Raw genomic sequence first — 115,343 nt, 5'->3', positions numbered from 1 at the left:
TTCAGTTTTTCCAGCTGCTCCCATATCAGTTTCTTATCTGTACCTGCCTGTTGCAACCGCAGTTTCTCTGTTTCAAAATAAGCAGCAAAAGGTGAGGCCAGGCAACGTGTTTCATGCCCGGGCGCTGTTTCCAGCAATATGGTTTCCTGGTGCTGCATTGCCTGTTGCTGAAACTGTTCCAGTATAGCACCGGTAGCCACCGCTTCTTCTGTATACAAGTAAGCCGTGCCCATTAACACACCCACCTTTACACCCCGTGCAGCCAATGGAGCCGCCATTACTGCAATGCAGGCAGCAGATAAAGCGTCGTGTATGCCACCGGCAAACAACACACTAAAAGCTGTTGCATTCTCTTCCTGCAATAAACGATGTATCTGTTTCTCCCAAAGCACCAGGCTGGATAAAGGCCCTACATGTCCGCCACACTCCCTGCCTTCAAACACAAAGCGTTTACCGCCATCTTTAATAAACATATCCAGCAAAGCAGCAGAAGGTACATGTAAGAATGTTTTGATCCCTATCTCTTCCAGCGGTTTTGCCTGTGAGGGTCTGCCACCTGCTATTAACACCACAGGCGGTTTTTCTTCTTTAATATAAGCCAGCTGCTCCTCACGCAGTTCGGGTGGCGCAAAACCCAGTATACCTACCCCCCAGGTATGATGGCCCGCCAGTTGTTTGGTTTCCCGTATCAACGCATGCGCTTTCTCGCCTTTCAATAGCGATAAGGCCACAAAAGGCAAAGCTCCTGCCTGCGCCACTGCCGCCGCAAAAGCAGGCACATCACTTACACGCGTCATAGGCCCCTGTGCAATAGGAAAAGTAATATTCAAATCTTTACAAAACGCATTTCCCGCAGTCACCACTTCCAATGCACGGGCCTGCTTCAAATGCCCGCGCACGGCTTCATGTATGGCATATATAAACCGGCTTAGCTGTTGGTATTGTGTAAACACATCTATAGCAATGGCCACATCCTGCCCCAGTGGCAGCAAGCCGGCTTGTAACGAAAGCGTATCCAGGTATGGCTCCAGCGCAGCCTGTGTGGCATCTTCTGCTATAGCAGGCGAGTCGGGACGCACCAATACTCTAAAGCCATCTACCACACGTGTTTCGCTACCCGCCAGCTTTTCACAGGCCTGTTTAATTTCTTTGGGCGCACTGCACTCAGCAAACAGTACCAGCTGACTATCCGCTACCACACCGGTAGCGCCGCCCGCTGCCAGGGCTGCAGAAGTATGCACTCCCACCCCGCCCTGTACCCATAGTTCAATATTTTTTATTTCTTTTACTGCCTGCTGTAACAGTATAAAAGAAGAAGTATCACTTACTTTACCACCCGCTTCATTTCCTTTCAATACCAGACCACCGGCACCATCCGCCACAGCTGCCTTTGCCTGCGCTATACTACCTACCTGGTAATACACCTGCACACCCGGCCACTTTTGCGCCCGGCATCCATAAGGCAACACTACTAGCTGCACCTGCTCAGGCAAGGGCATATCACATAAATCATCCGTAGCAAAGCAAACACCAAAGCCTGCCGTGCAACGCTGGCTCATTTGCCGCAGTGCCTCCTGCGCCTGTTGCCTGTTACGGCCCATATGAATGACGGAAAATGCACCGGCAGCTTGTAAAGCCAGCGCTAAGCGCACATCAGGCTTCTCAAAAGGGGTAATGCCAACGACTTTAATTGTGTTCATGGGGTGTTACTTGAATAGATTAAAAAAGCAAATAGTTTAGCAAGCAGTCGCTAGTATTAGAAAAAATTAACAAGTAGTAATTTTTAGTAAAAAAAGAGAATTTCAGGCACTCCAGCCTGTTCATTTTGTTCATTATAGTCTGTTCTATGAACAAAAACATTCCGTTAAGCCAATGTTACCACATAAAAGAAGTGTATATGGTAACAGATATAACACATCTGCTACCATATACACTTATAACAAAGTTTAATATGTTTTAAAGGGGCAACAACCATCCACCAGCAGTAACTTTAATGCCTAAACTCCGTTCCTGCTATGGCGGTACCCAATAAATCTCCGCATATCCTTAATACCAGCACTAACCTGCTGGGGTTTTGCTTAATTGTACTTACCTCTATTAAGGTAGCACGCTTTAACCATGCCACATTAATAGATGACAGTACCGGAGTAGCCTCTTTGCTATTAATGGCCAGCTGCCTGTTGTCTTTTTTATCTATGCGTTCTGAAAAAGAGAAGAAAAGTAAAACCCTGGAGTCTGTGGCAGACTATTGTTTTTTGCTTGCATTGATATGCGTAAGCATTACTATTATACTGGTGTCGTTTAACCTGCTGAAGTAGTGCGGTTGTTAACGATTTTTTCTATCCATACCACCAGCAATATGCCCAGGGTGTAGGCCAGTATATCGCTCCAGGCAAAAGCCGTTCCTATAATAATGCGGGCCATGCTGTTATTTTCCAGCCCCAACACTTTTACAATGTTCAGGTATTGCAGCACTTCTACTACATAAGAAAATAACAGCACGCCCACAGCCAATGGTTTCACAGGCATTTGTATAAAACTCTGCACCAGGCAGTATAATAATATCACTACTAAAAAGTCGCCCACATAAGGCCGCACAAAAGCATCATGTACATATTTACCAATGTACACTTCTGTTAAAAATAACAGCACTGTTAATAACAGGTATGTTTTAGATAACCGGAATCTGCTTTTCAGCTTTTGCTGCATGTGCTAAAACTTCGTCTTTAGTTCCGGTAAAGGGTCCGGAGGTGGCTATGTTAATGCTGGCCATAGAAGCGGCAAACTCACCGGCTTCCTGTATAGTGGCCCCTTTGGCGCGTTTGTATAAATAACCCGCCATATACGTATCACCGCAACCTGTGGCATCAATTACAGCCGTAGGTACATAAGCGGGAATAATATGATAAGTAGTACCGTCGTACACCACCGAGCCCTGGCTTCCTAATGTAATCACCACTTCTTTCACACCCCAGTCAAACAGTTTCTGAGCCCCTTCCTTCACATCGGTGCAACCGGTCAATACCGCCATTTCGTGGTCGTTGGCTTTTAAAATAGATACATATTTCAGGCCTTCCTGTTTCTCGGCCCAGTCTACTGCCAGTACTTCTTCATTCTCCACTTTACGCAGGTAGCCCTGCGCATCCAGCGACACCTTTCCTTTGGCCGCCAGCGCCTTAATTACGTCAATAGAAATATCATCTGCCAGTAAAACGCCCAGGTGAAAAATACCCGCATCTACCGAGGTAACCTGCTCAGCCGTAAAAGGATCGGCTTTTTGCAGTACCCGCTGTGTGCGATGGTCCTGGTTTTCGGAATATTTGTTCTCGAAATAAACGGTGTGGGTGCTGGGAAATACTTTTACCTCAATACCATTTCCCCGTAAAATCTCCACTTCTTTCATCTGCGCCTCGGCCAGCGCAGTTACCAAAGAATACTTTACATCCATGTTCCTGATAGCGTTGGAGAAATAAAAAGAGGTTCCCCCCGCCATATGAACTACTGATTTAACCGTAACTACCTTGTCTAATGTAATATGTCCAATACAACAAATCTCGTACATGCCCCTGATTTAAGGCCCGAAATTACGCATAATACCTTTATTCGTACTTCCGTACCAGGTCAAAAATCATCTTCCTGTTTTCGTCCGAAATAACCGCTGTGGAGTCGGCAGGGGCAAAATGCAGCTTAAAAGCACGCACCGCAGCCACGCTATCCTTCACATTATACCCTATAATACGCAGTGCCTGCAAGGCATTGAAGCTTTCCGGCACCTGCACGGCAGTGGTATCATACCAGTAACCGTAACCGTTTTGAGCCAGTTGCTGCCAGGGAAATAATCCGCTGGGATCTACTTTCCGGCCCGGCGCAATATCGGCGTGCCCAATAAAATGAGCGGTAGGAATATTGTAATCCCGCTTTAAACGCCCCAGCAAACGCAGCAAACTATTTATCTGGGCCACCGTAAAGCTGTCTTTTCCGTTATTGTCAATCTCAATCCCCACACTGCTGCTGTTTATATCTGTATTGCCACCCCATTGCGCCACACCGGCATGCCAGGCCCGCAAATAATCGTCCAGCATATGATGCACCATGCCATCTTTACAAATCACATAATGGGCGCTCACCTGGCTTTTAGCCAGGGTAAAGGTTTGTAACGTTTTCTCGCACGACTCCTGGGCGGTGTGATGTATAATTACATAATTAGGCTTGCGCAGATTAAAGTTAACAGTGCCCACCCAGTAAGCAGGTGGCTGTGCCGAATCCGGCGCAGGTGTGTCACGTACAGTAGCGGTTAGCGCCTTCACCTGGGTTTTATAATTGCTGTTAGTGGCTGCATAAGGATTGTGCGAACAGCCCCAGTGTAACATTCCGGCAAAAGCAACAATAACCCATTGAAAGCGAGCATGTAATTTCATTGTAACAGTAGAATTGATTTCGTGAAAATACAGGGTTAAATACATTTGATAGTGTTTTCCATAGCAACTTATTACAAAAGTTATTCCCTTTATATTCAGAGCCTGCTCTATACACTGTACACGTTGCCAACACTTCCACACCTATACAGGCCACCAAAAACTTTTATCACATTTCTTTAACTTATTTAACTTCTTTTTATACATTTGCGCCCGTAACTCAATCAAAAGTGCGTAACAGCTTCACATATCAATCAGCGTTTCATGCAGCTACTACCATCCGGGCAGTAATTGCAAGCACCTGCATTGTCTTTATTCAAGACGGGGAGGCAAACAGCTTCCTCTTCAGAAGAGGTTACTAATACTATAGTATACACTGAAAATTATTCAGCTACCTCTTCCCTGTGAAGAGGTTTTTTATTTGTCTCCCCGCCTAACCGCATCACTACTTTATTATTTATTACATCTTAACACCTACCGCAAAATGGCACTGGTACTAAAAACAATTTTAAAAGTATTTACACGGCATGTCCGGTAATGTTAGTGCATAGTGCCCATAGCAGTAAGCCTTTCGTTACCCGACGAAAGGCTTTTTTATTACTTATAAAAAATCAATTATGAAACGTTTATCCTCTGTTAGAAATATAGGAATCATGGCTCACGTAGATGCAGGTAAAACCACCGTTACCGAACGCATGCTGTACTACACCGGCATTACCCACAAACTGGGCAGTGTAGATGAAGGCAACACGGTAATGGATAGCGATCCGCAGGAAGAAAAGCGCGGCATCACTATTTCGTCTGCCGCTATTACTACCTATTGGCAACAGGCTGGCGACACTTACCAGGTAAATATTATAGACACTCCCGGCCACGTCGATTTCACTGCCGAAGTAGAACGTTCGTTACGTGTGCTGGATGGCGCTGTAGCTGTATTCTGCGCTAAGTCGGGCGTGCAGCCACAGTCAGAAACAGTATGGCACCAGGCCAACCGCTACCAGGTGCCCCGTATTGTGATGATCAATAAAATGGACCGGCAGGGTGCGGATTTTCACCGTGTGGTGCAGGAAATAAAACAGGTATTGCAAGCCAATGCTTTACCTATTCAACTGCCTATAGGTGCAGAAGACGACTTCACCGGCGTGGTTGATCTTATTCACATGCAGGCGATGATATGGACGGGGGATGATGGTAAGCAATACACTATCACTTCCATTCCGGAACAAATGCAAGCTGCTGCAATGGAAGCCCGCACGTTGTTGCTGGACGAGCTTTGTGTATATGACGAAACGTTGTTCGAAGCCTGGACCAGTAACCCGGAAGCCATCACCGCATCGCTTATACAGCAGGCATTGCGCAAGGCAACGCTTCAAATGCAGGTAGTGCCCGTGTTAGCAGGTGCAGCTTATAAAAACAAAGGCGTGCAACCCTTACTGGATGCAGCCGTGCTATATCTTCCTTCCCCTGCCGATATCACACAGGTGAGCGGAACAGATATAGCCACTGAGCAGGTGGTTCAGATAGCTACTACCGAACAAGCAGCGTTGGCAGCATTGGCGTTTAAAATAACCGTGGATGACTATGCCGGTAAGCTTACTATGGTGCGCGTATATGCAGGCACACTGCAAACAGGTGATATGGTATGGAACAGTCGTACCAGTAAAAAGGTACGCATCAGCCGCCTGCTGCGTATTATGTCTAACAAACAGGTAGCTACCGACCAGATTGCGGCAGGTGACATAGGTGCGATAGTAGGTATGAAAGAGGTACGCACAGGCGATACCTTATCAGGCGCTGAACATCCGGTGTTGCTGGAAAAGATCAGCTTCCCCGAACCTATGATCGGGTATGCCATTGAAGCAGCTACTGCAAAAGAAGCAGGTAAACTGGGGGAAGCCTTAGCCAGACTGACTGAGGAAGATCCTACCCTGCGTGTAGAAGCGGATACCGCATCGGGTCAAACCATACTCAAAGGCATGGGCGAGCTGCACCTGGAAGTTGTATTGGAAAAACTGGCTACACAATACCAGCTATCCATACGCAAGGGCGCTCCGCAAATTGCCTATAAGGAAACGTTTACCCAGGCAGTAGCGCATAAAGAGGTGTACAAAAAGCAGAATGGCGGTTCCGGCAATTTTGCCGACATCAGCTTTGAGCTGTCACCACGGGAAGATGAACAGCCGGGGCTTGAGTTTGTGAATGAAATCAAAGGTGGCGCTATCCCTAAAGAATTCATTCCTTCTGTAAAGAAAGGATTTGAAGAAGCCATGCAGTCAGGTGTACTGGCAGGATATCCGTTGCAAAGCATGCGTGTGCGCTTACTGGATGGCAGCATTCACGACAACGACTCACATGCGCTTGATTTTGAACAGGCCGCTATACTGGGCTTCCGCCATGCAGCCGCCAAAGCAGCCCCCAGGTTGCTGGAACCTTGCATGAGCGTGGAAGTGAACACTCCGGAAGAGTATACAGGTACTCTCACCGGTGATCTTAACAGGCGCAGGGGCATTATCAAAGGCATGGAAGCTAAAAACAACATGCAGATCATAAAAGCCACCGTTCCGCTTAGCGAGTTGTTTGGTTATGTTACCACACTTCGCACGCTGTCCAGCGGCCGGGCTTCCGCATCTATTACCTTCCTGTGCTACCAGCCGGTTCCGGCTGCTATTGCAGCCAAAGCAACCACGGCTGGCGCCTTATAAACACAACCGTCTCATATAACATGAGACGGTTTTTTATTGCCCATAGCAGCGCAACACCCTTAACCGTTTTCCATTTAAAACGTAGTATTGTGCTGTAAAAAGGCAGTACATGAAACTATACCAACAAGCCATTCGCCTGCAGGAAAGAAAACGCGGATTTCACTTGATTACACAGGAAGTAGTGCAGGCATTACCACAATTACGGGAATTAAAGGAAGGCATGTGCCAGGTATTTATTCAGCATACCTCTGCAGCGCTCACCATCAATGAAAATGCCGATCCTACGGTAAGAAAAGATTTTGAAATGTTCTTCAACAAAACGGTGCGAGAAAACGACCCGCAATACCTGCACACCGATGAAGGGCCGGATGATATGCCTGCGCATTTAAAAGCCGCCCTGTTGGGCAGCGCTGTTACCATTCCGGTGCGCAATGGCAGGTTAGCACTGGGCACCTGGCAAGGCATTTATTTATGCGAACACCGCAATGAGGGCGGAGAAAGAAATCTTGTGATTACGGCATGGGGGCAATAAATGCCCCAACTGCTTAAAACTCAATAGCAGCTATAATTTCTTCCAGGTATTGCTGGTCGGTAGTATCAAAATGATCCAGCTGTTCGCTGTCTACATCCAACACACCTATCACGTCACCGTTGCGGATAATGGGCACCACTATTTCCGACCGCGAAAGACTGCTACAGGCAATATGTCCCGGAAATTTTTCTACATCCGGCACAATCAGCGTTTTAGCTTCTTTCCATGCCGCACCACACACACCACGTCCAAAAGCAATACGTGTACACGCAATAGGCCCCTGAAAGGGTGCCAGAACCAGCTCCTTATCTTTTACCAGGTAAAATCCTACCCAAAACCATTTAAACTGCTCTTTTAAAGCGGCCACTACATTCGCCAGGTTGGCCACCAGGTCAGGCTCGCCGGTTATCACGCCCTTAATCTGTGGTATCAGTTCGCGATACTGTTCCGCTTTCTCTCCTGTAGCTACTTTTAAATCTTCTGCCATACGGTAAAATTACTATTCTCCTGCACAACAGAAAAACGGCAGGTCCTGCGCTGCCGTCATTTTTCTAAACACCCGGCAGTATGCGGGGATAAGCGGTAAGCCCCCACCCAAACATTACCGGTAACTTAGTATCTCCATTCTAAGCCACAAATTCTCCCCGTTATGGACACAATAAAAAAAACTGCAGAAGCGCCTGTAAAACAGGACGAACCGGATAGCTTTTCCCGCTTTTTATGGTGGCTGGCCACCGTAGACACAGACACGATAAAAGAGTGTGGCCCCGAAAAAGAACGTTACCGTATCATAGGTGTATCGGTGCTGGTAACCTGGCTGTTTGCCACCCTGGCATGGGGCTATTTTTTCTCTACCGTTATCAGTGACGACTGGCTGATAGCCTTGCTGTCTCTGTTTTTCGGTTTTGCCGTACTGGCCATTGACCGTAACCTCATTGCCGCTATGGGTAAAAACGGGCAACGCACGGGTTGGCTACCCGTAGTGTTTCGCCTGGCGCTGGCCATCACCATTGGCATGTTTCTATCGCAGCCTATTATATTAATGTTGTTCAAAAAAGATATTAATACACAAATAGCCCTGAATAAAGAAAAGAAGCTACAGACTTACCGTCAAAAACTAACCGAACTCAATGCCCCCTTGGTAGCCCGCTACCAGGCTGAGATCACCAACATACAAAAAAGACTACAGGCCAGTGAAGAGCAGGTACAGTATTATAAGGATAGCTATATTAAAGAAACCGATGGCACCGGCGGCTCGGGCAAAATAGGAGAAGCAGCTGTAGCACGTGTGAAAAGGAATGAGTATGAGAAAACAGCAGCCGGCTTTAACCAACTGCAGCAGGAGCTAAAGCCACAGCTATCTGCTGCACAGGATTCACTGCGGTCTATCACCACCGAAAACCAACGGAAAGAAACAGAGTATGCAGCCACACTTACTGATGGTTTTTTGACACAGGTAGAAGCCCTGAACGATTTAATCAGCGAACATCCGCCACTGCAAACACGTTACCGGTTGGTGATATTGATCATTACCTTAATTGAGGTAATGCCGGTACTCAGCAAGCTATTATTACCTAAAGGAGAATATGAAGAAAGGATAGCACAGCAAACCGCATTGGGCATGTATAAAGCCGAACTGGCAGCCGAACGCGAAAAAGCTTTACAACAACATTATGCAACCAGCGCCACCGAAGCCGATAAGGCTTCTATTGATCAGTTCTTTGCCGCATCACGCACCACTAAAGAAGCAACCGGGCAGCATACCATCGACAACAACCACCACCAAAGCTATACACAGCTATGGAAGCAGTTTAAAAACAAAGTGTTCACGAAAAAAGAACTATGATCAGTTCAAATGCAATACAGATATCATTTGCTCTTCTGCCAGCCGGGTAACATACAGCTTGTCAATCAGCTGCTGAATCAGCAAAGTATCCTTCTCCTCCACCGGAAGCGATACCTGGTATAAAAGGCTGGGCAAATCGTTTTCGTCGTAGCTGCCAAATTGCAGGTACTGCCAGGTGCCTTCTTTTTCTTTAATAGTAGAAAAAGCCTGGCAATGCAGCATACGGTTTACTTTATGGGTAACCAGCTTGGTTTTAAACAGCCCGTAATCGTGCTGGTAAGTGAGTACACGGGTATTTACCGTAACCAGCTCCCGGCCAAAAAAATTCCATAAAGTATATTTCAGCAGCACCATTTCCAGCAACAACGCCACCAGGCCAACAATGGCCACTCCCATCACACATACGGTTATAATAGCACCCAGCGCCAGCGCATTACAGAGCAATAAGAATATCTTAGGCAGCAGGGCATTTCTAACCTCAATAACGAGGTAAATACATATTCCATCGGAGTGAACGGTAACGTGGTTAGGGGTCATAATTATACTAACAATATAGAGAAATGTATTTACAAAATACTGCGATTCGACGCAAAAAATTACGTTACACATATACTCAATTCTCACCTCATCGTAATAAACAGGATATATCCTTACCTTAAGGGCCTAAAAATGCAACATCCGTAACAGGATACTGCTAAAATATACACATTGATATGAAGCGTTTAACTTATTTACCCGCTATTGTATTTATGACAGTAGCCAGCTCGTGCGGCGGTGGCACGTCTACTGCCAATGGCAGCAGCGATAGCACCGCAACCGGCAATCCATTTTATACAGCCAGCAAACTGCCTTTTGGTACACCCGATTTCAGCAAAATCAAAGACAGCGATTTTAAACCGGCCCTGGAAGAAGGCATTAAACAACAGCTGGCCGAAGTGCAGCAGATAGCCGATAACACGGCCGCCCCCGATTTTGAAAACACCCTGGTGGCATTAGAAAAAAGCGGGCAGCTGCTAAGCCGGGTAAACCATGTATTCAACCTGCTTACCGGTGCCAACACCAACCCGTTGCTGCAACAGTTACAGGAAGACATAGCCCCTAAACTGGCCGCCAGCGCAGATGCTATTTACCTCAACACCAAATTATTTAACCGCGTTGCCGCTATTTATGCTAAACGCGATTCGCTGCAACTGGATGCTGAATCAAAAAGACTGGTAGAATATTACTATCAGAAGTTTGAACTGGCCGGCGCTAAACTGGCCGAAGCCGACAAAGAAAAGCTGAAGGCATTTAACCAGGAAGAAGCCACCTTAGCCGCTAAGTTCACCAACCAGTTAATGGCTGCAGCCAAAGATGGCAGTCTGGTAGTAAGCAATAAAGAAGAACTGGCCGGCCTGCCACAAGGCACACTGGACGCCGCTAAAGACACCGCCCATAAAGGTGCCGACAAATGGGTGCTTTCTTTACAAAACACCACCCAGCAGCCCAACCTGCAGTTTTTAACCAACCGTGCCACCCGCCAGAAGTTATTCGAAGCATCCTGGAACAGGGCCGAGAAAAGCGACTCTAACGATACCCGCAAGGTGATCATTCGCCTGGCCGAAATACGCGCACAACAGGCCAAACTGTTAGGCTTTGCCACGTATGCCGATTGGAAACTGAACGACCAGATGGCACAAACGCCCAAAGCAGTCACTGCTTTCTTAGCCAATCTTACTACTGCCGCCACTGCCAAATCCAAACAGGAAGCAGCAGAAATACAGGCCGTTATAGATCAGCAAAAAGGCGGCTTCACACTGGCTCCGTGGGATTGGGACTACTATGCAGAACAGGTACGTAAAGCCAAGTACGACCTGGATGAAAATGAAATCAAGCCTTATTTTGAATTAGATAAAGTACTGCAAAACGGCGTATTCTATGCCGCCAGCGAATTGTATGGCCTTAGCTTTAAAGAGCGTAAAGACCTGCCTGTTTACCAGGAAGATGTACGCGTATTTGATGTATTGGACAAAGACGGCAGCCAGATAGGTTTGTTCTACTGCGATTACTTTAAACGCGACAACAAAAACGGCGGCGCCTGGATGAGCAACCTGGTAGAGCAATCGCACCTGATGGGCAGCAAACCCGTTATTTACAACGTGTGCAACTTTACCAAACCCGCAGCAGGACAGCCAGCCCTCATCAGCTTTGATGATGTAACCACTATGTTCCATGAGTTTGGTCACGCCCTGCACGGCTTCTTTGCCAACCAGAAATATGTAAGCCTGAGTGGTACCAGTGTAGCTCGTGACTATGTTGAGTTCCCTTCGCAGTTTAACGAGCATTGGGCATCTGATCCTAAAGTATTCAACCACTATGCAGTGCATTATCAAACAGGCGCGGCTATGCCACAGCCTTTAAAAGATAAGATTAAAAAGGCCGCCGGCTTTAACCAGGGTTATGCTTTAACCGAAGCTCTGGCCGCAGCAGAACTGGATATGCAATGGCATACTATCACTGCCGGCACTGCAGTTACAGATGTAGACAAATTTGAAGCAACCGCGCTGGATAAAACCAACCTGCACTTACCACAGGTTCCTCCACGCTACCGTTCTTCCTACTTCCTGCACATCTGGAGCAATGGCTACGCAGCCGGTTACTACGCCTACTCCTGGACCTCCATGCTGGAACACGATGCCTATTCCTGGTTTGAAGAACACGGTGGTTTAACCCGCGAAAACGGTCAACGCTTCCGTGATATGATCCTGTCTAAAGGCAATACGGAGAACTATGGTGTAATGTTCCGCAATTTCCGCGGCCATGATCCCAATGTACAACCCATGTTGAAAAACAGGGGTTTAATTCCGTAACAGCTAGTATCTACCATATACCAGAAAGCCATCTTCATTATATTTGAGGATGGCTTTTTTATAACCCAATAACCTGTTATGACAACCCACGACTTAATCGGCAAAACCATCACTAACATATATGGCATACACGCCATTACTCAACTCGAATATTTTGGATTAGATACTGCTACTATTTTCGTAGAGCTGAACGGCGATACTGTTATTCACTTCCCTCACACACATAGGAGCCAGTTACATAAAACACACCTGCCAGCAAAAGCAGAAGCTGTCATTTACGACATCACCGATGAAATGATACAACCTGTAAAAGCGCCAAACCATCAGCCCGTTCAAAAATCAACATTCCTGCACGTCCTCTGGCACAAGCTTTTCCCCGCTAAAACCGCCCCACCTCTTCCTACTCCTGTCATTACATTCGACAAACCACGCCGATACATCAAAAACAGGAAAATAACAGACATCATATGGTATCCACGGGTTAGCCACGGCGACACTTTCCTTCAATTGGATAACGGCTGCATTATAGGTGAAACCCAGGCAGCCCCGAGCGGAACCGGGCTTGCAGGACTCAATTACTATTACGACTTAAAAAGCCTGGCATTACGTAAGGGATTAGACTACGAAACACTTATGAATAAATAATATATAAGCAAACTAACCCGGCAGGTATTGTAAAAACCAACAGGAATGAGTATTTTGTAGTTCCCCAGATCAATAACGATTGTAACCAATTACATACCTCTTAATTAGTTTGCTATGAAAACAGGAATTTACATTCCGGGTCTGGGCGAGTCTTTACGCCAGGAATCCGTGATTAAGTATGCTACACGCCTGATGAATGAAATGAACTTTAATGCACCCGATCCGGCGCTCAGGTTCTTTACCAAAGTAGAAAACATCGAATACCAGAAAGGTTGCCGGTCCACCAAGGTCACCATTCATTCCGGCACACCCGAAAACGCTAAACCGGAATATGTGATGTACGATTTCCAGTATTCCAACCTGCTTACCGAAAACTTTACCAACAGTAACGTACTCAAAAAATCGTGGCTGGTATTTTTAACCGTAATCAATGTACTGCCTACAACCCTGGTGCGTGTTTTTGTACCGGGCGAAATGCGCAATTACAACCTGCGGCTGCGCATCCAATCCCTCTATGCCTTTTGCATTTTCCTGCTTATTTCTGTGTTTGGCCTGTCACTGATCCCTGCCTGCGTAAGCATGCTTACCGAAGCCGCCAAACTACAAAAAGGCAATTCATTCGCGCACCTGCTGGATATACCCACCTGGCTAACCCGCGTATCAGCCGTTATTATATCTGCTTCTACTTTTGTGTTTACGCTCGCACCTAACTACCGCACTTTAATGACGGCATTGGCCACTGAATTTGTTTGTGCCAACTACTACCTGCGCATTGGCGAAAAACGGCAAAAGATAACCGGTGCGCTGGATTGCCTTATAGAATACATAGCCGAAACAGATGCCGATAGCGAAATTCATTTACACACTTACAGCTTTGGTACTATAGTAGGAATGGACATATTGTTCCCTTATGGCTCTACTGTTAGCAGACGCATACAGCAAAAAGTAAAACTACTGGTAACTATAGGCTGCCCATTTGAGTTTTTAAGCAACTACTACACCCAGTATTTTAAAGATCGCGACGAAACCATGACGCAGGTATTGCAAAAGTGGTATAACATCTATTCCAATTCCGACTCCATGTCGTCCAACTTCCGGCATGGCAACACCAAAGGGCCCGCAGAGTATACTTTTCTCAACAACAAAAACCTTCTTCCTGCTAACATCTATTACGAGCTGGCCAATGTAAGCCGCTTTTCGTGGGTAGATTATGTAACGCTGTATTCCTTAAAAGCACACCAACTGTATTGGGATACGGATGCCAGCGGTGCCAGCTGCTTACTGTCCCTGTATAACAAAATGGCTATTGACGAGTTTATACCCGCTTACCTGGAAGAAGAACAACCTGCCCCGGTAATATAAAATATACTAAAAGGCCTGCCAGCACAGCAGGCCTTTTACATGCCCTTTAGCGGGACAGCACAGGACACTTACTGGCCGGGGATTGGTATTTTAGCGCTATTATTCAACATTTCGCCATATGAAAAAATGCTTAGTACTGTTATTGTTACTGCTTCCGGCCCTGACCAATTTGTATGCCTTACCGGCTGGCGCCTGGAACCCCTTACTGGCCCCGGGAAGCTTATCCGAAACTTCTGCCACACTGCTATGGAACAAACAGTCTCCTCAAAGCAACAGCACCTACCAGGTACTATTAAATGGTAAAGTACAAGGCACCACACAGGCCAGCAACTACACCTTTACCAACCTGCAACCCAACACTTCCTATACAGTGGAGATAAAGCTTACCACACCCGGCAGCAACAAACCTTCCGGCAACACGCTGCGCTTTACAACAGCTGCCAAAGGCAAAGTATATAACATACTGGATTATGGCGCTAAAGACGATACAGCCATAACCAACACCCGCGCTATACAGGCAGCGATAGACGCCTGCACAACAGGTGGCACGGTGTATATACCCAAAGGTGTTTTTATTTCCGGGGCCTTGCATTTAAAAAGCAATATGACCCTGTATATAGAAAAAGACGGCGTATTAAAAGGCAGCGGCAACATAGAGGAATACCTGCCCATGATTTTAAACCGCTTTGAAGGATGGGAGTTAAAAACCTATGCCAGCCTTATTAACGCGGGCACGCTTAACCGCGATGGCAGCTATAATGCAAAAAACATACGCATTACCGGTGGTGGCACTATTATGGGAGGTGGTCAACGCCTGGGCAATGCCATGACCAAAGCCAGCGGCAACAGAAGCAGAGGACGGCTAATATGCCTGATCAACTGCCAGGATGTAAGCATTTCTAACCTTACTATCACCGAGCCACCCAGCTGGACCATTCACTACATCTACAGTAACAACATCAGCACACACAACCTCAACATCATCACCAAAGGCATTCACAACGGAGATGGCATTGATCCGGATTCATCTACCGACTGCTATATCTTCAATTGCACCTTTGATACAGGAGATGATTGCATCGCTATTAAATCCGGTAAAAATCCCGAAGGCTTTATAGTGGGCAAGCCTACCAAAAATGTAAGAGTTACCAACTGTAACTTTAAAAGAGGACACGGTATTTCTATTGGCAGCGAAATGTCGGGTGGTGTAAGTGATGTGCTGGTAGAAGATTGTCAGGCCGGTGCGTTATTACACGGCATGCAGATTAAAGGCACAAAAGACCGCGGCGGTTATGTAAAAAACGTAACAGTGAATAACTGTCAGCTATTAAAGATCACCGTGTTTTCGGCAGTGAACTATAACAACGATGGCGAGCCTGCACCTGAAACGCCTACCTACTCCAATTTTACATTTGAAAACATTGACCTGTCAGCCGCATCCGAAAAAGAAGCCGCTATTAATATCAATGGCTTTAAAGATCCTGCTCACCGCCTTAAAAACGTTTACTTTAATAACATTAAACTTTCCGAAAACGCTACCATCCTTGTCAAGGATGCAGAAAAAGTAACCTTTACCAACATACAGGCAGCCAACAATGGCAAACCACAATACACCGTTAACAACAGCATAGAAGTTACGCACTAAACATACCAATGCCCCCAATAAGCACTTCATCTTTTTGGGGCATTATACCTTTTGAAGAACATTTCACTCACCTTCTCCCTCCGCGCCCATTAACACTGCTATTTGTAAAGCATTTATAAAGAAGGAATAGTAAGCACTGCCGGTGTCAACCCTTTACCACTGGCCTTTAATTGAATATTACCTGCCGGGCCGGCAGCCTGAATAATCACCTGTGCAGCGCCATTAAACAGTTTTCGTTTCCAGGACACCGCGTAACGCAACACCTGCACCACTCCTGCATCTGTATTTACTACATCCCAATCGTGCAGCTTAGCAATAGGTTTACCAGTGATCAACACTTCATTCATTCCCGGCTTTATTACACTCTTGTTCAGCAAAAACACATTACCCGCTGCATTCAGGGCAATATCCTTTGCCAGCACAACACCATTCACAGTAACACTTTGTATACTGCCAATGCTTTTATAAAAGAAAGTAATATCCGTACTATCTAATACCGCAGGCAACATAAACTGCCCTTTATACACAAACTCTTTTTTATCCTCCGTATTTTTTCGCTCCACCTGCTGCACTGGCAGATTGGTAATCTCATCCAGGAATTGTTCTTTTTCCAGCGAAGTAGGATTGCCATTACCCACGCCTATTATCCTTCCGGGGCCACTAAGTGCAAATGTGATATCATTATCAGCCATAGGCACCACATGTCCCTGCGCATCTGTAACACCCACCGTTACCACTGCCACATCACTGCCGTTAGCAACAACAGCAGGCTTATGCGCTGCCAGCGTAATCACTGCCGGCGCCTGGGCTGTTATTCGTTTTTCCCAAAGCACCGCCTTACCATTTTTATACCCTACCGCTTCCAGCACACCCGGTACATAAGGTACTTTCCATTCCAGATGGCCGTTACGTGTCATCCTCTTTTTGCCCTGACTTTTCCTGTTTACCAACAACTCTACTTCATCACAATTGCTATATGCCCACACATCTATCAACTGCCCTTCTTTACCTGCCCAGTTCCAATGGGGTAGCAGGTGTAACACCGGCTTATTGCTCCACCAGCTTTGCAAATAGTAATAATCATCCTTTGGAAAACCACATATATCCATCATACCGAAATAGGAGTTCACAGAAGGCCAGCCAAACGGTGTTGGCTCTCCGCGATAGTCAAAGCCTGTCCATATAAACAAGCCTGCCAGGTAAGGCCGGTCTGCATAAAAACGCCAACCTTCTTCAATACTGTAAAAAGAAGGGCGGGGCTTTCTATCATAGGCAGCCATGTATTGCCTGGCTGTATCATTCACATATACTCCCCTGGTAGCAAAGGTAGAACCCTCTTCGGTGCCCATACCCGGCTGTTGCGGAAAACGTTTGTGATGCGCTTCTATATCACCATTGCCCAGATAGTTATACCCCATCACTTCCAGCACATCACTGATACCGCTGGCAAAACCTCCGCTAATACCGGCCGTAGTATACCGGGTACTATCCAGGCTTTTAGCATAGGCCTGTAACGTAGTGGCCATCCGCGCACCGGTTTCTCCGTTTTCAATACGCCATTCTTCATTACCTACCGACCAGCAGAATATACTAGGGTGATTCCTGTCGCGCACTATCATCCGCTTCAAATCCTGCAAAGGTTGTCCGGAAGTTCCCATCAGGCGGGTTTCATCAATCACCAGCATACCCAGTCTATCACAGGCATCTAACAACTCCGGGGCAGGCGGATGATGTGAGCAACGGTAAGCATTCGCTCCCATATCCTTCAAAGCCTGTATACGGTAATCCACCAGGGCATCGGGTATAGCGGTACCCACACCCGCATGATCCTGGTGATTATTGGTTCCTTTCAGTTTTACGGGTTTGTCATTTAAGAAAAACCCTGTAGCGGCATCAAAGCGAATAGTACGAATACCAAACGAAGTGGTGGTTACATCAGTTTCTTTTCCTTCCGCTAAAACAGTAGTCACCAGCTTATATAAATAAGGATTATCCAGCTCCCAAAGTCTGGCATCTGTTACACGCAACGCTAATGCTATTTCTTTATGCTGTAAGGCTGCCACCTCCACCCCTTCTTTCCAGGCAGTTGCCACCGTTTTACCTGCGGCATCTACCACCGCCACCTTTACGGCACACATCTTACCCTGCAAAGCATCATTTTGTATAGTTACGCCGGCCTGCACCTGTGCTGCATTGTTCTCCAAAGTCGTATTTACCACTACCCCATTCGCAGCCACATGCAGGGGCGCTGTTTTTACCAGCCACACATGCCGGTATATACCAGCCCCTTCATAAAACCAGCCCTCTTCCATAGTGGCATCTACCCGCACTGCCAGCACATTGTTGCCGCCATAGTTAATATAATCTGTGATATCATATTCAAAACTGCTGTAGCCACTCGACTCTACTCCCAGAAAATGCCCGTTGATCCAAACCGTTGCATTCCGGAACACGCCATCAAACGCCACCGTTATCCGGCGGCCCAGTTCTGCTGACGTTACATGAAAAGCCTTACGATACCAGCCGATAGACTTATCCGGAAAATGACGCCCCACCTGTTTAAATCCATGACTAAAACTACCCTGTGGGCTAAAATCCTGTTCAGCTGCCCAGTCATGCGGCAGGCTCAGCTTACGCCAGGCACGATCGTCAAACGCCGCATCAGCCGGCCCGTCTGCATATCCTGCCTTGGCCAGGTACGAGAAATAACCTGTGGCATGTCCAAAGTCTTTATCGGTATTGTAGGGGTGCCCAAAAGCAAAACGCCAGCCGCTATCCAGCAACAGGCGTTCTCTTATCGATACAACAGTTGTATTTGTTTGAGCCAGTACCGGTAATGCCGATATACACAACACCACCAGCCATATATTTCTTACAGTAGCAATCATCAGAACAGCGGTTTTTGGCAGAAAAATCAACATTTTTTACGAGCATACAGCATGCCTGTCAAAATATCATTAGCATTGGCTAAATTACTACCAATCACCACAAAAGCTACTGCTGTTTCAGCAACTCTATCAAATGGCCTACCGTAGGCAAAATGCCGTCATTAGGCAACGCATTTAACTCCTCATAAGTATGCGTACCATTCGCTACTCCCAACGCCAGTTTCACCCCGGCACTTTTGCCCGATAATAAATCGGAAGGCGTATCACCAATGTTGATCACTTCAGATGCCTGAGTAATGTTCAGCTTTTTCATTGCCAGGAAAATCATATCCGGTGCGGGGCGGCCTTCTGCCACATCCGAACTGCTTACCGAGCAATCAATGATCGCATCCGCACTTTCCGCCAGGTAATCAGCATTCAACCCCTGCATCCAGCCTAAACGCTCCAGTATAATATCTGTTACCTTACGGTAAAAGCCGGTAGTCAGCGCCACCTTTATACCGTTTTGCTTACAAAAAGCAAACAACTCCAATGCACCCACTGTAGGTGCCAGGTCTGCTGTCCGGTAATGATGTTCCAGCAACTCCGTAAACACCTGGTACGATTCGTTTACCTTTTCTGCAAAAGCCGGATGACGTTCGCCCAATGCTTTAGCCCACAAGGTTTGAAACACTTTTATTTTACTCCAACCCATCATTGCATTCACCTCTTTTTCATCCGCATGCAGGCCTGTGTTTTTAATCGCATTTAAAAACACCATTTCCACTTCGCGATCATCACGTACCGAAGTACCCGCCATATCGCAAACAATTAATTTAACTGATAACATATAGTACTTTTTTTGAGGAATTGACAAAAAGGATAATCACCGACGATAAAAAAGCCAGCAACGCTACTGCTATAAACACCATGGCAGCATTACCGGTAACATCAATAATTTTACCCATTACCGGCTCGCCTAACGCCGCAAACAGGTACGCGCTCATATTCATTATACCTACACCGGTTCCTGTAAATTCAGCGCCCAGCAACTCAGGACTTAACGGCCAGAAATTAGCCTGCGGGCCATAGGCAAAAAAGCCCGCCATAAACATCAGCAGGCCGGTAATTACACCATGCTGGCCTGGAAAAAAATAAATAAGCAAAGCCACCAATGCACAACTGAACATACCTGTGGAAATAGCATAAGGCTTATTACCCGAAAATAATTTGTCAGAGATATGTCCAAAGGAATAAGCGCCTATAGCCATGCCTGCCGGTAACAAAAGGCTCACCCACATTTGTTCCGGATGCGATTTATATTCTTTTCCCAGAAAATATACAGGCACCCAGAATATCAGGGTATAACGCGCCATGCTTTCAAATCCCATCGATAAACAGGCCAGCAAAAAACGACGATTACCAAACACGGTTTGATACCGCTGCCGCCAGCTGATGCCATTTTCTTTGGCCCTCGCAGGTATGCTATCTTCAAAGCCCATATCAGAAGGCTTATTGCGTACCACAAAATAAAAGACAATCAATGCGGCCAGTAAAAACAACACCGGCAACCTGAACAGCAAACGCCAATGCTGGTTTTGCTGCACCAGCATAATAGAAAGCAGGTAGGTGAACGTGGACGAGCTGGATGCCGCCATGGTATAAAAGCTAAAAGCCTTTTGCCGCTCGTGCTGACCAAACCAGTTGGTTAAAATGCGGCTGCCCGGCGCCCAGGCCATCGACTGAAAATAACCATTCAAAGCCCATAACACCAGCACCAGGTTAAAACTATCGGCTACACTGATAGCCAGGTTGGCCGCTACCGATAAAATACCGCCGGTTACTATCATTGTACGTGGACTAAACCTATCGGCCAGGTTTCCATTAACAAACTGCCCCACCGCATAGCCCAGCAACATGGCAAAACTTACCCATCCAATCTTCTCATAGCTTACCTGCAACTCAGTTGCCAGCGCATGCGCCGCCCAGCCAAAGTTATGCCTGCCCGTATAAAAGAACAGGTAGCAAAACATGGTTATCAGCAGCATGCGCCACTGCGCTTTTCTAAACGGGTTATTAGCCATAGAAGATATTAAATGCTGATGCCCACCCGAAGTGGCTTGTGTTGTATTGCGTATTCAAAAGCCTGCTGCGTTTGTTCCAACGTAAACTCCTTTTCTACCACTTCCCCAAAAGGATATCGATTCCAGTTACGCTTCATAAAGTCAAGTGCATAGGCAAAATCATCATAGTTGTAATTATGTATTCCCTGAATGGTAAGCAGGTTGCGCACCACTTTCTCCGCATCCAGCTGTAGCCTGCGTCCTTTAAACACAGCTCCGGCCCACACTGCACGCCCTCCTATACCCAGGCAATCAATGCCCCATTCCATTGCATCCGCAGCGCCACTCATATCAAACACCACATCTGCTTTTTCCGATAGCAAAGCCGGAGTATCGCCATCTAACAGCCGCGTTTCATCTGCTCCAAAGCCGGTGGCTTTTTTCAACCGTGCATCCGACACATCCGCTGCCACTACCCATGTTGCACCGGCATCTTTACACATAGCTGCACAGGTAATGCCCAGTAAGCCCATACCTGTAATTAACACACGCTTGCCCTGTACATTACCTGCCAGTCGCATAGCACCTGCCACTGTAGCAATAGCACAATTCAAAGTAGCCGCTACAGGCAGCGGTAAAAAATCGGGTAATAAAAGAATAGCCGTATGCGGCTTTAATATGCAGTACTCCGCCAACCCTCCGTGAAATACTTCTTCCCCTTCCACCTTCGCATGGCCGTATTTAAACAATCCCTCTCCTTTTTGCGGCATGCCTTGTAAGGCATGCTTCGATTGCGGATCACTGGCAAATACCGACCAGGTGATCCAACTGCCGGCCACCAGTTCCTCGCCCCTGCTATCCAGGCCGGAATGCGATGGGTGCAAGGCCACTATCTCCCCTGCTATTTCATGCCCCAGCACGGTGGGGCACACTTCCTGCCGCACCCCGCAAAACGTATGCAGGTCGCTGCCACATAACGTAGTATACCGGTTTCGCACCAGCACCTCGCCCGGCAACAACGTTCTCACCTGCGCAGTACGCAGGCGAAAAGGCTCACCCGCTCCCGTAAACTCCACCCATCTTCCTGTCATGCTACGTTTTGTTTTGCAGTTTCCTGTGAAGCAATTATTTTTCCCAAACCGAAAATAAATTTCTTTTCAGGAAAATAACAAAGCAACGGATTATCGAATTGTTAATCTCAGTGGCTTAAAATATTTCTTCCCAGGAAATAAATTACCATGTATTTTTAGGGCATGCAGCAAGAAGTGAGAGAAGAACAGGAACAGTTGTCCTATTTTAAAATAGGCGGCATCATTAGAAAATACCGCAAAGAGAAAGAATTGAAACTGCTGGACTTAGCAGCTTTAACCGGCATAGGCTCTGCCATGCTGTCTAAAATAGAAAATGGCAGGATGATACCTACCATTCCCACCCTGTTTACCATTATTCATAAACTGGGCATTGCCCCGGAAGCCTTTTTTGCGCAGCTGAATACCGAAAATCTTTTCCCCGGCTATTACTTCCTGCCTAAAAAACTATTCTCCCCCTACGAAAAGGAGGAAAGCGCCAGCGGGTTCCAGTATTTTTCTATCCTGGAGCATACCAGCGAGGGTGGCGCCTTTCAAATTTCCCTGCTGGAGCTACAACATAACGCCAGCCGGCCGCAGGTTACCACTATGGCCTTTGAATTTATCTATATCCTTAAAGGCAGGCTTAGTTATCAGCTGGATGATAAAACGTTTGAAATGGAAGAAGGCGACGCACTTTTTTTCGATGGCAACATTCCCCATGTTCCGGTAAACAATTCCGGGCACACTGCTTCGTTACTGGTGTTATACCTTTTTACCAATAGTAAATAACCCACCTGAGCCGGCAATATGGCACAGACGGGTTGCTATAAGCGACTAAAGCGCTTGTGTTATTATCCTTCCGGCCTGTATTACCATTACCTGCTTTTTCAGGTGCTCTATATCCTGCAAAGGGTTCTCCTGCAGCACCAGCAAATCAGCTTTCTTGCCTACTGTAACAGAGCCTATATGTTTTTCCTCTCCTATGGCTTCTGCGCCAATAATAGTAGCACTACGCAAGGCATCCAGGGTAGTAAAACCACAATTATGTATAAAATAACCTAACTCTTCCATCAGGTGCGGGTAAGGCTGCGTTGTATCGGTGATCTCATCCGTACCGGCACTGATTTTTACACCCTGCTGATATATCCGTTTCAACAACGGCATCACATATTCATCCCTTGGATAAGACACCCGCAAAGTAGCATCCAGAATGGCGTTATGCGCCTTCATGGCGTCGCAAAACGGCTTCACATCTATACATGCCAGCAAACTATCTTTCTGCTGCGTTGTCAGCTTGCTATATATCCGCGCGCTAAACATTCTTTGCACGCTGTCACTTGGGTTTAACCAGGTTAACATAGACACATGCGATAACACTTCCACTCCTGCATTTACTACTTCTACCGGCTTGGCAGGATACATCATTGCATGCCCCCACACTTTCAGGCCCTGCTTTTTAGCCGCCCGCACCACCTGTGGTAAGTAACTTCCTTCAATAGAATGATACAACTTAATACCTGTGGCACCACAAGCTTTTGCAGCTGCCATCGCACTATCCAGGTCCACGCCCGGCTCTATACATTGTTCCCACGCCATATAGGGTTCTTTTCTTAAACCAATGCCCCGGTCGTAATACCAGCGTCCCGCCATAAAAGCAGCGTAATACACATCCGCCCCCACCACATCTCCATTCCTTATTTCGGTTTGTAAAGTATGCAACACTTCTGCATTACCCGCGGCATCACGCACCGTAGTAATACCATGTTTTACCAGGTAATTCAGCAGGCTTAATCCCCGTTCCGGTTTTACGCCATGCCCGTTGGCCACGTGTATGTGTGTATCTATTAAACCCGGCACCACATACCCCCCGTGTATATCTATTTCCTTTCCCACCACATGCTTACCTGCTCTTTTGCCTATAGCAGTAATTACTCCATGCTGCACTACCACGGTAACACCTGCTGTCATCTTTCCCGTAAGCACATCTATCACCCGGGCATTTTTCAATACCAGCACAGAATCCGTAGCACGTTCACGGGCATTTACCGGCAGCATCCACAACATGCCCACCACAGCAAGCAGCAGCAACCATTTACTTTTCCTCATCATAAAGCTCATTTTGTATATAGTTATAAAGACGCCCGGCCACATCCTTTTGTACTCATGCCGCTATAGCATTTTATAGTGCCCCACGCCCGAACTGGCCGCAACAGCTTAATACTTGCTTAAAAATGTTACAAAAAGGTTACTTCAAGGCTGCCAAAAAGGGTTATCCCTCTATAATCTCTACATTTGTCTCTACCAGCATTGCTGGTGCAGTTTTAACCAAACCCGTACAATTTGAAAAGAAAGCGTGCCTTAGTGCTATTGCTGTTGCTTATTACCGTTTATTGCGGCTTTACTCAACAAAGGGTAGATACCAACTATATTAAACAATACGAACAACGGCAAACCATTACTGTATTTACGGGCCGCCGGGCCATCCAGATAAAACATGATGGCCGTATCATAGAACCCAACAGCCCGCTTAACCTGGGCCTGGGCTACTCACTCCAGCATCCGAAAATTAACTTTGAAGCCAGCCTGGTGGGCATACGATTATCCAACAGGCACAAATATGGCAAAACAAGTGTTCTCGATTTTGAAGCACACAAGTATGGCAGGCGACTGGTAATAGATGCTTTTTTTCAACGTTATCATGGCTTTTACCATAACGACCTGCCCACCAAAATCATTACGCAATACCCGAATCTTTCCATACAGCGCATTGGCGGCGAAGCCACCTATTTATTTAACCACAAAAGGTTTTCGGCTAAAGCAGCTTTCCAGCAAAAAGAAATACAGCTCACTTCTGCAGGAAGCTTTGTGTTGGGTGGCGGCATTTATCATACCCGCTTAAACAATATCAATGAAATAGGCATCACAGGTCGTAACAACTTTGTTACCATGCAGGTAGGCCTGGGAGCAGGGTATGCCTATTCATGGGTCATTAAAAAACGCTGGCAGTTGTCTGGCATAGCCACTATGGGATTAAATGCAGGCAACGACTGGCGCGAATTCAAACAACTACACCTCAAGCTATATCCCAGGGTGTTTGCCCGCACATCCTTAGGTTATATACAACCTGCCTGGGGCTTGTACTTTTCCACCATTATTCATAACGACAAGTATTACCAGCAACAGCATACTAAAATGGATTTAACCACTTTAAACTTCCAGCTGGCTTACATCAGGCACTTCAATTCCCTGTTTAAAAAGAAAAAAGCGTAAGTAAACATTGTTTACCACAATACACTTACTTTTGTTGCTGTCCCCCTACACATTAACACAACATCTATGGGCAGTTCCAACGATCCGGTAGTACATCAGAATAAGGTATTTTCTAACGTAGACTATACCGAAAAAACATTAACGAACCGCGAGTTTGTTCATTGCGAATTTATCAACTGCCTTTTCACCAAAAGCGATTTGCGCAACAACGAATTTGAGAGCTGCCATTTTAAACAGTGCAATTTTTCGATGGCGCAGATAGCCGGCGCAGGTTTCAGGGATGCCGTGTTTACAGAGTGTAAAATAATGGGCGTAGACTTTACCCAGTGCAATAAATTCCTATTCTCTTTTACCTTTCACGATTGCCAGCTGGATTACTGCATTTTCCTGGGCACAAAATTAAAGAAGACGCTCTTTCGCAAATGCTCTTTAAAAGAAGTGGAATTCAGCGATGCTGATTTGTCCGCATCTGTATTTGACCAGTGCGATATGGCCAACACCCGTTTCTCCAATACCCAGCTGGAAAAAGCAGATTTCAGAACAGCCTACAATTTCTCTATAGACCCGGAAATAAACAAATTGAAGAAAGCCCGGTTTACCGCCAACAACCTGGCAGGGTTGTTAGATAAATACCATCTGGATATAAACGATTAATAAACAAGCCATCCTTATAATACAATTGGCCCGGGACAACTATGCTATCACCGGGCCAATGTCTTTTGTATCGCTTACAACACTCTCTTAAACTGGTAAGTGCCCGACCCTATATTCGCCAGCCTGATATAACGGCCTTGCCTTTCACCCTGCACCTTTTTACCATTCACCTCTACCAGGTTATCACTACCTGCACCCGCTGGCACAAACACAGCGCCCGACATGTTTACCGGCAAAGTCAGCTGCATATCATACACATGCTCCTTACGCTGCCATGCTATTTGTATCACACCCCTGTCTGTAGGAATTTTACCCTGCGCCTTTTGTAACCTGTTGCCAAAATCCAATGGTTTTACCTGCACCTCTTCATATTGCGGCTTTGCAGCAGTTACCCCTAACATATATTGCTGCATAGCCAGCAAGCCCACAGCACCCCAGGGGTGGCACATACTTTCATTTCTTACATCCGCATCCCATGCTTCCCAGGTAACCGTTGCCCCTTGTTTAATATTCTTAGCCCATCCATCCCACTCGGTATTGGTATACAGGTTTATTAAGTGTTCACCCTTATCAGCCAAACCTACCGCTTCGGGCAGGTAGCGTAAACACACCATACCCACACTCATTTTCTGCCGCACTATTTCACTCGCCACACTCTCCTTTTGTGCATCCGGTACTATACCCATCGCATACGGGAAAATATTGGCGTGTTGCGATACGTGACTACTTGGTTGCCCGCCAGCCAGCAAACCATCATGATATACACCCTCTTTGTTCAGCAGCAATGTATTCATAGCCGTTTTAATATCGGCCGCCTTGGCCGCATAAGCAGCTACATCTGTGGCCTTACCTAAAACACCCGCTATGTGAGATATAATCGTAAAATCAGTATAGGCATAAGCATTCATTACTGTACGCGCTTCTGCATTCATATCATATCCATACCGCATTACCTGTGGCCAGTCAACAATACCATACAGGTAAGGGCCAGAGCCACCTGCCAAACGGGTAATCAGCCCTGTTTGTGCATCGCGGCACGAAGCCACATACTCGGCAACCTTTACCAGGCGGGTATAGTTCTCCTGCAAAAAATCGGTGTTACCGGTTTGCATATAATAATCCCATACCCACACTAAAAAGGCCTGTGTATAATCCGGGATATCCCGCTTACCATCCACATTCGGATATACCGAATTCAACCGGCCATCAGGCCAGTACTGATCCTGCGATTGCAAAAATTCTTTTAATACCCGGTCACTCATCACCCTGTCGTACGTTACACTCATAGCCGGCACCGCTTCCGACCAGCCATCTCCTAGAAACGTTCCCTTTTCACGGGTAGGTGTGTCTACAAACCCTTCCTGCGCGCCCACCAGCAACGAATGTTTCATTAACTCCCATACCAGGTTTAACATATCGTCAGAAGAATAAAACTCCGACTGCGTGGGATCCAGTTCATAATGACGTGTTACAAATTGTACATTCTCTGTTGTCAATGGCACCGGTGAGCTGCTCACCTGCAGGTAACGTATACCCAGGTATACCATGGGCTGAAAAACGGCCTCTTTGCCATTCAACACAAAGCTATATTCCAGGTTCGTGTTCTGATCTAATGTGGCAGAAACCGCGCCATCTTCATTCAACACAAAACCACCTCTCATCACTACCGTGTCGCCTGCCTTTCCATTGGCAAAACGAATACGTGGCACACCTGCATATATTTTACCAAGGTCTATAATATAGCTGCCATTTTTTAAACGGGTAATACTTTTAGGTGTGATCTCTTTTTCTATCAACCGTGCCAGATCGCTCTGCAACGGATTTACCCAGGGCGCTACAGGCGGCGCACCTTCTTCCACAGCTGCCTGCCAGTCACTATCGTTATATCCCACACCACTCCAGTTGCTTATCATTTTGCGCGCATCCATTTTATCAATAAAGCCAACACCTTCTCCATTGCGACTTTTTAGCCCGGTAATAAACTGCTCGGCCTGGTGTTGCTTCCACGAGCCATCGCTCCCCACTACGGCTTGTGTTCCATCAGCATAATCAATCACCAGCTTCAACAATAAACCACGCTTATTCACCGCCCTTCCTTGTCCACCACCATACCAGTGGGTAAGCACTGCCAGCTGCTGTACCTTTCCTTTAGTAATATCATTAGATACATCATAGGCATGATAGTATTGATATTGCGGGTAATGATGCACACTGCCTTTGGCCAGCTGTTTACCGTTTATATACAGCTCGTAACTATGCGCAGCCGACATATACACAATGGCTTTGGCTATGGGCTTATCGGCCGTAGTAATAGCTTTGCGGAAATAAGTATAATCATCTTTATCACTGGTAGTGCGGCTTATCCATTTACTGCCCTGCCAGTCAGCATCGGCAAAGGGGCCGGTATCAAACTGCTGCATATCCGAGTAAGCACTTACATTACCATCCTTATCCCAGGTACGTACCTTCCAGTAATAGCGGGTAAACGCCTGTAGCGGACTACCGGTAAAGAACACATAATTTTGTTGGGAAGAAGTAACGCGGCCACTGCTCCAGCAATCGGCATCGCCTTTGGCAAGCCTGGCAGCGGTGGTGGCCACTATAATTTCATAAGCAGTTTGTTTTTCATTGGCATCATTATCGTTCACCAGCCAGCCAAAATAAGGATGTTTGCCAATACCCACCGGATTGGCCTTGCTCATACACCTTATATTAGTGGGTTTTCCCGGATTAGTAGCTCCTGCATGAACAGATAGCAGTAGCAAAAGCGCCGGTAACGCTTTCAAGGGGGTTAATAGCTGCATCATAGAAAATAAATAGTTGGTTATACACGCGAGCTGCCCGTTAAGAATAACCAAAAGGCAAGAAGCGGTTCCAACAAATATACAATACAACTAATAAAATAAACTGCCACGTATTATAGGCAACAACGTGTACAAGCTACACGCAAGCCTTCTTATTTAGGCTTCTTTTTCTTGCCTTTTGCCCCCGCCAGCAGCTTTACTTCCACTGTAGTGTCGCCAGTACCCACCTGTTGCGAGTACTTTAACAATTCCTGCACGGCTGCATCTGCAGGATCATAAAAGAAAGGCAACTCCCCCACTACAACAATGTTTTTCCCTTTCTCAATTTCGTGTGTTTCCATAAGCGAAAATTACACCGCCGGCACTTGCAAAAGCGGTTGATAACTTTAAAGTCACCGGCTGTTTATCCACTTATTATTTTATAACCGGCCGGGAAACCTCATTTGCCTGATCCAAAGTCAAAACGGGTGTCAACAACTCTTTTCAGCAACCCCAGTTGTCCACAATGCCAGAATGTATGTTTGATATTCCAGTCTATAGCATCAAACTTACTCTTCGCCACCGGATGGGCAGGCAGCACAGGTTCAATATTGTCGGTAAGGTTACCTGCCGGCAAACTGCTGATCAGCGTTATCGATTTGCGGGCCATAATATTCACATGTGCTTTTAAAGCACCCGGCGTTACTTTTCCCACTGCACGTTGCGGGGTAGTGCCTGTGGTAAACCATTCTGCATAGTCTTTTAAAGGCATGGCGGTAAGCACGTCCATCTGCATGCCGGCTACTGCCCATATGGCATTATAATAAATGCCCAATACCAGGTGCCCCACCTGCCAGCTCACATTGGTTTGTAACGCATCCGGGGTAATATCCCATTTTTCTTCCGGTATAGCATCTATCACCCGGTTCATCCAGCTGTAAGTTTCCTTGGTTTGAGTCACCAACATGTCAATGCAATCCATCGTTTTTTTTATAAAGATAGCAGGCTACTTTTCCCTAACTGGTTGATCACGATCAAGAAAGCGACCCGGAGGATATTTTTTTCCGGATACGACTAATGGTTTCCGGCTGCACATTCAAATAAGAAGCAATCAGGTATTGCGGCACCTTGTTTACCAGCCCCTGGCTATCTTCTATCATTTGCTGGTAACGCTGTGCAGGAGAATCAAGTAATAAAGACTTTAACCGGTCGTGCATTTTCAGAAACAGCTGTTCATTCACTTTCCTGCTCATGCCCGATAAAAAAGCATGCTCCCTGGCAATCTCCCATAATCGTTGTTTGGTAATTACATACAGCTCGGTATCTTCTATACAGATAATTGCTTTATCAGAAACACCTTTGGTAATAAAACTATAATAATCAGAAACGAAGTTGTTTTCAAAAGCAAATCCAAACACCACTTCCTGCCCGTTTTTATCAAACACCACTTTCATCAGCCCCTTTTCCACAACGCCTATCTTATCACATACCTTGCCCCGCTCTACAAAAACATCATTCTTTTTTAAATGCACTTTTGTAAACTCACTCAAAAACACCTCTGCATCTTCCTTTAAAATATCCAGGGCGTTAATACAGGTTTCCAGCACTGCCATGTTTGTGTATTTCGTTTCAATATTATCAAATTTCGGGCATATTTCCGGCAGCAGAATGGATTTATACCCGCAATAGAATGATAACGAACAGTGCATTTTATTAATTACTATATTGCGGAAATAATCTATATAAAATACTTTAACCTAAAACCTCAAAAAACAGCATGATCTTTTTTTACGGTCGTAAAAGCTTCAACGCCAAAACTGTACAGTTGTCAGACATTGGCATTTTCGAAACTCAGTCAGATATTGTTCAATTTGAATTAAGACAGGAATACGCCCATTTATACTGGATACCCTTTTTTCCGGTGGGCTCTAAATGGTGTGCTCGTAAATCGGACAACAATCTATATGAAGTAAACAATGAATTAGTGCCGGCCCTGGATGCTATTCCACGGAAAAAGCTGGGCTGGGTGGCATTTATTGGCCCCATCGTTCTGGTACTTATTGTATTAGTAGCTAAATTATCACGCTAAACTTACAAAGGCCGTTCGTTACAAAACGGCCTTTGCTCCCTGTTTCTTATACACACATCCAATTACAATAATTAGCTATTGCGGTTTCGCCAGCCCCTCTTTTCAATAGCACGGATATTTTCTACTTCTTTTAATGTGAGCAGGTAAGTGAACAGGTGCGTAAGCTCTTCATCTTTTCCATCTCCTTCAAACGGATGAATGTATACAGCGTTCCCATAGTTGCTTCGCGACTTTTGTGGTGAATCATCTACTATAATCACCTGCTCCAGCTGAAAACCTTTCTTTTTTACTTTGTCCAGCTTCTTTTCCCAGTAGTAATTATCCATTTGATAATCCCGCTTTAAAGTACACCTGGTTTTGCCCCACACCATAGCCCATTCTACCGAAGCGGGTGTAATGGTTTTTACTATTTCTTCCACATAAGCGTCATCTGCCGAACTCCATACACCCAGCACAAAGTGTTGGGAAATCTCCTGTAAAAACTGCTCTACCCCCGGGCGTTTATACACATGGTATACATCAAAAACAAAATCCGCCTTTTCATTCAGTGGCTGCACAGTAGCATGTACCAACGTTTCATCCAGGTCTAATAATAAAAGCTTATCGGGTTTATCGGTTGCCATAGGCAACAATATATTACTTTGCTAAAAAATTAACAAACATCCCTGTTTTTAAAATAGTATATTGGTATTATAAGCACAAACATCACCACTATGGCAACCCTATACAATAAAAGTATTCTCACAATATGTGCATTTTTCATACTGGCATTACACCTCAACTGCGCCAGCATCCCTAAACCTGCAAAGGAAGAAGTGGCATTCCTGGTGCCACCACATATCCTGCACCAAAAGGATAAGTATTACCTCACTTACCAGGTAGATACAAAGAATACCCCTGCTGTAAGAACAGTGATTGGTGAAAAAATGGCAAAAGGAAAATATTACTATTTTGTTACAGGCAAAGTAAGCTTCGCCGAATATAACCACCCCGTAACAAGACCCGTTCCTGAAACGCCGGAAGTAATCAATCTGTTAAAGTCGGGTAATTTTTTCTGGCTACATGCAGATGGCTCCGAAACGCCATTGTCAATAACAGAAGAATAAACAGGCTATTGATTTATCTTTATACAAATGATTGTTATGAAAACAGATCCGGAGGTGCAGGCTTACCACAATGTCCTGCATGGTCATGAAAAGGAAATTGCTGCATTGCTATACCACGAAATTTGCAAACATCTTCCGGATGCAGAAAACAAGGTATGGCATGGACATCCTGTCTGGTTTTTGGATGGCAATCCTATAGTGGGATATGATAAAAGAAAAGATGGCTTTAACCTCTTGTTCTGGAGCGGCCAATCCTTTGACGAGCCAGCGCTTAAGGAAGAAGGCAAATTCAAAGCAGCTGAAATACGCTACACCAACGCTCATGAGATTGATACAAACGAACTGATGCGATGGCTAGGCAAAGCAAGGGATATACAATGGGACTATAAAAACCTGGTGAAACGTAAAGGCGTATTGGAGCGTTTAAAATAAATGTTACCTGCCAACACACAGATGAAACCTTAGTATGTTGGCAGGGTATGTTAAGCCCCTTCTGTTTCTGATAACAAATCCATCGCTTCTCTAACACCATCCCATTCTTTACCGGCAAATAATAAACGAAACCACTTTTTATGCCTGTTCTCCGGTGTAATATGCAAAAACAACCACACGCCTGCCAGGGTAAATGCCAACGTTGTTAAGCCTTGTATTATCCACAGCACTAAATTTCCATGCAACAGCATTCCGCTATTCCAATAAAAAGTAGTCCACACCGGCATTTGCAAAAACAACAGCTTTGGCACCCACAGGGTGGCTGTTTGCAATGCAGCTAAACGACGCTGCGTGGTGAGTACAGGCGCATTCAGCTGAGCCTGGTGAATCAACACCAACTGATACACATAAATGCCAATAGCCAGCTTGGTAAGCAGCACCTGTACAATAGCCGACACCAGGAAAAAGGGACTGGCAAAAGCCCAGGTACGAACAATAATGCTATCTACCAATAACACCCACAGTATACCTGTGATTACAGCCAGTATCTTAACAGGCTTTACCGACTGCAACAGCGAATACACTTTCATACGGGTGATCGTATAAGCCTGCTGCCTGTTCAACTGTAACGCCGTTTCCAGCTTGCGGTCATATTCATTCCATAATGCTTTCATATCTACGTCTTGCATATACATCATTTTAAATCGTTGATAGTTGTTCTTTCAATTTGTTTTTCACCCGGTGAATACGGGTGGATACATTACTTACTGATATGCCCAGTATCTCGCTCATTTCCTGTTGACTCTTTTCATCCAGGAACAATAGCATTAAAGCTTTATCCATGTCGGGCAATGCGGCAATAAATTGCTGCAACAACAACAGTTGCTGCTCTTTTTGCCCGTTTTCATCAGGCGCTACTACAGGTAGTGGCGTAGTCTCCAGCACCGGAAGTGCTATCTTTTTACGAGTGCGCTCTTTACGGTAGTAGGAAATAGCTACGTTTAGCGCAATACGATATATCCAGGTAGAATAACGGTACCGGCTATCATACCCTTCAAAGGCTTTCCATAAATGCACTATTATTTCCTGCACCAGGTCGTCCCGGCTATCCACCTCCCGGCAGTAGGCATGGGATATTTTATACAGGATGCCTTTATGGGCTTCCAATACCGTTAAAAATGCTTCTGTATGCTCCGTACTGGTCATGTATGCGTTTTATAGGGAACAATCCATACTCATTATTCGCAGCACCTGTTTTAAAATCACATTTCCCTTCTATTTTTTTTAAAAGTTAAGTGGTTAGCGGCAATCATTCGTTAATATTATGGCCTGAAACCCAACCTCATTTCACTTTCTTATGAACAAACAGGATTTTATTGCCGCAGTAAATGCCGCACAGCTAAACCAACATCTTCCTCATTTTGAAGCACTCATGAAAGATTCTATCTGGCACACACTTACCCCCATCAGCGATTATGCCGATGAACCACTGGGTAAATCCAGAATAGGCGGCATACCGGATCTACCACCCGGTATGGACTGGCCCAGAAGCGACGACGGCGTTTCGTTGTCATTTGTGGCACAGTTAAATCTTGCCGAGCTAAAACCCTTTGACACCTATCAATTACTGCCCGATTCCGGATACCTGTTCTTCTTTTATGATTCAGAAGGAGACATGGGAGGATACTCGCCCGGTGAGCGACACCTTTTCCGGGTACTCTATCACAACAGCAATACCCTGGATCAAAGCCCTGTAAAGGATTATCCCGAAGACATCATAGAAACGGGCAGGTATTATCCTTGCCGGCTTTCTTTTTCCAACCATATTTCCATGCCTTACAAATGGGGAAAAGACTTTTCCTTTTTCAACGAAGCAGAACGGGATGTATATGGCTCTAAAGTGTGGCAAGGCGGTATTATCAATAAAACATTGGGGCATGCAGATATTTTTCAGGGAGAAATGGAACCTTTATGCGAGATCGTTACCAGTGCTGGTTTTGATGGAGACTTTAAGAAGTTCAATCAGCCTGAATATGATGGCCTGGATGCACGCGCTAAAGAAGAATGGGTATTATTATTACAGGTAGATAGTAATGAAGATACAGCTGGCATGCAATGGTACAATATAGGCCGCTTGTACTTCTGGATAAAAAAGCAGGATCTCCTCAACAAAAACTTTGATCGTTGCTGGTGTATTGCACAGGATATGTAATCAAGGGCTACTAACAACAAAAAAGGCCGTGTCACTAAAGACACAGCCTTTTTGAATTACAGTTAAAAGCTATTTATTGGCCGTATTCAATTCAGCAGTAGCCGCCCTTTACAACACCACAACGCCCTCTACTCCTTTTTGCAAGGCCGCTTCTGCTCCTACAGCTGCCTGCCCTTCTGCACGAAACACATCTATCACTTTAATCCCTACCAGGTTTAAAAAGAAACGCAGATAAGGCTCTACAAAATCGTAAGGCTTTAACACGCCCTCTGAATAAATACCACCCGAAGAGGTAATAATATAAGCTTCTTTGTTCTTCAACAACCCCTCGGGCAAATGCCCGTTTCCAACATAACGGAACGTAATACCCGCTCTGGCAATGTGATCGAAATAAGCCTTTAAAGTAGAAGGAATGGTAAAGTTATACATGGGCGCTTCTACAATCACCAGATCCGCTTCCTGCAACTCAGCAATTGCTTCTTCTGAATAACGAATAGCTTTCTCTTGTTCCGGTGAACGGTTTTCGACGGGAGTAAAAAAAGACTGGATATGAATTTCATCTAAATGCGGCACAGGACTAGCAGCTAAATCTCTTACTTTCAAACTGCTGCCGGGGTATTTTTCCAGCAATTTTCCTATCACTACACTACCTAACTGCCTGCTTACCGACGCTTCTGTTCTGGGGCTGGATATAAGATGCAATACCTTTTTCATTATTTCTTTATTGAAGCAACAAACCTATTTACATTTACTGATCCATCAGGCAAAGTAACCTAAAGGTTAGTAGTAACCTGGAGGGAAGTAAACCTGCAATCATGGAAGAGCAAAAGAAGATGTACACAGAGGTAGAATGCGCCAGAAACCTGGCAGCGGTAGAAGACGCGCTATATGTTTTAGGCGGCAAATGGAAGCTCCGGATTGTAATTGCATTGGTAAGCGGCTACCACCGCTTTAACGAAATACAACGTGCTGTTCATGGCATCTCGGCCCGGCTGCTGTCCAATGAATTAAAGTCACTGGAGATGAACGGACTGGTAAAAAGACTAGAACGATCAGACCTGAAACCCGCTACTATAGAATACCTGCCTACGCCCTACGCCGCAACATTAAAAGAGATAGTATCTGTTATGGGCAACTGGGGCCGTCAACATAAAGAGCGGATTACAGGAAAAAAGAAAATACATTATGACTATAATACACCTAACAGCATACCCTATGCATGCAAAAAACCAGAATTCTCTCCATTTTCTCTTTTGCCTTGCTGCAATATACCTGGCAGCAATAAAACCCTGGATAATAGAAAAATGAGACACGCTGTGGCGTGTCTCATTTTGTCTTTAATAAGCAACCCCTGTTATCATAAAGCCTAATAACCACAAAACACCTTCTTACTCCTCTTTTGCCCACTGGCCGAATACACCGTAACGATATATACACCAGGCTTTACACTCACAGGAATAGAGAAATTGTTTTTACCGGCAACTACGCTCAGTTGTTTAGCCAACAACCTTCTACCCAGCATATCATACAGTACTAACTGGCTTTGACTGGCTTTTTCAGTTTCTATTGCCACATATACCTGGTTAGGAGCCACCGATACATGCATGACCGATGCCGGTTGCTGCTCTTCACTTACCACCTGGGCAGTTCTTGCCGTGGAAGCAGATACGGTAGTGCTGGCAACGCTGCCGCTGAACCAAAGCACATCTTCCGAAGCGGTTGTTGAGCGACCTATAGAAGTAGACCCTGTAGCATTATCCGTTCCGTTGGCGTATAACCGGAAAGTAACCGTAGTGCCTGCCGGAATATGCTGCAAACCAGGAATAGCTGACACATCCATATGCGGCATAAACTTCCCTTCTGTGGAGGTGGCAGCACCTATCGTAAAAGGGTTAGCCAACTTACTGAAATGAACACCATCCAGGCTATATTTCCAATACCACACTTTAGCACCATGCGCGCTGATCCTTATTTTATAATCCAGTCCGCTAAGGCTTACCGTTTTACCCGCCTTCGGCGTGAAGCTGGTACTAAAATACAGGTTGCCAGCTACTGCTATAGCAGTGTCAGCCACATCAGCAGAAGACACGGTAGCAGCAAGCGCGGCAAATGCTCTTGATAACGTTGTGGCATTAAAACCCGCCCCCCGTACCAGTGGCGTTGCGGTAACCGCACTATGGATAGTGGTGGCATTTACACTGGCTTCCTCCCCTGTAGTGGAAGGGCTGGCCAGTTGCCAGGCTATTATCTTTTCTCCGGGCGCTACCACTTCAGCACTACCCACTACCGATAACGCATAATCGTCGCTGGTAACAGCTGCCGACCTGCCAATAGCCGTGGTGCCGGTAGTGGTATTAGAACCATTGGTATATAAACGGAAGTAAACAGTAGTATTGGCCGGTATGTTTTGCAACGCAGACATTCCCGACAAATCTATTACCGGTTGTATATCCCCTTCACTATCGGTTGCCGCGGTTAATATTACCGGCATAGCCAGGTTAGTAAAATTCACACTATCCAGACTGTATTTCCAATGCCACACTTTTGCCCCGCCGGCGCTGATGCGAATACGGTAGTTGAGGTTGTACAGAGACACTTTATAACCCGCCTTTACCGTGAAGCTATAACCGAAATACATATTGTTCTTTATCGCCACTGCCGTATCAGTCACTTCGGTAGTGGAAGCAACACCTGTTGATGAAACAAACGCCCTCGACAATATCAATGTATCCCCTGTAGCATTACTTACCGGCTTCAATCCTGCCCCACGCTCCAACACACTTGCAACTACTGCGGTATCCACAACAGACGCCGGCACCGTTGCTTCACCACCTGTTGCAGCAGGAGTGGCAAACTGCCAGGCCACCATTTTAGTAGCAGGTGACAATTCCATCTCACCACTTACCGAAAGCACATATCCATCCGAAGCAGTACCGTTTGAAACACCTATGCCCACCAACTCATCTGTAGCATCCACACCATTGATATATAAACGAAAATACACCGCTTTACCAGCCGGCATATGCTGCAAATCGGCACAGGACGACAGATTGATAGAACTGATAGAACTACCGCCTGTGTTATTTATTTCAAAAGACTTAGCCAATGCTTTATACGTAGTACCATCCAGGCTATATTTCCAATATCCTGTTTTAGTACCCGCTTTACTAGCAGCGAAACGCACATTTAACGTTGATAAAGAAATTCCATTTCCCGCCCTGGGTTTTACCTGAAACTGCAGGTATAGATTGTTTGCTATAGCCATTGCAGTATCAGTAGCATAATCGCCGGTAGCAACAGTAGCCGCAGCAGCAAAACTGCCAGGCAAACTGATGGCTGCCCCGGTGCTGGTTATTGTTCTCCAACCTACCCCTCTTTTTAATACAGACGCTTCCATGCCCGCATCTGTGAAACTGGCAACAGCACTATCCTGCCGCCCGGTAGATAACGGTGTTCCCAATTGCCAGCCCAACAATACCTTATTCTCCTTTTCTCCCGTCACATTTTTGCGTTTGTAAATAGTAAAGTCATCCACACACAAGCGACCATTATTAGAACTCCCTATCCCCAGCTTATTCACTCTGAAACGTACACTACCCGCTATATCCATTATAAAAACGGCTTGCTGCTTCGTGGTTTGATTAGTAGCCATCACCGGCCCTGCAGGCAACCAGCTGACACCCTGATCTTTCGAATATTCCAGTTGCCATTTACAGATAGTATCGCCATTATACACATTATGCTGCACAGTAACTTTAGAAGCCCCTTCTGTAACATCAAAGTTCATCTGCAAATAACAGGATGCCGTGTTATTGTTAATCATACGCGCACCGTACAAACCACTGGTAGGCTGGTCGTTGGCACTACTGCCACCCATACGCACATTATTCAATAACCAGGGGCCTGTTCTAAAGGTCACTTCTGCAGCAGTATAGGTTTCTTTGTAAGGATTTGCCTGTTCAAAGTCTTCCGGAAACTGGCGGTATAAATCGCCCTGCTCATTGTATTTCCAGCCTATTTTAGCTAACACTGCATAATGATCAGAAGCTGTTTTGCCATTATATGTATCTGTAAGTACATTGTACTCGCTGGCCTGAAGCGTATTGGTTAAAAAGATATGATCTATTCGCTTCTTGTTCCGGAGATACATATCAAAATCACTGGTGGTACCTCTTTCTCTTTCCAGGTTCCGGTAAGCCAGGTTATAACAATCTTTCAGTAATCCCGCGTTATTCAGAGAAGTATAAATAGAATCATATTGCGTGGCATTTAAATCGCCCATGAACATAGCAGGTGTATTACCCGCTATACTTGCTATCCGCTGCAATACTAAAGCAGCGCTATTGGTACGGGCTACAGCCCCTACATGATCAAAATGGGTATTAAACACATAAAATTCCTGACTGGTTTTCCGGTCTTTAAACCTGGCCCATATACAGGCTCTTTTAAATTTAGCATCCCAGCCAATGCTTTCCACATCAGGCGTGGGCGAAAGCCAGAACTGCCCGCTGCTTTGCAGCAGCACCCTTTCTGTATTATACAGTATACCTATATTCACCTGGCTAAACATACCCAGGCTATCAAACCGTGGCAAAGCCCCTACCAGGTACCCGGCCATAGCAGGCAAAGTTTCCTGTAGGCCCAATATATCAAACTGGTATTTATCTATCTGCGCTTTTACCAGCAGTTTGCGATCCGTCCAAAGATTGCCGGTGTCGGTGACAAAATCGCCACGAAGATTAAAAGTGCCCACAGTCAATTGCTGACTGTAGCCCGCTGTTATCACACCGATAACAAACAGGAATAACAGGGATAGTTTCCGAAATGAAAACAGCTTTGTAGCCATATTGTTGTTTTTGTTCTTGCTTATTCACATGCGTTCAGCATGGGCAATAACACACAACGCCTGGCTCTGATAACAGAACAGGAAGGGTAAAAGCGATTTCTCTATGCAATAAATAATGGTAGCCTAATAGAAGACAAGTGCAGAAGCTGTTCGGGGTGAACTCCTCTATATTTTTTATGTTATTAATCCTATTTTCATTTACTGATTACTCAGGCTCCCTTTAAAAATCATATTTACTGATTTCCACTCCTCCCCATTGACATTGATAGTGGTGTATTTCTCAGGCACTAAAACGAAACCCACTTTTTCATAACACCTGATCGCCGGGGTATTCCAGTCGTACACATTTAATTCTACAGATGAGATATTAAGGTTATTGATAGCATAAGCAACTACTGATTTATCAAAAATCAGCATACTAAAATAAAAAAGCCACCAAAAAATGGTGACTTTCTGTTCTAACCATGTGAAATAAAATTAAATCGGTTCTATTCTTACTATAATAGCATTGCTTCCTACAGAAGGAGGAATGTGATAACTGGCTACGTTACCAGTAATAGGAACGGAACCTATCAACGTTGTGGTTAAATAGATGTTTGCTACAGCCCTGGTAGGCACAGTAGCAAAATACAATAAGATATTAAAGTCATCTGTGCCTTCATACTCAATAGCTCCCCCCATGCCACCACCGTTAGCTGCGATGTTGGTAAAATTTTGCGTATCTACAGAAGAAGCGATACTACCAAGCGTTAATGGCTGGTCTGAATTATTGCCAATATAAATGTCTGTTTTAAAAACTTGCAAAGAAGCGGGTGCTACTTTAAAACTGCTGAACGACAAAAGGGAAAAAAGAATTGCCGAAAAAAGAATTGCCTTGTTTTTCATTGTATTACGTGTTATTGGTTAGGGAATACGTGGTTAGAACGACGCAATATATTAAACCTACATATCATATTAAATAATTATTGATGAATGGTTTGAACACAGAAAGTAAAGATCAAAGCACTATCGATACATTAATCGATGAAATAAAGCAACCCTTAGATATTAATACCTTGTAGAGCATTTTATAATACGCTATAGCCCATACACTTAACAACATTCATCACTTAAATTATTAAAACCGCTTTCAAATAAGAGATCTTAATTCTAATTTAGTTGTCCCCGCCACAAAAGCTTAGCTATGCCACTATTTATGGATATTCATATTATTCCAGGCGTAAAGGCCCGGGATGTAGCAGAAGCGCACCGGCAAGACATGCTGCTGCAAGGGGAACATGAATGCCAGTGCATGACCTATTGGATTGACGAAGAACGGGAAAACGTATTCTGCCTTATTGAAGCGCCGGATAAAGATGCGGTGATAGCCATGCACCACAAAGCACACGGCCTGGTACCACATAAAATCATTGAAGTGAACCGCAACCTGGTGGAATCTTTCTTGGGTCGCATCTACGATCCGGAGAATGTTACAGTTACAGCAGAAGGCTTGAAAGTGTTTACAGACCCATCGTTTCGTATTCTTCTTCTCGCTACCACTAAAGACCCAGTACTACTACGCTATGAAATGGGCATTGATAAAGCCAATGATGTATTATATAGCTGTACTCAGCTCATCAGACAAAACCTGGCTCTCTTCAATGGCCGGGAGGTAGAATATCCCGGCACTGATTTCATTGCATCTTTTACTTCCGCCTCCCATGCGGTTGCCTGTGCACTAGCTATCCGGCAAGCTGCACAACAAGAAGCCTGTCTGAAAATAAGCATTAACGCCGGCGAACCTGTTGCTACCAACAACGCCCTGTTTGGCAACACTATACAGTTTGCCCGTCAGCTATGCTTTACAACAGATAACACCTCCATAGCCCTTGCGTCTGTTGTGAAAGAAATGGTAGCCAAAGACCATCCGCGAGAACAGACACCTGCTATTCACCACCTTTCTTTGCCGGATGAAAACATACTGCAACAGATTTTTCATACCCTGGAAACCAATTGGCAAAACCCCGGCTTTACCGTAACTGAATTCTCTATGGCTATGACAATGAGCCAATCGCAGTTATACCGGAAAACAATGGAACTCACAAAGCTTTCGCCTAACATATTATTAAAAACGTTCAGGCTGGAAAAGGCCAGGGAATTAATGAGAGAAAAACAGCATACCATTGCGCAAATAACTTTTGACACCGGCTTTACCAGCCCTTCTTATTTTACCAGGTGCTTTAAAAACGCCTATGGCTTGCTGCCCATCACTTATACTGATCTGTTATAGTAAGTTGTTAAAATGCTGACTGATTTATACTATCCCCAGAACAATTTGTATTATCCTGCACACATGCGCATCGCATATTGAGCAATGATTCATATTTATTGAATGAATTGTTATACATGTTCGGGCTATGTTGAATTTACCTTTGATGAAATCAAATAAATTAAACACTTACTATGAAAAAGTTCATTCATTACAACGTACTGTCTCTTGTCTTTTTACTACTGTTTACCATTGCAGGAAAAGCGCAAACCACCACCACTTCATCCACCACCCAAAAACAACCAGTTATGAAAATGTATGTGATTGAAAGGGAAATACCAGGCATTGGACAATTTACACCAGCGCAGTTAAAAGGCGCTTCCCAGACCTCCTGCAAGGTACTGAACGAAATAGGCCCTAAAATTGAATGGATCCAAAGCTATGTAACCTGCAATAAACTGTATTGTATATACAAGGCAGAAAACGAAGAACTGATCAGAGAGCACGCTAAAAAGGGCGGCTTCCCGGCAAACTCCATATCTGAGGTATCAGGCATTATCAGCCCTGCCACAGCTACCGGTAATTAAAAAAATGTAAACACCGCTCACACTAACAGCGCCTTCAAATGCAAATAATGAAGGCGCTGTTATATTGCCAACTATCTTACCTGACTGGTTGGACGAAATAAAATTACCGGCATCAATCACTGCACTTCACTTGTCCTTTCCCAATGTCAGCAAGGGAATTTTTCAGGGCCGGAAAACCTTTATAATTATTATGCTGTAACCCTGAAACTACAATATGATCAGCAACTACTTGCCAATACCCTCATCTTCACGTATAGAAAATATACAACTCCATTTATCATTAGAAGCGAGAAACAAACCGCCAGCATTATCATCGTTCAGCTGACCTTAACCTCGGTTCGATAAGCGGTATCCCTTGGGATTCAAACCAACCACAATATAAATTAAAAGGTCATTTCCATTTTCCAGTTGTCAGCTATACGTAAGGCTTCTTTTTGGGTGATTTGGATAATCGCCGGGTGTTTAGGGCTTGTAAAGTTGGTAGACTTCATAACTCCTTCGTTGAAATGCCCCAGGTTTTTAAACGTTACAAAATCAGCTGTTTCGCTAAAACCGAAATTATGCGGCTTGATACTGTATATATCGTAAACCAATATCCATTTATTTTCGCCAATTAGTTTGTATACCGTTGGCGCTTCATCTCCTCCTTTCTCAGAATCTACCCTTGTTGAATCATAAACATACCCACTGGTCAACGAATCGGAAACCGCCTGCTTGATATTGGATGGCGCATCGTGTGATGCATAAAACATATGATATTTAGTCCCAACTTTAGTAATATCAGCATCAATATATTCTTTTCCTTTGGGATGTTCGAAGATAGGTTTGGGCAATGTTTCCATCGCTGTGAATTCCTTATTCATATAGGTATAATACACCTTGCATTTGCCATTACCAAAGCGTACCGTAAAATACATCATCGTCTTTTTGTTCACATCGTCATAAATCAGCTCAGGCGCCCAGGCACAACCAATATCGGCCAGTTCCGGAAATGCAGTGTCTACACGCAGTACAGTATGCGACCAATGTATCAGATCGGCAGATTTCATTAAAACAATACCCCGGTTATTGCCCCATCCGTATTTTTCAGCATCACGCTCCCACAAAGTATTACGCAGTCCTTCTTTTTGCGCATAAATGTGTAGATCCGTCAGCGCCATATAAAACATGCCGTCAGGTGCACGATAGATGTAGGGATCACGAATTCCTTTTTGTTCAGAAATAGTGTCACCTTTAATTACCGCTTCTCCTTTATTTACATCGGTAAAACTGTGTCCATCTTTACTTAAAGCGAAATGCAAGCTATGATCAGCGTCTTTAAAATAAACCATCAGGTAAGCGCTCATGTCTTTTGCCCGGTATTTTTTTGGTTTAGGTTGAGCAAACAAGCAAGCCGGCATCAACAGCAGCAATAGTGAACGAAGCATAAATTTCATATTTTATCTTTTACGCATTTAGGATGAAAACAATCAGACAATCAGTATACCGTATTTTATTGGATAGCCAAATATAAATGCAAATGTCAATTTAACAATTAAAAACATAACCGATAAAAATTCAATAACAAATGCTTATAAAGCAACACTTTTCTCTTCAGAATTTATTTAGAATTAGCAATAACGCTGTGAAAATAGCGGCATATAAAAAAGGATACCAGAAGACAAAACCACCTAGCGATTTGGGGACCAGGAAAACCCCGGTTTGAATAGTATGAAAACAAGCAAAAGCATTTATACAAAGCGAGTAGCACAACATTCCGCCATTAATCCCCCCCGCCGCAACCACCACAGCCACCTCCACCACATCCGCTACATCCGCTGTTGCAGCCACTACTACAGCCATGACTACTACAACCGTGGCCGCCATCACTACCATGCGAGCCGTGACTACCATGTCCACTACCGATATCGCCACCGCAACTACCACCACCGCAACCACTGCCATCATTATTTCTTTTGCCCCGGGCTTTCTCAGCCAGGATAATAAGAATCACGATTCCTATAAAAACAACAAAAGCGAATATATCATTCGCTTTCACAAACAGGCCTATCAAAATCAAACCAAATACCGCCTGTACTATGCTCCGTTTTTCAATCACCGGCTTTCGCCACATCCAGTAATCGTTACGGTTAATGCGCTGAAAGCGCGCCCGTTTAAACCGCTCTTCGTTATCGAGCCATATATCGCCTGGCGGCTCTTCGGAGAAGGCTTCTTTGTACAGCTCTTTTAGCAGGGTGTACATGCCATCAAACTTTTCGGCTTCCGCTTTACCGCCTTTGGTAGGGCCGTGATGCAGTTCGCGTTGCAGCACCTGGCCACATAATTCGTTCCAGTAACTGCGCGTATATACCAGGTGCAGGTGCCATGCCTGATCTACAGCATCGGAGGGTGTTACGGGAGTTTTGCTGGTGCAGCATAGAAAAAGAAAGCGTTTGTATTCTTCTATCACCCGAAGGGTATAGGGCCTGCTCCAGCCATTTTCGGCTGCCAGGCGGTGTGAGAAAGTAAAGGCAGCTTCAGCATCGTCTAACTGAAATGCCTGAATACGGTTCCATAATGCAATTTGGGTTTCCGTCATATAATAAAGGTTTGGTTACATAGCGCCACCATAACGTGGCATATACAGGTTGGGAAAAAAACAGAGAGTGAGTGGGGCGGCTTTGGATTTGCCCGGGTATTACTGTGTAGTGATATGAAGCCTTTTTAGATAGCAGTTGCTCTCTGTTTTATGTAATAAAACTAGGTGTTTTTAATAGACGGGAATATTACGGAATCATTAACACTACACCCAATACTATCAGAAAGAGTTTGCTCGGCTGCGAAAAAATGAATAAAATTGACACCAGTGAAATGGCCAGAGATATGGAGAACTATGTAATTATACTGATACTGCTGGGCTTAATGGTAATATTAAGTGCGTTGGCAGAAAGAATGAAGATTGCCGCGCCTATTGTGTTGATTATCGTGGGCATTGCTGTCGGCTTTATACCGGGCATGCCGGTGATACAGATTGATTCTGAAATTATTTTCCTGCTGTTTTTGCCACCCTTGTTATACGATGCCTCTTTTAAAATTCACTATCCGCAATTCAAGGCCAATTCGTATATGATTTCCAAACTGGCTTTTACACTGGTGTTTGCTACCACCATTGGCATTGCGGTAGTGGCCCACTTCCTGATACCTGGCATGACCTGGCCGCTGGCCTTTCTGCTGGGTTCCATCTTAGCGCCTACAGATGCAGTGGCCGCTATCAATATTACCAAAGGCCTGGGCCTATCTCCTTTAACCAACACAGTACTGGAAGGAGAAAGCCTGCTGAACGACGCCTCGGCACTGGTTGCTTTTAAATTTTCCCTGGCTGCTTTATCAGGTACCAGCTTTGTGTTATGGAACGCCTCCGTTTCGTTTGTACTATTACTGGCAGGTGGGTTTGCTGTGGGCCTGGTACTGTCTAAAATGGTAGGCTTTATATTAAAAATGATAAAGAACAACGGTACTGCGGTATTAAGCCTGGTGCTGCTATCACCATTTGTTACCTACCTGGTAGCGGAAAAAATACACACCTCGGGCGTAATAGCAGTAGTTACCCTAGGCATCAGCCTGTCGCGCCTGGCCAGTTCCCGGTTTCCGGATAAACTAAAAGTGCAGTCGGAAGCCATCTGGGATATGATCACCTTTTTGCTGAACGGCCTGGTATTTATATTAATAGGTTTGGAGCTACCCATTGCAGTAAAAGCCCTTTCTACCAACCAGCTTTTGCTGTATAGTTTCTACGGCTTCATTATCACCGTAACCGCACTGGTGCTGCGCACCTTCAGTGTGTTTGGCAATAAAAGGCGGTTAGACAAAGCCTTTGTAAAAAACCATATGCGTAGCAGCAAAAGGATCATTCCCGAATCTGTATTGCTAAGTATACAGGAAAGCCTTATTATCAGCTGGTCGGGTATGCGGGGTATTATCTCCCTTTCGCTGGCTATCGGTTTACCTGCCGCCCTGAACAATGGCGAAGAATTCCCGTTAAAGAATACCATTATTTTTATCACCACAGTGGTAGTACTGTTAACCATTGTAGGGCAGGGATTGATTTTACCTTTTATCGTGAAAAAAGAAATCAGGGATATACAGCTAATTCCGCAGCAGCCAATGGAAACTGATGTTTCTTAAAAACCTTCCGCTACTTCAAAGCTTACTTTCTGCCGTGTTTGGGGATGTATAAATTCGAGGTAAGCAGCATGCAGATACATTCTTTCAGCCGATGTGCCATACAAGTCGTCTCCGACTATGGGCGCGTTTAATCCCAATTCGTGCGCGGAGTGCATACGCAGTTGGTGTGTGCGTCCTGTAAGTGGCCAGAAATCTACCTTGGTAGTAGCTTCATATCTTGCCACTACCTTCCACCGGGTAACACTTCTTTTGCCGGTGGTAAAACAAACCAGTTGCCTTGGCCGGTTGAAAAAATCAGCCGCCAGCGGCAGGTTAATTTCTCCTTCTGATGGTTCCAGCACTTTAGACAATAATGCCCGGTAGCGTTTGCTTACGGTACGTTGCAGAAACTGTTTCTGAATATGCTTGTGCGCCTCCGGGGTTTTAGCTACCACCAGCAATCCGGAAGTATCCATGTCTAACCGGTGCACAATCAGCGGCTCTATGTTTCCCAACACCTGCTGCAACCGGGTATATACCGAATCGTGTATATCCACCCCGGGCACAGAGCGCAACCCGTGCGGCTTATTCACTACTACAAAACTGTCATCTTCATACACAATTGCCAGCTGAACGCTGTCATCCGTAGCGCGTAAAAACGGGTTTTCCTCTACCTCCATACCTTCCAGCATATGTGCCAGTATAGGTTTGCACTTACCTGTGCAGGCGGGATAAAAATGCTGATGCACCCGTATCTCCGACTTAGGCGAAGCTCCCCACCAAAACTCGGCCATAGCCAGCGGTTTATAGCCATGTGCAAATGCAAACTGCAACAGCTTAGGCGTGGCACATTCCCCTGCCCCTGCCGGGGGCTTACCAAAGGCGGTTTTACTGAATATATCCTGCAGGCTTTTGTGTTTACCCGCTTTGTTTAAAAACACATATTGCTGAAAAAGCTGTTGTTGCAAAGAGGCCGATCTTTCCTTGCGCTCATTTTTCAACTGTTCTATATCTTTCTCGTACTGAGTTATCCTGGTGCGTATTTGCTCCAGCAATTGCTCCCACTTGACCGTAAGCTCTTTTAACTGACGTTTATCGTACAGGCTTTGTTTTATCAGCTCTTCTTCCAGCAACACATATTCCTGCTGAGCCAGCTTCTCTTTTTGCTGCTCACGCAGTTGGCTCCGGTTGTCCTTATTGATTTTTAATAATTGTTTGCAGGCAGCTATTTCCTGCAGTGATTGCGCTGACAATTGCTGCACATCCTGCTTCAGGCGCAAATAGGATTCATCTGTGTTTATCGCTTCAATGCGGGCATTGATGGTATTGATAATTTCCTGCTCTTTGAGAAAAAAGCTGTCTTCTACCAACATATCAAAAACAGGCGGTACAAATTTGGGGTGATCGTTGGTGCCAGCCAGCTTACCTGAGAAGGCAGATAAATAGCCCAGCTTTCCGACGGCATCCTGTACCACCAGCACACCAAACATTTTCCCTATCACCATCCCTTCTTTATCGGCACTCAGTCCAAAATTATGTTCCAGGTTAGCCTGGGTATCCAGGTAATGCTGCAGTTCGGCCGCAGCTATTTTTGTTAATGGATGCGGCTCGTAATAAAAGGGAAAAGTAAACCGTTCGGGCAAGGCGATATCTTTTATCACCTCCTCCGGAAAATAAGAAATCCTGCTTTGACTATCCGCACCCAATTATTTTCAGTTTTGTTGAAGGGGCAAAACTACCACTTCTTAACGGGTTGCTGCCGGTTTTATACCCACCTGAACTTCCAGCCATAGTTTTTTGAACGTTTGCCTGAAACAGCCACCTGCCCCGGCATGGTAGCTTTGCAGTAATACATCAAGCAACGATACTATGCAAACAAATAACAACAAAGCCATTGTGCAGCGGTTTAATAAAGAAGTGATAGCAGAAGGTAACCTGCAAAGCTTTCTTGAGCTGATGCACCCTGCCTTTATAAACCATACCGCCGCGCCCGGCATGGATAAAGGCGCACAGGGCGTGCTCAATACTTTTAATAATATACTACGCCCCGCTATGCCCGATATGCAGGTGATCATTTACGACCAGGTGGCAGAAGGCGATTTGGTTACCACCCGCAAAGCCATTACCGGCACCCACACCGGCCCGTTACTGGGCGTGCCCGCTACCGGCAAAACCATTACTATACAGGTAATAGATATCGTGCGGCTGCGCGAACAACAATACTACGAGCATTGGGGCATCAACACTTTAAGCGCGGTGGTAGCACAATTGGCGCAAGCTTAGTTTTATTAATTTAGCATACAAATGATGTTCCGGTGAAAGTATACGAATTACCATTTGACAGGGCAACCACTGATAATGCAGGAGATACTGTTATTATACGGCGATACCAGGCAATCAATAATTCGCAGAAAAATCATATTGTACTGCACCGGAACATGATAAATATTCTGCTGTCAGGCAGCAAAACCCTTTACCGGGCAGAAGGCACAGCTACTATTCATTCAGGTGAAATATTACTGTTGGCTACAGGCAATTGCCTTACCACGGAAGTAAAGCCCGGTGACCAGCCCTTTACCAGCATCCTGGTATATTTCAGCAATGACCAGTTAACCCAATTCTTTTTAAAACAGGGTATTCAAACACCTGCTACTTCCGCAAGCCAGTCTTTTATAAAACTTACCCAAAACGATTTTCTACAACATTATGCCAGGTCACTTGACCTGCTGCTGCATGCGCAACAGCCCCTGTCAGAAGCCCTGAAACAGATTAAGCTGGAAGAGGTGTTGCAATATCTTTGGGAACAGCACCCTACCGCATTGTTACAATTTAAGGCAAACACACAAGGCAGCGGAGATAGTGAACTGATTATTCAACAAGTAGTGGAAAACAATGTAGGCAGCACGATAACTGTTGACGAAATGGCTTTTTTGTGCAATTGCAGCCTATCCACTTTTAAAAGACGATTTTCTAAAATATACAACACCTCCCCTCAAAAATGGCTATTGGAAAGAAAGCTGCAACTGGCGGCAGCGTTATTGCAAAATGGAGAAAACCCATCCCGCATTTATATTCTGATCGGGTATGAAAACCATTCCAGCTTTTCACAAGCCTTTAAAACCAGGTTTGGTGCAACACCTAAAGCATACCAGCAATTACATCATACAACTTAAACAGAGAGAAGCACTGATGCTTTTTCACAAAACATCAGTACTTATGGCCATTCAACAATCACTTACAAAACCAACGATCCGCTGCCAGCTGCAATGCATCCATATCCGGCTGACTATTGCAAGCCCAGGCCACAATACCATCGGGACGCACCAATAATGCATGTACCCCCAATGCATCTTTAACATCACCACCAACATATCCAATGGAGTGACTATAGGCACCGGCCCAGGTTTTCAATAAAGCATTATTGTTAAAATCAAGCAACAGGGCTTTACCATCACGCATACGCTCGCCCACAGTAACACCATCCTCCCATTCAAAGTTGGGCACGCTACGGCCTTCCAGGGGATGACTATCACCAAACGGATACCGGGTATGAACACCCCACAACCTTCCGGCGATATAAGTAGCACCATCACGCGTATTGATCAGATCACGTATCACCGCATTTAATGCCAGCGTTTTAGGAAGCGGATTCATAATAGCCACCTGCGCACGTGACCAGTCTAACACCTGTGCGCCAATAGGATAACGCTCTGCATGATAACTATCCAGCAAACCCTCCGGCGCTTTACCATGAATAGTGGCTGCTAGTTTCCAGCCCAGGTTCATTGCATCACCTAATCCCAGGTTAAGCCCCTGACCACCTAACGGAGAATGAATATGCGCAGCATCACCTGCCAGCAACACCCGCCCGTTGCGATAAGCAGTAGCCTGCCGTGCACGATCGGTCCAGGTAGTAGCCATATGCAATGCAGTAATAGTAACATCGGTATCAGAAACACGGCGCAATACCTCCTGCACATGTTCCAGCGTAACAGGTGTTCCGGCATTATGAAACGCTCCGCCATCAAACTCCTGTATACCCAGGAATCCGGGCTGCGATTTCAGGTACATGCCTTTAGCCGTAAAGTGGCGACCAAAACTCAACTTATCCGCATCGGCCATATCTGCCTTTACAGAGTAGCCGGTAAACTCCGGCTCCGTACCCGCAAATTCAAAACCACCCACTTTACGCACCACACTTCGGCTACCATCGCACCCTACCAGCCATTTTGCCGTAAAGAACACATCACCTGCCTGAACAGTTACCGCCGTTTCGCTTTGCTGAAAATGTGTAATAGCCAGGCCACGTTGAATGCTTACTCCCAGGGCTTCGGCACGGCGGGTAAGCACAGTTTCTATCTCTTCCATTTCGGAGAGCAAATGGGTATCAGGAGAACCGGGTAAACGATATTCCCATTGCGTGGTATCAATATGATCTTCCAGTAAAGGAATACCGGCAAAATGCCCTACCTGGCGGGGGGCTTGCTGCCCCTGTGATTGAGTGACACGCATATGCGGATCTTTCATGCGCTTGTGCCATTCCAGTTGATGCAACAAGCCACGGCGATACAACGCTTCAACAGAAGGAGCAGAAAGGCCTCGTATGCCAAAAGGCATTTGCTTTAAAGGAGAGTGTGCACTTGCCGCTTTTTCCAGTATTAAAACAGTGCATTGAGCCAACGCCAGTTCACACGCGAGGAACAGGCCTACAGGCCCTGCCCCGGAAATAATGACATCGTAACTGGATTCGGGCTGTACGGATATCTTGTTATCAAGTGTTTCTTTCATATAGAATGATTCAAAACACAAAATTCCGTTACACTTTTTCCTTAGGATTGTACAAACGCGACAAAATCGCTGCTGATGATCTGCTTTGCTTTTTTGGTTTTGCGCGCGAAAGCAGCCGGTGTAGTGCCGCTATAACGTTTAAACTCCCGGCTCAGATGAGATTGATCAGTATAACCCAACTCCTGCGCCAGGCCCGCAATATTGGTATGCGGATGATTCCATAATTGATTACGCACCTGTTCAAAGCGTATCAACCCCGACACATCTTTTACTGAATAGCCGGACGACTGTTTAAAGTTTCGTTCCAGCGTGCGCACCGTAGCATGCGCCGCTGTAGCCACCTCGCTTACAGGCATAGTACCATTCGCTTTTCGCATGGCGGCTCCTGCTTTAAACAACATGCTATCTGTTGCTATATGCGAGTGCGCATCCAGGAAATATTGTTGCACATGCGCTATGGCCGCTTCTATTTTACCTGCCTGCACATACTGCTGTAACGTGTTGTGCAATTGTGCAACGGGATGTGCAAACACATGTACACCGTGCTTGCCGGAAGGCAACCCCAGCAAATCGAACACCGTCCAGGGAAAACACCGGACCGCAATAATCTCCAAACGATTTTTTGCATAAAAACGGGCAGGATGATTGAGCAATCCCATCATAAAAGGAGAAGGCAACAACTGCAACCCTTTGTCACCGGCAATACTACAGTCACCACCGAAATGAAAGATGATTTCAGCATAACCATCCGGCATTACCTCAAAGTCGGTAAGCTGTTCGCTAAAATCGTCTCTGTTATACCAAAAGCACTTTATGGTATCACGCAATACTTCGGGTGGTTCAAATTCCTGGTGCATACTGTAAGATAAGAGGAATAGCTGAAAACAAAAGGGTTGCTGCTGACGCAACAACCCATCAACCCGAACCCAGACAAGTTGGAGACGCCATTGCATGCGACAATCAGGGGCGATTGTCCTGCGCACACAAACGGTTCTTTTACTCGCTAAAAACTACTCCGCTTTAGAAAAAGCGATATTTCAAACCAATAGAAAACAAATTATTTTTCACCCCCGACACATTCTGTCCCTTTAACAAAGGAGACAACGCATGCTCATAGCTTACACCTGCCAACAAACGACCAAACCGGTAATCCATTTTAAGAAGATACCGAAGCTCCAGTTTTCTCACTTCCACATCATAGGTTTCGTCAGGCACTAATGCAGTGGGTGTGGCTAGCAAATTAACAGGAGGATTTACAAGACGTTGCATATCAAAATCGTAAGTAACCGTTTGCTCCTCTTGTTTCGATGTTAACAAAACAGACGCCTGCATACCGCCCGATATGGTGAAACGATCTGTTATTTCCACACCCGCCACCAAAGGAATATTCATATAATACTGCTTACGATAGGCTACATTTTCATTAATAAGCTTTACGTTATACATCGTATCATCCACAGAATAACTATTCTTTAAAGCACATGCCTTAGCTGTAACCGGAGAAAAAACAGACAACCCTGTAGCTATAAAAAAACGCTTACCCGGATAATAGCGAAGCTCTGCAGCCGGGTAAGGTTGCATATCCTGCTTTTTAGCAGCCACAACCACATTAGAAGAGACGCCCGCAAACAACTGCCACTTTTTAGCACTCGCCTGTTGTTTATTTACAAACGGCAATGAAGTATCTGCTTGCAATAACATCAAACTATCCGCTTCCTCCCTCTGATTGTTTTTTAAAGACAGCCCAGCCATCACAGCAACAGAGGTATCTATACTATAAGGATGCGTAACAACAATATCCTGCTGCTCTATAGGTTCATATGCTGTTGCCAGCGATACCCCACTATTCACTCCCCCCAAAAAACGGCTGGCAGGAATACCCGCAGCAACTTTATGATCAACAACGGGACTGTAAGCTGTGAAACTCACTTCACCGCCTTTTGCCGGCTTACAACCCGAATCGGTTAATTTCACATGTATACACAACAAAACAAACAACGCAACCAACCCATACACAGCCCCTCTTATTCCCTTTTTACGGAGAACAGGCATTTCCCGATCCAGCCGGCCTTTCATTATTTGCCAGGCTACTTCATCAGGAATAGGCGGAATAAAATCATCGAACTCGAATTGGCTCATTGCTTACTTATTTTGTTGACTTCAAACAGAGCATCTGTTTTAATTTCTTCCTCCCTTCAAACAAATGCCACCTGCTTGTTTTTTCAGATATATCCAGGGCCAAAGAAATTTCCTGGTGTGTATATCCTTCAAACGCAAAAAGGCTGGTCACCAGCCGTGTTACCGGGGGCAGCGCCGCCAGGTGAATTCCCAACTGCTCGCGACTCCACTTGCTATCCATATAAAAATCATCTTCGCCCAACTCCCGCACTTCATCCATATGCACCACATACAACTGCGCCTTTGTTACACGCAGGTGATCAATAATCGTGTTCATCAACACCTTCTTCATCCAGGCACGAAACAGGCTACCATCCCCTTTGTACGCTTCTATGTTTTTAAACACCTTCATAAAAGCATCGTTTAACACAGAAAGAATGGTATGCGGATCGGTTATATACCGCCGGCAATGCCTGTACATATCAGCATAGAACAACTTATACAGTTGTTCCTGGGAAAGCCGGTCGTTTTCCCTGCATCCTTTTAATATAGGTAGTAACTCTTGCAGAAGTGAACATTTATCAAAAGGCTGTTGCTGCCACTGTTACAGGAGCAGCAACAGTCCGTCTGATGCTTAGTGTTTAAAAGAGATGGTTTTGGTAAACTTATCGGTAAGCACAGTGCTATCGATATACTGCACTTTCATTACACTATCGTTCAGGGTTAACACTTTCCACTTATAGTTCTTGGCAGGAGTGGTAGCGGTAGTCAGCTGTAAAGAATCTTTAGTAAGATCGTATTTCCAGCTGCCTTTTGAATAAGGGAAAACAGTGCTGTCGCACTTGCTGGTGCTATCGCTAAACACATATGTTCCTTGTATCGAAACCTGGATAAGGTCATCAGATGTACAAGCTTTTGAAATAACACTGTCACCCGCCGGACTGCCGAGCTTAGGCCTGGTAATGCTATTGATTTTCCAATTACTTTTAGTCAGTTTCACAATCACAGCCGGAGTGGTATCGGGTTGCTCATCATTTTTACTGCATGCAAAAAACAATCCGCTGCCTAATACAACCATTGCCAGAGCACTTAACACCTTCATTTTCATTTTTCTTTAGTATTATATGTTATGTAATTATCCCGGCCAGGACAATTACTATAACGGGCGCAAAAACCAGAATGCTTGGTACGGGTTAAAATATTTTATCTGCACAGGCGCATTTTTTATCGCTCAATGAAAAAACAAACACTACACATTACCAGGCACCTGCATCTGCTGACAACCTTTATTGACAAAACGCTACACCCAAGTGATAAATATCACATTTACCCTGCAGGTTCATCACTCCACCGGATGAGCCTGTTGGTTACTTTTGCGCCATAAATACAAGAAAGCAAAACATCCCGGAGAAAAGACGGATGTGTTTTTAATAATTTTCAACAAGGATTCTTACCTCCCCCTTAGTGTCTACTCGGGGGGAGCATTATCGCCTTACATCAGACATTGGGGAGTAAGCTGGTAAGACAAAGCGTATGTAACGCATAGAAGCTGCGCTAGCTGTTGCGGGCACTATTCTCTGCCACATTGAGCAATAGTGTCATATCCAACACTTTAATTTTTCTTCCTTCGGTAGCGATGATCTTCTGATTTTTAAACTCTCTGAGCAAACGAACAATATTTTCCCTGGCAATACCAATCAGACTCGCCAGGTTCTCTCTGCTGATATCAATCACGCCGTCCTCTGCCTGACCAGGAGCGCTATATTTTTCTCTCAGCACTATCAATTGCGTAGCCAGTCTTTCCCGCGCAGTCTTTTGTCCGAGAAGCGCTAACTGATTGCTCAGCACAGTAAACTCATGGCTCAACGTTTTCAACAGCCTTGAGGTAAGTACAGAGGATTGCCGCACAGTAGCAATTAAATCTTCTTTTGGCACAAACCTTACAATAGTTTTTTCCAGTGCAGCAGCCGAGTCTGAATAGCGCTCCTCAGCCAACACTGCATGGTACCCTAAAAGCTCTCCGGCGTTGGCGATATAAATAATCTGCTCGCAACCATGTACATCTACCTTATACTTTTTAACCTTGCCTTGTTTGATAATGTAGATGCCCGAAGCAAATGCACCTTCCCGAAAAATGACATCTCCCGCATTGTGGCTATGGGTGGATTGATGTGCCAATAAAATAGCTAAATCCTGCTCCGGTAAATTTTTCAAAATAGCATCACTGTTAAAGCTCCAGTTGTTAACTGGAAAACGATTGCCCATGGTCATAAATAACGACTAGATTAAGTCCCGACCAGTGATAAATATCACTTTTTCAACGTGCTTTTATTCACTGTGGGATAAGGTACAGAAATATAGCTTTGCGGCAGCAAATGTATTAACAAAATCACTACTGTGATTGGGATTTAATACTTAAACCATTACCAATAATCACTCAATACATATAACAAATAAACAATACAAATGTTTCACTTCTATCATCATTTGTTTAAGCGCGCAACCCGCACCATAAAACAATTGTAACAACAACGCATTAAGCACTTTACATAGTTTGTATCATTGAAACAACCCTCTCTTTGCTTTATCCACTAAGCAAAGCAGCATTGTGCAATGTACCAACTGCATGATCTTTAATTATATTGACATGGACGTGATATTAGACAGGCTGCTTGACGATGTATTTCAGGCAGAAAACAATGCACAGGGATTTTCTTTACTAAATGAAGTGATTGATTCATTAAAAACCATAGTTCAGTTTCACCTGAATGCGGCATTTGACACAAAAACCATTAACGAGGAGGTATTACAGATAACAGCACTGCTGGCTGGTAATGATACCGGTAATGGAGATGGTTTTCGGGATTTGAAAGTCAGGTTGTTTCATCTGTTTAAAAACATTTACCTGTTAGCCAATGGCCTGGGAGCAGGTGTGTATGGCATGAACATTAGCACGCCAGTTTGTTATAATTAGTGTAGATTATATGCCCCAACCGGGCGGGTTTCGCCGGTACCATTTTAATTTAAACAAAGCAGGTTTAGAATAAAACGATTGCCCTTTGCTTGCTGCCTACCCCATTTATTATAGCTGACATTATATTCCGGCCAGCCAGTTTTGTCTCAAGTACACCAAACTTTTACTCCAATAAATGATCGATATGAATTGACTCGAGGTAAGGCGTTAGCCATGTTGTGTTCCCAAATGCAACATATTCTTCTATTGCCTTATTTTCCGGATTACAATAGGCTTCAACATAATACCTGTCAAGTTGAAACAGAAAAACCATGTAGCTAATTTCACTTCTTTTGGCAATAAGAATGCCCTCCTTAAGTACGGCGATTTTCTTTTCTGCCTCATTTAACATAATAAAATCAGATAGTCTCATAGTTAAAATTTTAAACTGTGAACGTCTTAAATTAATTACTGACAACTCTAATCTGAATGCAAAAACAAAAATCGAATATGTAAAAAGAGACAAAACTGGACGAGAACCGGAATGAAAGTATAAGCCCATATAAGGCTTAGATACGCTGGACGCAGTAAATATACAGGAGTTTTTTATTTTTTTGCATTACGCCATAAAATATCCATCACAACCTAGTCGCGCAATAATGATGCATTGACCCGCTAACACAGGAATGACTCACGGCCTATTTTCTCCTTAAATGACCTAAAAAGAATAAAGGATACCATTTCTGTTATCTTTTATTCATTCGTTTTCCCCTGGGAGAACAGGATGAGAAACACTTCCTGAAACCCTCGCTATACTTGAAATGTTGCAAGTTTTGCGGTCGAACTCACTCGCAAACTCAACGAATATACAAGGATATCATCTGACGTTTAAATACGTTCAAAACCGGTAATCCTACCTGCTGGTTTCGCACAATACCCCATCAAAACTGAAGTTTCAAAGCTGACCACAGCCATCCACCGGTAGTATGTTAAGTGCTACTTCAAAGGTAAGAATTGGGGCAATTGGCTCGCAACACGGACGCCAGGTATTTACCTCGTTCGTTTTCTTACAATTTTGCGAAGACGCCGGGTAATAGTTTTGAGTTATCAAACAAACAATGATTCAAAAAATATTTTAAAAACAGCGTTTATGAAATTTACAATCTACAGTGCAGCTTTACTGGCAATCTTATTTACTAGCTCATCAGAACTTAGTGCTCAATCCATCGAAAATGGCAGTCAGGTGAAAAAAAACAACACCCAAAAGGGAATCCGCCTGAGCACGGGCATCGAAACCTACGGTCCACTGAATAAAAATACAAGATCACTTTACGAGGGAGGCTATGGTTTTTATGTTCAAACAGAGTTGCCGGTATTTCACAGCGACAAATTCTTTCTGACTGGAACGTATGGTTACAGCGTGATGAATACAAAGGAAGATGCTACTGGCAAATCCTTAAGACCCGATATGAAGCGATTTACCTCTAAGGGAGGTATGAAGTACTTTCCTTTAAATAATTTTTATGTACAAGCCGAGGTAGGTACTTCCATGCTGCTGAATAAATCAAGCTTCGATAACGCGAAATCCATGGCTTTTACATTTGCTCCGCGGGTGGGTTATCAACTACCTCTTGGCGGCCATAGTGGCCTGGATATGAGTGCCAAATATGACCTGACAGGTACGCATTATGCGGGTGGAAAATCACTCAATATGCTTGCTTTGAACCTTGGATATACTTATCGTTTTTAACGAGTATTAAATCACTGTTTTTAAATACCTGGTTTTTCAACTCCTATCTACCATGTCAGGCCGCCGGTTTTACCGGCGGCTTTTATTTGTTAGTAATAGTCAGTCTGCAATGAACGAAGCCCACTGATGTTTATTACTCTTGGCATACTGACGACTGTCTATGCTCATGCCTGTAGGAATCAGGCATGAGGCACAAAAACAAATTTGCCAGGAGCCCATTAGACGCCCATTTTTTGGCGCCAATATGATAGCTACAATCGAACTAAGTATATTCATTTCTTGTGCATTGAAGTATCCGAAGATTTGGATATTGTCAGCCTTGATGAACCCAAAGTACCGGAACTTTTTTTCACTCAACTGACAAGCTGTATGCTCATTAATTGCATTGAACAAAGGAATACGTTGCAAATAAATAGCATATTCCTGCAACAGGCGGATGACAGTGTTGTATAATCATTGTCCTGAAAAGATATTACCCTTTTCGCCAATGATCATTCGCTCCGGATGATCCGTGGCGGAAAGCTCCGGACGTACCTGAATAGGCTGTCCGAACAGACTAAACAGGTTAAAACAGTCATAGCTAATTTGAGAGAGAAAGAGAAGGAACGTTATAGTCAAGCCAGGGCCGTGGATTTTAAACAGCATGATGCTCCTGGCAAACGAGCGGATTGTGGCGATTGTACTTCAAGGGGCAGGCAAGAAAAAAAGCTCCTGGTTCCCCGGTGGATTGCGCTTTCGGATGCTACAAAAGTTTGCAAGAATGCTACCAAATGCAAAGTTGGGTAGAGGCCTGATTGTCTTCCTGCTAAAGCAGGAAGACATTTTCAGCTCTAACCAACTACGTTGATTTTTATTGAAAGACTTTGATTGTATTGCCTGGAACAAGTTTTATTGTTCCGCTTTTGTCTTCAGGTTCTTTAACCATATCTGCAGAGACTGCTCCAGTCCTTTCTGGAATTTGCCCCGCATGATGTTTACCAGCCATCCCTCCATGCTTTCTTCCACTTTGACGGTCGTGTAGCCATTTTCCTCAATAAAGGACCAGTTGTGGATCGCAAATGCGCCAAACGCCTTGCCGGACCAACCTATCCTTTGGCCAGGGATGGCGGTATGCAGCGTTGAATGGATGGTCAGCCCGCCGCTCTTCCAGTCAAAGCTGCTGCCTTTTTCAAAAGGGCCATTTAACCTGGGATGGGTAACATCGCTATGCCACTGTGCCCAGTGATCGATATCGCTCATAATCTGGTAAACCTTTTGCGGCGTGGCATGGATGGTAATTTGCTGATAAGTCTTCACCGGCGCATTTTGGTTAATATACTCTGATGCAGTATAGGAGCTAAACATCTCCAGGCTTGCAACTATAAGGATAATCAACCCGATAACAGATAGTATGCTATAGATAATCATTTTCATTTCTTTTAGATTTTAATGTTGGATGGAGTGAATTGTATTTAGGAGAAAAATGTGCGATAGTCCTGGACAAATTGTTCAAAACGGATGGGATCATGGCCGGTAATATCTTTAACAGTGCTAAAGACCCCGGCAGCCTCCCCTTTCGAATAATGGGCATAATCCTCAATGAGGCCGCCTATCTGCCATGCCGGAAACCCGGCTACCGTTAAAGCGCCCTGCATCTGCTCCGGGCTCAGGTCAACATAAGCTATCTGTTTTTCCAATATGCGGGAAAGGGAGTCAGCCATCTCTGCATAGGTGATAGCCTGTGGCCCGGTGATATTATAGACCTTATTTTGGTGGCCGGGTTCAGTCAACGTCGCTGCGGCCACCGCAGCAATATCCCTGGTATCCACTGCGCTTACCCGAGCATCGCCCAGCGACCCATAGAATTTGCCTTCGTATTTGATATATGGCCCAAAGGCGGTGAGCCCCTGCATGAACAGGTTGGGGCGCAGGAAAGTATAGTTGAACCCAAGCGCTTGTATCCTGTTTTCTACAACGGCATGGTAGCGCAGGAAGCGGACCGGAGAGGTAACACAGGCCGCCAGCTGTGATAATTTTACGATTTGAGAGACGCCGGCTTTATGGGCTGCATTGACAAAATTAAGCTGTAATTGTTCTGCATGTTCGGAAGAATTGGTGAGCAAAAACGCCTTATCAATACCTTCCAGAGCGCTAGCCAGGCTGCCTGGATCTGAAAGATCGCCTACAACCAGTTCAACCTGTGGCAGGTCGCTCATCAAATCACCCTGCTCCCTGGTGCGCACAAGCGCCCTGAAAGAGACATTGCTGCCAACGAGCTTCTTTACCAGCTGCGTTCCAACGCTTCCGGTGGCTCCTGTAATTAAAAGATTGGTTTGTGTCATCATTGTTATTTTATACTTCAAAATTCTATTGAATTCCCCGGGAAGAATTGTAAGAAAGCGAAACGGGGATTGCGATTATTGTTCTTTGGTAATCTGGTAACTTTCTCTTTCCTGCAGCAGTTACCCTATTGACACCAGGCTGTAGACTGGATTTATCAGGTCGCCCAACGGAAGGATAATGGACTTGTCCTGCTCGAAGGAATGTTGTCTTAAGTTTTCGTTGTTCGCGAATGCTTCCTGGACATAATTATCCAGTTTATACGAATGTGCTTTGGCTGTAGAAGCTAACAATAATAAGAGTGCGAAGAAGGCGAGCGTGTATTTTGATATCATACGTTTGCTTTTGATTACGCAGTAAAATTGCGCCTATCCAAAAGCAAAAAATTGTAACAAAGCGAAAGTACTTGACCGGATGTATCGTCGTAACCTGGATAAAATAAAATATGCCAACTGATACCTATGTCAGGTAATCGGTTGGCTAAAGATAAAAAAGACTATTGGCGCCATCAGTGTTTGGGATCGCAGATGGCCTCCTGGAATTTCAGGTATTTTGCAGGACTGAGCTGGAGGTAGTGGTTAAAGTCTTTTATGAGCTGGCTCTGGTCATAAAATTCACATTCTGCAATAATTTCAAACCAGTCCACTTTTTTGGACTCGCTGGCGATTGTCTGTACCAGCTGAATTGCCTTCAAAAACCGCTTGTATCGATGAAATTCCTTTGCAGTGTAACCGAAATGCTTTTTGTGATTCAGTTGAACAGACCGTTCTGATAATTTGTTCTTGTGGGAAATTTCCTTGATAGCACTGGAAGTGGTAGAGTCGAAGCAGGCAATCTGTTCCGCTATTTGATCGCGGTTTCTCAAATAGGGCCTTGCAAAATTAAGGATCCTTTCCGCCCTTTTTTCGTTGCAGCTGAGTGGCTTTAATTCTGACCAAAGGAGGGTAAAACAGTTCTGATTCAGAAGATCATCCGGATGCAGAGCAAGCTCCCGGCTCAAATCTGCATGAGTGAAGAATCGGAAGAAAGCATCATCTTTAAAATTGCAGACAAATATCTCGGCGCCTGGCGCCAGTGAATAAGTAAAGGCATGCTTAATAGGTCCCAGAACAATGCACTTTTCTACCGTAATTTCCTCTCCGTTTTTGGCGATAAAAGATGCCGGTGTTCCAAAGCTGAAAATCATAATCGTTTGGTAAGAAGGCATAAGGGTTTTTACAACCGTGTCACCTGTTTTATTCTCAGCATAATAAAAATGGGAAAAGACCTCCTCGAAAGTTGGAGGAACTGCTATGCGGAGACTATTATAACCATCCATATTTTCAGCGCTATTAAACGAAACCACTTTTTTTGTTCCTCATGCAATTTATGGCTTTTTACGTTAGAATGCTGGTTTGGCAACCTGTTCCATGTTTTGTTTTTTTATGGTGAGTGTAAATGTTTTGCTGGTCATAGTCGATCAAAAAACAATCCCTGGATTGTTCTTCTGCCTGCAGGGTAGCCAACGATCCGGTAAGCAGGATATAGGTGTTGCTTTCGACGTTGTTTTTAAGCAGTGCGTGTGCCCTCACTACTGGTTCACCGTATAACTTTTTAAAGGCCCCGATCGTATATTCCGAAAATGATCCATAGTGAGCAATCAGTTTTAAAGACAGGTTCAGCCTATGACCAACGATATCCTCTATTTCGCACAGTTTGGCGTTAAAAGCCGATAGCATCTCCTCATATTGTCTTACAATCGCTTCCACGGACGGCTTTGGGCCGAATTTGTAAAAAAGTATGGCATCTCCTTCTATTTCGCTGACTTCCAGCCCGGTACTATTGGCCTCTAAAATCACTGACAATAACTCCCGGATAATGTAGCGGCCGGCTTCTATGCAAATGCTGTTGACAAACTTTGTATAGCCACTGATGTCCGGTATCATCACTATCCCATCCTCCACCCGAATGGCTTTGCTTTCTTTCAGGTATCGTTTATATAGTTGTTCCATCATTTGCTTATTTTCTGGTACAAATGTAGCAACGGCCTTTTCGCTGAAATTGTAAGAAAACGAAGGCGGTGGTAAATACAGCTTAACCCATCTACAGGATTTCCACAATTTTTTCGTTCTGAATAATCATTATTCCCTGCCTGTTTTCAATGATGTCTTCTGCCAGCTGATAGGTATGCTCCCTCAAGCCTATTATAAATGAAATATCTTCCTTGAGGAATTACGCACCTGGAGAGAATTGTAAAGCAAATGAGCGCTAAATAATGATATTTGTCTTATTATAAAACATAACTCTTAAATCAAACATTATTACTACACATGTTAATAGAGTTTGTTACACAGCCGCAATTTAATTTTTTGACGGCCTTTGCTGAAGCCTTAAAAGTACCCGTGGTTAATAATGAGCTACACATTCCATCATTCCTGGGCGAGGGATTTGTACGTCGCATTGACCTAAATGATGACTTCCGCTTGCTGATACACCGATACCAGCTGAACCAGGAGCTGATCTTAAAACGCATAGGTTCAAAAGAACCGGCAAGCTTCATAAGCGTGATTTTCTATAATAATGAGGAGCCGGTTAGCCTGATCACAGATAGCGAGAAACCACGGAGTTTTAGTCGTTATAATGATATGGCTATACAAATTGCCTCTAATAATTTAGACACGCTGATTACTTTTCCCGCCAATACCGAGATCTATTTTACCGTGATCGGGTTGAGTGCAACCCGGCTTAAGGGTTTGTTGGAACTAAATCGTCCTGATTATTTGATCGATACCATTGTTAACCCTAAAGAATCCTTTCTTTTTTATGAAAGCATGGGGACAGAAACGCAAATGACGCTCAAACAGTTATCAGAGCCACGGGCAGAGAACGGGCTTGCAGGCTTTTATTACCGGCTTAAAGCGGAAACACTGCTATATAATGTGTTTAATCAACTGCACAACCGCCAATCTACGAGGCATAGCCCTGTTAACAAAGCTGATTCAGAAAAGCTTTCTATCATCCGGAAAGCTATACTTAGCGATCTTAGTCAACCTCCCAGTTTGCCTGACCTGGCTAAATTAGGCGGGCTGAGCGAAACCAAAATGAAAGATCTGTTCAGGCAGGTATTCGGCGACAGCATTTACAATTATTACCAAACGGCCCGAATGGAGGAAGCAGCCTACTTGCTCCGGCATAAGAACTATTCAGTGAGCGAGGCGGGCTATCAGTTAGGCTTCAGTAATTTAAGCCATTTTACCCGCTTATTCGAGCGACACCATCAACAAAAACCTAAGAAATACGCAGCAGGCGGATAGGACTATTTTCCGGGCGGGCTACGCTATTTTAAATTCGGCATCCTGCTGACCTTTGACATATCATTTAAAACATAAAACAAACGATATGAAAAAGTTACTGATGCCCTACAACAGCCAGTCCCTGAATTTAAAAAATCATTTGGTAATGGCTCCTATGACCCGCAGCCGTGCAATCGGCAATATACCAAACGCATTGATGGCGGAATATTATGGTCAGCGCCGGGGAGCTGGTTTGATCATCACAGAAGGTACCGCACCTGCCCCGGAAGCATTGGGTTACGCCCGCATTCCGGGCATTTTTTCACCTGAACAAATAGAAGGCTGGAAACTAACAACCACTGCTGTACATCAAAACAATACCAAAATATTTTTACAATTAATGCATACGGGGCGTATCGGACACCAGGCGAACCTGCCGGAGGGAGCTCATGTAATAGGTGCGTCGGCTATAGCAGCAGCCGGTCAAATGCACACTGATACTATCGGTATGCAGGATTACCCGGTTCCGGTAGCCTTATCAACCAAAGGAGTACAAGATGTGATCGGTGAATATGTAACTGCCGCGAAGAACGCAATGGCCGCAGGCTTTGATGGCGTAGAAATTCACGCTGCCAATGGCTATCTTATTGAACAATTCCTGAATCCAAACGTAAATGACCGTACTGATATTTACGGTGGCACCATAGAAAGCAGATCCCGGTTTGTCCTGGAAGTGGCGCAACAAATTGCAGACACTATCGGTAAAGAAAAAGTTGGTGTAAGGATATCCCCTAATTCCACGCTTGGTGACCTGCAAGCTTATGATGCAGATGCTACGGAGGAAACATATATTCATTTAAGCCGGGAATTTAACCGTATTGGACTTGCTTATATACACATCAGCATTAATCCCCAGGTGCCTGCACAAACTTTAGCAGCAATACGGACCGAATTTGAGGGAACAATTATTTATTGTAACACTTTTACTGCCGAAAAAGCAGAAGTCGAGTTAAATAATGGAGATGCGGACCTTATCGCCTTTGGCAGACCATTTTTAGCAAATCCAGATCTGGAGCAACGTATTACCAACGGAGCGGAATTGAACGCACCTGATTTCACCACCTTATATACACCCGGTGCTAAAGGATATACCGACTACCCGGTTTTATTCAACTAATTCTTTACCTATATGCTTTTAAATTAACGATGCTGATCTCATAAATTTGCCAGCCGTATATCACAGTCCAGGGTGACGGCTGGTTTTGGCTTTTCTATTCGTGGAAGGTCTGACGTTATGCCTTAGGACAAACCCAGTAACCTTACTGCTTTCAACAAACAACTGAAGCCATCTGTAGGTGGTAAAATTCATATCAACGATTTCAGTGAAAATGCAAGCAAGGCCTTCGCATTTAAAGCCTCCTCAGTACCCCAAAGGATATCCTTTTCAATTTTGGAGTCTCTTAAAATCAAACGGCAGGGATGTATCCCTTAAGCTACGAGCAGAAAGGAAATACCTGTCTTTACTATAAGGCGACAAAGCAAAAGAATAATAACATTTATTATACTAAAAAGGGTCATCCACCGGAAGTTCGATTACTTCCAGGCGTGCATTCGGATGTCTTCCGGAATTATCGGATCAGCAATAGCCCGGATTCCAGATTTCGTGGTGCCGTCATGCAAATACACCGTAATTCTCATATACCCAGGTCAGGAACGATACGTTTCTCATTTTATAGACAATCTCAACCACTGGTAGAAAAGGATTAGTAATTATGAAATTACCGTTAGTACTACCCCTAAGCGTCGAACTACTTTTGTTTAAACAAATTCAAACCATTTAAACAAAAAAGCAAAATGGAAAAGCAAATTAAAGTATTAATTACTGGTGCCACAGGCAAGAGCGGTGGTGCAGCCATAGACGAACTTTTGAAAATGGGTTATCCGGTGAGGGCGTTTGTTCATAGTAAGGATGAACGTTCGGAAAAACTTAGCGCCAAAGGCGTAGAAGTGGTGGTGGGTGATCTGCTCAATCTTGATGATATTTCCGCAGCCATGAAGGGTATTGATACAGCCTACTTATGTTACCCGGTTTTGGTTCCGGGCGTATTGCAGGCCACAGCCTATTTTGCACAGGCGGCAAAAGAAAACGGTTTGACAGGGATTGTTAACATGTCACAGATCTCTGCAAGGCGGGAAGCTAAAAGTAATGCCGCACAGGACCACTGGGTCGGAGAACAGATTTTAAATAGGACCGGTATCCCGACAGTACATTTAAGACCCACTTTCTTTGACGACTGGTTTCTCTATACTCGCGATATCATCCATGAGAACAGCGCGATTCTGCTACCTTTTGGAACCGGCCGCTGGGCACCGGTGGATTCGGCTGACCTGGGTCGTGTTGTCGCAAAAACAGCTACCAATATAGCAGCATTTGCCGGCCAGGCACTTAAACTCTATGGCCCGGAGGAATATAACCTTTTTGAAATGAGCGAAGTTATTTCAAAGACTTTAGGCAGGACGATCACATACGAACCACTGACTACCGAACAGTTCTTTAAAATGAATTCAAAAAGAGGGGCCAGTGACCATTTTGTACAACATGTCACCCATGTGGCAGAAGACTGTATCAATGGTGTTTTTGCCGGAACAAATGATCTGATTGAAACCATTACAGGAAGAAAACCAACATCCCTTGCCGAATTCTTCACTGAAAACAAGAGGCTTTTTGCATAAGTAAATGAATCGTCAAATAGAAACGAAAGGTATCAATGTAATAATTACAGGATCAACCGAATGGTTGGCGAGGGCGTACTGCACGAGTGCCTCAGCGATCCCAGGATAGCTACCATCACACTGTTGAACCGCCGTAACGCAGGAATAGTCCATCCGAAGGTAAGAGAGGTATTGGTTTCCGATCTTTTCACATTAACCGAAGATGAACCGGTCCTGCAATTCGCAGACGCTTGTTTTTATTGTATCGGAGTAACTCCCGTAAGAAAAAGCGAAGAAGAATATGCATTGCTTACCCATGATTCGACACTAAAGATCGCCGGACCTGTACTGGCGTTGAATAATGGAATGACATTCATTTACATTCCGCCAAAGGAGCTGATGAATCAGAAAAAGGAAAGAATAATAACCTCGTTTGATATGGTCAAACTTTCCGTTTGGTAAATAAGTGTCAGTAATTAGACGATTAGCGTTAGTACCGCCTTCCCCCCCCGTTCTACCTTTGATTAACAATTATAGAATATAATTAATCATTTAAAAACTTTCAATCATGACGCAAAAAGTTTGGTTTATAACAGGTGCCAGCAAAGGATTTGGCCTTGAAATCGTAAAATCAGTCCTCGCCTCCGGGGATAAAGTAATCGCAACTGTCCGCAACAATGCAGCTGGTTTGCAAGCGGATCTGGGTAACCCTGCAGAGCTACTGGTAGTCACTATGGATGTGGTCAAAGAAGCAGAGGTAAAACAAGCTGTCAAGGATGGCATCGACCGATTCGGGCAACTGGATGTCGTGGTAAACAATGCTGGTTTCGGTATTGTGGCCGCTATCGAAGAAGCATCAGACGTGGAGGCAAGAAGACAGTATGATACGAATGTCTTTGGACTGCTCAACGTAGTTCGGAATGTGTTGCCACACCTGCGGGAAAGAAAAGCAGGCCATATCATCAATATCTCTTCTCTTTTCGGTTACGGGGCACTACCCGCCTGGGCTTTATATGGCTCTACAAAGTATGCTGTTGAAGGTATTTCCGAAGGTCTTGCATTAGAGCTTGCACCTTTCAATATTAACGTAACGGCCCTGGCACCGGGTTTATTCCGCACCCAGTTCTTAAACTCACAATCTTACGCACAAGCTGCGAACGCTATCCCGGATTATAATGATACCATGGTAGGGCAAATGAAAAATGTTCCTGATTCACTGCATGGTAACCAACCGGGCGATCCTGCTAAACTGGCTAAGGTAGTTGTTGAATTAGCTGCTGAAAAAAATCCTCCCGTTCATTTACCTGTAGGTCTGGACTCGCTGCAAACTTACCGTACGAACCGTGACAAGACCAGCACTGAAATTGAGGCTTGGGCAGGTAAGTTTACACCAACCGAAGTTACTGCATAAATGGTACCGCTATGAAACGAACTATCCTCAATAAGGAATTGTGGTACTCCTTCATTGCCATCGTCAAGTATATTCCCAAAGCCATCATCACTCCGCAGGTAGATGGTATGCTATTCTATACACCCCAGAAGCAAGCAGAATTCAGAGCAAGGGTCCAAAGCATCACACCTGACTCTAGACGGGTATGGGGTACCATGAGTGTAGCACAAATGATACACCATCTGTCCTTATCTCTAGGTGGTGCGTTAGGCTATTTTACCCTTTTCGATGAAAGTTACTGGTTGAGCCGGACACTTTTTAAATGGATTCTGGTAGATTTTTTCCCGGAACAACCAAAAGGTCTGCGTATGCCCTTAAATTTTATCATACCTCATGACCAGAGCTTCGATTTCGGAATGGAGAAAAACCTCCTGTTAGACATACTGGAAAAAGCCTGGGCGACGCCGACAGAAGACTGGGGACCACACCCCATGTTTGGCAAAATGAGCAGCAAACAATGGGGCAAACTGGCACTGATCCATGTTGATTACCACCTAAGGCAATTCAACGCCTAATTCATTACAGTTTAAAACCTATAGATATGAACAAATATCAGCAGATATTCGACAAACAAAAGGCTTACTTCAATACGGATGCCACTAAGTCATACGAATGGCGTATTGAGCAATTGACCCGCATGCAGCAAATGTTGCGGGATAATGTCCAGGCGCTGCGCAATGCAGTAGGTAATGACTTCAAAAGCTCCTTTGCAGAACAGGTATTTGAAACCGATGCGGTTATAGGTATTGCAGAATATACAAAATCACAGTTGAGAGAATGGATGCAATCTACGGAAGTTCCGGTGCCCAGGTTCCTGGCAGAAACCGGCCACAAGGGAATAGTATATAGGGAGCCCTATGGCGTTACGTTGGTGCTAGGTCCTTTCAACGGTCCACTGCTGCTGTTACTGCATCCAGCTATTACAGCCATCGCCGCAGGAAACCCGGTTATCTTAACAACATCGAATGCATTACCTGAGTCCGGTGGGCTGTTACAGAAATTGGTGCCGGCATATTTTGCGGAAGAGTCGGTGGCTGTTGTAGGGGGTGGGCGGGAAGCTATTACCGAACTACTGAAACTTCCTTTTGATTTTATTTTCTTTACAGGGAGCACCGCTGTTGGCAAAATCGTGGCACGTGCCGCTGCGGAAAATTTAACGCCTATGTTACTGGAACTGGGCGGGCAAAATCCGCTTATCGTAGATGAAACAGCAGACATCGCCGATGCAGCGCAGAAGGCTGTTTGGGGCGCTACGGCCTGGGGCGGTCAATGGTGCACTTCTCCCGGATATGCTTATGTGCACGAATCGGTAGCGGCTACATTTATTCAGGAAGCTAGAAAAGCATTGCGGGAGATGTATGGAGATAATCCAAAGAATAGCCCTGACTATTCCAGGATCATTAATAGCAAAGAAGTAAGGAGGATGGCAGCCCTTGTTGACCCTGCAAAAGTGATAGCTGGCGGTCAGTACGATGAAGATGCACGATACTTTGCACCTACTGTCGTATATCCTGTCACCTGGGAAGATCCTATAATGGAGGAAGAAGTATTTGGACCTATTTTACCCGTACTGACTTACACAGATATTCAAGAAGTGATTGTCAATATAAAAAAACGTCCTAAGCCGCTGGCGGCCTTTGTTTTTAGTGATGATCAGGCAAATATTGACTATTTGCTGCACACCCTTTCTTTTGGCGGCGGTGCTGTAAATCAGGTGAACATCCATCTCTATATCTTGTCTATGCCCTTTGGTGGTGTGGGAAGCTCCGGTATTGGCAATTATTACGGAAAGTCTGGTTTTGAGTCCCTAACGCATGCCAAATCTATATTGCATGGACCTTCCGGACAACCAATAGAACATCTTATTCCGCCCTACACGCAGGAAAAGGTGGAAGGTTTAAACCAGTGGTTTATTTATTAAGTTAGCCTGACTGAATGAAACGTGTTTCATTCAGTCCTAATCCTTACTAAGTTTTATATTTAGGTTATGAAGCATTTCAAATCTTTAAGCGAGATGCATCGGGAAAACAATCTGCCCGATCCTGAGCATCCTATGCTAAGCTTACTGCGGATTACGCCTGGTTTAGTTTTGAATTTTGATGAGTTTACCTGCGATTTTTACCTGATCGGGCTAAAAAATATTAAGGCTGGGCACTGGCTTTACGGCCGGACACGTTTCGACCATGAGAAAGGATCCATGGTGTTTTGGAAACCCCGCCAGGTGATTGAGATTAATAATCTGGAACTTGAAGAAGGTGGTTATATCTTATTGTTTCATGAGGACTTCTTATTGGGCAGCGCACTGCAAAAGGAAATTCAAAAGTATGCCTTCTTCGATTACGAAGCTGATGAAGCCCTGCATCTTGCACCCAAAGAAGAGAAGACCATCATACGGCTATTTGAGTCCATAGATTCCGAATACGGCAATAACCAGGATGAATACAGTAAAAATATAATTCTGGTTAACATCGATTCATTACTAAAATATGCCGAGCGTTTTTATAAACGGCAATTTATCAACCGCAAGGAGCTGACCGGAAAAATGGTTACTGCTTTTAATAAAATCCTGGATAATTATATCCGGGAGGATAAATTCACGAAAGAAGGGATTCCTTCGGTTGCCTATATGGCATCAGCACTTAACATGTCGCCGCGCTATCTTAGTAATGCTTTAAAAATAGAAACAGGAAAAACTGCTCAGGAACTCATTCATATTGCGCTCATTACTGTAGCCAAGAACAAGTTAAGGGAATCCGGAGAAAATGTATCTGAAATTGCCTATTCGTTGGGATTTGAAAATATGTCTTATTTCTCGAAGTTGTTTAAGAAAGAAGTTGGCAAAACTCCGAAAGACTTTAAGAAACAATTTTTGAATTAATTTATCAGGTTTGCTGAATGAAAGCAGGAGTGGGCAACCATGCCCCGTAAGCCGTGAAATAAAAATTACTGCCCCTGTTGTCGCCTCCGTTTCACCTTCAGTGGTCAGCACGATAAGTGTTCCTTCTCTTATGATAAAAGTCTCTTCTCGTCCATCAGCCGATGATCATGCAATTTTGGACATCTGGCATTAGGTTTCATTTCTATATCATAAAGCACAAATTGATTTCCGATTGTGCTTGTTGGCTTGCTTTTTCCGCTAAAATGACCTAGAAAGAATAAAGGATAACATTTCTGTTATCCTTTATTCTTTCGTTTTCCGTCGGGGTGACTGGACAAATTTCGAACCAGTTTTTGGAAGATTTACGGCAATATGGAGTTTTTGTGAACAAAATGGAATAGAATAACAAAAAGCGTAAGAGTGGAATATAGGTACGGGGCAACTTGTAAAAACTAAGACTTAACCTAGCAATAATCCTTATAATGTCAGATCAAGTCTTAAACGTCTGAATGTTAGTTTAATTTTTACTACCTAACCGGTGCTTATACATTTTCTTTACTTCATATAAAGGTATTGTGCGATATTCACTTATACGAACCGGTTGAGTAAACGGACACTTACATGAGTAATACCATTGATGTACATTCCATAAAAGACCTGACAAGCCGAAATCTGAGAATAGATTATTTCCATTCGCTCAGGCACCAGCCGATAAATTATAATAAGGGGGCGCATAAAAGGAATGACCACTATCTTTTTATTTTTCAGGCAAAGGGGACAAGTAAGCTTCTTGTAGACTTTAAAGAGTTAAAATTAACCAGCCCTGCCATTCTTTGTATTCTTCCGGGGCAGGTACATTACGGAATTAGTGCTAATAAGCATACAGAAGCCTGGTTTTTGAATGTTAGTTTAGATGCAGTCAACGATGAATATAAGAAGATATTTTTCGATAACTATTTTCAAAGCAGGACTATTAATATAGAAAAGCCCCAGACACATTTACTCGTGGAGACTATACAATTGCTTTCAAAAGTAATTGATGAGCAACGATTGACAATACTGCCGCAGGTAATGCGGGCTGCTACAGATGTGTGCATAGGAACGTTTGCCAGCTTTTATAATAGCTCAGAAACCAGAAAGCAGAAACCTGCCAGAACCACAGCATTAACCAAAGAGTTTCTTCAATTGCTATTAAATAATTTTAGAACCCTGAAAAAAATAACGGATTATGCCGATTTGCTTCATATCAGTGCTGCTTATCTGAATGAAGCTGTTAAAAAAACAACAGGCCACACCGCAAGTTATTGGATACAGCAGACCACGCTAAACGAAGCAAAAAGGCTTTTGTATAATACCGGGCTTTCCGTTAAAGAAATTGCTTACCAGTTGGGATTTACCGACTACACATATTTCAGCAGATATTTCCAAAATGTAGAGGGAATTTCACCAACTGTGTTCCGGGATCGTTACCGCGATATTTGATAAGGTTACCTCTATTTGTCCCTTTCCGTGGATCAGATATTGGCGGAATTTTGAGGTATGACAATTAAAGACATACTAATGGGAGTCGGCGCTATGTGTGCAATCGTGCTATTATACCGTTTCATACGGTTCATTACTCCCTATCTCAAACCTTCTACATTGATGTCCTATTATACAAAGGATGCTTTTGCACTGGTTACGGGTTCTACAGATGGAATAGGTAAAGCTATTGCCATGGAACTTGCAGCAAAAGGCTTCCACATCATTTTACACGGACGGGATACAGAAAAGCTAAAAAATACTATTGCTGAAATACGAACAGAAAATCCTGATTGTCAAATCCTGACACTACAGCACGATGGCAGCAAAGATCAGGAGCCTGATATAGCCTCGTTAAATTTACAGCAGCTTACAATACCAGTTATCGTTAACAATGTGGGAGTTGGGCCTATGGGGAAACTAGAAGATTTCTCTACTCAAAAAATTGAAGAAACCATTAGACTGAATACAATCTTCCCAACAGTAATCACCAGTAAGCTACTTTCATACAGAAAAGGAAAAGCCCTGATATTAAATGTATCCTCTTATGCAGCTTTATTGCCACCTCCATACCTGGCAGTGTATGCCGGCACGAAGGCATACAATAACGCATTTTCAATAGCACTGCAAAGAGAACAAGAAAATGCAGAAGTTATTTCGCTCTTAACAGGAAGTGTACATACGGGGTCGAATAAAAAGCCAGTTACTTTTATGAGACCCGAGGCAAGAACCTATGCAAAGTCAGTACTTAATATAATAGGATGTGAAAGAAAAAGTATAATGCCTTACTGGCCACATGCTGTACAAACCTATTTAATATCATTGTTGCCAGAGAAATTGATTGATAATGCTACACGTAAAGCCATCCAAAAAGAATTAGGTGATGGATAGTTCTTACTATAACTTGGAAAAAAGGGCATTTCGAACTGATAAGTTAAGCTATGGGTTCTGTCTAATTGAAGATGTGAACAGCACTTCAGGGGATAATAAAAAAGGAAAAGGCAGCAAATATGCTGCCTTTTCCAGTTACGTCGGGAAGACAGAATGAGAAGCTTGCTTTAAAACCCTTACTGGGACTGAATTTCAGTTTTTAAAAAACCGAACTCAATGAACGACTCACGGCCTATTTTCCGCTAAAATGACCTAAAAAGAAAAAGGATAACATTTCTGTTATCCTTTTGTCTTTCGTTTTTCCGTCGGGAGGACAGGATTCGAACCTGCGACCCCCTGGTCCCAAACCAGGTATTCTACCGGGCTGAACTACCTCCCGAACTCTCTCACTTAGTAGCTTCTTTCGTTGCTTTCGTTCGTAAGTGGGGTGCAAAAGTAAAAAATAGTTTTATACTACCAAATTTATTTTCAACTTTTTATGCGTTTTGCAATAAAAACTCCGGTTACCACCAAAATCGCCCCTGCTATAGCATAAGCAGTTACCTTTTCGTGCAGCAATATTACCGCCATAATATAGCCCAGCACCGGGGTTACCAGCAGCCACATGCCGGCCTTTACGGTATCCTTATGCAGCAAATGCATCCACAGACTATAGGCAATGATAGAAACCGGCACAATAAGCCAGCTGAGCGACCAGTAAAAATTAGCATCAGCTACCAGGTAAATATTTTTATAGTTGGCCAGTACCAGGGGAATCATCAGCACGCCGCCAATGGCCGTTTGCCAGGCGTTAATGGCCAGGCGCGACATATCCAGCTTAATACTGGCAAAATAAGTACTACCTGTAGCCAAAGCTATCTGGCCTATCAGCAAAATAACAATACCGCCCAGGGTAGCATGGCTGCTTTTCAGGTTGGGAATAGCCGCAATGGCCAAACCAACAATTGCCAAACCAATGCCCAGCCATTCCAGCGGCTTTACAGCCCGTTTTAACCACACAGCCGACAACAAAGTAATTACCAATGGCGGCATGGCATTAAAAAGGCTTACAAGGCCCGCAGAAACGAGTTTTACAGCTATTACAAAAGCAATGATGTAGATAGTGATATTGAGCAGCCCTAAAATAAACAGGTGCTTACACTCTTTTTTATTGGGCAAACGGTGCTGCTTACCTTTTATCCCATACACAAAACCCATAAGCAAACCACCCACGGCTAAAAAACGGATACAGGCTAGTAATAACGGTTCTACTGAATGAATACCAAATTTGGTGGCGGCTGTAGCCGACGCCCACAAAATGGCGAATAAAATACCTTCTGCAATTTCCATGCTGTTGTTGTTGGTAAAAAGGGCAGCAAAGGTAAGAAGCTTATACAGGAAAGCGGCCTGGTAGACACCAGGCCGCCTGTACACTTTTTGAGAAAACCGCGTGTTACAAAAACTGACGCCGTGTCCGGGGCTGAATCCGGAGCAACGCCTTTCCTTATGATGACCGTTTTAAAATTTTTATTTCTGTGCGCCTGTTCCGCTCCCGTCCTTCGGGATTATCCGAACCATCCTCTTTTTTATTAGGCGCTAAAGGCACTGTTGCCCCATACCCTTTTATCACCAGCCTGTTTTTGTCAATACCCTTGCTTACCAGGTAAGCCACCACACTGGCAGCACGCGACTCTGACAATGCCAGGTTAAACGCTTCGGTTCCGCGATCATCCGTATGCCCTCCTACTTCTACCTGCATAGCCGTATCTGTCTGCAACAGATGCACAATGCTATCTAAAGCGATATAGGAAGAAGGGGTAACTACCGCTTCGCTGTAAGCATAGCGCACCGTTCCCACTATTTTACCGGTGAGATCAACCGGCGCAATTACAGGGGTTTCTTTTACCACAGTTACCTGCGGCACCACAACAGTATCTGCTTTCGCCACAACAGGAACTATTTGCTGATGCACCGTCATCAACTCCAGACAACAAGCCGCTGTGCGATCGGAACTGATAACAGCCTGATCTAATAGTTGACCGGAAGCAGAAGCACTGATGAAGTACATATCATCTTTCAACGAATTCACCGGATAACCAAAGTTTTCCGGCACACTCCAGCTACCCGGCTGGCCTTTGCTATAAAAAAGATCGTAGCCACCCAGGCCTGTACGACCATCTGTAGCAAACACCAGTGTACCAGAAGCAGCATGATAATAGGGAGCCTGCTCGTTATAAGCAGTATTGATGGTATTGCCCAGGTTTACAGAGCTAATAGGCTTACCATTGACATCCAGCTGAGCATACCAGAGATCATAACCACCAAATCCGCCTGCCTTATCACTCACATACAGCAACCCCTTTCCACCTGGTAACAAACAAGGCTGCTGCATGTTATAGCCGGGCGTGTTCACTACCTCTCCTAACACCACCGGTTTATCCCATACACCTTTGACAGCTTGCCTGCTGACATAAATGGCAGCCGACTTCTTACCGCTTAGTACCGCCCACCGGGTGAAATACAAAGTGCTTCCATCTTCACTTAACGCTGCTGCCCCTTCCTGCATATCTGATGCCGGCAAAGCCGCTTTTACAGCATCGCCCAACACCCCGTTTTGATAACTGGCCTGGCATAAATAGTTGGTATGTGCTTTTCCCCACTTACGCCCCTGCGACCAGGTAGCGGTAAACAACAACGCTGTATCGCCCAATTTTACGGGTGCATAACTCGCGCCCTCTTTACCCTCGGCCAGTTTGGTGATGGTAAACAAGTGTGCATCTTTACGGGCCAGCTGTGTTTTAATATATTGTACATTTTGAATTTCGCGGGTGGCCGCTTCCCTGTCAACATCCTGCGCGCTATAGCTGTGTAAAAAGCGGCCCAGTTGCTGTTCCGCTTCGTTATACTTTCCCTGCGCCCGCAGCACCAATGCATAATGGAAAGTAGCCAACGGTAATTGCACACTATCCAATGCCACCACCTGTTGATACAAAGGCGCTGCTTTATCGTAATCAGTAAGCAAACGGTAGCTTTCGGCCAGCTGATACAACGCCTGTAACCGGCTACTCACCGCAGTTTTTTGTTTCATTTCCGCAGCAGTAAGTGCATATGGATCGCTACCCGCATGCCCCTTATTACTACCTGCCTTTAAATATTTCTCGTAGTAAGCAGAAGCAGATGAATAATCCGCTTTGGCAAAATAACTATTTGCCGCACGCAGGTATTCATGGCTCAATTGCGCATGAGCGCCTGCTGCCGGCAGCAACATACCTACCAGCAAACCTGCTGCCAGGCATTTTTTATACAACATCCATTTCATGGAAACAGCTTTATCAATTAAAGGATCAATGATTATAAACGTGGACACACAAATTCCACCTCCGGCGTTTTGGCTCTTGACTTGCCGGTAAACGCCAGGGTTATTTCAAAACTGCTGGCCCCGTTTACCATCTTACCCAGTGTAGACGTGTTAACATCATAACTGGCACTGACAATCAGGTTATCGTAAGAAAAGCCTGCCTGTGCCGAAATAGCATCCTGTATACGATAGTTGACACCCAGCAACAAACTGGTGTTCACCGAAGCTTTTAACTGTGCATAGGTGCCTATCATTTTTTCTTCGCCACTACCCTGGCGCAGGTACAAAGCATTGGGCGTAATAGCCACCACATCACTCAGGTTAATTCGCACACCTGCATGTGCCGTAAAACGCATAGGCAGCTTAGCCGACCCGGATGCACTGAACTGATCGGTAGGACGTGTTAAATGCGATACCGCAAACCCGGCAAACAAATTGGCTTTTTTATCCTGTGCCGCATCAAAATACAATGCGCCGGCGCCAGCATCAAAACTGCTGGCTGAATTACGCCCCAGCAACTCTGCTGAGGTAGCGCCAGGGTTATACCCCGTGACAGGATTCCACTGATCGCCAAACACCAGCTTAGAAGGATTAAACTTACGCTGTATAAAACCGCCCTGTAAAGCCAGCACAATGCGATGCCGCTGCAACTGACCAAAACGAATGCCCGTATAGGCCGCGCTGCCATAGGCCGTGGTATAATTAAACCCGCCATCGCCCGCGCTTTGATTAATAACACTTACTCCCAGGTTCAGGTTTTTATTGGTAGGCAACTCAAGAGAAGCACCGATAGTAGAAAAAGGACTGGACACATTACTCCATTGATTACGATACACTGCAGCTGCACGGTAATCGCCATCAAAAGCCCCGGTTAATGCCGGGTTAAGCCAGGCCGGATGCACATAGTACTGCGAAAAATGCGGATCGACCTGCGCACTGGCAGACACAGCAGATAGAAACAGCCCCGCAGCCGTCATAACACCAACAAGCGGATGAATCATTTTTATTCTCATAGCTTACACGATTTATCGTGGTTAGTTTATAGTATAGTAAGAGAACCCGTTTTTTTACCGCTACCATTTTTCAGGTCTATCACATAATAGTAAGTGCCTACCGGCAACCTTTCTCCTTTTACCAAACCATTCCAGGGTGTACCATATCCCGTAGTAGCATACAACAACTGTCCATACCGGTTGAATATACTTACCGTACAATGTGGATACGATGCCAGGTTTTTAATATCCCATACATCATTGATACCATCACCATTAGGCGTAAACACATTAGGAATGATCACGGGCCGCAACACCTTTACGGTAAGACTATCCTCCGCTGTACATCCCCCTTCCATACCGGTAGCTGTTAACACAAAGCTGACATCATCTGTGACCAGGTAAGAAGGCCTTAATAAAGTAGCATTGTTTAACAAAGCAGCAGGTTGCCATTGAAAACTTACCCGCACCGAATCGTTCACTACCGGACTAAACGTAACCGTTGTACCTTCATTCACTTCAAAAGAAGGCCCCGCATCTATTACCGGCTGGCGGTATACCGTAAGCGTTTGACTTACCACATCCGACACACAGCCCGCCGCGCTGGTTACTTTCAGCTGCACTACATAATGCCCGGTATCGTTGTATTTTTTAACAGCATTGGCCAGGCTGCTACTGGTATTATCACCAAACAACCAGCTCCATTTACTAACCGTGCTGTTTTCCGCGGTACTGATGCTGGTAAAGCGTACACTACGTCCCTGGCAGAATGCCTGTTCTGATACAGTAAATGCAGCCACCGGCTTATTGTAAAAAGCAGCAAACTGTTTGCCCGTGCTATCCGAACACCCATAAGCAGAAGTAACTTTTAACCCCACTGCATAATCGCCGGCCGCAGTATAAATATGTGCAGGATTAGCCACCGTTGCACTGCTGCCATCATCGCCAAAATACCAGGCATAGGTTAAGGCAGACTGATCGGCCACGGCTGACTGATTGGTAAACTGCGCCTGTCCTTCGGGCATACATACCGCACCAGGCAATGCAAAAGCAGCTACCGGCAGAGGTTGTATATGCACCTTTAACGAAGTATCATCTGCACACCCCTTATCACTCTGCACCTGCAACAACACGGTATATTCACCGGCAGTGGCATATATTTTATCAAAAGCATTTCCGTTAGTGAAAGCCTGTTGCGCACCATCTCCCATAGCCCAGTTCCAGGCAGTAATACTTCCCGAAGCTATAGCGGAAGCATCTGTAATAGTAGTAGCTGCGTTCGCACACACACGATCTGTGATATAAAAGGAAGCTACCGGCCCGGGATATATTTCAATAGAAGATGCTACCGAATCTACACAGCCCAGTTTAGTAGTGAAGATATACTGTACAGTATGCACACCCGCTCCGGCCAGTGAAGGCGACAACCTGCCACTGGCATCAATCCCTGCCCCTTTATAATACCCTGTTCCTTCTACCCCATTGGTTACCGAAGCCATAGCCACCGAAACGGTACCCGGCGCATTTTCACACACTGCGGGCAATACCGGGAAAAAGAAAACAGGTTTTACATTAAACGTAGCAACGATAACAGAATCAGCTACACAACCGCCTGCTGTAGTAGCTTTATAATACACATTGTACGAACCATAGGTAGTGTACACATGGGAAGGAGCTGCTAACACAGAAGTATTAGGATTAGCGGCAGTAGCGCCGGCATCCCCAAAATTCCACTCATGCTGCGCCAGTGATTGCCCATCAGACACCGTGGTATTATTAACAAAAGTAACCACCCCATCTGCAGGCAAACATCCTTCCGGATAGCGGATAGCTATCACCGGTGAAGCCTGCACCATAATAACCTGTGTAGCCGTATCGGTAACACAGGCATCACTCGCTTTGCCTGCCACCTTAATGGTATAGGTACCTGCTTTATCAAACGTAATTGGCCCCGGTTCAGCAATAACAAGTACAGTATCGTTGCCAAAATTCCAATACCAGTTTTTAATAACAATAGTACTTGCCTGCGCTGTTGCGGTAGCCTGCACAGTACCATGTTCGCAAATAGTGTTTTTATCCACTGCCAGCGATATTTCGGGCCGCTGATAAATAACAAAGCTGGCTGTAGTATCTGCCACACAACCTTCTGTTGACACCACCTGCAATTGCACCTGGTGCGCTCCGGCAGTAGCAAACGTTTTTGCGGTTACGATAGTATCGGCCGTAGCACCGTCCGCAAACGTCCATTTCCATCGCTTTAATTGAAACCCATTGTAGGTGGTATCTGCCCCTTTAAAAGTAACCGGATCGGCCACACAACCACTATGCGCTATCAGCAAAGGCGTATAAGGTGGTTCGCGCACTTCCACTGAAACAATGATCTCTTCCGTAAAAATGCAGTTATCGATCAACGGATCGGTACGCAGCACCGGGATATCAACAGTACCGGCGTTAGCAAAAGTATACACACCCGGTAAAGCATATTTGTAATAGGTAACATTGTTTATGATAACCGTACCCACCGGCACGGGATTATCCTGCGCTACATCTGTAGCCGGACTCATTCCACTTACCTTGCTTAATAACCACTCCAGCCGCGTAGGTTTATTAGCCATTAACACCGCCAGCTCTACCGGCGTTTTTTTGCAGGTAAAGGAATGCTGCACCGCTGTATCGGCCACATTATGCACCGCTATCACCGCATTCAGGTTATTAATGCGTGTGCCTGCATTATAACCATAGCTTTCGGCAAAACCTAAACCATAGGTAATAGCCGTAAAAGCAGAATCGCTTTGCACAATACATTGCGCGCGGGCAGAAGGCCAGCGCTTTATTACCACTGTATAATCAGGATTCTGCGGATGCGGATAGCTATAGGTATAACTATTCACACCATCTATAGTAAGAGAAGAAACTCCTTTCTTAGGAATGATCAAGGTGAGATAATTCACTTCTATCGACTCCTGGTTATTCCGGTAAAAACCAATACGTTTAATGCCCTGCTCAATAGGGCTGAGATAAATCATCTCCGGATCGCCCTTTCCACTTACCAGGCAAGGGCCACCTGACATATACTGCGCCAGCAACACAGGTTTATCGGCTTCAATATAATCGGCCGTAGTACTTTCAAAAGAATAGCTTTTACTCGCTGCATCGTAATTGGTCAATTGCTTGCCATTTCTTTTTACAATAGTTGCGGCATCACGCACCACCACCTTGTACATATTAATCATAAACGCGCTGGCGGTAACCGAAGTAGAAGTGGGCGCCGTAAAATAACGCCTGCCCCATGCTTCGTAAGGAAAACATTGCTGCATATCATTATCGCCGCCATCAGACCCCCGGGAACAAGGATTATAAGTACGGCTGCTACCGGAGAAAAAAGCCACCGGGTAACACTTTCCCTCCGAATTGGCAATAGAACGCACAGTAGTGCCTGTTAGCTCATACCCATAATCGCCTGTTAAATGGGCAGCTACTACCTGGTATATATCCCCCTTATTCAATGTTCGCTCAAAAGCTACATTAGCTGCATGTCCATCGCGCGTAGGCACAGTAGGCGTAATAGACACTACGGTGTTATCGTGCTGCGCCACTATATAGGCAAAGGAAAAACAATTGTCTTTATACACCTGCGTACTATTCAATGCCGTATACGTATAACCCCATGTTTCTACCGGCATTAACATCGTAGCTCCCGAACTCACCTGCCCGTAAATATGCGCATAGGCTACTATAGGCACATCACTTTCAATATGAATAGATACATGAAAAAGCCCATCGCCACCATTACCACCGAAGGTGGGGTCCAGATCGTACAAACGACAATCGTAACTGCCCCCATCCTTGGGTATTTTATCAGAAACGATCACCGTGTTGGGCGACACACGATACACCTTTACCAGGGTGGCCGTGCGCCCGCGTATGGTAACCGTTACATTAGCCGAGTCTTCTGCACTTAAATACAATACCATCTCCTGTCCATTACTCTGCCCCATTTCCATAAACTGATGCAAACCATATCCTACCCAAAACTCCTTTCCCTTATTGGAAAGCCCCTGCCCTGTGGCCTTTACAGCCACTACACACAAGCATACACCGGTTATGTATTGTAACCACATTTTCATCGCACAAGATTTATAGCGCCTTTTTTGGTTTGTGTTGAACCATCTGTCAGCACCACCTGGCACACATACATATAAACACCCGAAGGCTGTGGCTTACCTTTCCAGTAACCATCCCAACCCTGGGCCTGATCTCTTGTTTCAAACACTTTTTCACCCCATTGATTAAACACGGCAAACGTCAACTCCTTCACGCCAAAGCCATAGATCTTTATTACATCATTCAACCCATCACCGTTAGGAGAAAAAGCATTCGGTATAAATATTTTGTCCGGCAGCGTAGTGGCGGTTTTCTTTTCAGACACTGTCACCTCACACACCGCATTGCCCTTGGCACGCACCAGCAGGCTAACCTCCTGGCTGGCACGCAAACCGGTTACCACATGCGTTAAACCGTCTGTGCCGGAAGAAGGTATTATCCAGGTAGTGCCGCCATCCAGCGACACTTCGTAGGTTACAGCGCCTGTTACCGGCGTCCAGCTGAACACCACCATATTCACCCCCACAGTATCTACCGTTACCATAGGCGGTAACAGATCGGCAAACACGGCAGCCGTCACTTTTTTACGCGGTGATGCACAATCATTTTTCACCGCTTCTACATACACATCTGTAGTACCTGCCAGATTATTGATAGTGTACGATACAGCAGCCACCAATGGAGTACCACCTGTTTCAACATCGTACCAGTTATATACAATACCGGTTTCCGCGCTATTCAGTGTTAATGTAACAGCAGCGCCTTTACAAGCCCACACCGTATCTGCTATTGCCAATGTTGCGAAAGGCAATGCCGCTACTTCTTTAGCAGTATCTGCCATACAACCATAAGCATCAATAACAGTAAGCTTTACCTGGTAAGTACCAGCATCGGTATATTGCCAGGTGGTATCTTTTGAATAACCGGATTGGTTATCGCCAAAACTCCATAACCATTTTTGAATCGCCGATCCATCGCCAGCTGCCCCACTACCCTCCAACTGCACCACATCATTTAAACAACCGGAATAAGTAGCTGTAAAATCTACAACAGGTGCCTCAATTACCGTAATCGTCAACAACTGATGAATAGAATGATCGCAGCTTTCAATAGCTGCACTGGTATAAGTAACCGGTAGTTGGTAAACGCCTGTTTGTGCAAAGGAGAATTCTTTAGACACCGTATAGAGATAATAAGCCTGCCCGTTGACAATAACCGTATCGGAAGCCACCGGCATCACCTGCACACTATCCACTGTTACACCCAGCTGCGGCAATTGACTAAAATGCCACACAATGGTTTCAGGTTGCAAAGGAGCTACTACGGTAAAGCGGAACGTTGTGCCCACACAGGCATATTTGCTGTTGGTGCCGGAAGAATCGTATTTGTTGACAATACCCGGCCAGGCCGACAGGTTACGCACCAAAGTGCCCGCATTATAGCCATAGCTTTCGTTAGGCCCTTCGCCATAGGTAACTGCTGTAAAGGCAGAATCACTGCTTACACTTACCGATGCTTTCGCTGCATTCCAGCGCTGCACCACTACGGTATAACCAGATAAGTTAGGATGAGGATAAGAATAACTGAATGTGTTGCTGCCATCTATCAGCAACGAGTTCACGCCTTTATCCGGAATAGTAAGCAACAGGTAATTGGCCTTCACATTTTCCACGGTATTACGATAGAAAGAAACACGGTGAATACCCTGCTCAATCGGACTCACATACACCATTTCCGGATCGCCCATCAGCTGCCCGGGTTCGCAGGCTTCATCAGAAAGCATATACTGCGCCACCATCACCGCCTTATCCGATTCTATATAATCACTGGTATTGCTAAAGAATTCGTAATAGCTGTTGTTCAACAGGCTTGTTAACACTACCCCATTACGCTTTACCAGTGTGGCCGGGTCTTTTACCAGCACACGACACATATGCTGCATAGGCGAGGTAAATGCTTCCTCTTTAGGCACAGCAACGGTAAGATATCGTTTGCCCCATGCCTGCATAGGGAAGTTTTGCTGTATAATATTATCACTGGCACCACTGATAGAATAATCGCAGCTGATAAATGTGCGGCTGTTGCCGGAAAACACGGCTATAGGATAACATTTACCATCCACATTGGTAATGGATTTTATTTTACTACCCGTTACTTCATACCCCTGGTAATTATCCCCACCCGTTAAATCGCCCATCACCTGGTACACTTCTCCTTTATTCAACATCACCACAAACGGCTGGCGCGCCACCTTACCACCTACAGTAGCACAGGAAGGCGTTATTTCCACAGCGGTGTTATCGTGACTGGCTACAACTGTAAACCAGGAGTAACTGCCCGGGTCGGCACTGTATTGAGGAGCAGTAAGGGCATAGTACTCATAACCATAAGTGCCCTCGGGCAATAACATGGTAGCGCCGGAAGAGGTGAATGAATAAATATGCGCATAAGCCACAATAGGCACATTACTCTCAATGCTAATACCCCTGCTATATTTACCCTCCCACAATAGCCGTGCATCATCCAGCCCTGTTTTAGGAATAGCATCACTACTGATAGCCGTATTGGCCGGCACATCGTATTCTTTTGTCCAGTTAGTACCATTCACATGCACAGTTACATGTGCCGCCTGTGTGGCACTGAAATACAGCACCATTTCCTGTGAGTTATCTCCGTAAGTAGAGAAATTAGAATTATGTCCATAAGCTACCCAGAAACGCGTTCCCGCATTGGAACTGTCTGTAGCCAGGTATTGATCGGGATTTTCTTTAATGGAAGTATCAGCAATACCCGTAAAGCGGGCCAGGTAATGCAGCGTATCGCTAAGGATACTGTTTTTACCTGTAAACACTTTACTCTTGCCATCCACACCCCAGGCACCTGTATCATCAGTTTTACCTAAACGCACTTTTTGCTCTGCGTTAATATTATACAACCAGGGATCGATATAAAACTGCTCTACCTGGTAATCACTTACACTACCCGTAACTTCCGCATCTGTATAAAAATACATTTGCGGAGTAGCAGCAGCTAAAGATGGCGGTAACACCCCGCTATACCTTCTCATTTTTACTAACGACGGCACACTGCTACCCCAATGAATAACAGCTACCGTATCAGATCCCATGGTAAACACCTGAGCAGCATCTGCTACAGGTGCAGCCGGGTTAGCCGTAGCTACCACCGGAACCATTACAGGCATAAACTCATACGCCCCCAGGTCGGGCACCCCTTCCTGTAACGTTACTGGTCGGGCATTGCCATTAAAATCATCCACATTGCCCTGCAACTGAATACCACGGCCATGCATAGCCCATACAGCAGAATCGTTAAGGGCAGGCAGCAAGGTGGTTTCATCCGCAAAAGCGGGTTTATATACAATAGAATGCTCGTCTCTTTTAGATACTGCCACCCAATCGGGCAAAGTAACCGCATCGCCATTGTCACCAATACCAATGCCGGTTCCGGTAGAATACAGCATATTATAATCGCTGCTTACGCTCTGATTTTGCGACAGGTACAACGCACGGCCACCACCCAGCTGGGCAAAGATGTTGTTATAGATCATGGACGTTCCATACGCATCATAATCAGACATAAACATACCGGCGTAATTGCTATAGCCTGCCAAAGATTTATTTAACACCGAATTATTATAATAACGGCCACCTGAATTTTCATCATAAATGCCATAGGTGGATGCATAGTTGCCGGAAGAAGCGATGCTGACAACATTGTTACGCACATAGCTTAACTCTGTAGAAGCCACCTCTACACCTCGTATGCTACCGGCATTACCCGTTAATCCCTCTATGCGGTTGCCGGTAATATAACCAGCTGAATTATCACTGCTGCGGTTATTAGACACGCTAATGCCATACACATCGCCACTGGCATTTTTCAGCAACACTGTATTACCTTTTACCTGGTAACCCGAATCGCAAAAACGTAACTGAATGCCATATGCACTTTCAAACAAACCGGCAGTTTGTTCTACCAGGTTACGGTTGATTACAGGCGTATGCGCATAGGTGCCATACAAACCATACCGCTTAGCACCCATGATATGATTACTATCTAACACCGTAGTGTTGATCCAGGAAAAATCTGATCCGTTCAGATAAATGCCCGCAGAACCATTTTGAATAGTATTGCCTTTGATCACGTTATTGCTGCCTACTGCATTATCCAGCAATACCACCGCTGTATTTAAAGAAAAATAATTAGCAGCGGGTGCGGTTAACACACAGTTTACCAGGCTATCGGCAGAAGCCGTGTTGGTAATCATAGCCACCGTACCCAGTCCGAAAGTGCTATTCGCCTGCAGGCTGATATTGGAAAAAGTAGTGTAAGAAGCGCTATCCAGCTTTACTACATAGTTATCATCAGGAGAAGTGGCGCTACTGTTAAGTACTACAGAAGACGCAACACCATTTTCGGCACGGAAGGTAATTCTGCTGGTATCGGAAGAGCCATATACATAATGCATTTTCACATTTTCGGTGTAGGTGCCGGCTTTTACCAGGAAGGTAACAGCACCACCTATACCACATTCCATAGCAGCCACAGCCGCATTAAAGGAGGGATAATTACCCGAGCCATCCGTAGCAATAGTATACACCCCGCCCGGTAAAGGATCGTTTAAAGTAACCGCAACTGCAGCCGAATACACCGTATCGCCACCACAAGCCACCGCGCAACGGTACCAGTTGCTGTGCATTACCTGCATAGCAACTGCTGGCAGGTATTGCAGCTTGCCCGCATTTACCCAGCCGGTAGCACCATCCTTACTTTGCTGCCATTGATATGTTTGTGTACCTCCTGCCGAATTACCCTGTATATCCAAAGCAATAGTGCTTCCCATACAAATACCAGAAGCCGGAACAGCCGTAGCAACACCCGCCACCGGGGGCGCTGTACACAGCGGAAGCGTAAATTCATAAGCGCCCATATCGGGAGTTACAGCACTTCTGCTTACGCCCACAACATCAGTTGCTACCTGCACATAATGCCCTGTGTTATCCATAGGCATAACAGCAGGTTTCAGATTGCCGGTAGCCGGCGCAGTATATACGGGATCGATATTAGCAGAATGCGCATCCTGCGATACACCGGCTTGCCAGCCGGCCAGCGTGGCATAACTACCCACACCATCTATATCACCAATATTATTGGTACCGTCTGCACCCGCTACATAATAATCGTTATAATCAAACCTGGCATCCTGTAAGGGACTGTAAGAAAATACAGCCGCCTTCCTACCCTTACCACCACGGGTAACAGTAACAATGTTATTCTGCACATCCACCCCTGTGATAGTACCCATAGCATACAGGCCGTAGGCATTGGTAGGTGCCGTATTCAATACATGATCGAACGATATGGTATTATGATAACATTTTACATTCCCCGTGTTGATAAAAGCAATACCATATAAATTGCCACTACCATTGAAGTTGTACAACAGGTTGTTACTTACCAGCCCTTCCTGGCCGGCATCAAAGGCCGCCAGTATAAGCCCAATACCAAACACCTCCCCATTACTACCGGTGTTACCACCAAACGGATTGTATATCCGGTTGCCGTTAACCACCAGCTTATTCGCTTTTTCCAGCACCTGTATGCCCTGAAACTCATAGTTAACATCGGAACGAACAGGACGCGAAATGCTGTTATGGTCTACTATTGCCCCCACCGTGTTTTGCAGGTAAATACCACGCGCGTAAAAATCCTGCACCTGGTTATTAATAAACTGGTTACCCGCAACAGGATTATCCATATTGCTTACTACAGAAATACCCGTATAACCTCCTTTAATGGTATTATTCTCAAACACATTACCATCACACAAAGACGCACCGGTTGCCGTAGCATCATCATTCGTAGCATTGATCACCACACCATTAAACTCAGACCACCACAGCTCCATAGGTATATCTACCGTACACTTACGAAACAAGTTACTATCTGCATTATTCAACAATTGAATACCATAACCATACATACCACTATTATTCGGCTGTATGATAAGACTGTCTACAATAACATGATCGGTACCATTCAGTTTGAGAATAGCCTTCTCTTCTGTGTTGGTAGCACCATAAGTAAGCGTATTACCATTGCCATTAAAAGTAAGCAGGTTGCTGACAGAAGTGCCCGGTACCTCGCCCAGGATCAACTGTTCGTTATACACACTATTTACACTTACCACATCTACCACTACACTACCTTGTATGCCACAAGCCAATGCAGATGCCGCCTGCGTAAAGCTGTTAAAATCAACAGTACCGACCGCAGCCGTATTACTTAACGTATAATTACCCGCAGGCAAACTATTTTTAGTAACCACCCTTACCGGGTTGGTATAAGCATAAGACGCGCCACAACCTACCTGTACCCGGTAATAGGAAGTAGCTGATGGCCTGATAACCGTATCCGCACTGTTTAACGCAGCACCCAGGTTTACAAAAGCATCAGCAAGAGACGCTGCATATTGCCATTGGTAGGTTTGCCCTGAGCCATTGGAATAACCAGACAGCCCCATGCCCACCTGCGCATTCACACAAACGGTATCGCTGGCCGGCTTTACCGCACCCGCGGTGGGCGGTGCGATACAAGGTGGTGGTGTATATTCATACACACCTACATCTGGCGTGGTGGTGCTTCTGAACACACCATCGATATCCGCAGGCACCAGCGAAGAATACTCACCCCTGTTATCCACTGCTGCATTCAGCGGCTTTAGATTACCGGCAAGAATATCTTCATAAGAGGGATTCAGCGAAAAAGATTCCGCATCGCCACCTGTAGCGGTTTGCCAATCTTTCAGCGTATTGCTGTAATTGCCATTGACAAAGCCCGTATTGATTTTACCCCCTATGCTATTGGGTATATAATAGTTGTTTCTATTGGCAGTAACTTTTGATACATCACCCTGTATCTCTATACAGGCTTTATTACCCGGCCCTGTGCGGGTTACGGTAACCATATTATTTTTCAACACAATATCCGGCTCGCCGGCATCTATATAAAAGCCACGCATTACGGGCACAGAAAACGAAGCGCTACCATCACCATCTAATGAAATAGCGTTGTGCGCATACAGCAGGTTACCCGAGCCCATGTTATAAATACCGTAAGCGGTGCCCGCCTCACCCAGGTTATATATTTTATTATTACTTACCAGGTTATTCAATCCCGCCAGCGTGTTTACCGAATACAGGTAAATACCATACAAACTGCCGGAGTAATCGATTGTAGCTCCACCCATATGCGTAATCACATTCGCATCTATCACCATTTTACTGCTCAACCCCGAAGCATAGATACCCGCCATTTCGTAAGAATTGAAGGGATTATTTTCACGGGTAAACCGGTTATTGGCAATGAGGGTAGCATAGGTATAAGAAATATACATGCCATACTGGTAAAACTCACGTATGGTGTTGCCCGTAATACTGTTGCGCATATTGGCCAGATCGGAATTACTTATGACAGCAATGCCTGTATATCCGCCCGTGATAATATTATTACGGATAGAATTGCTATCGCAACCGGAAGTATTACTACCCATGAAAGAATAAGAAGAACCATTGATCATAATACCCACATAACTATCCATACCCGAAGTGGAATCTACCGTAATAACACAATTACTAATAGTATTGGAGTCGGCGTTATTCATCAGATGCACCGCCCATCCATACTGCCCCCAGGCTTGTCCGGTAGCAGTGATGCGCAAATTATTGAACCGGATATGACTGGCCCCATTCAACTCAATCACCGCACGCTGCCCACCATCCGTGGCCAGGTACTCGATCAACTGGCCGTTACCATTAAAAGTAACCGTATTGGAGGCGGAAGCACCCGGAACCGACTGCATCAACAGTTGTTCATTATAAGATCCGCTTACAGAAGTAACATTGAACACCACATTACCATTAATGCCACACTTAATAAAATTATAGGCATCGTTAAACGACTGGAAATTACCCCCACCTGTTGCCTGGTCTTTATTAATAGTATAGATGCCCGACACTGCCGGAGGGGTAACCACCTCAACAGGCGTTGAAGTAGCAGATGCACCCGATACACCGCAGGTAGCTAACACCCGGTAAGAGGTGGTAACACTTTGGGAAGTAGTGACCCCGAACCCACCGGAAGCCGTCATATTATTCCAGTTAACACCATTGACAGACGATTGCCATTGATAGGTAATGTTATCCGCTATAGTAGCGCCACTCAATGTAAGGTCAAAGGGAGCAGTGCCACAGGTAGTAGTTACAGAAGCAGTTACAGCACCTGCTACCGGCGTTCCGGCACACACTACTGCAGGCGACCAGCCAAATGTAATATCCGGACGGGTGTTTAAATCGCCTGTAGTGCCGGTTTCAGCAGTACCACACAAACTACCGCTGTTTTGCGCCAGGGTGGTATGACATGCATAAAACGGCAAATTGGTTGTCCACGTTACACTTGGGTTTACGGTAGAGTAATCGGTAGGCGATTTATTATCATCTATTCCGTTACAGATTTCAATGATAAGGTTGTCGCGACCATTCCATAAAAAAGGAGTGGAGAATACAAATGTGTTGATACCCAGAACAGCTTTGTAATCAACAGGGCCATATACCTGGTTAGCAACAGTTTCCCATGAATATATATCTAATGTTCCTACAGTAGAACCGCCTATTTTAATAGACAAACCTTCCATAGGCGCAAAAGTGCCGGGCAAAATACCCCCGGTTACTTTGTAAGAGATAGATTTAATAAAGCCTGAATCCATACCGGCCGCCTTTAACTCAGAAGCCAGGTACAAAAACTGCATGCGGCTACTCTCAAAATAATCCTGCAACGGGCAGGGATAATCCGTTTCGCCATTAGCACCATTAGCAGCGCCCACCGGAATAGTAATCTGGGCGCGGGATACGGAGAAAGAAAAACAGGAAACCAATAGCAGCAGAAACAACCTTCTGCCGGCAACAGAAATAAAAACCTTTCTCAAAGCAGTCATTTGGTTTGGTTTAACAGAATGCACACAATAGCCGTCACACACAAAGGCATCAAAACAAATATTAAAATATTAATTAAGAATGCTTATCACATTTCAGAAAATCATTAGCACATTTAAGCAGGCAACAACCAGATACTATCCATAAAGAAGCCTGCTCCGGCAAAGTGTTCCGGAACAGGCTTTTACAAAGCATAGTTGTTTTTTATCGCACCAGGTTTACCGATCCTTTTTTAGTAATGGTATTACCATTGGTTAAAACAGCTCTGCACACATACATATACACACCCGAAGGTTGTGGCTTACCATTCACCAATCCATCCCACCCTTGTGCAACATCATGTGTTTCAAATACTTTCTGCCCCCACTGGTTGAATATAGCCAGGTGTAATTCTTTCACCGCCATGCTATATACTTTTATCACATCATTTAATCCATCACCATTGGGACTAAAGGCATTGGGAATAAACACTTCATCTGTGCTGGTAGTAGCAGATGCTTTTTCGGACAAGGCATCCTGGCAAGCTTTCCAGCCCTTGGCTTTTACCATCAGGGTTATTTCCTGGAACGGACGAAGTGCGGTTACTATATGCACCAGCCCCATAGTACCGGAAGAAGGTTCTATCCAGGTTGCACCTCCATCTATAGACACTTCATAACCAATCGCATCGGACACCTCCGTCCAGCTAAACCGCACCGAATTGGCCGTAATAGAATCTACGCTCACCACGGGTGCGGGCAGAGACGACAGCAGCATTATCACGCCCTCTTTACGCGGAGACGCACAACCATCCTGCAAGGCCTCTACATAATATACACTATCAGCTGTAACCGGGTTAACGGTATAAGCAGTGCCGCTCAGCAATACTGTTCCTCCCGACTCTTCCCGGTACCAACTGTATACTGCAGATGCATCCGGGCTGGCTACTGCCAACGAAGCAGACTCCCCTTCACAAACCTTTACGGTATCGGCCACCAGCACAATAGCCGCGTAAGGCTTCACTACCAATGACTTCACTGTATCAGCCATACAACCTGCGCCATCAATAACACGCAACGCTACCTGGTAAGTACCAGAATCGGCATACTGCTTAGTGGTTTGTTGTGTGTAAGCGAAAGTGCTATCACCCAAACTCCATTTCCAGTTAGCTACCGCCACTCCATCACCTGCCACTGCCGAGCCATCCAGTTGCGCCACATCACTCAGACAACCGGAATAATTGATCGCAAAATCTACCTTCGGTTTCTCTTTCACATTTACCGCTATCACCGCATCGGCTGTGTTATCGCAGCTTTCAATTTCAATATTGGCAAAGGTTACCGGTATATAGCTGTTACCCGGCTGCGTAACCGTAAACTGCTGATTTACCGTATAGCGATAATAAGTACGACCACTGATAACCACGGAATCTATTGCCATAGGATTCACCTGCACACTATCGGCATTGGGCACCAGGTCGGGCGCTTTGCTGAAATACCAGTTAATTTGCGAAGGCTTCACCGGTATCAGCACATTGACACGAAACGGTGTACCCGGGCAAGCGTAAGCACTATTATTGCCACTGGAATCATACGCGTTTACAATACCTGCTATAGCATTCAGGTTACGCACCAGTGTACCGGCATTGTATCCGTAACTTTCAAATACACCCAAACCATAGGTAACCGCTGTAAATGGCACATCGCTGCTTACACTGGCCTGCGCCTGTGCAGCCCCCCACACCTTCACCACTACAGTATAACCCGGCACGTTAGGATGCGGATAAGAATAATCAAAGGCAGAAGAGCCATCTATTTGCAAGGAGCTGACACCATTATCCGGTATAATGAGTACGAGATCATTAACAGTAATGCTTTGCTCTGTGTTGCGCAGGAAATTCACCTGCGTAATGCCCTGCTCTATCGGGCTCAGGTATACCAGTTCCGGATCGCCTGCCCCTACAGAAGGAATGCCACAGGCCCCGGTGGAAAGCATATACTGCGCCACCAGCACCGGCTTATCTGCTTCAATATAATCAGCCCCATCTGTAGTAAACTCATAATAACTTTTCACGCGACCGGTAAGCACGGCACCATTTCTTTTCACCACCGTGTTGGTATCCTTCACAGCCACCCTGTACAAAGCTGTCATAGGCAAAGTATAATCCTGCGGGTTAGGCACCGGTGCCGTCAGATACCTTTTACCCCATGCCTGTGAAGGAAAGTTCTGCTGCAATATATTATCGGCACTACCACTACCATCATCACAGGTAACTGCTGTGCGGCTATTGCCCGTGAACATGGCTATAGGGTAACAATGACCGGAAGCATTGGGCAAAGAGCGGGCTTTACTACCTGTTACATCATAGCCCTGGTTAGCCCTTCCACCCTGGAACGCGCCCATCACCTGGTACACTTCACCCTTATTCAGCATCACTACAAAAGGCGTATTGGCCGCAGCGCCACCCGTGGTAGCACAAGAAGGGGTAATTTCTACCATAGTGCTATCGTGATTGGCTATTACATAAAACCACGAATAACAATCTGCCCCGTTGAATTTATTTTGAGTACCCAGCGCATAATATTCATACCCATAGGTACCTGTAGGTAACAACATGGTAGCACCGGAAGATTGTTCGGAATAAATATGTGCATAGGCCACAATCGGCTTTGCACTTTCTATACTAATGCCCCTGTCGCTTTTACCTTCAGCAGTGAGCCTTGCATCTACCGTACCACTCTTAGGCATTTCATCACTGGTAATAACCGTGTTGGCAGGTATATGGTATTGCTTAGCCCAGGGGGTACCATTCACACGCACTACTACATCTGTTTCTTCTTTGGCACTCAGGTACAACACCATAGACTGGCTGTTGACCATACCCACCTCGTCCGTTGCCTTGAAATAATAGTTATGTCCATACCCCACCCAGAAATGCGTACCTGCATTGGAACTATCCGGCACCACTGCCACCGGATCGGCCACCGCACGCACCGTGCTATCATACAAGCCCGTGAACCGGCCCAGGTAATCAGTATTGTTACGGGTAATGGTATTCTTATCTGCATTTACAACGCTGGCCGTATCCACCATCCATGTTCCGGCGGCATTGGTTCTGCCAAAACGGATCATCGGTTCTGCTTCAATAAAACCGCGCCAGCTATCCAAATAATGCTGGGTAGCAAGGAATCCAGTGGCACCCGCCCCTACCACTTCTGCATCTGTATAATAGTACATATACTTTGCAGTAGCAGGTAACGAAGGGGGCTTCTCGCCGGAGTAGCGTCTTACCTTTAACAGCTGTGGCGCAGTATTACCCCAGGTGATAGTATATACCGTATCGGACCCCAGCATAAATGCCTGTGTAGTATTAGGTGCCGGAGCAGCCGGTATAGCAGTAGCCACTATAGGCACTACAGCAGGTGTAAACTCATAGGCCCCAAGGTCGGGCACACCACTCTGTAAAGTAACAGGACGTGCCTGGTTATTTCTATCTACATTACTTTCGGCCAGCTGCACACCACGCCCATTCATTACCCACACAGCAGAATCGTTTATTGCCGGCTGTAATGTAGAATCATCAGTAAATGCAGGTTTATACCAGATAGAAGAATAATCTTCCATCACAGCCGCCGTCCATTCAGGCAAGGTATTATAAGCAGCGCTGCCTATTTTACACACAGCTGCACCACCCGAATAATACATATTATAATCTGCCCCAAAAGAGCCTTCATTAGATACAAACATGGCCACACCACCATTCTGGTGTGCTATAATATTGTTTTTGAAAACAGGTACCCCCTGCTCAATAGGATAACCGGAAACACATACCGCATAATTGTCATCATCGGCAGATGCCTGGGTTTGAACAGCGTTATTATAATAACTAAAGGCGGAAGAGTTATCCAGTATACCATAAGAACGGAAACCGGAGGTAGCAATACTAATAACGTTATTACGCACCAGCGCACGTTTACTGCCTTCTATGTCTATGCCTGTTATACTGCCTGAGTTATCCTGCAATGCCCATATGCGGTTATTATCTATCTGTCCCTTGATACCGGAAGTGCCACAATAACTCAGATAGAAGCCAGTAGCCTGTCCCGCTGCATCATGCATACGAACAATATTTTCCTTCAACTGGTACACACTATCGCAAAACTGCATATAAACACCATATACCTGGTCAAACCCGCCACAGGTAAGCGAGAAGGCATTGCGTGTTACCAGCAGGCTGTTAGCCCAATTGGCATACACTCCATACATATAGGGATGCACAATGGTATTGCTATCAATGCTAATACCTCCCGCCTGTGTAGTATAAGATCCATTTACATAAATGCCCGTAGCGCCATTCGTGATCGTGTTTCCTTTCAGCACTATATTTCTACCCGATACATCATTGATGTACACTACATTCAAATCATCAGTATAATAAAAAGGAGCAACACCGGTAAGCTGACAATTTACAATGCTATCGAAAGAGGCGTTGCTTTTGATATCCACTACCCTGCCATACGACGCATCATCTGCCGATTTAATCACCAGTTTACTCCAGGTAACATAAGATGCACTATCCAGCTGCAACACATAGTTGTTGTTATAATCAGCCTGTGCAGTAAGTATTACCGACCCCACGGTGTTATCTTCCGGCTGGAAAGTAATTCTGCTGGTATCCGATGCACCGTACACCTGGTGCATGCGCACCTGCTCTTCGTAAGTGCCTGCTTTTACCAGGAAGGTAACCGCTCCCTCAATACCACAATCCATTGCCGCTACCGCTTCGGTGAAGGAAGCAAAGTTGCCCGTTCCGTTTTTATCAATTGTATATACCCCGGCAGCCAGGCCACCATTCAGCTGTAGCTGCGTAGTAGTAGAATATGCCGTATTAGTGCCACAGGTTACTACACAACGGTAATAAGCACTGCGAATAGCTCCCATTTTCATTTCGTGGTACAGCAATGCCGTATCAACATTTGTCCAGTTATCGATACCGGAAACACTTTGCTGCCACTGATAGGTTTGTCCTGCACCTGTGCTGTTACCATTCAGCGTTAAATCTATTTCCGTTCCCTTACAAATGCCGGACGCCGGGAAAACAGTAGCTGTACCTGCTACGGGTGGAGCTGTACAGGCATCCATGGTAAACTCGTAAGCGCCCACATCCGGCAAGCTCACATTACGCGCCACGCCTTCTATATCCTGTGCCACATTCACCACTGCACCTGCATTGTTTAAAGCCGCTACCGTAGGCTTGTACATGCCAACAGCCGCACCGGCAAACACCGGGTTCACTGCCAGCCCATGCGCATCAAAACCCGTAGCCTGCTGCCAATTGGCCAGTGTAGCCTGACTACCGTTATAACTACCCGTATAATTATTACCACCGGCACTATTGATATAATAGTTGTTATTATCAGCCTGGATAGTGGTAATATCTGATGCATTGACTGTTATACCGGTTTTATTGCCCGTTCCGCCCTGCGTGATATAGACAATGTTGTTTTTTACTTCATTACCTTCTGCATTTCCATCCAGGTATATACCGTAAGAAGATGCGGAGCCTGCATAGGCAACTTTATCAAAGCTGACAGTGTTATGGAACAGATGCACATATGGCGCATCGTAAGTGCGGATGCCATATAAATCGCCACTCCCAGTGATATTATACAACAGGTTGTTGGTTACCTGCAACGGCTTGCCAGCCTGTATGGTAAGACCATTGATGCTAATACCCGTAAACTCCCCCGTAGAAGAAGGTGCCGCACCAAAAGGATTGTAAATACTATTACCATTCACCACCACATTGTCAGCACCCGCAAAAACGGTAATACCCGTAAAGCTATATACATCTTTTTTCCCCGGCCGGGTAATTTTATTATTACTCACCACGGTGCCTGCTGTATTGCTCACCGCAATACCATAGGTATCAAAATTCTGCACCAGGTTATTTACAAAGCGGTTGTTCTGCACATATCTACCCTCTGCCCCTGACACCTGCACACAGGTATATCCACCGGATATAGTATTCTCTGCAAACAGGTTGCCATCACTTGGCAACACTTCATCCCCCTCTACATTAATAACAGCCGCCACATAACCATACCCTCCATCCAAAGGCACGCTCAAAGCACATTTACGGAAAGTGTTGCTATCTGCCTTATTGGTTACCTGCACCGCATAACCACCATAACCACTTAACTGCGCAGCAATTACCAGGCTGTCGAATACCACATGATCGGCACCATTTAACTTAATAACCGCCTGTTCATTACTATTGATGGCACTCCAGGTAATAACGTTACCATTACCATTGAAAGTAACGGTAGCATCGGCCGCTGCACCCGGCAAGGTATCCAGCGTGAACTGTTCGTTATACGGACCAGAACCAGCAATTACCGTAATCACCACATCATCCTGTATACCACACACCATAGCCGCTTTTGCTTCCTGGAAACTGGCAAAGTCTACTGTGCCGGCAGGCGCCAGTTGGCTAAGCGTATAGGTACCACCGGCCAGTGGTTGCTTTACCTGCAGCAGCACCTCCTGCGAGCTGCCCTGGTTACCGCTACAGGTAACCACTACCCGGTAGTAAGTACTTATTGAAGGTGCATATATAGTAGTGTCGGGCATGTTTAATACATTGCCCAGGTTGATATATGGCCCGGCTGCATTGGCAGCGGTTTGCCACTGAAAGGTTTGACCTGCACCAATAGAAAACCCTTTGGAGGTTAAAGCAATCAGTGTACCTGCACACACATTGTCTTTACTAATAGTAGCCACACCTGCTACCGGAGGAGCAGTACACGCCGGTGGCGTATATTCATAGGCTCCCGGATCGGGCGTAGTAGTACTTCTGTTGAGCCCTTCTATATCTACAGGCACCAGGCTAACATATACCCCTTTGTTATCAATAGCTGAATTCACAGGCCGTAGATTTCCTGTTTCTATATCCACAAAATAAGGAGGAGCATTTAAAGAAGCAGCATCCTGAGAACTGGCGGCCTGCCAGGCTGCAAGGCTGATTATATTGCTATTGAGATACCCCAGTGCCGCCTTACCTTCTGCTATAGCGATATAATAATCATTATTATCAGCGGTTAAACCCGACACGCCATCTTCTGCATAGATAGCATGTTTGCTGCCAATGCCCGCACGCGTTACCGTGATGATATTATTCTTAAACATAACCCCTGCCGATCCGCTGCCATACTGAAAACCACGCAGGCGCGTATTTTCAGTAGCATTAACCCCGCTACCATCCAGCGAAACAGTGTTATGATAATAAGCCAGCCAGGTAGAACCTCCGTTAACAATACCGCTTACATTCACCGCTTCACCCAGGCTATATATCTTATTATTACTTACCAGGTTGTCTAAACCACTGAAAGCAGCCACATTGCTCAACGCAATACCTGTAACAGCATTGACCACCGGCATATTATCGGACACTAAATGTGTAATAGTATTAGCATTGATCACACAACGCGTGCTAATATCACTGCCCTGTATACCCACTGCACTATAGCTGCTGTTTTCGCGGTTATAACGCACTATCGTATTTTTTTCAATACTGGCCAGAGAGTTATAATAGAAATAAACACCGTAAGCATAAAATTCAGCAACGGTGTTTTGCAATACCTGGTTGCCTACATTGGCTTTATCTGTTCCTCCACTAATAACCACACCGGCATATCCGCCCCTGATGTTATTGTTGCTGATGATATTACTGTCGCAATAAGCAGCTGCCTGCGCCATTAGTTCGCTGGAATTATTGATCACCACACCGGCATAGGATTCATCGGTGGAAGTTGAATCTGTTAAAATAATACAGTTATTGATAGTATTATGATCGGCATTATTCAGCATATGCACCCCATAGCCATACCCGTTATCACCCGTTGCAGCAATAACCAGGTTATTAAAACGAACATAATCAGCACCATTCAACTGTATAACCCCGCGCGAGTTTTCAGCTCCGGCCCAGGTAAGCGTTTCGCCATTACCATTAAACGTAATAGTGTTTACCGCCGAAGTACCAAACACCTCGTCCATTACCAGTTGCTCGTTATAAGGACCACTGCCTGACGTTACCGTAAATGCAACAGGGCCATTGATACCACATTTTATATAATTCCAGGCATCGGCAAAAGAAGGAAAATTAGTAGCAGAAGCAGGTGCATTTTTATTAATGGTAAACGCAGTACCTGACACTAACGCCGGTGAACCTATCTGCACGGATTGAGAATAAGCAAAAGCCCCGGAAGTGGAGCAGCTTACCTTGGCGCGATAATAAGAAAGAGCGCTTTGCGTAGTAGTGTAATTAAAACTGGTAGCACCGGGAATATCAGTAAAAGTGCTGTTATTGGCAGATACCTGCCACTGAAAGCTGATATTGCTCACCACAGGCGTGTTTTGCAAATACAGCTGGAAAGATTTTCCCGCACACACATCTGTTACCGCCGCCACTGCATTACCTGCAACCGGCGTGCCGCTACAAGCAGTAAGCGGTTGCCATACAAAAGAGATATTAGGCCGGGTAGTTTGATCGCCAATATTATCCCATCCGGCTTTGCCACACAAACTGCCCATTTCAGGATCAGTAAACGTGTGGGACGCTTTATAAGACAAACCCTTTGTCCACGGAATTTCGGCATTAGCGGTAGTAACCCTGCCAGCCGATTGCGAACTTCCGTTACATATTTCCACAATAATGTTATCCACCCCATTCCACACAAACGGCGTAGTGAACATGAGCGTGTTTTTACCTAATACCGGCAAATAGTCTACAGGGCCATATACCTCGGTAAGCCCCGGCTCAAAATCCGTATCGCCTAAGTCAGTAATAGCAGTAGTGCCTATTTTCACGCGCATTTGCTCTACGGCAAACCGCGTGCGGCTACTGGAAGCCAGGCGTACTACATCAAATACAATCGCATTCACTGTTCCGGCATCCATGCCCATTTGCCGGAGTTCGGCAGCCGGATACAAAAACTGCATACGTGCCCCGTAGTCGTTATCCTGCAAAGGGCAGGGATACTCCCGGTTGCCGTTTCCGGCAACACCGGTGCCGATAGTAGTAGTTATTTGCGCTTCAGTAGCAGAAAGAAAGCATAGAAGAATACATAGCATTAGCATTACACCTCTACCGAAGGTAGTGGCGTTCCTTTTCTCAAAAGCAGTCATGTCATTTGGTTTACATCAATGAATACACACTCATTATCCAAACACGAAGTCCGCCACAAAAGTTATTATATAATTTTATTAATTATATCACATTTAAGAAAAGTAATTGCACATTTAAGAAATTGTGCTCTGCACCTCCTGTCTGAACTGCATAGGCGTCATGCCCGCTTTCTTATAAAAGAACCTGCTGAAATACGATTTATCAAAACCCAGTTCGTAAGCAATTTCTGTGATGCTTTTACTGGAGTTCACCAGCAGCTTGCGCGCTTCTATATGTTTGCGCATATCAATGAGTTGCAGCACACTTTTACCCATTACACGGGTAGTCATATAGTTTAATGAACGTAGCGAAATATTGAGTTGTTTGGAATAAAATTCCACCTTATGATTATAAATAAAATTCTCTTCTAACAGGCGCAGAAATGTTTTACAGATAAGATACTCCCGCTCTTTAAAATCTTCCCGCACCACTTCATTCTTGCGCGCAAAATCTACCTTAGCCAACAACGACAGCAACAGGTACTGAATGCTTTTAGAATCAACCTGTTCTGCCACATACTCGCACAATATCATTTTAAACAACTGGATAATAGTGCCCTGTAAGGCAAAAGAAGTAAGCGGCATACAGCACGAGTCGAAGAAAGTAGCAAACAAATCCACTTTGTTAGCAGGTAAAAACTCGTTTTTAAACCGGATCACATAACCCATGGCCTGCTCGTCGGGAATAAACTTATCCGTTACTCCCTGCGGGATGTAAATGATAGCAGGCAGGCTTGCCTGTTCGCCGTAAAAGGAGGAGTTTTTCCTGGCTCCCCCTTCTGTAAGCAGAATTAACTCAATAAAATCTTCTTCTCCCTGCCTGTCAGGCATAGTACGCATTTGATGGCCCATTAACGGCGTAAGCTCAAATGATTCAAATAACTTGCTCATTGGTTAGATCGATTTTCTCAAAATTGATATTACCCGGATAGCAACCACCCTTTTCAGCTTCGTTACTGGTCAGGCAACAAAAGGGCAAAGTGCGCCACCGCTGTGTACAGAACTTTTTTGTAACAGGCAAGTCAACGTCAGTAACAGTTGGTTGTGTAAATAAGAACCAGGGAGTTATGAAAATGCACGCGGAATACATTTCCATATCTTCTCGTAATAACAGTTAGTATCAGGCATCCGGCAAATATTTATTAAAAAACAGTGCACTAAATATTTACAATAGCAATGTCCGTTTTATTCCAATAGGTTTACTAGTGGAAAACCATCATATATTTTTTATTTCTTAATTTTTCCATTCATAAAATGGCTATTTTTATACAGTATAATGCATTGTGAGAACATTTAATTGACGATTGTGCCATATAAGATCCTACTCTGGGTGTGCTTTGCCTTATTTTGTACGGCAGGCGTTTCCGCCCCTTCTTTTCCCGTAAAATACCTTGGCATTGAACAAGGCCTAAGCAATAACGCGGTAACCAGTATTTACCAGGACCATCGCGGCTTTATGTGGTTTGGTACCTATGATGGGTTGAACCGGTTTGACGGATATAATTTTACGATATTTCGTAACAAGATAGAAGATACCAGCTCACTCAGCACAGCCAACATTTTTTCGATGGATGGCGATAGCCAGCACAACCTGTGGATTGGAGGGCAAAAAGGTGCCAACATATTTAACCCCGCTACCGGGGCATTTACCGTTCCCCGCTTTATAGCCCTGAACGATACAAGGCAGCAACCCCTACAGGACGACATTCATTGCATCAAGGCCATCAATGCCCAATGCGTGCTATTAGGATCGCGCCACAACGGTTTATTGGCGTTTGAGCAGGCATCGCGCCACGGCTGGCAGGTAGCCCTGCCCGGCGGTGCTGCCGGCAACGCAGGCAACTACAATGTAACCGCCATAGAATACGACACAGCACTGCAACAGGTATGGGTGTGTATTCAGCAGGCCGGCCTGTTTCAGTATCATATTGCCAACCGCACACTTACCCTGGTAAATGCCGGAATACGCAATGCGAACAGCCTGAAAAAAGCAGGCAACGGCAATTTATGGGTAGGTACAGATAATGGACTGTATCTATACAACACCCGCACACAAAGCTTTTCGGGTAATGTAATGACGCAACCCGGCAATGTGGTTTCCCTTTGCGAAGATCATGCCCGCAACTTATGGATAGCCACAGACGGCAGCGGCGTATGGCTGCTGCCGCAAGGCAACCAGCAGGCACAACCATTAGTGAATGCCGATAAAACACCTGTTGTAAACAGCAATGCCGTATATGCTATTTATGAAGACAAAGAAGGCCGCAAATGGATAAGCACCCTGCGTGGCGGCATTAACCTGATAGCTGCACAGGCCCAACCTTTTACCAACATGGTATACAATGCGGGCAAACAACAAAACCCTACGGAAAATTTTATTCTTTCGTTTTGCGAAGATGCACAAAAGAACCTGTGGATAGGTACCGATGGTGCAGGACTGCGTTACTGGAACCGCAACGCTAACACTTATACCACTTACACCCGAAATAGCAGCAGCAATAGCCTTAGCAGTAATTTTATTACCGGCATCACCCACGACTACAATAATGACATATGGGTATCTACCTGGTTTGGCGGCGTAAACCGCCTGCACAGGAACAGCAACACTTTTGAACATTATAACTGTATCAATCCCATCACCCGGGCTGTTGAACCCAATGTATGGCTGGTATACGAGGATAAACAAAAATGCCTGTGGGCCAGCACTACCAACGACGGTAGTTTATACTACTTTAACCGTGCGCAAAACAGCTTCCTCCTTTTTGACCCCTCCCTGGTAAACCTGCAGTGCCTGGCCGAAGACCGTTCGGGACATTTATGGGGCGGCAACTATCACTCCCTGATACAAATAGACCGGCAACAAAAACAACATCGCACCTTTACCATAGGCTATCCCATAAGATCTATTTATGAAAGCAGCCGCCGGCAACTATGGGTAGGCACACAAGGCGGGGGCCTGTTATTGTTTACGCCGTCAACCGGGCAATACAAACGCTTTACCACAGCAGATGGCCTGCCCGGCAACACCATACTTCGCCTGCTGGAAGATGAATGCGGCAACTTATGGCTAAGCACCTATAACGGTCTGTGTAAGTTTAACCCGGCTACCGGCTATTGCCAGAACTTTTCCAGCTCGGACGGGCTGCAAAGCAACCAGTTTAGTTTTAATGCGGGACTGGCTTTATCATCCGGAGAGTTTTTATTTGGGGGCATTAAAGGCTTCAATATCTTTTACCCCCACCAGGTGACCACGCACACCACAGCCCCTGCTGTATATATCAGCGGCATACAGGTAAGCAACAACCCTATAGACAAACATCCTTCCTATATAGACAACCGCAACGGAGAAGCGATTGAACAAATAAGCATTCCTTATAACCAGGCCGCCCTTACACTCGACTACACCGCGCTGGAATATGGCCACAACGATAAAATAAAATACGCCTACTACCTGGAAGGATGGGACAAAGGCTGGAACTATGTAAACAACATACGCTCCGCCAACTATTCGCGGCTGCGCGAAGGCAGCTATACTTTTAAACTAAAAGTCACCAACGCCTATGGCCAATGGAGCAACGAAACCGCCTTGCTGCAAATAACTATATTACCTCCCTGGTATCGTACCTGGTGGGCAATGCTACTATACATGCTATGTGGCAGTGCACTTATTTATCTGTATATACGCTACACCCGCCGCCAGGAACGGTTAAAGTATGAAATACAATTAGCGCACATAGAACATGAAAAAGACAAAGAGATCACGGAAAAGAAGCTATCCTTTTTCACCAATATCTCGCACGAGTTCAGAACCCCGCTTACCCTTATCATAAACCCGTTAAAAGAAAAAATACACCAGCAGGGCGGACAGGCCGATACCGACATCACTATTGCTTACCGCAATGCCCGGCGTTTGTTAAGCCTGGTAGATCAACTACTGCTGTTTAGAAAAGCCGACAGCGGAGAAGACAAACTGCATTTATCGGCCTTTAATATTATTGAACTGGGCAAAGAAGTACACCAGTGTTTTATTCAGCAGGCACGCGCCAAAAATATCACCTATCAATTCAACTACCCGGCCAGCACCATAGAACTGCACGGGGATTATGAAAAGATTGAAATAGCCCTGTTTAACCTGCTATCGAACGCATTTAAGTTTACACCGGATGGCGGCACTATCGTGTTTGATATTGCAGAAGAAGAGCACACTGTTACCCTGCGTGTAAAAGACAATGGCTGCGGCATTAATGCAGCCGACATGAACACCATTTTTCAACGCTTTCAGCAATCGCGCGCTGCGTATCTGTCGCAAAAAAGCGGCTTTGGCATAGGTCTTTACCTGGTAAAACATTTTGTAGAAAGCCACCAGGGCACCGTGCAATGCCAAAGCACTGCACAACAAGGCACCAGCTTTACCATTAAGTTACACAAAGGCATTGCACACTTACCGCACAACTACCTACCTGTTGCCGCCGCACCTAAGTGTGAACTACTGGAAGAACTGGCTATTGATTCAGAACCCACCAGCCTTCCCGACCCCGAAGTAACATTGGAAGGCAAAACGGCAGAAGAAGTAGTTACGGATAAGAAATCGATTTTACTGATAGACGACGACCAGGAAATACGCCGGTACCTGCATCATTTATTTGATAAAAAATACCTGTTGTATGAAGCCGCCGACGGACAGGAAGGCCTGGAGCTGGCCGAAGCCCATGTGCCGGATTTAATTATCAGCGACATACAGATGAAAAACATGAACGGCATTGACATGTGCCGTATCATTAAACAAAGCGAAAAACTGGGACACATACCCGTTATTTTGCTCACCGCCTCTGCCGACAACTCCCGCAAACTGGAAGGTATTGAAGGCGGCGCGGAGGATTACATTACTAAACCCTTTGACTCGGACATTTTACAGGCCCGGCTAGAAACCCTGCTGCGTAACCGCAGTTTATTACAACGCTATTTCTTCGACAATATCACCCTAAAAGAAAGCAATATTAAAGTACCAGCCGAATACCAGGACTTTTTAAAACGGTGCATTGCCGTGGTGGAAGAAAATATAGACCGGGAAGATTTTACCATTAAAAAGTTTGCCCGCGAACTGGGCATTAGCCACAGCGGACTTTACCAGAAAGTAAAATCCATTTCCGGCCAGTCGCCCAATGCCTTCATCCGTAGCATCCGGTTACGCCGGGCTGCCGTGTTGCTGTTAACCGAAAACATGAACATTACGCAGGCAGCTTTCCAGGTGCGCATTAACGACATTAAATATTTCAGAGAGCAGTTTGTAAAGCTGTTTGGCGTTACCCCCTCTCAGTACATCAGAAAATACCGCTATTCCTTCAACAACACACACAACACCGTCAAAACAGGCAAATAGGCCTTGAAAATTGGCGATTTACCCCCTGTTTTTTAAAAACTACCCCCCTTTTCGGCGTCTGCCGTAAGGCTAATATTACACTGTTTTCACAGCGTAACGATTCCTCACAATAGAATGCCATATGACACAAAAATCAACAGGGTACATACTGTATGTATTCCTATTACTTGCTTGTTTACTAACGCTTTCAACCCGGCAAGCCCAGGCCCAGACCAAAAAAATTACCGGAAAGGTAACCGATAGCAAAGGGGTTGCCTTACAGGCGGTAAGCATTACCATTAGCGGCTCTAAAGCCGGCACTACCACCGACAACAATGGAAATTTTGTCATCAGTGCTGCTACCGGCGCCACGCTGCATTTTTCTTCGCTGGGCTACTTAACCCAAAGCGTACCGGTAGGTAGCCAAACCAACGTTTCCATTATCCTGGCCGATGATCCGCAAAAGAACCTGGCCGATATAGTGGTAGTGGGATATGGTACACAGAAAAGATCGGATGTGACCGGATCGGTAGTATCGGTTCCTAAAACCCGTTTATCACAACTACCGGTTACCAACATTATGCAAGCCATTGAAGGCTCAGTGGCAGGTGTAAGCATCACCACCACTTCATCGGTTCCAGGCAGTAGCCCTGCCGCCCTGGTACGGGGGCAAAACTCTATCAATGCCAACTCAGGCCCTTATATAGTGGTAGATGGTATTCCCCTCAGCAAAACAGGCGGCTCACTGAACGACATTAATCCGAACGACATTGCTTCGGTAGAGGTATTAAAAGACGCCTCCGCTACTGCCATTTATGGAACCAACGGTGCCAACGGCGTTATTTTAGTGACAACCAAACGCGGCACCACCGGCAAAGCAGTGATACGCTATAACGCCTACACAGGCATGGAGAATATGGCGCATGTGCTTACGCCCCGCAATGGACCTGAGTACGTTCAAAAATATGCCGACTGGTTAAAAGCCACCAACCAGGCCCAGACTTCGCCAGTACCTAACAGCGGCGAGCTGCCCAATTACAACGCCGGCATTACCAAAGACTGGATTAAAGAAGCTACCCAAACAGGTATTATACAAGATCATAACCTGAGCATTTCGGGCGGCAATGCCGATGTACGATATTTTGTATCAGGCGAATACATGCACCAGAAAGGTGTGGTAAAAGGCTACCAATATAAACGCATCAGCATTCGCAGCAACCTGGACATTAACGTTACCAGTTTTCTTACCATAGGCACCTCGCTGTTCTTTGCCAACAACAACTACGATGGCGGTCGCGCCAACCTGTTAATGGCATCGGCTATGAGCCCATATGGTCAGGAATACAATGCGAACGGCACTTATAAAATTTACCCGATGGCACCCGAGCAGCTGTTTACCAACCCCATGCTGGGCCTGGTAACCGACCGCCTGGACCGTAGTGTAAACGCCAACGGCAATGGCTATGCGGAAATTAAATTTCCCGGTGTGTTAAAAGGATTGAAGTATCGTTTAAATGCAGGCTATACGTTTTTACCTGCCCGCAAAGCATCGTATACAGGCCGTTTAGCCAACGACTTAATAGGCACTGCCAGTGTAGTCAATGCCGAAACACAAAGCTACACACTGGAAAATGTAGTCACTTATGCACGTGACTTTAAAAAGCACCATATTGACTTCACAGGATTATACAGTGCGCAACAACGCAAGTGGATAGAAACTACTGCCGGAGCCACAGGCTTTGTAAACGATAATTTATCCTATAACAACCTGAGCGCCGGAGCCACACAAACCAGCAAAACCGTTGCTGATCGTTACGCACTCAATTCACAAATGGGACGCATTAACTATACCTACGACAGTCGTTATTTGTTTACCGTAACTGCACGTCGCGACGGCTCTTCCGTATTTGGCAGCAGCAATTCAAAATATGGAATATTCCCTTCTGCTGCTATAGGATGGAACGTAAGCAACGAACGCTTTATGCAATCCATTGGCTGGATCAATAATTTAAAACTCAGGGTATCGCATGGTAAAGCCGGCAACGAAGCCATTGATGTATATAAAACCATCTCCACCGACGGCACTGTACGCTCTCCTTTTAACGGAGTAAGCACCATAGGCATTACACCTTCTAACCTGGGCAATACTTTCCTGGGCTGGGAAAGCACTATCAGCACCAACCTGGGTGTAGACTTTAGCTTGTTTGCCAGCCGCCTGTCGGGCACTATTGAAGTATATAAATCCAATACACGCGATTTATTACTACAACGCAACCTGCCCCTGGTTACCGGCTACGCGAATGTATACGACAACCTGGGCAAAACAGCCAACAAAGGCATAGAAGTAACCCTAAACAGCAAAAACATCAACGGCAAAGATTTCAGGTGGGAAACCTCGCTGAACATTTCGGCCAACCAAAACAGGATTATTGATTTATATGGTAACAAAAAAGACGACATAGGCAACAAATGGTTTATAGGCAAGCCCATTAGCGTGATATATGATTACAAAATGGCTGGCATCTGGCAAACCGGTGAAGATGCCTCCAAGCAAGACCCCGGCGCTAAAGCAGGCGACCTGAAATTTGTAGACGTTAACCACGATGGTATTATTACTGCCGACAGCGACAGGGTAGTATTGGGTCAAACAGCACCTAAATGGTCTGGTGGTATTACTAACACCTTCCATTATAAAAACTGGCACCTGAACATTTTTATTCAAACAGCGCAGGGTATGACCAAAAACAACAACGACCTTACCTATGCCGATGAAACAGGTAAAAGAAATACACCTGTAGAAGTAGGCTACTGGACAGCCGACAATAAAAACAACACACGCCCTTCACTTAGCTATAACAACACCCGTGGCTATGGTTATGCCTCTAACGCCAGCTATACGCGCATCAAGGATATTACCTTAAGCTATGTATTCTCACAAAAGATACTGGACAAGCTCAACATAGGCAGTATTACTTTATATGTAAGCGGACGTAACCTGCATACGTTTACCAACTGGATTGGCTGGGACCCTGAAAACAACTATTCACAAAGAGGATCGGGTGATTGGACCAACAACTACCCTACCGTTCGTTCCTTCGTTTTCGGAGCAAACATCAGCCTGCGTTAATTACCATACCATAAACTGAATATCATGAAAAAGCATTTATATATATTTCTCTTAGGCTCGCTTACCCTGGGTGCCTGCAAAAAAAGTTTCCTGGACGAAAATCCACCATCCAGCTACACGCCCATCACAGTAAGCGATTCGCTGGGCCTGGAAGCCTCCTTAGCTGGTTTGTATAATAACTTCAGCACCCAACTTACTTATTCCAACGCTCAGGGCTATCCAAGTGTATGGCAGGTAGGTACTGATGTGGCCAATGCCACCGCCAACCAACAGGGCATTGAAATTCCTTACTACAACTACACCCTGTTAACTCAAACAGATGGCGCCGCTTCTTACTTATGGGGTAAAGAGTATACTTTGATTAACCTTGCCAACACTATCATCGCCAGCCTGACCAATCCTTCGCTGAACATGACAGATGCGGGTAGAAAAGCGATGGATGGGGAAGCTAAATTTTTCAGAGGGCTGGCTTATAACACACTGGCCACCTGCTATGGCGGGGTGCCTATTATCACCACACCGGTAACAGGCCCTAAAACAGATTTTGTGCGTGCCCCTTTGGCTGATGTAGATGCCTTGGTGGCAGCCGACCTCAACGATGCAGTTACTAACCTACCCGATATTGAATCAGTAAAAACCAATACCAAAGGCAAGATGTATGGCCGCGCCAATAAATACATGGCCATGCAATTGCTGGCAGAAGCTTATTTACGCATGGGCAAAAACGACCTGGCCGAGCAACAGGCGCAGGCCGTTATCAACAGCGGCCGTTTTAGCTTAATTAAATCACGCTATGGCATTAAAACCAGCCTGCCCGGCGATTATTATTCCGACATGTTTGTGTATGGTAACGAACGCAGGGTACAAGGCAACACCGAAGCGATTTGGGTGCTGGAACAGGAAAACCCGGCTACAGTAGTAGGTGGCAACACCGACAACGCCCAGCAACGCCGTGTATGGGGCGCCGCCTATCACAACATCAGCGGCCTGGTGATCACCGATTCAACCGGCGGACGCGCACTGGCACGTTTACGTTTAAGTAACTGGGTATTGTATGGCTTGTATAGTGATAAAGACATTCGCAACTCGCAATACAACATCCGCCGCAAGTATTATTACAACGACCCCGCCAACGCCAACTATGGCAAACAGGTACCTTACACCGGAGATGATACGTTGTTTAAGATATGCCCGCATACCACCAAGTGGTACCAGTTTGATCCTAACGACGTATTTGGCTATGCAATGATTAAAGACTTTATGATGATGCGCCTTGGCGAAACCTACCTGTTACTGGCCGAAGCGCAATTAAAACAAGGCAAGCTGCAACTGGCTGCAGACAATATCAACGAACTGCGCAAGAGAGCATTTGGTAGCCTGTACCCTGCACAAGGACAAGTGAACTCCACAGATATGACATTAGACTTTTTACTGGACGAACGCGCACGCGAACTGATAGGCGAAGAAAACAGGCGTATGACACTGATGAGAACCAAAACACTGGTTGACCGCGCCATTCGTTTAAACTCAAACGATCCCGTACACCCAACAGTAGGCCTTACCAAAACCAACCTGTTACTACCTATTCCTTTATCAGAAATTCAGCTGAATAAAGATGCAGTACTGGAACAGAACGAAGGCTACCATTAATCAATAATCCCCCCATAATCAAAAGCCCTTTCACCATTACAGTGAAAGGGCTTTTTAATAATCTCTTACGCTACCTGTAACTAACAGGCTGACTCTGTATTAATAAATTCTATAAAACAGGGTGGTGCCATTACCTGTACCGGTGCTACCCGTAATAGTAATATGACCAGTGTTACCATTACCATCATAACCAGCAGCTTTGTTGTAGCTGGAAGTACAATTGGTAACAGTGTGCGGTACCACCTGACCTGCACTACCTAATTTAAAACCATTACCATCGCCATTAGTGCCATAACCATTGTTGGTAGCAGTACAGTTGGTAATAGTTACTTTGTAAGGCTGGCCATACAAATCCCATCCGTCATCTGAATTGTGATTAGCTGTGCAATGATCAAAAAGATTATTGACACCAGCAGATAGTTTACAAGCAAATCCATCGGCGTTTTCTCCGCCATCTGCAACATCATAGTTTTCAGTAGAAGTACAATAGCTGATATTGTTATCGTGTGATCCGTTATAAATTTGTAAACCAGAATCACCATTGCCTGTGGTGATCACTTTGTATACATAATTGTAGCCGCCTGTTTGAAACACTAAGCCACAATCAGGCGCTTTACGGATAGTCATATTGGTAATGTTCCAATAACTACCATTGACTTTTACACCCCAGCTACCGGAAGGCAAACCGGAACAATCCAGTATCCCTCCTGTAAAATTGATTTTGGAACTGGAAGTACCACTATTTAAACATTGCAACGTACTGGTTAAATAGATGGTGCCGCTAACAGTAATAATATCACCTGCCACTGCACTGGAAATAGCAGCTTTTAACGCAGCTTCTGTAGTTACTGTTGTGCTCTTTAAAGCTGTATGTGGATTAGCAGCTTCTGGTGTTGTTGCTTCGTTAGGCGCAACGGTGTTATCTTTCTTCTGGCAGCTGCCTAAAGCAGCAATAGTCAGCATTAAAAACGCTGTTTTGAGCAATCTTTGCACGTGTTTGAATTTTGAAGGTTAACTAAATGAGCGAGTTATACTAGGTAGGTAAGAGATTAGCTAAAACAATATACAAAAGGCCGGGGAAGAATAAAAGTAAAAGAGACATTTTTTTATTATCCCGAAAAATTATTTCTTTGCGTATAATTAACGCGAACATTATGAAACCCCGAGAACAACGCCTGGCTTTAGCCCAGGAAACCCTTGAGATTATTGAGAAAGGCTGCTACACCAACACCTTACAACAAAACGTATCTATTGCAGAAGCAATGGATTACAGCATCACAAACACACGTTTATACAAACCCGAAGCGCTTCCACTTACTTTTGACAAAACCCATGAAGGCGAGTGTATTATTGAAGTTACACGCGAAAGCACTTTTGCAGCTGCTAAACGATTAGTGCAGGAAGAAGCTGCGGAAAATATTTGTTGTTTAAACTTTGCATCAGCCCGTAACCCCGGTGGCGGCTTTCTCAAAGGCACTACCGGCCAGGAAGAAACCCTTACCAGGGCCAGCGGCTTATATGCATCCCTGGTAAAGCAAACAGATTATTACGACAACAACAGAGCAACAGACTCCAACCTGTTTACTGACCATATTATATACTCTCCGCTGGTGCCTGTGTTCCGGGATGACAATAGCCGGTTAACGGATGACTACTTTACTGTATCTGTAATAACCGCCCCTGCTGTTAACGCTAAACGCCTGGAGGAATATGAGCCGGAGAAAATGGATATGATTACACCGGTGAATTACAGCAGGATGCAGAAGTTTTTATCTGTAGCTGCCGCCCATAAACAAACCACACTTGTATTGGGCGCCTGGGGCTGTGGCATATTCGGTAATGAAACTAAGGAAATGGCTGGCTGGTTTTCGTATCACCTGTTGCAGAATGAAATGTTTGCCAATACTTTTAAAAGAATAGTCTTTGCTGTGTATGCACAGGATGAAAGTGATTACAATTACCAGATTTTTAAAAAAGAGTTTTCTAAGTACACCAATAGAAATTAATTCAACCCTACGCCCCAAAAAGGCAGCTCTACACATGAAGTAAAATCATAAGGATTCACTCCCTTTGATTATGTGGCTTGAGTTGGGTATTATACCTGACTCAAGCCTTTTGTTATTATCCTATGCCTTAGACTCACTCATAGTAGCCGCCCCTATACGGAAGCATCGAAAGCTCATTCCTTTTATCACCTCTTCATAGGTAAATACAATCTCTTCATTTTTCTCGCACAAAGCCAGGCAATACAACATAGGGATATAATGATCCATAGTAGGCACCGCATAGTCTGCTATTTTCCCTAACCGGTAATACTGAAACAAACTACTGATATCCCTGTCAATAATCCGCCCCTTTACCCAGGCATCAAACTCAGCCGCCCATTCATAAGGCTTCCTGCTCCACACCTTTAAAGCTGATAGCTCCAGGTTATGCACTACATTACCACTACCTACAATCAGCACCCCTCTTTTACGCAAGCTGCTCAACTGCCGGGCAATGTTATAATGATAATCCAGCGGCTTTTCCATATCAATGCTCAATTCCAGCACCGGCACAGCAGCATCGGGCGACAAATGCCTTAATACACTCCATGCGCCATGATCCAGCTCACGCTCACTTTCTTCTTTAGCATCGACAGCATTCATTACAAGACGGGCCGCATCAGGAGAGCCAGTGACCGGATACTCTACTGTTTTAAATTGTGGGTTCATATTCACGTAAGTATCCCCCATTGTTAACCAGTGCGCTGAAATAACGAGGATAGCAGCAGGCTTTACAGCGCCCCCCATTGCACGCAGATTACTGGTAAACGGAGTAATATGCGGTGTACGGGAAAAATCCTGATGGCCTACAAAAAACACCGGTAAGGCATCTGTATAAGGCAACGACGCCCCTGTGGCCAGCCACTGTGTTAATCCCTTATTGAACTGTAATAATGGCATCAATGCCAGGAGCCTGAGAAAATCCTTCCGTTTCAATACCTGCGCTTTATAGATGAAAAAGAAGCTAATTCATGAAGCATGACTTAGCGCAGTAAAATTATCCGGGAGCGGGAAATAAAAATTGTTAATACTGGAAGGAACAAGTGTTACCACAATTGCAAAACACATACCCTGCAATAGGGCGTTTTTTGCTATTTTAGGCTAAAATCAAGCAGAATGAGCACATCTGCCAGCACTAACCATAACAAGGAAAATTCCAGGCCTTTATTCACCCACGCAATAGCTCATAAACTACCACTAAACAAGAGTTATGCAAACGAACAGGTACATCGTATCAATATCACCGGCAAACAAATGGACTCACTCATTTTTGAAGTAATGACATTTGAAGCACTTCGTTTTATGAACAACAGTTGCGCAGGCGCTTATTTTACCGGCTGTCATTTTGCGAATATTATTTTTAGCCATTGCCATCTTCGCAAAGCTGAGTTCACTGATTGCACGTTTGAGAATGTTGTACTTGAAAACTGCTCACTTGACCATGCCGACTTCAACAATAGTAAATTGGAACAGGTAAGCTTTCATTTCTGTACAATGGAATGGTTTTATACCACCGACAGCAAATGGCACAATATCCGCATTCAACAATGTTTACTGGACGGCGCTGTTATTACCGATAGCGAACTACAAAACATCGCCTTCCGTAAAAACGAGCTTGAAAGGCATTATCCTTTCAAAGTAAGCGATTCCATAATGCTTCTTTCACATGAGCAGATAAACCTGCCTGATACTGCCACCTTCTTATCTTATGTAATGAAGTAATAAACTGGCTTATATCTGTTGAGCACTCCTACATACGCAAAAGTTGTAGAGCCAGATAATGATATCATTAGTGTTAGCGGTAAACCCGCGCCAGCAAAAGGCTACAGATAAGGCAATAAAAAAGGTCATTGAAGTTCAATGACCTTTTTTTTCTTTTTAGCGGTGAGGAAGGGATTCGAACCCTTGGTACAGTTTAACCCGTACGGCAGTTTAGCAAACTACTGATTTCAGCCGCTCATCCACCTCACCAGTCCCTTTCATTTCGTTAGGGGTTGCAAAAATAAGAATAAAAGTGAATTCACAAAATCTATTTCAACTTTTTTCTGCTCTCTGCGAAAAATTTTTACATGGAAGCCAGCTGCACCTTTTGTGTAAGCTCCATTACGTTCTCTCTGAATAATGTATCGGTGTCCATAAGGTCTTTCACAGTCTGACAGCTGTGTATAACAGTGGTATGATCTCTGCCACCAAAATGCTCTCCAATAGTTTTTAAAGAGTTTTTAGTGAAAGATTTTGCCAGGTACATAGTAATCTGTCTAGCCTGTACAATCTCGCGCTTCCTGGTCTTCTGAAGCAGCTTATCATATGATACATCGAAGTATTCACATACCATCTTCTGTATCGCTTCAATAGTAATTTCCTTGTTGCTTGTTTTAACAAAGTTGCGCAGCACTTTTTTGGCAAGCTCCAGATCAATTTCACGCTTGTTCAAAGAAGACTGGGCCAGCAATGATATCAACGCACCTTCCAGTTCACGAACGTTGGTAGTGATATTATACGCTACGTATTTTACAACTTCGCGTGGCATATCCAAACCATCGTTCTTCATTTTCATTTCCAGAATCTCGATACGGGTTTCGTAGTCCGCCATTTGCAGGTCGGCACTTAATCCCCAACGGAAGCGGCTTAATAAACGCTCCTGCAAACCATCCAGATCTTTAGGCGCTTTATCTGATGTTAACACCAGTTGCTTACCACTTTGATGTAAGTGGTTAAAGATGGCAAAGAAAGCATCCTGTGATTTTTCTGCGCGTGCAAAAAACTGCACGTCATCAATAATCAATACGTCTATCAGCTGGTAAAAATGAATGAAGTCGTTAATAGCATTGTTACGGCTATGATCCTGGAACTGGTTAATAAACTTTTCACTGCTTACATACAGAACCACTTTATTCGGATGTAACCGTTTCACCTCGTTACCGATACCCTGGGCCAGGTGCGTTTTGCCTAAACCCACACCACCATATATAACCAGTGGGTTAAAAGAATTGGCGCCAGGCTTTTCTGCAACAGTTTTACCAGCTCTTCTGGCAACACGGTTACAATCACCCTCTATAAAAGTATCAAAAGTGTAAATGGGATTTAACTGCGGGTCAATCTGCATTTTCTTTAACCCGGGAATAACGAATGGGTTTTTAACAGGATTGTTAATCACCAATGGAAAGTCCATTTCGTTATTAGTATATACTCTGGCTGTGCTGGCAGGTACATCCATAGAGCCGCTGCGCCCTTTGTTGCCACTGTCTACCATAATACGGTATTCCAGCCTTGCATCTTTACCTAATTCACGCTTCAGGGTTTTAGCCAACAGGTTAACATAGTGCTCTTCCAGGTACTCAAAAAAGAATTGACTAGGCACTTGTATCATTAGCACACTTTCCTTCAACTCAACAGGCTTAATAGGCTCAAACCAGGTTTTAAAATGTTGCCATTCTACTATATCCTTAATTATTTTTAAGCAATTGGTCCAAACTATATCAGCGGTCTTGGCCAT

At 45.0% G+C, this 115,343-nt stretch carries 84 protein-coding genes and 2 tRNA genes (1 of these 86 running past the window's edge); 38 read left to right on the top strand and 48 right to left on the bottom strand.

The genetic code is table 11. From position 1 onward, the window contains the following. On the bottom strand, positions 1-1,700 hold the 5' portion of the coding sequence (locus FLA_RS00445; protein WP_076379506.1) for a type I polyketide synthase. Its footprint begins 5,308 nt before the window's first position; 1,700 of the gene's 7,008 nt are visible here — the first part of the coding sequence; the start codon lies at positions 1,698-1,700; the stop codon falls past the left edge of the window. Positions 1,701-2,015: 315 nt separating this feature from the next. Here FLA_RS00445 and FLA_RS00440 point away from each other — a divergent pair, with 315 nt between their 5' ends. Further along, the gene (locus FLA_RS00440) at positions 2,016-2,318 is read left to right on the top strand and encodes a hypothetical protein (RefSeq protein ID WP_076379507.1); all 303 of its coding nucleotides are present in this window, start codon (positions 2,016-2,018) and stop codon (positions 2,316-2,318) included. Here FLA_RS00440 and FLA_RS00435 read toward each other — a convergent pair. The 3 genes from FLA_RS00435 to FLA_RS00425 are packed head-to-tail and all read right to left on the bottom strand — an operon-like array spanning position 2,302 to position 4,418. Continuing rightward, a complete protein-coding gene (locus FLA_RS00435) occupies positions 2,302-2,709 on the bottom strand; it encodes a ribosomal maturation YjgA family protein (RefSeq protein WP_076379508.1) in 408 nt (135 codons plus the stop codon). The genes FLA_RS00440 and FLA_RS00435 overlap by 17 nt on opposite strands. Further along, positions 2,672-3,562 carry a PfkB family carbohydrate kinase gene (locus FLA_RS00430; protein ID WP_076379509.1) on the bottom strand — a complete coding sequence of 297 codons (891 nt, stop codon included), beginning with the start codon at positions 3,560-3,562 and terminating at the stop codon, positions 2,672-2,674. Before FLA_RS00430 ends, FLA_RS00435 begins: the two co-directional genes overlap by 38 nt. Before the next feature lie 37 nt (positions 3,563-3,599). After that, positions 3,600-4,418 carry an N-acetylmuramoyl-L-alanine amidase gene (locus FLA_RS00425; protein WP_076379816.1) on the bottom strand — a complete coding sequence of 273 codons (819 nt, stop codon included), beginning with the start codon at positions 4,416-4,418 and terminating at the stop codon, positions 3,600-3,602. Between the two features lie 614 nt (positions 4,419-5,032). Here FLA_RS00425 and fusA point away from each other — a divergent pair. Next, positions 5,033-7,117 carry an elongation factor G gene (gene fusA / locus FLA_RS00420; protein WP_076379510.1) on the top strand — a complete coding sequence of 695 codons (2,085 nt, stop codon included), beginning with the start codon at positions 5,033-5,035 and terminating at the stop codon, positions 7,115-7,117. A 109-nt stretch (positions 7,118-7,226) separates the two neighbouring features. Continuing rightward, positions 7,227-7,649, top strand: coding sequence for a secondary thiamine-phosphate synthase enzyme YjbQ (locus tag FLA_RS00415; RefSeq protein WP_076379511.1), 423 nt, complete (start codon positions 7,227-7,229; stop codon positions 7,647-7,649). A 13-nt stretch (positions 7,650-7,662) separates the two neighbouring features. Here FLA_RS00415 and FLA_RS00410 read toward each other — a convergent pair whose 3' ends face one another. Next, positions 7,663-8,136 (bottom strand): GAF domain-containing protein, encoded by a 474-nt coding sequence (locus FLA_RS00410; RefSeq protein WP_076379512.1) that lies wholly within the window; start codon positions 8,134-8,136, stop codon positions 7,663-7,665. 162 nt (positions 8,137-8,298) lie between these two features. Between FLA_RS00410 and FLA_RS00405 the strand changes: the two genes are divergently transcribed. Continuing rightward, entirely contained in the window at positions 8,299-9,495 is a 1,197-nt protein-coding gene (locus FLA_RS00405; RefSeq protein WP_076379513.1) for a DUF4407 domain-containing protein, read from the top strand. On the opposite strand, the gene FLA_RS00400 is transcribed toward FLA_RS00405, so the two are convergent. Further along, positions 9,496-10,032, bottom strand: coding sequence for a hypothetical protein (locus FLA_RS00400; RefSeq protein WP_076379514.1), 537 nt, complete (start codon positions 10,030-10,032; stop codon positions 9,496-9,498). It lies immediately after the preceding gene. 176 nt (positions 10,033-10,208) lie between these two features. Between FLA_RS00400 and dcp the strand changes: the two genes are divergently transcribed. From dcp to FLA_RS00380, 4 genes are all read left to right on the top strand, one after another. Next, the gene (dcp, locus tag FLA_RS00395) at positions 10,209-12,344 is read left to right on the top strand and encodes a peptidyl-dipeptidase Dcp (RefSeq protein ID WP_076379515.1); all 2,136 of its coding nucleotides are present in this window, start codon (positions 10,209-10,211) and stop codon (positions 12,342-12,344) included. 78 nt (positions 12,345-12,422) lie between these two features. Beyond that, entirely contained in the window at positions 12,423-12,989 is a 567-nt protein-coding gene (locus FLA_RS00390; protein ID WP_076379516.1) for a hypothetical protein, read from the top strand. Positions 12,990-13,103: 114 nt separating this feature from the next. After that, positions 13,104-14,351, top strand: a complete 1,248-nt coding sequence (locus FLA_RS00385; RefSeq protein ID WP_076379517.1) for a hypothetical protein — start codon at positions 13,104-13,106, stop codon at positions 14,349-14,351. Positions 14,352-14,469: 118 nt separating this feature from the next. Continuing rightward, on the top strand, positions 14,470-15,996 hold the full coding sequence (locus FLA_RS00380) for a glycosyl hydrolase family 28 protein (RefSeq protein WP_084206248.1): 1,527 nt from the start codon (positions 14,470-14,472) through the stop codon (positions 15,994-15,996). A gap of 113 nt (positions 15,997-16,109) precedes the next feature. Here FLA_RS00380 and galA read toward each other — a convergent pair whose 3' ends face one another. The 4 genes from galA to FLA_RS00360 form a co-directional block, all read right to left on the bottom strand. Beyond that, a complete protein-coding gene (galA, locus tag FLA_RS00375) occupies positions 16,110-18,884 on the bottom strand; it encodes a beta-galactosidase GalA (RefSeq protein ID WP_076379818.1) in 2,775 nt (924 codons plus the stop codon). Positions 18,885-18,990: 106 nt separating this feature from the next. Further along, entirely contained in the window at positions 18,991-19,713 is a 723-nt protein-coding gene (locus FLA_RS00370) for an HAD family hydrolase (RefSeq protein WP_076379518.1), read from the bottom strand. Next, positions 19,700-20,947, bottom strand: a complete 1,248-nt coding sequence (locus FLA_RS00365; protein WP_076379519.1) for an MFS transporter — start codon at positions 20,945-20,947, stop codon at positions 19,700-19,702. The genes FLA_RS00370 and FLA_RS00365 overlap by 14 nt, the downstream gene beginning before the upstream one ends. 8 nt (positions 20,948-20,955) lie before the next feature. After that, a complete protein-coding gene (locus FLA_RS00360) occupies positions 20,956-22,017 on the bottom strand; it encodes a zinc-binding dehydrogenase (RefSeq protein WP_076379520.1) in 1,062 nt (353 codons plus the stop codon). 162 nt (positions 22,018-22,179) lie between these two features. Here FLA_RS00360 and FLA_RS00355 point away from each other — a divergent pair, with 162 nt between their 5' ends. Then, the gene (locus FLA_RS00355; RefSeq protein WP_076379521.1) at positions 22,180-22,785 is read left to right on the top strand and encodes a helix-turn-helix domain-containing protein; all 606 of its coding nucleotides are present in this window, start codon (positions 22,180-22,182) and stop codon (positions 22,783-22,785) included. A 45-nt stretch (positions 22,786-22,830) separates the two neighbouring features. On the opposite strand, the gene FLA_RS00350 is transcribed toward FLA_RS00355, so the two are convergent. Then, positions 22,831-24,105: an amidohydrolase family protein gene (locus FLA_RS00350; RefSeq protein WP_159445112.1), complete on the bottom strand. Its 1,275-nt coding sequence runs from the start codon at positions 24,103-24,105 to the stop codon at positions 22,831-22,833. A 231-nt stretch (positions 24,106-24,336) separates the two neighbouring features. Here FLA_RS00350 and FLA_RS00345 point away from each other — a divergent pair, with 231 nt between their 5' ends. After that, positions 24,337-25,266 carry a DUF4421 family protein gene (locus tag FLA_RS00345; RefSeq protein WP_076379523.1) on the top strand — a complete coding sequence of 310 codons (930 nt, stop codon included), beginning with the start codon at positions 24,337-24,339 and terminating at the stop codon, positions 25,264-25,266. Positions 25,267-25,332: 66 nt separating this feature from the next. Further along, on the top strand, positions 25,333-25,920 hold the full coding sequence (locus FLA_RS00340) for a pentapeptide repeat-containing protein (RefSeq protein ID WP_076379524.1): 588 nt from the start codon (positions 25,333-25,335) through the stop codon (positions 25,918-25,920). A 74-nt stretch (positions 25,921-25,994) separates the two neighbouring features. Here the strand turns inward: FLA_RS00340 and FLA_RS00335 are convergent, their stop codons facing one another. The 4 genes from FLA_RS00335 to FLA_RS00320 form a co-directional block, all read right to left on the bottom strand. After that, positions 25,995-28,622 carry a family 78 glycoside hydrolase catalytic domain gene (locus FLA_RS00335; RefSeq protein ID WP_159445113.1) on the bottom strand — a complete coding sequence of 876 codons (2,628 nt, stop codon included), beginning with the start codon at positions 28,620-28,622 and terminating at the stop codon, positions 25,995-25,997. 254 nt (positions 28,623-28,876) lie between these two features. Continuing rightward, positions 28,877-29,065 (bottom strand): hypothetical protein, encoded by a 189-nt coding sequence (locus tag FLA_RS00330; RefSeq protein ID WP_076379526.1) that lies wholly within the window; start codon positions 29,063-29,065, stop codon positions 28,877-28,879. 98 nt (positions 29,066-29,163) lie between these two features. Next, positions 29,164-29,685, bottom strand: a complete 522-nt coding sequence (locus FLA_RS00325; protein WP_076379527.1) for a DinB family protein — start codon at positions 29,683-29,685, stop codon at positions 29,164-29,166. 52 nt (positions 29,686-29,737) lie between these two features. After that, positions 29,738-30,316, bottom strand: a complete 579-nt coding sequence (locus FLA_RS00320) for a Crp/Fnr family transcriptional regulator (RefSeq protein WP_076379528.1) — start codon at positions 30,314-30,316, stop codon at positions 29,738-29,740. Positions 30,317-30,480: 164 nt separating this feature from the next. On the opposite strand from FLA_RS00320, the gene FLA_RS00315 reads away from it, so the two are divergent. After that, entirely contained in the window at positions 30,481-30,792 is a 312-nt protein-coding gene (locus FLA_RS00315; protein ID WP_076379529.1) for a hypothetical protein, read from the top strand. A gap of 71 nt (positions 30,793-30,863) precedes the next feature. Here the strand turns inward: FLA_RS00315 and FLA_RS00310 are convergent, their stop codons facing one another. Beyond that, on the bottom strand, positions 30,864-31,415 hold the full coding sequence (locus FLA_RS00310; RefSeq protein WP_076379530.1) for an HAD family hydrolase: 552 nt from the start codon (positions 31,413-31,415) through the stop codon (positions 30,864-30,866). Between the two features lie 90 nt (positions 31,416-31,505). Here FLA_RS00310 and FLA_RS00305 point away from each other — a divergent pair, with 90 nt between their 5' ends. Together FLA_RS00305 and FLA_RS00300 are read left to right on the top strand one after the other, a co-directional pair. Continuing rightward, entirely contained in the window at positions 31,506-31,898 is a 393-nt protein-coding gene (locus FLA_RS00305; RefSeq protein WP_076379531.1) for a hypothetical protein, read from the top strand. 36 nt (positions 31,899-31,934) lie between these two features. Beyond that, on the top strand, positions 31,935-32,330 hold the full coding sequence (locus FLA_RS00300) for a DUF1801 domain-containing protein (protein WP_076379532.1): 396 nt from the start codon (positions 31,935-31,937) through the stop codon (positions 32,328-32,330). Between the two features lie 50 nt (positions 32,331-32,380). Here FLA_RS00300 and FLA_RS00295 read toward each other — a convergent pair whose 3' ends face one another. Beyond that, entirely contained in the window at positions 32,381-33,019 is a 639-nt protein-coding gene (locus tag FLA_RS00295) for a hypothetical protein (RefSeq protein WP_076379819.1), read from the bottom strand. Positions 33,020-33,029: 10 nt separating this feature from the next. Beyond that, complete coding sequence (locus FLA_RS00290) at positions 33,030-33,536, bottom strand: RNA polymerase sigma factor (RefSeq protein WP_076379533.1); 507 nt, start codon at positions 33,534-33,536, stop codon at positions 33,030-33,032. Positions 33,537-33,687: 151 nt separating this feature from the next. On the opposite strand from FLA_RS00290, the gene FLA_RS00285 reads away from it, so the two are divergent. Beyond that, entirely contained in the window at positions 33,688-34,542 is an 855-nt protein-coding gene (locus FLA_RS00285; RefSeq protein ID WP_076379534.1) for a YwqG family protein, read from the top strand. Positions 34,543-34,650: 108 nt separating this feature from the next. Here the strand turns inward: FLA_RS00285 and FLA_RS00280 are convergent, their stop codons facing one another. Beyond that, the gene (locus FLA_RS00280; protein ID WP_076379535.1) at positions 34,651-35,256 is read right to left on the bottom strand and encodes an FMN-dependent NADH-azoreductase; all 606 of its coding nucleotides are present in this window, start codon (positions 35,254-35,256) and stop codon (positions 34,651-34,653) included. Between the two features lie 101 nt (positions 35,257-35,357). Between FLA_RS00280 and FLA_RS00275 the strand changes: the two genes are divergently transcribed. Beyond that, positions 35,358-35,912, top strand: a complete 555-nt coding sequence (locus FLA_RS00275; RefSeq protein ID WP_076379536.1) for a winged helix-turn-helix transcriptional regulator — start codon at positions 35,358-35,360, stop codon at positions 35,910-35,912. Here FLA_RS00275 and FLA_RS00270 read toward each other — a convergent pair. The 3 genes from FLA_RS00270 to FLA_RS00260 all read right to left on the bottom strand — a co-directional run bounded on the left by FLA_RS00270 (position 35,909) and on the right by FLA_RS00260 (position 40,273). Then, positions 35,909-39,388, bottom strand: coding sequence for an endonuclease/exonuclease/phosphatase family protein (locus FLA_RS00270; protein WP_076379537.1), 3,480 nt, complete (start codon positions 39,386-39,388; stop codon positions 35,909-35,911). The two genes, FLA_RS00275 and FLA_RS00270, sit on opposite strands and share 4 nt — an antisense overlap. Before the next feature lie 198 nt (positions 39,389-39,586). Beyond that, positions 39,587-39,805, bottom strand: coding sequence for a GNAT family N-acetyltransferase (locus tag FLA_RS00265; RefSeq protein ID WP_076379538.1), 219 nt, complete (start codon positions 39,803-39,805; stop codon positions 39,587-39,589). A gap of 60 nt (positions 39,806-39,865) precedes the next feature. Further along, positions 39,866-40,273, bottom strand: a complete 408-nt coding sequence (locus FLA_RS00260; protein WP_144264043.1) for a hypothetical protein — start codon at positions 40,271-40,273, stop codon at positions 39,866-39,868. A 298-nt stretch (positions 40,274-40,571) separates the two neighbouring features. On the opposite strand from FLA_RS00260, the gene FLA_RS00255 reads away from it, so the two are divergent. Both FLA_RS00255 and FLA_RS00250 read left to right on the top strand, forming a co-directional pair. Next, a complete protein-coding gene (locus FLA_RS00255) occupies positions 40,572-41,657 on the top strand; it encodes a nickel-binding protein (protein ID WP_084206252.1) in 1,086 nt (361 codons plus the stop codon). 173 nt (positions 41,658-41,830) lie between these two features. Next, positions 41,831-42,223, top strand: coding sequence for a DUF4242 domain-containing protein (locus tag FLA_RS00250; RefSeq protein WP_231940371.1), 393 nt, complete (start codon positions 41,831-41,833; stop codon positions 42,221-42,223). A 383-nt stretch (positions 42,224-42,606) separates the two neighbouring features. Here the strand turns inward: FLA_RS00250 and FLA_RS00245 are convergent, their stop codons facing one another. Both FLA_RS00245 and FLA_RS00240 read right to left on the bottom strand, forming a co-directional pair. Continuing rightward, entirely contained in the window at positions 42,607-43,659 is a 1,053-nt protein-coding gene (locus tag FLA_RS00245; RefSeq protein ID WP_076379541.1) for a glycoside hydrolase family 43 protein, read from the bottom strand. Positions 43,660-43,985: 326 nt separating this feature from the next. After that, complete coding sequence (locus tag FLA_RS00240; protein WP_076379542.1) at positions 43,986-44,801, bottom strand: glycine-rich domain-containing protein; 816 nt, start codon at positions 44,799-44,801, stop codon at positions 43,986-43,988. A gap of 248 nt (positions 44,802-45,049) precedes the next feature. Here FLA_RS00240 and FLA_RS00235 point away from each other — a divergent pair, with 248 nt between their 5' ends. After that, on the top strand, positions 45,050-46,387 hold the full coding sequence (locus FLA_RS00235) for a cation:proton antiporter (RefSeq protein ID WP_231940370.1): 1,338 nt from the start codon (positions 45,050-45,052) through the stop codon (positions 46,385-46,387). On the opposite strand, the gene FLA_RS00230 is transcribed toward FLA_RS00235, so the two are convergent. Beyond that, positions 46,384-48,072 carry an RluA family pseudouridine synthase gene (locus FLA_RS00230; RefSeq protein WP_084206253.1) on the bottom strand — a complete coding sequence of 563 codons (1,689 nt, stop codon included), beginning with the start codon at positions 48,070-48,072 and terminating at the stop codon, positions 46,384-46,386. The genes FLA_RS00235 and FLA_RS00230 overlap by 4 nt on opposite strands. 163 nt (positions 48,073-48,235) lie before the next feature. Between FLA_RS00230 and FLA_RS00225 the strand changes: the two genes are divergently transcribed. Next, on the top strand, positions 48,236-48,649 hold the full coding sequence (locus FLA_RS00225; RefSeq protein WP_076379543.1) for an ester cyclase: 414 nt from the start codon (positions 48,236-48,238) through the stop codon (positions 48,647-48,649). A gap of 32 nt (positions 48,650-48,681) precedes the next feature. After that, positions 48,682-49,539 carry a helix-turn-helix domain-containing protein gene (locus FLA_RS00220; protein ID WP_076379544.1) on the top strand — a complete coding sequence of 286 codons (858 nt, stop codon included), beginning with the start codon at positions 48,682-48,684 and terminating at the stop codon, positions 49,537-49,539. Between the two features lie 58 nt (positions 49,540-49,597). On the opposite strand, the gene FLA_RS00215 is transcribed toward FLA_RS00220, so the two are convergent. The 6 genes from FLA_RS00215 to FLA_RS00190 all read right to left on the bottom strand — a co-directional run bounded on the left by FLA_RS00215 (position 49,598) and on the right by FLA_RS00190 (position 55,543). Then, entirely contained in the window at positions 49,598-51,154 is a 1,557-nt protein-coding gene (locus tag FLA_RS00215) for an FAD-dependent monooxygenase (RefSeq protein WP_076379545.1), read from the bottom strand. A 41-nt stretch (positions 51,155-51,195) separates the two neighbouring features. Continuing rightward, the gene (locus FLA_RS00210) at positions 51,196-52,011 is read right to left on the bottom strand and encodes an AraC family transcriptional regulator (RefSeq protein WP_076379546.1); all 816 of its coding nucleotides are present in this window, start codon (positions 52,009-52,011) and stop codon (positions 51,196-51,198) included. 163 nt (positions 52,012-52,174) lie between these two features. Beyond that, positions 52,175-53,293 (bottom strand): outer membrane beta-barrel protein, encoded by a 1,119-nt coding sequence (locus FLA_RS00205; protein WP_076379547.1) that lies wholly within the window; start codon positions 53,291-53,293, stop codon positions 52,175-52,177. 7 nt (positions 53,294-53,300) lie between these two features. Then, on the bottom strand, positions 53,301-53,768 hold the full coding sequence (locus FLA_RS00200) for an RNA polymerase sigma factor (RefSeq protein ID WP_231940369.1): 468 nt from the start codon (positions 53,766-53,768) through the stop codon (positions 53,301-53,303). A gap of 138 nt (positions 53,769-53,906) precedes the next feature. After that, positions 53,907-54,380, bottom strand: a complete 474-nt coding sequence (locus tag FLA_RS00195; protein ID WP_076379549.1) for a hypothetical protein — start codon at positions 54,378-54,380, stop codon at positions 53,907-53,909. 446 nt (positions 54,381-54,826) lie between these two features. Continuing rightward, a complete protein-coding gene (locus tag FLA_RS00190; RefSeq protein ID WP_076379550.1) occupies positions 54,827-55,543 on the bottom strand; it encodes a Crp/Fnr family transcriptional regulator in 717 nt (238 codons plus the stop codon). A 376-nt stretch (positions 55,544-55,919) separates the two neighbouring features. On the opposite strand from FLA_RS00190, the gene FLA_RS00185 reads away from it, so the two are divergent. Next, complete coding sequence (locus tag FLA_RS00185; RefSeq protein ID WP_144264044.1) at positions 55,920-56,246, top strand: hypothetical protein; 327 nt, start codon at positions 55,920-55,922, stop codon at positions 56,244-56,246. Positions 56,247-56,409: 163 nt separating this feature from the next. Here FLA_RS00185 and FLA_RS00180 read toward each other — a convergent pair whose 3' ends face one another. Continuing rightward, positions 56,410-56,658: a hypothetical protein gene (locus FLA_RS00180; RefSeq protein ID WP_076379552.1), complete on the bottom strand. Its 249-nt coding sequence runs from the start codon at positions 56,656-56,658 to the stop codon at positions 56,410-56,412. 717 nt (positions 56,659-57,375) lie between these two features. Here FLA_RS00180 and FLA_RS00175 point away from each other — a divergent pair. Further along, the gene (locus FLA_RS00175) at positions 57,376-57,975 is read left to right on the top strand and encodes a hypothetical protein (protein WP_076379553.1); all 600 of its coding nucleotides are present in this window, start codon (positions 57,376-57,378) and stop codon (positions 57,973-57,975) included. 888 nt (positions 57,976-58,863) lie between these two features. Here FLA_RS00175 and FLA_RS00160 read toward each other — a convergent pair. From FLA_RS00160 to FLA_RS00140, 4 genes are all read right to left on the bottom strand, one after another. Further along, a complete protein-coding gene (locus FLA_RS00160) occupies positions 58,864-59,388 on the bottom strand; it encodes an SRPBCC family protein (RefSeq protein ID WP_084206254.1) in 525 nt (174 codons plus the stop codon). 38 nt (positions 59,389-59,426) lie between these two features. Then, positions 59,427-60,299, bottom strand: coding sequence for an SDR family oxidoreductase (locus FLA_RS00155; protein ID WP_076379557.1), 873 nt, complete (start codon positions 60,297-60,299; stop codon positions 59,427-59,429). A gap of 503 nt (positions 60,300-60,802) precedes the next feature. Further along, the gene (locus FLA_RS00145) at positions 60,803-61,612 is read right to left on the bottom strand and encodes a helix-turn-helix domain-containing protein (RefSeq protein ID WP_076379559.1); all 810 of its coding nucleotides are present in this window, start codon (positions 61,610-61,612) and stop codon (positions 60,803-60,805) included. 58 nt (positions 61,613-61,670) lie between these two features. After that, entirely contained in the window at positions 61,671-62,288 is a 618-nt protein-coding gene (locus FLA_RS00140) for a DUF2652 domain-containing protein (RefSeq protein WP_096510611.1), read from the bottom strand. A gap of 315 nt (positions 62,289-62,603) precedes the next feature. Between FLA_RS00140 and FLA_RS00135 the strand changes: the two genes are divergently transcribed. From FLA_RS00135 to FLA_RS00090, 10 genes are all read left to right on the top strand, one after another. Continuing rightward, on the top strand, positions 62,604-63,587 hold the full coding sequence (locus FLA_RS00135; RefSeq protein WP_076379561.1) for a helix-turn-helix transcriptional regulator: 984 nt from the start codon (positions 62,604-62,606) through the stop codon (positions 63,585-63,587). Positions 63,588-63,672: 85 nt separating this feature from the next. Then, complete coding sequence (locus FLA_RS00130) at positions 63,673-64,743, top strand: alkene reductase (RefSeq protein WP_076379562.1); 1,071 nt, start codon at positions 63,673-63,675, stop codon at positions 64,741-64,743. A gap of 677 nt (positions 64,744-65,420) precedes the next feature. After that, positions 65,421-66,299 carry an NmrA family NAD(P)-binding protein gene (locus FLA_RS00125; RefSeq protein WP_076379563.1) on the top strand — a complete coding sequence of 293 codons (879 nt, stop codon included), beginning with the start codon at positions 65,421-65,423 and terminating at the stop codon, positions 66,297-66,299. Positions 66,300-66,359: 60 nt separating this feature from the next. After that, a complete protein-coding gene (locus FLA_RS00120; RefSeq protein WP_076379564.1) occupies positions 66,360-66,740 on the top strand; it encodes a Rossmann-fold NAD(P)-binding domain-containing protein in 381 nt (126 codons plus the stop codon). Between the two features lie 106 nt (positions 66,741-66,846). Next, positions 66,847-67,689, top strand: coding sequence for an SDR family NAD(P)-dependent oxidoreductase (locus FLA_RS00115; RefSeq protein ID WP_076379565.1), 843 nt, complete (start codon positions 66,847-66,849; stop codon positions 67,687-67,689). A gap of 11 nt (positions 67,690-67,700) precedes the next feature. Then, the gene (locus FLA_RS00110; protein ID WP_076379566.1) at positions 67,701-68,243 is read left to right on the top strand and encodes a DUF1569 domain-containing protein; all 543 of its coding nucleotides are present in this window, start codon (positions 67,701-67,703) and stop codon (positions 68,241-68,243) included. Positions 68,244-68,269: 26 nt separating this feature from the next. Beyond that, entirely contained in the window at positions 68,270-69,649 is a 1,380-nt protein-coding gene (locus FLA_RS00105; RefSeq protein WP_076379567.1) for an aldehyde dehydrogenase family protein, read from the top strand. A 66-nt stretch (positions 69,650-69,715) separates the two neighbouring features. Further along, positions 69,716-70,606 carry a helix-turn-helix domain-containing protein gene (locus FLA_RS00100; protein WP_076379568.1) on the top strand — a complete coding sequence of 297 codons (891 nt, stop codon included), beginning with the start codon at positions 69,716-69,718 and terminating at the stop codon, positions 70,604-70,606. A 621-nt stretch (positions 70,607-71,227) separates the two neighbouring features. Beyond that, positions 71,228-72,088, top strand: a complete 861-nt coding sequence (locus FLA_RS00095) for a helix-turn-helix domain-containing protein (RefSeq protein ID WP_076379569.1) — start codon at positions 71,228-71,230, stop codon at positions 72,086-72,088. A 162-nt stretch (positions 72,089-72,250) separates the two neighbouring features. Beyond that, entirely contained in the window at positions 72,251-73,018 is a 768-nt protein-coding gene (locus tag FLA_RS00090) for an SDR family NAD(P)-dependent oxidoreductase (protein WP_159445114.1), read from the top strand. Between the two features lie 305 nt (positions 73,019-73,323). On the opposite strand, the gene FLA_RS00085 is transcribed toward FLA_RS00090, so the two are convergent. The 8 genes from FLA_RS00085 to FLA_RS00050 all read right to left on the bottom strand — a co-directional run bounded on the left by FLA_RS00085 (position 73,324) and on the right by FLA_RS00050 (position 100,557). After that, positions 73,324-73,397: transfer RNA gene (locus tag FLA_RS00085), tRNA-Pro, on the bottom strand. Positions 73,398-73,486: 89 nt separating this feature from the next. Then, a complete protein-coding gene (locus FLA_RS00080) occupies positions 73,487-74,347 on the bottom strand; it encodes a DMT family transporter (RefSeq protein ID WP_076379824.1) in 861 nt (286 codons plus the stop codon). A gap of 154 nt (positions 74,348-74,501) precedes the next feature. Next, on the bottom strand, positions 74,502-76,316 hold the full coding sequence (locus FLA_RS00075) for an OmpA family protein (RefSeq protein ID WP_084206257.1): 1,815 nt from the start codon (positions 76,314-76,316) through the stop codon (positions 74,502-74,504). Between the two features lie 32 nt (positions 76,317-76,348). After that, positions 76,349-77,368, bottom strand: a complete 1,020-nt coding sequence (locus FLA_RS00070) for a PorP/SprF family type IX secretion system membrane protein (protein ID WP_076379571.1) — start codon at positions 77,366-77,368, stop codon at positions 76,349-76,351. Between the two features lie 26 nt (positions 77,369-77,394). Further along, positions 77,395-81,474 (bottom strand): PKD domain-containing protein, encoded by a 4,080-nt coding sequence (locus FLA_RS00065; protein WP_076379572.1) that lies wholly within the window; start codon positions 81,472-81,474, stop codon positions 77,395-77,397. Next, positions 81,471-90,464, bottom strand: a complete 8,994-nt coding sequence (locus FLA_RS00060) for a T9SS type B sorting domain-containing protein (protein ID WP_076379573.1) — start codon at positions 90,462-90,464, stop codon at positions 81,471-81,473. The genes FLA_RS00065 and FLA_RS00060 overlap by 4 nt, the downstream gene beginning before the upstream one ends. A gap of 202 nt (positions 90,465-90,666) precedes the next feature. Then, positions 90,667-99,627, bottom strand: a complete 8,961-nt coding sequence (locus FLA_RS00055) for a T9SS type B sorting domain-containing protein (protein ID WP_076379574.1) — start codon at positions 99,625-99,627, stop codon at positions 90,667-90,669. Between the two features lie 114 nt (positions 99,628-99,741). Then, complete coding sequence (locus tag FLA_RS00050) at positions 99,742-100,557, bottom strand: helix-turn-helix domain-containing protein (RefSeq protein ID WP_076379575.1); 816 nt, start codon at positions 100,555-100,557, stop codon at positions 99,742-99,744. 415 nt (positions 100,558-100,972) lie between these two features. On the opposite strand from FLA_RS00050, the gene FLA_RS00045 reads away from it, so the two are divergent. The 3 genes from FLA_RS00045 (at position 100,973) to FLA_RS00035 (ending at position 109,802) form a co-directional block, all read left to right on the top strand. Then, positions 100,973-105,046: a hybrid sensor histidine kinase/response regulator transcription factor gene (locus FLA_RS00045; RefSeq protein ID WP_076379576.1), complete on the top strand. Its 4,074-nt coding sequence runs from the start codon at positions 100,973-100,975 to the stop codon at positions 105,044-105,046. A 121-nt stretch (positions 105,047-105,167) separates the two neighbouring features. After that, positions 105,168-108,152, top strand: a complete 2,985-nt coding sequence (locus tag FLA_RS00040) for a SusC/RagA family TonB-linked outer membrane protein (RefSeq protein WP_076379577.1) — start codon at positions 105,168-105,170, stop codon at positions 108,150-108,152. A 24-nt stretch (positions 108,153-108,176) separates the two neighbouring features. Beyond that, positions 108,177-109,802 carry a RagB/SusD family nutrient uptake outer membrane protein gene (locus FLA_RS00035; protein ID WP_076379578.1) on the top strand — a complete coding sequence of 542 codons (1,626 nt, stop codon included), beginning with the start codon at positions 108,177-108,179 and terminating at the stop codon, positions 109,800-109,802. 99 nt (positions 109,803-109,901) lie between these two features. Here the strand turns inward: FLA_RS00035 and FLA_RS00030 are convergent, their stop codons facing one another. Next, the gene (locus FLA_RS00030) at positions 109,902-110,795 is read right to left on the bottom strand and encodes a right-handed parallel beta-helix repeat-containing protein (protein ID WP_076379579.1); all 894 of its coding nucleotides are present in this window, start codon (positions 110,793-110,795) and stop codon (positions 109,902-109,904) included. 161 nt (positions 110,796-110,956) lie between these two features. Here FLA_RS00030 and FLA_RS00025 point away from each other — a divergent pair, with 161 nt between their 5' ends. Further along, a complete protein-coding gene (locus FLA_RS00025) occupies positions 110,957-111,808 on the top strand; it encodes a TIGR02452 family protein (protein ID WP_076379580.1) in 852 nt (283 codons plus the stop codon). Between the two features lie 120 nt (positions 111,809-111,928). Here the strand turns inward: FLA_RS00025 and FLA_RS00020 are convergent, their stop codons facing one another. Further along, positions 111,929-112,783 (bottom strand): dioxygenase family protein, encoded by an 855-nt coding sequence (locus FLA_RS00020; protein WP_144264045.1) that lies wholly within the window; start codon positions 112,781-112,783, stop codon positions 111,929-111,931. Positions 112,784-112,963: 180 nt separating this feature from the next. On the opposite strand from FLA_RS00020, the gene FLA_RS00015 reads away from it, so the two are divergent. Next, positions 112,964-113,569, top strand: coding sequence for a pentapeptide repeat-containing protein (locus FLA_RS00015; protein ID WP_076379581.1), 606 nt, complete (start codon positions 112,964-112,966; stop codon positions 113,567-113,569). 160 nt (positions 113,570-113,729) lie between these two features. Here FLA_RS00015 and FLA_RS00010 read toward each other — a convergent pair. After that, a tRNA-Ser gene (locus FLA_RS00010) sits at positions 113,730-113,818 on the bottom strand. A 94-nt stretch (positions 113,819-113,912) separates the two neighbouring features. Beyond that, complete coding sequence (gene dnaA / locus FLA_RS00005; RefSeq protein WP_076379582.1) at positions 113,913-115,343, bottom strand: chromosomal replication initiator protein DnaA; 1,431 nt, start codon at positions 115,341-115,343, stop codon at positions 113,913-113,915.

Source organism: Filimonas lacunae, assembly GCF_002355595.1.
Taxonomy (GTDB): Bacteria; Bacteroidota; Bacteroidia; order Chitinophagales; family Chitinophagaceae; genus Filimonas; species Filimonas lacunae.
This window is presented reverse-complemented; position numbering and strand designations above follow the sequence as displayed.

Excerpts from the sequence above, each read along its gene's own strand:
- FLA_RS00125 (WP_076379563.1), top strand. The coding sequence starts at position 65,421 with ATGGAAAAGCAAATTAAAGTATTAATTACTGGTGCCACAGGCAAGAGC.
- FLA_RS00285 (WP_076379534.1), top strand. The coding sequence starts at position 33,688 with ATGAACAAACAGGATTTTATTGCCGCAGTAAATGCCGCACAGCTAAAC.
- FLA_RS00240 (WP_076379542.1), bottom strand. The coding sequence starts at position 44,801 with ATGACGGAAACCCAAATTGCATTATGGAACCGTATTCAGGCATTTCAG.
- FLA_RS00175 (WP_076379553.1), top strand. The coding sequence starts at position 57,376 with ATGAAATTTACAATCTACAGTGCAGCTTTACTGGCAATCTTATTTACT.
- FLA_RS00050 (WP_076379575.1), bottom strand. The coding sequence starts at position 100,557 with ATGAGCAAGTTATTTGAATCATTTGAGCTTACGCCGTTAATGGGCCAT.
- FLA_RS00055 (WP_076379574.1), bottom strand. The coding sequence starts at position 99,627 with ATGACTGCTTTTGAGAAAAGGAACGCCACTACCTTCGGTAGAGGTGTA.
- FLA_RS00380 (WP_084206248.1), top strand. The coding sequence starts at position 14,470 with ATGAAAAAATGCTTAGTACTGTTATTGTTACTGCTTCCGGCCCTGACC.
- FLA_RS00100 (WP_076379568.1), top strand. The coding sequence starts at position 69,716 with ATGAAGCATTTCAAATCTTTAAGCGAGATGCATCGGGAAAACAATCTG.
- FLA_RS00140 (WP_096510611.1), bottom strand. The coding sequence starts at position 62,288 with ATGATGGAACAACTATATAAACGATACCTGAAAGAAAGCAAAGCCATT.
- FLA_RS00080 (WP_076379824.1), bottom strand. The coding sequence starts at position 74,347 with ATGGAAATTGCAGAAGGTATTTTATTCGCCATTTTGTGGGCGTCGGCT.
- FLA_RS00060 (WP_076379573.1), bottom strand. The coding sequence starts at position 90,464 with ATGACTGCTTTGAGAAAGGTTTTTATTTCTGTTGCCGGCAGAAGGTTG.
- FLA_RS00255 (WP_084206252.1), top strand. The coding sequence starts at position 40,572 with ATGCCACTATTTATGGATATTCATATTATTCCAGGCGTAAAGGCCCGG.
- FLA_RS00205 (WP_076379547.1), bottom strand. The coding sequence starts at position 53,293 with ATGAGCCAATTCGAGTTCGATGATTTTATTCCGCCTATTCCTGATGAA.
- FLA_RS00135 (WP_076379561.1), top strand. The coding sequence starts at position 62,604 with ATGTTAATAGAGTTTGTTACACAGCCGCAATTTAATTTTTTGACGGCC.
- FLA_RS00310 (WP_076379530.1), bottom strand. The coding sequence starts at position 31,415 with ATGGCAACCGATAAACCCGATAAGCTTTTATTATTAGACCTGGATGAA.
- FLA_RS00015 (WP_076379581.1), top strand. The coding sequence starts at position 112,964 with ATGAGCACATCTGCCAGCACTAACCATAACAAGGAAAATTCCAGGCCT.
- FLA_RS00245 (WP_076379541.1), bottom strand. The coding sequence starts at position 43,659 with ATGAAATTTATGCTTCGTTCACTATTGCTGCTGTTGATGCCGGCTTGC.
- FLA_RS00225 (WP_076379543.1), top strand. The coding sequence starts at position 48,236 with ATGCAAACAAATAACAACAAAGCCATTGTGCAGCGGTTTAATAAAGAA.
- FLA_RS00410 (WP_076379512.1), bottom strand. The coding sequence starts at position 8,136 with ATGGCAGAAGATTTAAAAGTAGCTACAGGAGAGAAAGCGGAACAGTAT.
- FLA_RS00305 (WP_076379531.1), top strand. The coding sequence starts at position 31,506 with ATGGCAACCCTATACAATAAAAGTATTCTCACAATATGTGCATTTTTC.
- FLA_RS00435 (WP_076379508.1), bottom strand. The coding sequence starts at position 2,709 with ATGCAGCAAAAGCTGAAAAGCAGATTCCGGTTATCTAAAACATACCTG.
- FLA_RS00270 (WP_076379537.1), bottom strand. The coding sequence starts at position 39,388 with ATGGCTACAAAGCTGTTTTCATTTCGGAAACTATCCCTGTTATTCCTG.
- FLA_RS00405 (WP_076379513.1), top strand. The coding sequence starts at position 8,299 with ATGGACACAATAAAAAAAACTGCAGAAGCGCCTGTAAAACAGGACGAA.
- FLA_RS00110 (WP_076379566.1), top strand. The coding sequence starts at position 67,701 with ATGAAACGAACTATCCTCAATAAGGAATTGTGGTACTCCTTCATTGCC.
- FLA_RS00095 (WP_076379569.1), top strand. The coding sequence starts at position 71,228 with ATGAGTAATACCATTGATGTACATTCCATAAAAGACCTGACAAGCCGA.
- FLA_RS00215 (WP_076379545.1), bottom strand. The coding sequence starts at position 51,154 with ATGAAAGAAACACTTGATAACAAGATATCCGTACAGCCCGAATCCAGT.
- FLA_RS00385 (WP_076379517.1), top strand. The coding sequence starts at position 13,104 with ATGAAAACAGGAATTTACATTCCGGGTCTGGGCGAGTCTTTACGCCAG.
- FLA_RS00145 (WP_076379559.1), bottom strand. The coding sequence starts at position 61,612 with ATGGATGGTTATAATAGTCTCCGCATAGCAGTTCCTCCAACTTTCGAG.
- FLA_RS00330 (WP_076379526.1), bottom strand. The coding sequence starts at position 29,065 with ATGGAAACACACGAAATTGAGAAAGGGAAAAACATTGTTGTAGTGGGG.
- FLA_RS00260 (WP_144264043.1), bottom strand. The coding sequence starts at position 40,273 with ATGAAAAACAAGGCAATTCTTTTTTCGGCAATTCTTTTTTCCCTTTTG.
- FLA_RS00025 (WP_076379580.1), top strand. The coding sequence starts at position 110,957 with ATGAAACCCCGAGAACAACGCCTGGCTTTAGCCCAGGAAACCCTTGAG.
- FLA_RS00160 (WP_084206254.1), bottom strand. The coding sequence starts at position 59,388 with ATGAAAATGATTATCTATAGCATACTATCTGTTATCGGGTTGATTATC.
- dcp (WP_076379515.1), top strand. The coding sequence starts at position 10,209 with ATGAAGCGTTTAACTTATTTACCCGCTATTGTATTTATGACAGTAGCC.
- FLA_RS00290 (WP_076379533.1), bottom strand. The coding sequence starts at position 33,536 with ATGACCAGTACGGAGCATACAGAAGCATTTTTAACGGTATTGGAAGCC.
- FLA_RS00370 (WP_076379518.1), bottom strand. The coding sequence starts at position 19,713 with ATGTTATCAGTTAAATTAATTGTTTGCGATATGGCGGGTACTTCGGTA.
- FLA_RS00415 (WP_076379511.1), top strand. The coding sequence starts at position 7,227 with ATGAAACTATACCAACAAGCCATTCGCCTGCAGGAAAGAAAACGCGGA.
- FLA_RS00430 (WP_076379509.1), bottom strand. The coding sequence starts at position 3,562 with ATGTACGAGATTTGTTGTATTGGACATATTACATTAGACAAGGTAGTT.
- FLA_RS00105 (WP_076379567.1), top strand. The coding sequence starts at position 68,270 with ATGAACAAATATCAGCAGATATTCGACAAACAAAAGGCTTACTTCAAT.
- FLA_RS00250 (WP_231940371.1), top strand. The coding sequence starts at position 41,831 with ATGAAAAAGTTCATTCATTACAACGTACTGTCTCTTGTCTTTTTACTA.
- FLA_RS00090 (WP_159445114.1), top strand. The coding sequence starts at position 72,251 with ATGTCCTATTATACAAAGGATGCTTTTGCACTGGTTACGGGTTCTACA.
- FLA_RS00115 (WP_076379565.1), top strand. The coding sequence starts at position 66,847 with ATGACGCAAAAAGTTTGGTTTATAACAGGTGCCAGCAAAGGATTTGGC.
- FLA_RS00335 (WP_159445113.1), bottom strand. The coding sequence starts at position 28,622 with ATGAGCAAGGCCAATCCGGTGGGTATTGGCAAACATCCTTATTTTGGC.
- FLA_RS00440 (WP_076379507.1), top strand. The coding sequence starts at position 2,016 with ATGGCGGTACCCAATAAATCTCCGCATATCCTTAATACCAGCACTAAC.
- FLA_RS00340 (WP_076379524.1), top strand. The coding sequence starts at position 25,333 with ATGGGCAGTTCCAACGATCCGGTAGTACATCAGAATAAGGTATTTTCT.
- FLA_RS00235 (WP_231940370.1), top strand. The coding sequence starts at position 45,050 with ATGAATAAAATTGACACCAGTGAAATGGCCAGAGATATGGAGAACTAT.
- FLA_RS00185 (WP_144264044.1), top strand. The coding sequence starts at position 55,920 with ATGGACGTGATATTAGACAGGCTGCTTGACGATGTATTTCAGGCAGAA.
- FLA_RS00195 (WP_076379549.1), bottom strand. The coding sequence starts at position 54,380 with ATGAAAATGAAGGTGTTAAGTGCTCTGGCAATGGTTGTATTAGGCAGC.
- FLA_RS00360 (WP_076379520.1), bottom strand. The coding sequence starts at position 22,017 with ATGACAGGAAGATGGGTGGAGTTTACGGGAGCGGGTGAGCCTTTTCGC.
- galA (WP_076379818.1), bottom strand. The coding sequence starts at position 18,884 with ATGATTGCTACTGTAAGAAATATATGGCTGGTGGTGTTGTGTATATCG.
- FLA_RS00035 (WP_076379578.1), top strand. The coding sequence starts at position 108,177 with ATGAAAAAGCATTTATATATATTTCTCTTAGGCTCGCTTACCCTGGGT.
- FLA_RS00190 (WP_076379550.1), bottom strand. The coding sequence starts at position 55,543 with ATGACCATGGGCAATCGTTTTCCAGTTAACAACTGGAGCTTTAACAGT.
- FLA_RS00040 (WP_076379577.1), top strand. The coding sequence starts at position 105,168 with ATGACACAAAAATCAACAGGGTACATACTGTATGTATTCCTATTACTT.
- FLA_RS00295 (WP_076379819.1), bottom strand. The coding sequence starts at position 33,019 with ATGCAAGACGTAGATATGAAAGCATTATGGAATGAATATGACCGCAAG.
- FLA_RS00355 (WP_076379521.1), top strand. The coding sequence starts at position 22,180 with ATGCAGCAAGAAGTGAGAGAAGAACAGGAACAGTTGTCCTATTTTAAA.
- FLA_RS00130 (WP_076379562.1), top strand. The coding sequence starts at position 63,673 with ATGAAAAAGTTACTGATGCCCTACAACAGCCAGTCCCTGAATTTAAAA.
- FLA_RS00300 (WP_076379532.1), top strand. The coding sequence starts at position 31,935 with ATGAAAACAGATCCGGAGGTGCAGGCTTACCACAATGTCCTGCATGGT.
- FLA_RS00070 (WP_076379571.1), bottom strand. The coding sequence starts at position 77,368 with ATGAGAATAAAAATGATTCATCCGCTTGTTGGTGTTATGACGGCTGCG.
- FLA_RS00400 (WP_076379514.1), bottom strand. The coding sequence starts at position 10,032 with ATGACCCCTAACCACGTTACCGTTCACTCCGATGGAATATGTATTTAC.
- FLA_RS00425 (WP_076379816.1), bottom strand. The coding sequence starts at position 4,418 with ATGAAATTACATGCTCGCTTTCAATGGGTTATTGTTGCTTTTGCCGGA.
- FLA_RS00265 (WP_076379538.1), bottom strand. The coding sequence starts at position 39,805 with ATGCTGATTTTTGATAAATCAGTAGTTGCTTATGCTATCAATAACCTT.
- dnaA (WP_076379582.1), bottom strand. The coding sequence starts at position 115,343 with ATGGCCAAGACCGCTGATATAGTTTGGACCAATTGCTTAAAAATAATT.
- FLA_RS00075 (WP_084206257.1), bottom strand. The coding sequence starts at position 76,316 with ATGAAATGGATGTTGTATAAAAAATGCCTGGCAGCAGGTTTGCTGGTA.
- FLA_RS00320 (WP_076379528.1), bottom strand. The coding sequence starts at position 30,316 with ATGGCAGTGCTGGAAACCTGTATTAACGCCCTGGATATTTTAAAGGAA.
- FLA_RS00155 (WP_076379557.1), bottom strand. The coding sequence starts at position 60,299 with ATGATGACACAAACCAATCTTTTAATTACAGGAGCCACCGGAAGCGTT.
- FLA_RS00350 (WP_159445112.1), bottom strand. The coding sequence starts at position 24,105 with ATGATGAGGAAAAGTAAATGGTTGCTGCTGCTTGCTGTGGTGGGCATG.
- fusA (WP_076379510.1), top strand. The coding sequence starts at position 5,033 with ATGAAACGTTTATCCTCTGTTAGAAATATAGGAATCATGGCTCACGTA.
- FLA_RS00315 (WP_076379529.1), top strand. The coding sequence starts at position 30,481 with ATGATCTTTTTTTACGGTCGTAAAAGCTTCAACGCCAAAACTGTACAG.
- FLA_RS00390 (WP_076379516.1), top strand. The coding sequence starts at position 12,423 with ATGACAACCCACGACTTAATCGGCAAAACCATCACTAACATATATGGC.
- FLA_RS00365 (WP_076379519.1), bottom strand. The coding sequence starts at position 20,947 with ATGGCTAATAACCCGTTTAGAAAAGCGCAGTGGCGCATGCTGCTGATA.
- FLA_RS00120 (WP_076379564.1), top strand. The coding sequence starts at position 66,360 with ATGGTTGGCGAGGGCGTACTGCACGAGTGCCTCAGCGATCCCAGGATA.
- FLA_RS00065 (WP_076379572.1), bottom strand. The coding sequence starts at position 81,474 with ATGAAAATGTGGTTACAATACATAACCGGTGTATGCTTGTGTGTAGTG.
- FLA_RS00180 (WP_076379552.1), bottom strand. The coding sequence starts at position 56,658 with ATGAGACTATCTGATTTTATTATGTTAAATGAGGCAGAAAAGAAAATC.
- FLA_RS00280 (WP_076379535.1), bottom strand. The coding sequence starts at position 35,256 with ATGAAAAAGGTATTGCATCTTATATCCAGCCCCAGAACAGAAGCGTCG.
- FLA_RS00325 (WP_076379527.1), bottom strand. The coding sequence starts at position 29,685 with ATGGATTGCATTGACATGTTGGTGACTCAAACCAAGGAAACTTACAGC.
- FLA_RS00210 (WP_076379546.1), bottom strand. The coding sequence starts at position 52,011 with ATGCACCAGGAATTTGAACCACCCGAAGTATTGCGTGATACCATAAAG.
- FLA_RS00275 (WP_076379536.1), top strand. The coding sequence starts at position 35,358 with ATGGAAGAGCAAAAGAAGATGTACACAGAGGTAGAATGCGCCAGAAAC.